105 protein-coding genes and 4 pseudogenes (2 of these 109 cut by a window edge) are annotated in these 115,343 nt (G+C 44.3%); 47 read left to right on the top strand and 62 right to left on the bottom strand.

Going from position 1 to position 115,343, the window contains the following annotated elements:
* Positions 1 to 1,982 carry the 3' portion of a sensor histidine kinase gene (locus tag LEP1GSC052_RS15460; protein WP_020986106.1) on the top strand. It extends 118 nt beyond the left edge of the window, so the window shows 1,982 of its 2,100 coding nt (coding positions 119-2,100); its start codon lies beyond the left edge, outside the window; the stop codon is at positions 1,980 to 1,982.
* Between the two features lie 35 nt (positions 1,983 to 2,017).
* On the opposite strand, the gene mtaB is transcribed toward LEP1GSC052_RS15460, so the two are convergent.
* From mtaB to LEP1GSC052_RS15495, 7 genes are all read right to left on the bottom strand, one after another.
* Complete coding sequence (mtaB, locus tag LEP1GSC052_RS15465; RefSeq protein WP_010573350.1) at positions 2,018 to 3,331, bottom strand: tRNA (N(6)-L-threonylcarbamoyladenosine(37)-C(2))-methylthiotransferase MtaB; 1,314 nt, start codon at positions 3,329 to 3,331, stop codon at positions 2,018 to 2,020.
* Positions 3,312 to 4,055: a tetratricopeptide repeat protein gene (locus tag LEP1GSC052_RS15470; RefSeq protein WP_425268412.1), complete on the bottom strand. Its 744-nt coding sequence runs from the start codon at positions 4,053 to 4,055 to the stop codon at positions 3,312 to 3,314. The genes mtaB and LEP1GSC052_RS15470 overlap by 20 nt, the downstream gene beginning before the upstream one ends.
* 73 nt (positions 4,056 to 4,128) lie before the next feature.
* Positions 4,129 to 4,554 carry a hypothetical protein gene (locus tag LEP1GSC052_RS15475; RefSeq protein WP_040913070.1) on the bottom strand — a complete coding sequence of 142 codons (426 nt, stop codon included), beginning with the start codon at positions 4,552 to 4,554 and terminating at the stop codon, positions 4,129 to 4,131.
* A 2-nt stretch (positions 4,555 to 4,556) separates the two neighbouring features.
* Positions 4,557 to 7,106 (bottom strand): ATP-dependent Clp protease ATP-binding subunit, encoded by a 2,550-nt coding sequence (locus tag LEP1GSC052_RS15480; RefSeq protein ID WP_010573347.1) that lies wholly within the window; start codon positions 7,104 to 7,106, stop codon positions 4,557 to 4,559.
* Between the two features lie 139 nt (positions 7,107 to 7,245).
* Positions 7,246 to 8,043 (bottom strand): ATP--guanido phosphotransferase, encoded by a 798-nt coding sequence (locus LEP1GSC052_RS15485; RefSeq protein WP_010573346.1) that lies wholly within the window; start codon positions 8,041 to 8,043, stop codon positions 7,246 to 7,248.
* A gap of 100 nt (positions 8,044 to 8,143) precedes the next feature.
* Positions 8,144 to 8,821 carry an ABC transporter ATP-binding protein gene (locus tag LEP1GSC052_RS15490; RefSeq protein WP_010573345.1) on the bottom strand — a complete coding sequence of 226 codons (678 nt, stop codon included), beginning with the start codon at positions 8,819 to 8,821 and terminating at the stop codon, positions 8,144 to 8,146.
* 1 nt (position 8,822) lies between these two features.
* Positions 8,823 to 10,196 (bottom strand): ABC transporter permease, encoded by a 1,374-nt coding sequence (locus LEP1GSC052_RS15495; RefSeq protein WP_010573344.1) that lies wholly within the window; start codon positions 10,194 to 10,196, stop codon positions 8,823 to 8,825.
* Between the two features lie 124 nt (positions 10,197 to 10,320).
* Here LEP1GSC052_RS15495 and LEP1GSC052_RS15500 point away from each other — a divergent pair, with 124 nt between their 5' ends.
* The 3 genes from LEP1GSC052_RS15500 (at position 10,321) to LEP1GSC052_RS21485 (ending at position 13,531) form a co-directional block, all read left to right on the top strand.
* Positions 10,321 to 11,340, top strand: coding sequence for a hypothetical protein (locus LEP1GSC052_RS15500; protein WP_010573343.1), 1,020 nt, complete (start codon positions 10,321 to 10,323; stop codon positions 11,338 to 11,340).
* A gap of 14 nt (positions 11,341 to 11,354) precedes the next feature.
* Positions 11,355 to 12,359: an LIC_10230 family protein gene (locus tag LEP1GSC052_RS15505; RefSeq protein ID WP_010573342.1), complete on the top strand. Its 1,005-nt coding sequence runs from the start codon at positions 11,355 to 11,357 to the stop codon at positions 12,357 to 12,359.
* A gap of 557 nt (positions 12,360 to 12,916) precedes the next feature.
* Positions 12,917 to 13,531, top strand: coding sequence for a tetratricopeptide repeat protein (locus tag LEP1GSC052_RS21485; RefSeq protein WP_279626070.1), 615 nt, complete (start codon positions 12,917 to 12,919; stop codon positions 13,529 to 13,531).
* Positions 13,532 to 13,544: 13 nt separating this feature from the next.
* Here the strand turns inward: LEP1GSC052_RS21485 and LEP1GSC052_RS15515 are convergent, their stop codons facing one another.
* The 3 genes and pseudogenes from LEP1GSC052_RS15515 to LEP1GSC052_RS21820 form a co-directional block, all read right to left on the bottom strand.
* Positions 13,545 to 13,772, bottom strand: a complete 228-nt coding sequence (locus LEP1GSC052_RS15515; protein ID WP_010573340.1) for a hypothetical protein — start codon at positions 13,770 to 13,772, stop codon at positions 13,545 to 13,547.
* A gap of 4 nt (positions 13,773 to 13,776) precedes the next feature.
* Positions 13,777 to 14,511 carry a toxin-antitoxin system YwqK family antitoxin gene (locus LEP1GSC052_RS15520; RefSeq protein WP_010573339.1) on the bottom strand — a complete coding sequence of 245 codons (735 nt, stop codon included), beginning with the start codon at positions 14,509 to 14,511 and terminating at the stop codon, positions 13,777 to 13,779.
* 34 nt (positions 14,512 to 14,545) lie between these two features.
* Positions 14,546 to 15,082 (bottom strand): annotated as a pseudogene (locus tag LEP1GSC052_RS21820) (hypothetical protein); the annotation flags it as partial.
* Between LEP1GSC052_RS21820 and LEP1GSC052_RS21825 the strand changes: the two are divergent.
* Positions 15,027 to 15,356: a hypothetical protein gene (locus LEP1GSC052_RS21825; protein WP_010573337.1), complete on the top strand. Its 330-nt coding sequence runs from the start codon at positions 15,027 to 15,029 to the stop codon at positions 15,354 to 15,356. The pseudogene LEP1GSC052_RS21820 and the gene LEP1GSC052_RS21825 sit on opposite strands and share 56 nt — an antisense overlap.
* Positions 15,357 to 15,386: 30 nt before the next feature.
* Here the strand turns inward: LEP1GSC052_RS21825 and LEP1GSC052_RS15530 are convergent, their stop codons facing one another.
* Positions 15,387 to 16,163, bottom strand: a complete 777-nt coding sequence (locus LEP1GSC052_RS15530) for a ParA family protein (protein WP_010573336.1) — start codon at positions 16,161 to 16,163, stop codon at positions 15,387 to 15,389.
* Between the two features lie 119 nt (positions 16,164 to 16,282).
* Between LEP1GSC052_RS15530 and gatB the strand changes: the two genes are divergently transcribed.
* Positions 16,283 to 17,743 carry an Asp-tRNA(Asn)/Glu-tRNA(Gln) amidotransferase subunit GatB gene (gene gatB / locus LEP1GSC052_RS15535; protein WP_010573335.1) on the top strand — a complete coding sequence of 487 codons (1,461 nt, stop codon included), beginning with the start codon at positions 16,283 to 16,285 and terminating at the stop codon, positions 17,741 to 17,743.
* Between the two features lie 207 nt (positions 17,744 to 17,950).
* Positions 17,951 to 21,469 (top strand): DNA polymerase III subunit alpha, encoded by a 3,519-nt coding sequence (gene dnaE, locus LEP1GSC052_RS15540; RefSeq protein ID WP_084492243.1) that lies wholly within the window; start codon positions 17,951 to 17,953, stop codon positions 21,467 to 21,469.
* A 1-nt stretch (position 21,470) separates the two neighbouring features.
* Here dnaE and LEP1GSC052_RS15545 read toward each other — a convergent pair whose 3' ends face one another.
* On the bottom strand, positions 21,471 to 22,322 hold the full coding sequence (locus tag LEP1GSC052_RS15545; RefSeq protein WP_100737988.1) for a M23 family metallopeptidase: 852 nt from the start codon (positions 22,320 to 22,322) through the stop codon (positions 21,471 to 21,473).
* Between the two features lie 85 nt (positions 22,323 to 22,407).
* Between LEP1GSC052_RS15545 and LEP1GSC052_RS15550 the strand changes: the two genes are divergently transcribed.
* The 4 genes from LEP1GSC052_RS15550 (at position 22,408) to LEP1GSC052_RS15565 (ending at position 26,744) form a co-directional block, all read left to right on the top strand.
* Complete coding sequence (locus LEP1GSC052_RS15550) at positions 22,408 to 23,313, top strand: RNA polymerase sigma factor (RefSeq protein WP_040913073.1); 906 nt, start codon at positions 22,408 to 22,410, stop codon at positions 23,311 to 23,313.
* 35 nt (positions 23,314 to 23,348) lie between these two features.
* Entirely contained in the window at positions 23,349 to 24,077 is a 729-nt protein-coding gene (locus LEP1GSC052_RS15555; RefSeq protein WP_010573332.1) for a hypothetical protein, read from the top strand.
* A gap of 146 nt (positions 24,078 to 24,223) precedes the next feature.
* Positions 24,224 to 26,053, top strand: a complete 1,830-nt coding sequence (locus LEP1GSC052_RS15560) for a CHAT domain-containing protein (RefSeq protein WP_020986375.1) — start codon at positions 24,224 to 24,226, stop codon at positions 26,051 to 26,053.
* A gap of 4 nt (positions 26,054 to 26,057) precedes the next feature.
* The gene (locus LEP1GSC052_RS15565; RefSeq protein WP_020986418.1) at positions 26,058 to 26,744 is read left to right on the top strand and encodes a hypothetical protein; all 687 of its coding nucleotides are present in this window, start codon (positions 26,058 to 26,060) and stop codon (positions 26,742 to 26,744) included.
* Between the two features lie 106 nt (positions 26,745 to 26,850).
* Here LEP1GSC052_RS15565 and LEP1GSC052_RS15570 read toward each other — a convergent pair whose 3' ends face one another.
* The 11 genes from LEP1GSC052_RS15570 to LEP1GSC052_RS21320 form a co-directional block, all read right to left on the bottom strand.
* Positions 26,851 to 27,171, bottom strand: coding sequence for a phasin-related domain-containing protein (locus LEP1GSC052_RS15570; protein ID WP_010573329.1), 321 nt, complete (start codon positions 27,169 to 27,171; stop codon positions 26,851 to 26,853).
* A 564-nt stretch (positions 27,172 to 27,735) separates the two neighbouring features.
* Positions 27,736 to 29,328, bottom strand: a complete 1,593-nt coding sequence (gene pckA, locus LEP1GSC052_RS15575; RefSeq protein WP_020986410.1) for a phosphoenolpyruvate carboxykinase (ATP) — start codon at positions 29,326 to 29,328, stop codon at positions 27,736 to 27,738.
* Positions 29,329 to 29,389: 61 nt separating this feature from the next.
* Positions 29,390 to 30,424: a PIN/TRAM domain-containing protein gene (locus LEP1GSC052_RS15580; RefSeq protein WP_010573326.1), complete on the bottom strand. Its 1,035-nt coding sequence runs from the start codon at positions 30,422 to 30,424 to the stop codon at positions 29,390 to 29,392.
* Positions 30,425 to 30,463: 39 nt separating this feature from the next.
* Entirely contained in the window at positions 30,464 to 31,012 is a 549-nt protein-coding gene (locus tag LEP1GSC052_RS15585) for a CarD family transcriptional regulator (RefSeq protein ID WP_010573325.1), read from the bottom strand.
* An 85-nt stretch (positions 31,013 to 31,097) separates the two neighbouring features.
* Complete coding sequence (locus LEP1GSC052_RS15590; RefSeq protein WP_010573324.1) at positions 31,098 to 31,790, bottom strand: hypothetical protein; 693 nt, start codon at positions 31,788 to 31,790, stop codon at positions 31,098 to 31,100.
* Positions 31,791 to 31,874: 84 nt separating this feature from the next.
* Positions 31,875 to 32,189: a hypothetical protein gene (locus LEP1GSC052_RS15595; protein ID WP_010573323.1), complete on the bottom strand. Its 315-nt coding sequence runs from the start codon at positions 32,187 to 32,189 to the stop codon at positions 31,875 to 31,877.
* 275 nt (positions 32,190 to 32,464) lie between these two features.
* The gene (locus LEP1GSC052_RS15600; protein ID WP_084492244.1) at positions 32,465 to 33,115 is read right to left on the bottom strand and encodes a cytochrome c oxidase subunit 3 family protein; all 651 of its coding nucleotides are present in this window, start codon (positions 33,113 to 33,115) and stop codon (positions 32,465 to 32,467) included.
* Positions 33,102 to 34,706, bottom strand: a complete 1,605-nt coding sequence (gene ctaD / locus LEP1GSC052_RS15605; RefSeq protein WP_020986643.1) for a cytochrome c oxidase subunit I — start codon at positions 34,704 to 34,706, stop codon at positions 33,102 to 33,104. The genes LEP1GSC052_RS15600 and ctaD overlap by 14 nt, the downstream gene beginning before the upstream one ends.
* An 8-nt stretch (positions 34,707 to 34,714) precedes the next feature.
* Positions 34,715 to 35,716, bottom strand: coding sequence for a cytochrome c oxidase subunit II (coxB, locus tag LEP1GSC052_RS15610; RefSeq protein ID WP_205872815.1), 1,002 nt, complete (start codon positions 35,714 to 35,716; stop codon positions 34,715 to 34,717).
* 10 nt (positions 35,717 to 35,726) lie between these two features.
* Positions 35,727 to 36,566, bottom strand: coding sequence for an SCO family protein (locus LEP1GSC052_RS15615; RefSeq protein ID WP_010573319.1), 840 nt, complete (start codon positions 36,564 to 36,566; stop codon positions 35,727 to 35,729).
* Positions 36,567 to 36,596: 30 nt separating this feature from the next.
* Complete coding sequence (locus LEP1GSC052_RS21320) at positions 36,597 to 36,776, bottom strand: hypothetical protein (RefSeq protein WP_051185371.1); 180 nt, start codon at positions 36,774 to 36,776, stop codon at positions 36,597 to 36,599.
* 153 nt (positions 36,777 to 36,929) lie between these two features.
* On the opposite strand from LEP1GSC052_RS21320, the gene LEP1GSC052_RS15620 reads away from it, so the two are divergent.
* Both LEP1GSC052_RS15620 and cyoE read left to right on the top strand, forming a co-directional pair.
* On the top strand, positions 36,930 to 37,883 hold the full coding sequence (locus LEP1GSC052_RS15620; RefSeq protein ID WP_020985901.1) for a COX15/CtaA family protein: 954 nt from the start codon (positions 36,930 to 36,932) through the stop codon (positions 37,881 to 37,883).
* Between the two features lie 15 nt (positions 37,884 to 37,898).
* Positions 37,899 to 38,768, top strand: coding sequence for a heme o synthase (gene cyoE, locus LEP1GSC052_RS15625; RefSeq protein ID WP_010573316.1), 870 nt, complete (start codon positions 37,899 to 37,901; stop codon positions 38,766 to 38,768).
* Between the two features lie 101 nt (positions 38,769 to 38,869).
* On the opposite strand, the gene LEP1GSC052_RS15630 is transcribed toward cyoE, so the two are convergent.
* From LEP1GSC052_RS15630 to LEP1GSC052_RS15640, 3 genes are all read right to left on the bottom strand, one after another.
* The gene (locus tag LEP1GSC052_RS15630; protein WP_010573315.1) at positions 38,870 to 40,015 is read right to left on the bottom strand and encodes a sensor histidine kinase; all 1,146 of its coding nucleotides are present in this window, start codon (positions 40,013 to 40,015) and stop codon (positions 38,870 to 38,872) included.
* A 155-nt stretch (positions 40,016 to 40,170) separates the two neighbouring features.
* A complete protein-coding gene (locus tag LEP1GSC052_RS15635; protein WP_010573314.1) occupies positions 40,171 to 40,569 on the bottom strand; it encodes a hypothetical protein in 399 nt (132 codons plus the stop codon).
* Positions 40,569 to 41,099 (bottom strand): ankyrin repeat domain-containing protein, encoded by a 531-nt coding sequence (locus LEP1GSC052_RS15640; RefSeq protein ID WP_040913640.1) that lies wholly within the window; start codon positions 41,097 to 41,099, stop codon positions 40,569 to 40,571. The genes LEP1GSC052_RS15635 and LEP1GSC052_RS15640 overlap by 1 nt, the downstream gene beginning before the upstream one ends.
* Positions 41,100 to 41,299: 200 nt before the next feature.
* Between LEP1GSC052_RS15640 and LEP1GSC052_RS15645 the strand changes: the two genes are divergently transcribed.
* The 7 genes from LEP1GSC052_RS15645 to LEP1GSC052_RS15675 all read left to right on the top strand — a co-directional run bounded on the left by LEP1GSC052_RS15645 (position 41,300) and on the right by LEP1GSC052_RS15675 (position 48,392).
* Positions 41,300 to 41,827, top strand: a complete 528-nt coding sequence (locus tag LEP1GSC052_RS15645) for a helix-turn-helix transcriptional regulator (RefSeq protein WP_040913642.1) — start codon at positions 41,300 to 41,302, stop codon at positions 41,825 to 41,827.
* Positions 41,828 to 41,891: 64 nt separating this feature from the next.
* A complete protein-coding gene (locus LEP1GSC052_RS15650; protein ID WP_010573311.1) occupies positions 41,892 to 42,488 on the top strand; it encodes a DUF4269 domain-containing protein in 597 nt (198 codons plus the stop codon).
* A gap of 131 nt (positions 42,489 to 42,619) precedes the next feature.
* Entirely contained in the window at positions 42,620 to 44,602 is a 1,983-nt protein-coding gene (locus tag LEP1GSC052_RS15655) for a M48 family metallopeptidase (RefSeq protein WP_010573310.1), read from the top strand.
* Positions 44,599 to 45,114 (top strand): O-acetyl-ADP-ribose deacetylase, encoded by a 516-nt coding sequence (locus tag LEP1GSC052_RS15660; RefSeq protein ID WP_010573309.1) that lies wholly within the window; start codon positions 44,599 to 44,601, stop codon positions 45,112 to 45,114. The genes LEP1GSC052_RS15655 and LEP1GSC052_RS15660 overlap by 4 nt, the downstream gene beginning before the upstream one ends.
* 241 nt (positions 45,115 to 45,355) lie before the next feature.
* Complete coding sequence (locus LEP1GSC052_RS15665; protein WP_010573307.1) at positions 45,356 to 46,666, top strand: 3-hydroxyacyl-CoA dehydrogenase family protein; 1,311 nt, start codon at positions 45,356 to 45,358, stop codon at positions 46,664 to 46,666.
* A gap of 20 nt (positions 46,667 to 46,686) precedes the next feature.
* The gene (locus LEP1GSC052_RS15670; protein ID WP_010573306.1) at positions 46,687 to 47,952 is read left to right on the top strand and encodes an acetyl-CoA acetyltransferase; all 1,266 of its coding nucleotides are present in this window, start codon (positions 46,687 to 46,689) and stop codon (positions 47,950 to 47,952) included.
* A 2-nt stretch (positions 47,953 to 47,954) separates the two neighbouring features.
* Positions 47,955 to 48,392, top strand: a complete 438-nt coding sequence (locus LEP1GSC052_RS15675) for a hypothetical protein (RefSeq protein ID WP_010573305.1) — start codon at positions 47,955 to 47,957, stop codon at positions 48,390 to 48,392.
* Here LEP1GSC052_RS15675 and LEP1GSC052_RS21035 read toward each other — a convergent pair.
* A pseudogene (locus LEP1GSC052_RS21035) lies at positions 48,389 to 48,682 on the bottom strand (hypothetical protein). The gene LEP1GSC052_RS15675 and the pseudogene LEP1GSC052_RS21035 overlap by 4 nt on opposite strands.
* 180 nt (positions 48,683 to 48,862) lie before the next feature.
* Here LEP1GSC052_RS21035 and LEP1GSC052_RS15680 point away from each other — a divergent pair.
* Entirely contained in the window at positions 48,863 to 50,803 is a 1,941-nt protein-coding gene (locus tag LEP1GSC052_RS15680; protein WP_010573304.1) for a gamma-glutamyltransferase family protein, read from the top strand.
* A 129-nt stretch (positions 50,804 to 50,932) separates the two neighbouring features.
* Here LEP1GSC052_RS15680 and LEP1GSC052_RS15685 read toward each other — a convergent pair whose 3' ends face one another.
* The 10 genes from LEP1GSC052_RS15685 to LEP1GSC052_RS15735 form a co-directional block, all read right to left on the bottom strand.
* Positions 50,933 to 51,355, bottom strand: coding sequence for an acyl-CoA thioesterase (locus LEP1GSC052_RS15685; protein ID WP_010573303.1), 423 nt, complete (start codon positions 51,353 to 51,355; stop codon positions 50,933 to 50,935).
* A gap of 1 nt (position 51,356) precedes the next feature.
* The gene (gene pheS / locus LEP1GSC052_RS15690) at positions 51,357 to 52,382 is read right to left on the bottom strand and encodes a phenylalanine--tRNA ligase subunit alpha (RefSeq protein WP_010573302.1); all 1,026 of its coding nucleotides are present in this window, start codon (positions 52,380 to 52,382) and stop codon (positions 51,357 to 51,359) included.
* On the bottom strand, positions 52,379 to 53,776 hold the full coding sequence (locus LEP1GSC052_RS15695; RefSeq protein ID WP_020986520.1) for a UDP-N-acetylmuramate--L-alanine ligase: 1,398 nt from the start codon (positions 53,774 to 53,776) through the stop codon (positions 52,379 to 52,381). The genes pheS and LEP1GSC052_RS15695 overlap by 4 nt, the downstream gene beginning before the upstream one ends.
* Positions 53,773 to 54,390 carry a hypothetical protein gene (locus LEP1GSC052_RS15700; protein WP_010573300.1) on the bottom strand — a complete coding sequence of 206 codons (618 nt, stop codon included), beginning with the start codon at positions 54,388 to 54,390 and terminating at the stop codon, positions 53,773 to 53,775. Before LEP1GSC052_RS15700 ends, LEP1GSC052_RS15695 begins: the two co-directional genes overlap by 4 nt.
* The gene (locus tag LEP1GSC052_RS15705) at positions 54,387 to 55,484 is read right to left on the bottom strand and encodes a hypothetical protein (RefSeq protein ID WP_010573299.1); all 1,098 of its coding nucleotides are present in this window, start codon (positions 55,482 to 55,484) and stop codon (positions 54,387 to 54,389) included. The genes LEP1GSC052_RS15700 and LEP1GSC052_RS15705 overlap by 4 nt, the downstream gene beginning before the upstream one ends.
* A complete protein-coding gene (locus LEP1GSC052_RS15710) occupies positions 55,481 to 57,520 on the bottom strand; it encodes a motility-associated ABC transporter substrate-binding family protein (protein WP_010573298.1) in 2,040 nt (679 codons plus the stop codon). Before LEP1GSC052_RS15710 ends, LEP1GSC052_RS15705 begins: the two co-directional genes overlap by 4 nt.
* Positions 57,517 to 58,245 carry an ABC transporter permease gene (locus tag LEP1GSC052_RS15715; RefSeq protein ID WP_010573297.1) on the bottom strand — a complete coding sequence of 243 codons (729 nt, stop codon included), beginning with the start codon at positions 58,243 to 58,245 and terminating at the stop codon, positions 57,517 to 57,519. The genes LEP1GSC052_RS15710 and LEP1GSC052_RS15715 overlap by 4 nt, the downstream gene beginning before the upstream one ends.
* A 5-nt stretch (positions 58,246 to 58,250) precedes the next feature.
* Positions 58,251 to 59,180, bottom strand: a complete 930-nt coding sequence (locus LEP1GSC052_RS15720) for an ABC transporter ATP-binding protein (protein WP_010573296.1) — start codon at positions 59,178 to 59,180, stop codon at positions 58,251 to 58,253.
* 255 nt (positions 59,181 to 59,435) lie between these two features.
* A complete protein-coding gene (locus LEP1GSC052_RS15730) occupies positions 59,436 to 61,343 on the bottom strand; it encodes an AMP-dependent synthetase/ligase (protein ID WP_010573294.1) in 1,908 nt (635 codons plus the stop codon).
* A gap of 42 nt (positions 61,344 to 61,385) precedes the next feature.
* Entirely contained in the window at positions 61,386 to 62,483 is a 1,098-nt protein-coding gene (locus tag LEP1GSC052_RS15735) for an AraC family transcriptional regulator (RefSeq protein WP_010573293.1), read from the bottom strand.
* Between the two features lie 160 nt (positions 62,484 to 62,643).
* Between LEP1GSC052_RS15735 and LEP1GSC052_RS15740 the strand changes: the two genes are divergently transcribed.
* The 10 genes from LEP1GSC052_RS15740 (at position 62,644) to LEP1GSC052_RS15775 (ending at position 71,957) form a co-directional block, all read left to right on the top strand.
* Positions 62,644 to 63,801 carry an ACP S-malonyltransferase gene (locus LEP1GSC052_RS15740; RefSeq protein ID WP_010573292.1) on the top strand — a complete coding sequence of 386 codons (1,158 nt, stop codon included), beginning with the start codon at positions 62,644 to 62,646 and terminating at the stop codon, positions 63,799 to 63,801.
* Between the two features lie 161 nt (positions 63,802 to 63,962).
* Positions 63,963 to 65,381, top strand: a complete 1,419-nt coding sequence (locus LEP1GSC052_RS15745) for a DUF2779 domain-containing protein (RefSeq protein WP_010573291.1) — start codon at positions 63,963 to 63,965, stop codon at positions 65,379 to 65,381.
* Between the two features lie 10 nt (positions 65,382 to 65,391).
* Positions 65,392 to 65,529 carry a hypothetical protein gene (locus tag LEP1GSC052_RS21325; protein ID WP_020985685.1) on the top strand — a complete coding sequence of 46 codons (138 nt, stop codon included), beginning with the start codon at positions 65,392 to 65,394 and terminating at the stop codon, positions 65,527 to 65,529.
* A gap of 283 nt (positions 65,530 to 65,812) precedes the next feature.
* Positions 65,813 to 66,457, top strand: coding sequence for a hypothetical protein (locus LEP1GSC052_RS15750; RefSeq protein ID WP_010573290.1), 645 nt, complete (start codon positions 65,813 to 65,815; stop codon positions 66,455 to 66,457).
* Positions 66,458 to 66,624: 167 nt separating this feature from the next.
* Positions 66,625 to 67,836, top strand: coding sequence for an argininosuccinate synthase (locus tag LEP1GSC052_RS15755; protein ID WP_020986044.1), 1,212 nt, complete (start codon positions 66,625 to 66,627; stop codon positions 67,834 to 67,836).
* Complete coding sequence (gene coaD / locus LEP1GSC052_RS15760; RefSeq protein ID WP_010573289.1) at positions 67,833 to 68,315, top strand: pantetheine-phosphate adenylyltransferase; 483 nt, start codon at positions 67,833 to 67,835, stop codon at positions 68,313 to 68,315. Before LEP1GSC052_RS15755 ends, coaD begins: the two co-directional genes overlap by 4 nt.
* 10 nt (positions 68,316 to 68,325) lie before the next feature.
* Entirely contained in the window at positions 68,326 to 68,739 is a 414-nt protein-coding gene (locus LEP1GSC052_RS15765; protein ID WP_010573288.1) for a nucleoside-diphosphate kinase, read from the top strand.
* 210 nt (positions 68,740 to 68,949) lie between these two features.
* Complete coding sequence (locus LEP1GSC052_RS21040) at positions 68,950 to 69,132, top strand: hypothetical protein (RefSeq protein WP_010573287.1); 183 nt, start codon at positions 68,950 to 68,952, stop codon at positions 69,130 to 69,132.
* A 361-nt stretch (positions 69,133 to 69,493) separates the two neighbouring features.
* A complete protein-coding gene (locus tag LEP1GSC052_RS15770) occupies positions 69,494 to 70,960 on the top strand; it encodes an NADP-dependent isocitrate dehydrogenase (protein ID WP_010573286.1) in 1,467 nt (488 codons plus the stop codon).
* A gap of 1 nt (position 70,961) precedes the next feature.
* Positions 70,962 to 71,957, top strand: a complete 996-nt coding sequence (locus LEP1GSC052_RS15775) for an NAD-dependent epimerase/dehydratase family protein (protein ID WP_010573285.1) — start codon at positions 70,962 to 70,964, stop codon at positions 71,955 to 71,957.
* Here the strand turns inward: LEP1GSC052_RS15775 and LEP1GSC052_RS15780 are convergent.
* The 3 genes from LEP1GSC052_RS15780 to LEP1GSC052_RS15790 all read right to left on the bottom strand — a co-directional run bounded on the left by LEP1GSC052_RS15780 (position 71,939) and on the right by LEP1GSC052_RS15790 (position 74,318).
* Positions 71,939 to 72,328, bottom strand: coding sequence for a response regulator (locus LEP1GSC052_RS15780; RefSeq protein WP_020985544.1), 390 nt, complete (start codon positions 72,326 to 72,328; stop codon positions 71,939 to 71,941). The two genes, LEP1GSC052_RS15775 and LEP1GSC052_RS15780, sit on opposite strands and share 19 nt — an antisense overlap.
* A 1-nt stretch (position 72,329) precedes the next feature.
* Positions 72,330 to 73,868, bottom strand: a complete 1,539-nt coding sequence (locus LEP1GSC052_RS15785; RefSeq protein ID WP_020986299.1) for a PAS domain-containing sensor histidine kinase — start codon at positions 73,866 to 73,868, stop codon at positions 72,330 to 72,332.
* A 216-nt stretch (positions 73,869 to 74,084) separates the two neighbouring features.
* A complete protein-coding gene (locus tag LEP1GSC052_RS15790) occupies positions 74,085 to 74,318 on the bottom strand; it encodes a ferredoxin (RefSeq protein WP_040913078.1) in 234 nt (77 codons plus the stop codon).
* Between the two features lie 87 nt (positions 74,319 to 74,405).
* On the opposite strand from LEP1GSC052_RS15790, the gene LEP1GSC052_RS15795 reads away from it, so the two are divergent.
* The 5 genes from LEP1GSC052_RS15795 to LEP1GSC052_RS15815 all read left to right on the top strand — a co-directional run bounded on the left by LEP1GSC052_RS15795 (position 74,406) and on the right by LEP1GSC052_RS15815 (position 78,878).
* Positions 74,406 to 74,975 carry a hypothetical protein gene (locus LEP1GSC052_RS15795; RefSeq protein ID WP_010573282.1) on the top strand — a complete coding sequence of 190 codons (570 nt, stop codon included), beginning with the start codon at positions 74,406 to 74,408 and terminating at the stop codon, positions 74,973 to 74,975.
* Positions 74,972 to 76,528: an FAD-dependent oxidoreductase gene (locus LEP1GSC052_RS15800; RefSeq protein ID WP_010573281.1), complete on the top strand. Its 1,557-nt coding sequence runs from the start codon at positions 74,972 to 74,974 to the stop codon at positions 76,526 to 76,528. Before LEP1GSC052_RS15795 ends, LEP1GSC052_RS15800 begins: the two co-directional genes overlap by 4 nt.
* Positions 76,529 to 76,586: 58 nt before the next feature.
* A complete protein-coding gene (locus LEP1GSC052_RS15805) occupies positions 76,587 to 77,348 on the top strand; it encodes a hypothetical protein (protein WP_040913079.1) in 762 nt (253 codons plus the stop codon).
* An 88-nt stretch (positions 77,349 to 77,436) separates the two neighbouring features.
* Positions 77,437 to 77,676, top strand: a complete 240-nt coding sequence (locus tag LEP1GSC052_RS15810; protein ID WP_040913644.1) for a DUF2905 domain-containing protein — start codon at positions 77,437 to 77,439, stop codon at positions 77,674 to 77,676.
* Positions 77,673 to 78,878 (top strand): pyridoxal phosphate-dependent aminotransferase, encoded by a 1,206-nt coding sequence (locus LEP1GSC052_RS15815; RefSeq protein WP_010573278.1) that lies wholly within the window; start codon positions 77,673 to 77,675, stop codon positions 78,876 to 78,878. Before LEP1GSC052_RS15810 ends, LEP1GSC052_RS15815 begins: the two co-directional genes overlap by 4 nt.
* Before the next feature lie 10 nt (positions 78,879 to 78,888).
* Here LEP1GSC052_RS15815 and LEP1GSC052_RS15820 read toward each other — a convergent pair whose 3' ends face one another.
* The 10 genes and pseudogenes from LEP1GSC052_RS15820 to LEP1GSC052_RS21045 all read right to left on the bottom strand — a co-directional run.
* Complete coding sequence (locus tag LEP1GSC052_RS15820) at positions 78,889 to 79,878, bottom strand: M14 family zinc carboxypeptidase (protein WP_010573277.1); 990 nt, start codon at positions 79,876 to 79,878, stop codon at positions 78,889 to 78,891.
* Between the two features lie 8 nt (positions 79,879 to 79,886).
* On the bottom strand, positions 79,887 to 80,315 hold the full coding sequence (locus LEP1GSC052_RS15825; protein WP_020985797.1) for an LA_2478/LA_2722/LA_4182 family protein: 429 nt from the start codon (positions 80,313 to 80,315) through the stop codon (positions 79,887 to 79,889).
* A gap of 11 nt (positions 80,316 to 80,326) precedes the next feature.
* Positions 80,327 to 81,055 (bottom strand): flagellar motor protein MotB, encoded by a 729-nt coding sequence (locus LEP1GSC052_RS15830; protein ID WP_010573275.1) that lies wholly within the window; start codon positions 81,053 to 81,055, stop codon positions 80,327 to 80,329.
* A complete protein-coding gene (locus LEP1GSC052_RS15835) occupies positions 81,052 to 81,702 on the bottom strand; it encodes an FFLEELY motif protein (protein WP_020986313.1) in 651 nt (216 codons plus the stop codon). Before LEP1GSC052_RS15835 ends, LEP1GSC052_RS15830 begins: the two co-directional genes overlap by 4 nt.
* Complete coding sequence (locus LEP1GSC052_RS15840) at positions 81,699 to 82,841, bottom strand: LIC13341 family surface-exposed protein (RefSeq protein WP_010573274.1); 1,143 nt, start codon at positions 82,839 to 82,841, stop codon at positions 81,699 to 81,701. Before LEP1GSC052_RS15840 ends, LEP1GSC052_RS15835 begins: the two co-directional genes overlap by 4 nt.
* Positions 82,842 to 82,964: 123 nt before the next feature.
* Positions 82,965 to 83,798, bottom strand: coding sequence for a DUF455 family protein (locus LEP1GSC052_RS15845; protein WP_010573273.1), 834 nt, complete (start codon positions 83,796 to 83,798; stop codon positions 82,965 to 82,967).
* A 3-nt stretch (positions 83,799 to 83,801) separates the two neighbouring features.
* Positions 83,802 to 84,389, bottom strand: coding sequence for an ATP-binding protein (locus tag LEP1GSC052_RS15850; RefSeq protein WP_010573272.1), 588 nt, complete (start codon positions 84,387 to 84,389; stop codon positions 83,802 to 83,804).
* Between the two features lie 72 nt (positions 84,390 to 84,461).
* Positions 84,462 to 86,024 carry a glutamate--tRNA ligase gene (gltX, locus tag LEP1GSC052_RS15855; protein WP_020986533.1) on the bottom strand — a complete coding sequence of 521 codons (1,563 nt, stop codon included), beginning with the start codon at positions 86,022 to 86,024 and terminating at the stop codon, positions 84,462 to 84,464.
* Positions 86,021 to 86,953, bottom strand: coding sequence for an LIC_13346 family putative lipoprotein (locus tag LEP1GSC052_RS15860; RefSeq protein ID WP_040913647.1), 933 nt, complete (start codon positions 86,951 to 86,953; stop codon positions 86,021 to 86,023). The genes gltX and LEP1GSC052_RS15860 overlap by 4 nt, the downstream gene beginning before the upstream one ends.
* Positions 86,898 to 87,077: pseudogene (locus tag LEP1GSC052_RS21045) on the bottom strand (hypothetical protein); the annotation flags it as partial. The pseudogene LEP1GSC052_RS21045 and the gene LEP1GSC052_RS15860, both read right to left, overlap by 56 nt.
* Positions 87,078 to 87,155: 78 nt before the next feature.
* Here LEP1GSC052_RS21045 and LEP1GSC052_RS15865 point away from each other — a divergent pair.
* Both LEP1GSC052_RS15865 and LEP1GSC052_RS15870 read left to right on the top strand, forming a co-directional pair.
* Positions 87,156 to 88,544 (top strand): DNA gyrase subunit A, encoded by a 1,389-nt coding sequence (locus tag LEP1GSC052_RS15865; protein ID WP_010573269.1) that lies wholly within the window; start codon positions 87,156 to 87,158, stop codon positions 88,542 to 88,544.
* Positions 88,541 to 90,676, top strand: a complete 2,136-nt coding sequence (locus LEP1GSC052_RS15870) for a toprim domain-containing protein (RefSeq protein WP_010573268.1) — start codon at positions 88,541 to 88,543, stop codon at positions 90,674 to 90,676. Before LEP1GSC052_RS15865 ends, LEP1GSC052_RS15870 begins: the two co-directional genes overlap by 4 nt.
* A gap of 238 nt (positions 90,677 to 90,914) precedes the next feature.
* Here LEP1GSC052_RS15870 and LEP1GSC052_RS15875 read toward each other — a convergent pair whose 3' ends face one another.
* Positions 90,915 to 92,261, bottom strand: coding sequence for a flavin monoamine oxidase family protein (locus LEP1GSC052_RS15875; protein ID WP_020986844.1), 1,347 nt, complete (start codon positions 92,259 to 92,261; stop codon positions 90,915 to 90,917).
* Between the two features lie 475 nt (positions 92,262 to 92,736).
* Here LEP1GSC052_RS15875 and LEP1GSC052_RS15880 point away from each other — a divergent pair, with 475 nt between their 5' ends.
* The 7 genes and pseudogenes from LEP1GSC052_RS15880 to LEP1GSC052_RS15910 all read left to right on the top strand — a co-directional run.
* Positions 92,737 to 93,300 (top strand): LIC13354 family exoprotein, encoded by a 564-nt coding sequence (locus LEP1GSC052_RS15880; RefSeq protein WP_010573266.1) that lies wholly within the window; start codon positions 92,737 to 92,739, stop codon positions 93,298 to 93,300.
* 83 nt (positions 93,301 to 93,383) lie between these two features.
* Positions 93,384 to 94,199: an LIC_13355 family lipoprotein gene (locus LEP1GSC052_RS15885; protein WP_010573265.1), complete on the top strand. Its 816-nt coding sequence runs from the start codon at positions 93,384 to 93,386 to the stop codon at positions 94,197 to 94,199.
* 15 nt (positions 94,200 to 94,214) lie between these two features.
* Complete coding sequence (locus LEP1GSC052_RS15890; RefSeq protein ID WP_010573264.1) at positions 94,215 to 94,820, top strand: DUF6580 family putative transport protein; 606 nt, start codon at positions 94,215 to 94,217, stop codon at positions 94,818 to 94,820.
* The gene (gene cobT / locus LEP1GSC052_RS15895; RefSeq protein WP_010573263.1) at positions 94,817 to 95,851 is read left to right on the top strand and encodes a nicotinate-nucleotide--dimethylbenzimidazole phosphoribosyltransferase; all 1,035 of its coding nucleotides are present in this window, start codon (positions 94,817 to 94,819) and stop codon (positions 95,849 to 95,851) included. The genes LEP1GSC052_RS15890 and cobT overlap by 4 nt, the downstream gene beginning before the upstream one ends.
* Positions 95,848 to 96,645, top strand: coding sequence for an adenosylcobinamide-GDP ribazoletransferase (locus LEP1GSC052_RS15900; protein WP_040913081.1), 798 nt, complete (start codon positions 95,848 to 95,850; stop codon positions 96,643 to 96,645). Before cobT ends, LEP1GSC052_RS15900 begins: the two co-directional genes overlap by 4 nt.
* Positions 96,630 to 97,217 (top strand): alpha-ribazole phosphatase, encoded by a 588-nt coding sequence (gene cobC, locus LEP1GSC052_RS15905; RefSeq protein ID WP_010573261.1) that lies wholly within the window; start codon positions 96,630 to 96,632, stop codon positions 97,215 to 97,217. Before LEP1GSC052_RS15900 ends, cobC begins: the two co-directional genes overlap by 16 nt.
* Before the next feature lie 153 nt (positions 97,218 to 97,370).
* Positions 97,371 to 98,339: pseudogene (locus tag LEP1GSC052_RS15910) on the top strand (vWA domain-containing protein); the annotation flags it as partial.
* 12 nt (positions 98,340 to 98,351) lie between these two features.
* On the opposite strand, the gene LEP1GSC052_RS15915 reads toward LEP1GSC052_RS15910, so the two are convergent.
* The 7 genes from LEP1GSC052_RS15915 to LEP1GSC052_RS15945 form a co-directional block, all read right to left on the bottom strand.
* Positions 98,352 to 100,067 (bottom strand): mucoidy inhibitor MuiA family protein, encoded by a 1,716-nt coding sequence (locus LEP1GSC052_RS15915; protein WP_020986025.1) that lies wholly within the window; start codon positions 100,065 to 100,067, stop codon positions 98,352 to 98,354.
* Between the two features lies 1 nt (position 100,068).
* A complete protein-coding gene (locus LEP1GSC052_RS15920; RefSeq protein ID WP_020985970.1) occupies positions 100,069 to 102,201 on the bottom strand; it encodes a DUF4139 domain-containing protein in 2,133 nt (710 codons plus the stop codon).
* 97 nt (positions 102,202 to 102,298) lie between these two features.
* Positions 102,299 to 103,600 carry a sterol desaturase family protein gene (locus LEP1GSC052_RS15925; protein ID WP_010573257.1) on the bottom strand — a complete coding sequence of 434 codons (1,302 nt, stop codon included), beginning with the start codon at positions 103,598 to 103,600 and terminating at the stop codon, positions 102,299 to 102,301.
* 214 nt (positions 103,601 to 103,814) lie between these two features.
* Complete coding sequence (locus LEP1GSC052_RS15930) at positions 103,815 to 105,329, bottom strand: OmpP1/FadL family transporter (protein ID WP_010573256.1); 1,515 nt, start codon at positions 105,327 to 105,329, stop codon at positions 103,815 to 103,817.
* Positions 105,330 to 105,503: 174 nt separating this feature from the next.
* Positions 105,504 to 107,384 (bottom strand): chloride channel protein, encoded by a 1,881-nt coding sequence (locus LEP1GSC052_RS15935; RefSeq protein ID WP_020986496.1) that lies wholly within the window; start codon positions 107,382 to 107,384, stop codon positions 105,504 to 105,506.
* Positions 107,385 to 107,446: 62 nt separating this feature from the next.
* Complete coding sequence (locus LEP1GSC052_RS15940) at positions 107,447 to 108,223, bottom strand: hypothetical protein (protein ID WP_010573255.1); 777 nt, start codon at positions 108,221 to 108,223, stop codon at positions 107,447 to 107,449.
* Positions 108,220 to 109,131 carry a CPBP family intramembrane glutamic endopeptidase gene (locus LEP1GSC052_RS15945; protein WP_010573254.1) on the bottom strand — a complete coding sequence of 304 codons (912 nt, stop codon included), beginning with the start codon at positions 109,129 to 109,131 and terminating at the stop codon, positions 108,220 to 108,222. The genes LEP1GSC052_RS15940 and LEP1GSC052_RS15945 overlap by 4 nt, the downstream gene beginning before the upstream one ends.
* 62 nt (positions 109,132 to 109,193) lie before the next feature.
* On the opposite strand from LEP1GSC052_RS15945, the gene LEP1GSC052_RS15950 reads away from it, so the two are divergent.
* Positions 109,194 to 110,114: a LysM peptidoglycan-binding domain-containing M23 family metallopeptidase gene (locus LEP1GSC052_RS15950; RefSeq protein WP_020986699.1), complete on the top strand. Its 921-nt coding sequence runs from the start codon at positions 109,194 to 109,196 to the stop codon at positions 110,112 to 110,114.
* Complete coding sequence (locus LEP1GSC052_RS15955; protein ID WP_010573252.1) at positions 110,107 to 111,186, top strand: SMP-30/gluconolactonase/LRE family protein; 1,080 nt, start codon at positions 110,107 to 110,109, stop codon at positions 111,184 to 111,186. Before LEP1GSC052_RS15950 ends, LEP1GSC052_RS15955 begins: the two co-directional genes overlap by 8 nt.
* Positions 111,187 to 111,235: 49 nt before the next feature.
* On the opposite strand, the gene LEP1GSC052_RS15960 is transcribed toward LEP1GSC052_RS15955, so the two are convergent.
* The 4 genes in view from LEP1GSC052_RS15960 to cysN are tightly spaced (at most 43 nt apart) and all read right to left on the bottom strand, a layout consistent with a single transcriptional unit that may run on beyond the window.
* Positions 111,236 to 112,921, bottom strand: a complete 1,686-nt coding sequence (locus tag LEP1GSC052_RS15960) for an NADPH-dependent assimilatory sulfite reductase hemoprotein subunit (protein WP_010573251.1) — start codon at positions 112,919 to 112,921, stop codon at positions 111,236 to 111,238.
* 43 nt (positions 112,922 to 112,964) lie between these two features.
* On the bottom strand, positions 112,965 to 113,573 hold the full coding sequence (locus LEP1GSC052_RS15965) for a precorrin-2 dehydrogenase/sirohydrochlorin ferrochelatase family protein (RefSeq protein WP_010573250.1): 609 nt from the start codon (positions 113,571 to 113,573) through the stop codon (positions 112,965 to 112,967).
* Positions 113,570 to 114,367: a uroporphyrinogen-III C-methyltransferase gene (gene cobA / locus LEP1GSC052_RS15970; protein ID WP_020986463.1), complete on the bottom strand. Its 798-nt coding sequence runs from the start codon at positions 114,365 to 114,367 to the stop codon at positions 113,570 to 113,572. The genes LEP1GSC052_RS15965 and cobA overlap by 4 nt, the downstream gene beginning before the upstream one ends.
* A gap of 3 nt (positions 114,368 to 114,370) precedes the next feature.
* Positions 114,371 to 115,343 carry the 3' portion of a sulfate adenylyltransferase subunit CysN gene (gene cysN / locus LEP1GSC052_RS15975; RefSeq protein WP_010573248.1) on the bottom strand. Its footprint extends 278 nt past the window's final position, so the window shows 973 of its 1,251 coding nt (coding positions 279-1,251); its start codon lies beyond the right edge, outside the window; it ends in the stop codon at positions 114,371 to 114,373.

Raw genomic sequence — 115,343 nt, forward strand, 5'->3', positions numbered from 1 at the left:
TTACGATTTGGATTTTGATTTCGGTTTCGGCCTTGTTCGGTTTTTTTTCTTGGATCGGAGAATCGGGTCTTATCGTCGTTTCCAATTATTCGGCGGTTTATTTTCTACCGGGGATCTTCGGTTTAATTTTGATTCCTTTCGGTTGGTTTTTTATCGTAGTTTGGTTCTTGGGTTTTTTAAGGGAAAAAAGAATTTATAGAATCTTTTTTTGGCTTCTTTTGATCGCACAAATCTCGGCGGTCGTTTTCTTTTTTATATGGAGCCGGAAAATTTCACTGAAATTATCTTTATTCCATTTTTGGAATGTAGTTCCGTTTTCATTTCGACTTTCCTATCTCGTTTATATTCTATTCTGCATCACGATTCCGATCGTTGCCCTTTTTTCGTTTCGAGTTTCCAAAAACGTTCTTCCCGAAATCGCCCGAAACAAAGCGGTCCCCTTTTTAAAAACGATCTCCTTGCTTCTTTTCGGAGTTTTTATACTCGTGTTCTTTTTATTTTTGGGACAAGGAACCGGAATTATAGAAGACCCAGTCGCCCGATCGGATCGGGACCCGATTCCGTTTTACGGTTTTCTGATCGGAATCCTATTTTTAGTTTCGGTCTCGATCCTCGTTTTGGGACAAGCGCTGATCTCTTACGAAATTTTTACGGGCCGTATCCTTCCGAAAATCAGCCTTAGGGAAGAATGGAGAAACGCGAACTTCGGCTTTTTCATCCTGGCTCTTCTTTACTTTGCGGCCGCTACATTCAATTTTCTTAAAATTGAACTGTTCCTGACCGGTTCTTACGTTTATTGTGCGGCCAGAACCTTTCTTTTGAAAAAAAGCAAGGATCTGCGATTGGAAAAAAGTTCCGTCTTAAGTTCCATCATAAAAACGGAGGAGATCAAGGGCGACCTACTTGAGAACTCGAAAAATCTAAGGGATAAATTCCAAAAATCCTTCTACATTCTTTGTTCGGACATTCTTGAAACTTCTTCCGCTTTGTTTATCAACGAAAGCAGAATTCCGTTTATCGAAGATATGATTCTCCGTTATCCGGATGCGGGCACAACCCAAGAATTCCAAAAACGAGAAACCTCGGACGTAGACGTAAACACATTCAAAAATTTGAATCTAATTTTCGAGAACGATAACCTCGCCTATTTAGAACGGGAGAATCATGCGGACTTTGCCCTTTGTATCAAAGTGGAAAACGATCAATCCGGGGACGGTCTTTTATTCTTAGGTCAAAAAAGAAACGGAGGTTTATACGCGGAAGAGGAAATCGAAACCGCAAAGGCCGCCGTGTCCTGGATCTTATCCTCGCTTTTTACCGAAAGTAATTCGTTGATTCTCGGTTCATTACAAAAGAAGCATATGGAAGAACAGAGGATCTCCGATTACAAAACGAGACAAATTCTTCACGATGAAATTCTTCCCGAAATCCATTCTTCGATTTTGATTCTTTCCCGATTAAAAAACGAAAACGAATTTTCCGAACAAATCCGACTTCTTACGAATTTGCACAAACGGGTTTCGAGCTTTTTGAGGGAACTTCCCGATACGAGTCTGGAAATCGCAAGGCTCGGTTTGATCGACGCGTTAATCCGAAGAACGGATTCGGAATGGGAACCTTCCCGTTTTGATTGGAATTTCGAACCTGAGTTGAAAGAACGATTTCCGATTTCCAAACCGGAAGCGTTGGAAATTCTTTTTTACGCGTGCCGGGAATCGATTCGAAATGCGGTAAAATATTCTCGGGAAACGGATCGAAACGATATTTCGGTTTCATTCTTTGCAAAGAGGAACGATCCGAGCGGAATTTTAATACGAATTAAAAATCGGATCGAAACCGATCGAAATTCTCCCTTTGAATCGGCCGGGCAAGGCCTTAGAATCCACAGCGCTTTGTTGAAAATTTTTGGAGGTTATCTTACTTTAGAATTTTTGAATACGAACGAGGCGCTGGTGGAGATTTTTTTGCCGGAACAGAGTTGAAGGAATTTTTGGATCGCGATATCGATCTTGATTCGTTATCGGGAAATCCGGCCTTCGAACGTTCCTTCTTTGTCCTCTTCGGTCCGATATTCGAGAAGTTCCACGTTTAAAAACTGACCTACTTTGAGATTGCGAAGTTCGGACTCGTTCAATCTTACTTTGAGATAATTGTCCGTAACCGCAACTCCGCCCTGTTCGAGAATCGCCTCTCTGGTTTTTCCAGTTTCGGCGACCGCGTAGTTTCGATGAAGTTCTCTGGACAAAGCGTTAAGCGCGTGAACTCTTTCTTTTTTCGTTTCCTTGCTTACGGAATCGGGAAAGGTTTCGGCTAACGTGTTTCTCCTTACGGAGAATGGGAACGCGTGGATCTTCGCAAATCCGAGCTCGCGGACCATTCTCACGGAATCCTGAAACATCTCTTCGGTTTCTCCGGGAAAACCGACGATCACATCGGTTCCTAAGAACAATCCAGGAATTTTTTCCTTTGCGGTTTCCACACGTTTGCGGAACGTTTCCGGCGTGTATGTGCGTTTCATTCTTTTGAGAATTTCCGCACTTCCGCTTTGCAAAGGAATGTGCAGAAACGGAGTAAATCGCGGATGAGTCATCAGCTCCGCGAGTTCGTTTCCGACGTCAGGAGGTTCGATTGATGATATTCTGATTCTTGAATATTCTAAAATGTTTAATATATCGCCTATAATTTTGTTGAATGCTTTTTTGTTTTCTCCGTCGCGAAACCAACCGAGATTGACTCCTGTTAAAACGATTTCGCCGACTCCATTGTCTTGTAGAAAACGGACCTGATCCAATACGTCCTGATAGTTTCTGCTGACTCCGAGACCGCGCGCTTGTGGAATCTTACAATAAGAACACTTACGGTTGCATCCGTCCTGAATTTTTAAATAAGCGCGCGTATGTCCGTTCGGCAACACGTCCGAATAGGAAAATCGATCGTAAGAAACTCGGATCAATTCTTCCGAATCGATCAAACCTTTCTTTTCCAAGATCATCGCAGGGAGTTTTGATTTTTCCGTGTTGCCGACTACGCCCGCAACTCCGGGGATCGCTTCGATGGAATCGCGATCGGTTTCCGCATAACAACCCGTGACCCAAATTTGAGAACCCGGAAATTTTTTGATCGCGTTTCGAATCGTGTTTCGATTTCTCGAATCGGCCTTATTCGTTACGGTGCACGTATTGATGATTACGACTTCCGGATGTTCCTCCGCTTTCGCGGAACGATAACCGTGTTTTGTAAGGGAAGCGAACAAACCGTCGGACTCGAAAAAATTAAGTCTGCATCCGAGCGTATTGAATAAAACGGTTTGTTCAGCTATTGGAGAGAGCATTGAGTTTTGCTTCGATTCTTTTTAAGTTATCTTTAAAGTGAGAATTTTCGGGTTCGAGTTTAAGCGCCGATTCGATCTGTTCCTTTGCGGAGTTCAGATAATTCTTCGCGTTTCCATATTTGCCCTTTTTGTTTTCCTGATTGGACGCTTTTTCGTAAACGAGCGCGAGATTGTTCAACACGTTCGCGTTGTTCGGAACGAGGGAATTCGCCCACTTCAAACTGACTTCGGCCTTTTCGATGCTTCCGAGATAATAATAGATCTGACCTTCCAACACGAGAGGGCGGTAATCGTTGGAATCTTCCGCCTTTAATTTTTCGGTGATGCTCAACGCGTCTCTCGCCTTTCCGTTGTAAAGAAGCGCGGTTCCGAAAAGAAGACGAACGTCTTTGTTGCGCGGATTGAGTTCGTAAGCGCGTGCGATCACCTGCAAACCGTCGTCTTCTCTTCCGTTATTCAAAAGATATCTCGCGTAATCCAAGCTGACGGCCGCGTCGCCCGGTTTGATCGAAAGCGCTTCGGACCAATGCGTTCCCGCGGACTTGGTTCTTCCTAATGCGAAATGACAATGTCCCGCCAAATAATGCGATTCGTAAGAACGTCCGCCCTTATCGTGAAGACCTCGAATGATCTCCAAAGATTTTTCGTAGTTGCGGTTCTCGTATTCCTTTAACGCGAGAGAATATTCTTCCCCGGTTTGCGCGGAAAGTTGCGCGGAAAACATCGGAACGATGAAACACAGTACGAGAAACAAGGATCGAAGATTACGGATTTGCATTTCTAAACTCTCTATTCTTTTAAGCGGTCATGCTCATCGACTTTGCATTGATACAATCGATCAGAGAATGAAACGGTTCTACGGGATCGATATAAACGATGATACTCGGATATTTCTGCATGAGAAAATGTTCGATCTGTTCTTCGGAAAGAATCGTTTGATCTTCCATTTCCAAAACGGGAAGACCGTCCGCATTTCGATAGATCGAATATTCTTCCTGACCGAGAAAATCGGCCAAGAGCATATATCCGGAGCCGTAGTAAACTCCGCCCTGAAAGTAATACTTGTAAAAGACCCGTACCTCGGGAAGAAATAAATCGGGGTGAAAAACGCAGAGGGAAATTTTCTCGATCCCTGCAATGGTCCTGATTTTCCTAAGATGGAACCAAATCTTCCGAATCAGAAGATAGGAAATCAGAATCAATACAGGGATGAGTATAGGCATCCTTAGACTAAGGCAATCTCTTCCGACCTTTCGGGATTACCGGAAGAATTGTCGTCTCCTCCGGCCTTTGAATCTGCCGGTTTATAGTCCGTCCACGGAGTTTCCACGAAGTCGAGCTTACCTTCTTTGAAATCGATTTCGATTTTAGTAGGTTCTTTGTAAGCTCCTTTGAGCGTTTGAACCGCCATGTGATCTTCGAGTTCTCTCTGGAAAACTCTCCGAAGCGGTCTTGCGCCGAACTTCTCGTCGTAGCCGATATCCATGATATGATCCTTTGCGGCCTGAGTGATGGACACTTGGATCGTTTTTTCACGGAATCTCTTGTTCGTATCGATCACCATAATATCGATGATTGCCATGATATTCTCTTTGGTGAGAGATCCGAAGTAGATGACCTCGTCCACACGGTTCAGGAATTCCGGGTTGAAGTATTTCTTCAACTGATCGCGGGTTTGATCGGACTTGTATTTCAGCGCTTCGTCTTTACGATCTTCGAATCCGAGTCTTCCACCGGCTTGAATTTCCTTCGCACCGATATTGGAAGTCATGATGATGATCGTATCTCTGAAGTTGACTTTGCGTCCTTTCGTATCGGTCAGGTTTCCTTCTTCCATGATTTGGAGGAGAATATTGAAAATGTCGTGGTGCGCTTTTTCAATCTCATCCAAAAGAATGATGGAGTACGGTCTCTTTCTGACGAACTCGGTCAACTGACCTCCGTCATCATAACCTACGTAACCTGGAGGGGCTCCGATCAAACGGCTGACCGCGTGCGGTTCCATGTATTCGGACATATCCACGCGAAGCATCGCGTCGTCGTTTCCGAAGAGGAAGTTCGCAAGAGCTTTTGCAAGCTCGGTCTTACCGACTCCCGTCGGTCCCAAGAAGATAAACGACCCGGTAGGACGTCTTTCGCTCTTGAATCCCGTTCTCGCACGACGAACCGCTTTCGCGATTTTTTCGATCGCTTCGCCTTGACCGACGACTCGTTTTTTAAGTTCGTCTTCCAAGCGGAGAAGTTTGTCGGATTCGGATTCTTCCATTTTTTCCAGCGGAATTCCGGTCCACAAAGAGATCACGGAAAGAATGTCGTCTTCTTCGATGTTAACCGCGAAGTCTTCCATCTTCTCTTGCCAAGAACGAATCTTTTCTTCCATAGCCTGTTTTTTCCGGTTCACTTCGTCGCGAACTCCGGCGGCCTTTTCGTATTCTTGGGCGCGGACCAATTCTTCTTTTTTAGTCGCGAGAGATTTGATTTCCTCTTCGAGATCCTTGATCGTTTGAGGACGAGCACAATTCGCTAAACGCGCTTTCGCTCCGGCCTCGTCGATGATATCGATCGCTTTATCAGGTAGATAACGATCGTTGATATATCTGTGAGAAAGTTTCACGGATTGTTCCAAAGCCTTATCGGAGTATCTCACTTTGTGGTGAGCCTCGTAGGCTTTTTTCAAACCTTGGAGAATCTGAATCGCGTCGTCCACCGAAGGTTCGGCGACTTTTACGACTTGGAATCTTCTTTCCAAAGCCGAATCTTTTTCGATATACTTACGATATTCCGCGCTTGTGGTCGCGCCGATGCACTGGAGTTCTCCTCTTGCTAATGCGGGCTTGAGAATGTTCGCCGCGTCAACGGCTCCTTCCGCGGCTCCGGCTCCGATCAGAGTGTGAAGCTCATCGATAAAGATGATGATGTTCGTGGAGGAAGTGATTTCCTTCATGATCTTTTTCAGACGCTCTTCGAATTCTCCTCTGTATTTGGTTCCTGCGATCAAAGACGCGAGATCCAAAGAAAGAACTCTCTTTTCGAACAAGAGATCGGGAACGCTCTTTTCTACGATCGCAAGAGCAAGTCCTTCCACGATCGCGGTTTTACCGACTCCGGATTCTCCCACGAGAACCGGATTGTTCTTCGTTTTTCTGGAAAGAATTTGAATGACTCTTTGAATCTCAATCGCTCTTCCCACAACCGGATCCAGTTTTTTATCTCTGGCAAGTTGAGTGAGGTCGCGTGCGAACTCGTCCAAAATCGGAGTTTTGGTTTTTTCCTGACGAGGTTGAGTTCCTTGCGGACCGGATTGAGCCGCGGAACTTACGCCGACGGAACTTGTTGGCGGAGCTCCCAGCAAACGTAAGATTTCGCTCTTTATAACATTATAATTTACGCTAAAAGAATAAAGCGCGCCGCCCGCGATGTTGTTGTTATCTCTCAACAACGCAAGAAGGATGTGTTCCGTTCCCACGTAATTGTGCTTGAGACGTTTTGCTTCTTCTTTGGAAAGCTCGATAATTTTTTGATATCGATCCTGACCGCCGGCGACGTCCATGAGCAAGGCTCCGGAAGCTTCACGCGTTCTTCTTTCCACCTCTTTACGCAATTCGTTGAGGTTAATGTTGAGGTTGTTCAGGATTTTGATAGCAACCGAATCTTCTTCTTTCAGAAGACCGAGCAGAATATGTTCCGGCCCGATATAATCGCTACCAAGACGCTTGGCCTCATCCTGAGCGATCTCGTTGATGACTCTTTTGGCTCTTTTAGTAAATTCCAGCATAACAGCGCCTTTGTTTTTTATTTGTAATGATTAGACTGAATTCGCTTCGAAATTTCCACTCAGTGAGTGTAACTCTGCTTTTAATTTCAGTATCGGAACGTTTTCGAAAAAGGATCGGAAGTTCGCGTAAATTCCGGGCTTACAACGCCGGTTCCACCTGTAAGGCTAAATAATAAACTAAATTTAAAAAGGAATTTTTTTGAGAAAAAGCAAAATTTTTTAGATAAAAAACTGCGAATTCGGATGAATTCTCAAGGTAAAACTCTAAAAACCCGGGAACCTTAAACGAGGGAGAATTTTGGTTCTTCCAGGATTTCATCGAGAGCTTTAAGCTGATTTTGGTTCCCGAACCCGCATTGGTAGGACACGAGGTGACATAACCGAAATCCGGATCGTAGTCAAAAAGTTTTTGATTTTCCCATTTTTCCAAGGGAGAATTTTCGATTTGTCGGAATAATTCCGAAACCGTCGGCGCCAAAACCTCCCATCGAAGATGATCTTCGTCTCCGAAGAATAGATTGCCCTCGCCCCAAGGAATTCGAGCGGGTAATTCTTTGTGGTTAAGAAGCGTAGGGTCTAAGTTTAAAGTCTGCGTTAGGAATTCTTTTAGGATTTGGGTCGGAACTCCGGCGTTTTGCGTCGCAGTCGGATAGATTCTTCCTTTAAGGTTGCGTCCGATTCTCAACCGGAAGGTAAACGGCGGAGAAATCCGATCCAGCTCGAGAATTTTTTCCGACTCGGAAAGAGATTCGAAACGAAGAAAATTCTCCAGCTCCGCTCCTTGCAAAAATCGGGAAGAAAATTCGAAGTCCTTTTGTCTGAGATGCGCTCGGTATTCTTTTCGAAAAATTTTGAGACAATGGACGCAGCCGATTTTTCCTTTTTGATTCCAGACCGCGCGATCGGTCCCGCAGTATAAGCAGGTTTCGGATGACATCTCCGTTCAATTTTGAAATGGGTTGAAGTTCCTACGCAAGCGGGATTTCAAACGAAATACTTTGTCGGAACAAACGTTAAAGCGAAATTCTTACTTTACTTTAAGAAATCGGTTGAAGCTTGCCGCCCGCCATTTGATTTCTTCGATGCGCTAAAGAAGCGAGTTCCATATCGTGCGTCACGATCACCATCGAAAAACGAAGTTCCTTTTGAAGTTCCAAAATCAACGCCATCAGATTGCGGGAATTCTCGCGATCCAAGTTTCCGGTCGGTTCGTCCGCGAGAACGAGTTTTTTTCCGGCGACCAAAGCTCTTGCAACTCCGACCCTCGCACTTTCCCCGCCCGAAAGCTGGGAAGGAAAATTATCATGACGATCCTTAAGACCGACACGATCCAACATTTCGATCGAAAGTTGTCTCGCCTTTCCCGGTTGAACTCCGTTGATCAAAAGAGGAATGCTTACGTTTTCCAACGCGGTAAAATCGGGAAGAAGAAGATGATGCTGAAAGATAAAGGAAACTTTTTCCGCTCTGAACTTTTCTTTTCCGGTTTCTGAAATTTGATCGAGGGAAACTCCGCAAACGCTGACTTCTCCGCTATCGGAAGAATCCATAGAACCTAAAATGTTCAGAAGTGTGGACTTTCCGATTCCCGACTTTCCTTCCACGGAAACGATCTCGCCTTCTTCGACGTCGAGATCAAGATGATCGAGGATTTTAAATTCCTTATCGAGAATATGATAATTTTTTACTAAATTTCTTACTTTGATCAGACTCACGTTAGTCGTTCCTTATCGTATCCACGGGATTGAGTCCGGCCGCCCATCGCGCCGGGAAGTAGCCCGCGATTCCCGATAAAATCGTAGCGGCCGTTGTCACCATAAAGATGAATGAAATGTCTATATCGACAGGAATGTGATCGAAGTAATAAACGTCCTTCGGAACCAACTCCACGTTCGTCCACTCGGAATGATAAAAATAATATCCGACCATGTTGATGAGTTCGGAAAGTCCGTTTACGATCGTCTCCAAATTGCCGGCGATAAAAATTCCGGAAACTCCTCCGACAAGTGATGCGAGAACTCCGACAACCATCGCGTTCAAAGTGAAGATCAGTAAGATTCCGGAAGAAGGAAGACCGAGCGCTTTCAAAACTCCGATGGATTTTCGTTTCGCTCTTACCAAACTGTAAACGCTCGCGACCATTCCCAACGCCGCGAGAATGATAAATAAGAAAACGATAATGGAGATGATCGTCTTCTCCAGCTTCAACGCGGTGAAGAAGTTTTCCTGTTCTTCCGCGATCGTTCTTACGCTGAAAGAAGCGGAGTAACCGATCTCGTTTTCAAATTCGGGATCTCTGAATTCTTTTAGAATTTCTCTTTTACAATTTTGTAGATCGTCCAAAGACTTCACTTTGATCGCGATCTGATTTACCGAATTCTTTAGATTAAAGAATCGTTGTGCGACCGGAAGCGAAAGAAAAACGTAATGTGTATCGTAGTTATAATAACCGGTTTTAAAGAAGCCGACCGTTCGAAACGTTTTGATGGAAACGTCGACGCCCTTTCCTAAGGAGAATCTTCCGCCGGGTACGGCCATCGTAAGATTCGCTCCAAGATCGAAGTTATAAAGACCGGCCATTTCCTTTCCGATCAATACCTGATTGTCCGCGTTGTATTTTACGATTTCTTCCCGGTTGTGATGAACGATTCTCGGGAAATTGGGAAGTTTGTTTCCGATCAGATCGTGGATGTTTTCAACGGGAAGTGCGCGAACCATAATGGGAATAAACGAGTTGCTGTTCTGAATCAAACCGTGACTCGTTATACTTCCTCCGATGGAAACGATCCTATCTTTTAAGTAAGGATTCTTACTTAACCAAGAAACTATCTTTTCATAATTTTGTATATCGCCGGAATCGAAATTATTTTCGATCGTGATATGAGGTCCGCCTTGCCAAAGAGATTCTTTTACCTGTCTTTGAAAACCGTTGAAGATCGATAAGACGACGATCAAAAGAGAAACTCCCACCGTCATAACGATGAACGAAAGTCTAGACTTTAATGAGAGGAGACCGGCGACCCGGGACCCCCGAATATAACGGGAGGTTACCAGAAATATCAAAGAACCCCGGAACAAATTTGACTTCATTAAAAAACTCTTAAAATTAGAAGGCGAAATCCTTCCTTAGTTTGACAATTCTCTGAATCCGAACCAGAATGTCAAAAATAAAGAAGAAAGTTTCCCAATCGGAGCCTTCTTAAGTTAAAAATACATGAGCTCCAATCAGGTCTATTCGTTTCAATTCATCTCGAGAGACACAACCTCTTCCATTCATATTCTATTCACGAGCGTCATCGATATCCAACAAGGAAAGATGGAGAAGATCGAAACCGTCGCAGTCGGACAATCCGAGAACATAGGTTCGGTTCAACTTTCCGTTTCCACTCATAAAGACGTGGTCAACGTTTGTCAAAAGTTGAAATACGAAGGAAAACAACTTAAGAATCTCACGAACAAACTCACGGAACTGTTTCAAACGAACGGAAAGTCGGACGACTTTATGGAACAGTTGATTCATTACCTTAAAAGTAAAGACGACAGTAAGATCAGTTATATTCTCAACCAGGTAATCAACGAAGCGACCGGAAATTCCAAACCCGATATTCAGCTTTTTTATATGATCGTGGATCGTGCAAGACTCGATGAAACGAATCAAGGAAGTCCTTTGGAAGATTCTTCTCCGGAAGAAACGGATTCCGATCTTCCTTCTTTCGAACCTTCGACTCCGACGTTCGAAACAAGTAAACCCGCAGAACCTCAGGAACAATTCATTCCCGCGGGCTCCAGAGTGATTCCGATGAAGTATGTTCTTTCTCCCGTTTCCGGAATTCAAATCAACACTTTGAAACCCGGCGACAAGATCATGATCCAATTGTTAAAGACGGACACTTCTTCTCAGGGTATCATCGAAGCGATGAAGTTGGAAACTCCGGAAGGACAGATTCGTCCCGTTCCCGGAACGGTTGTCTCTTCCAAAAACAACGGCGTAGAGAATGAAACCGTGGTTCAGATCGGTTCGGATGTATTCGGAAAAATTTATGAAGAAGAGAACTCGATCAAGGTTCGTCCTTACACGGGCGAGAAACCGATCGCTTCCGCGGGAAAGTCCTCTTCGAAAACCTCTTCTCAAGGTTCGGGATCGTCCGAAGATTCGGGATTGTTGATTACGATCCTGATCGCGCTCGGCGTTCTCGGAATCGCAATGACCGCCATCTTCGTATTTCTTTTTTAACCATCGACTAAACCATGAAAACAAAACTCGCTCAGATCCTTCCTTTCATCATTTTATTCTTTTGTCTTGTGAACATCTCCTTCGAACCGATCTTTTACGATCCGAGAGATATGGATTCCATGGAAGCGCTTCTCGAAGGTTCGGGAAGAGAACTCGCTCCTCAATGGGGAATCGAAAGAGGATTGATTTCCAAAATACGACTCACTTCCAAGGTTATGGAAGAATTGAACGAGAAGTCGATTCCCGCCGACGCCCAGCTCGAAGCCACCGTGGATCGAATGAGTCGTATTCTTTTGGGTCAGAAGATCATGTTGTTTATTTACGGATTTCTAATATTCTTATCCGTCACTTCGTTTTTAACGCTCCACTATAAAGCCTGGTTTTATTCTTTTTTGAATCGAAGTTTGTATCTGATTTCCGTTCTTCCCGTTTTGATGTCCCTGCAACATCCGGTGAGAAGCATTCAGCAGACTCCGATCATCGGCGCGATCGTCTCTTTGTTCTTGTTCGCATTAACGATTTTGTTAATCTACATGATCTTCGGAATTTCCAAGGTTTACGATAACAAAACCGCGGACCGTTTCAGCGTACTCCAATCCGCTCAAAACGGAGAGGAAGAATTTCAATCCTCTTCCTCGTCGAAAATCTCCTGGATTCCGGTTCTGTTTCATTTCGCGGCGATCATGTTCACCGGAATTCTTTTAGGAAACCTGATCTACATTCCGATTTTTCTTCTTCAAAAACATTATTCGTTCGAGTTCGGAATTCTTCTGATTTTTCTTTTGATGCTAATGATGCTTTTTTACATCCGCAATTATTTTAGAATGGGGAAAAGCGACGCGCTCACTTCGACGGGAAACATTACGTTATCCGTAAGTTATCTTCAGTTCAGGGTCATCCGCAATACGATCTTTATCGCGTTCGCGATCTTGGGCGTTATTTTATTCGTGGTGCTTTTGTTTACGATTCTTTCCATGAACACTTGGGTTCTCGATTTCGCTTCCAGCAAGGGTTTGTGAGAAAGGAAAACGAAATTTTACAAATCGTTATGAATACAAAATATTACCTTCTCTTTCTCGCGGTTATCTTTTCACTTCAGTGTTCTTTCCAAAAAAGAACGGACGAGACTCTCTCGAATTCTTATGAAGCGATCGACATGCCGGAAATATATGCGCAAACACTTGATTATGAAAAATTAAGCGGCTCAGGCATTGGGATCTATTTTAATCCGTATCGCTTAAATCTTAGAGTTCCCGATAACATATCGGAAATTTCAAGTTTTAATAAAACGTTCTTAACCGATTCTTACGCACGTTTAAAAACGATACCTTCCTTTTATATGACCCAATTTACGCACGAATTCGCATATCAAAAAGACAGTCAAAAGATTAAGATATTCTTTCCGAAAGAATTCCTTTCCACTCTTAAGGGTTATGCGGGACGAGAAAAAGAAATTTCGACTAACGTTATTTTTGCGTTCTACAACACTTTCGACAAAACGAACTATCTGTTTCTAGACGGAATTAACGACGAGTTCAGCGAAAAATCCTATAAATTTCATTTTTACAATACTTACATGAAAAAGGGAATGGAAAGCAATAAGGCCGGTCAATACTCGCAGGCGATTCAAAACTTTAATAAAGTCATTAGCCTAGAACCGGAAAACGAATTTCCATACTATAATCGCGGTAACTCCTATAACTTTCTTAAAATGTTCGATCAGGCGATCGAAAGTTATTCAAAAGCGATCTCTATAGATCCTAATTTTACACTTGCATATATGAACAGGGCCTTGGCTTATAGGGACGTTCAAAAATACGACAACGCTCTGGTTGATATTAATAAGGCTATCGAACTGGATCCAGGTTTTCATGACGGATACTACAACAAAGGTCTAATCCTGGAATCTCTTAAGAAATATGATGAAAGTTATGAGAATTTTAAGAAAGCTTATTCACTTAATAAATCCAATCACGATGCTTTGATCATGGGCGCTTTATCTGCGTACAAAAAACGCGATCATAAGGAAGCGATTCTCCTTTCAAATCAGTATTTAAAACTTTATCCTAAAAGCGGTCTCGGATTCTATATTCGTGGATTATCCACAATTGCCGAAGGGGATAAATCTAAGGGTTGCGCGGATTTGTCCAAAGCAAGAAGTGCAGGATATGAAGGGGACGTTTGCGGCTAAAATTCATCCTCGCTCAACCCGCTTGTCTAAAATACAAATTCAAGCAAAGAACGGCCGTTAGGTGGAAAACCGCGGCAAAAAGATAGAATTTAAAGTTGAGATGTTCGCGGAAGGTTTGAAACAGCCCGATGTGAACCACGGAAAACGTGGAAATTAAAATCCAAAGATTAAAAACGGTCAGCGAAAAATAAACGCTGATATAAACGACGAGAAGAAAGAAAATTCCGAAGATCGTTTTCACGATTCTATTTTTTTAAGGAAGTCGGCGTTTGACAGGTCGTTTCGAATCCTTTTTTGATTTCGCAGTTGATCGTTCCATCGGGAAGATAAGTGGTTCTGGAAAGAAATCCTCCGTTATCGTCGAAAACTTCGATCGCTTCGGTTTTATGAGTCGGGTAGTAATAGAACCAAGTTCTGATCTTTCTTCCATTTTTAAAATAACCGGTGTATTCCAATTCTCCGTCCGGAAAATATTTCTGCCAGAGATTGTTTCTAAATCCGTCCGAATAAGTTCCGCGAAGTTCCACTTGGCCGTTCTCGTAAAATCTTTCGTAAAGACCTTCTTCGTTTCCTTCGTCTCCGCTCATCATCACTTCGGGTTTACGCGCTCCCTTTCCATAGTTCTGACGAATGTAAAGATTTCCACTGTCGAAGTTCCAAATCCATTCTCCCCTGCGAACCCCGTTTTCAAAAAGACCTTTGGCTAAAACCTTATCGTCGTATTTGGAAAAGAATCTGCAAAGTCCGTTTTCCAATCCGAGTTCGTTTACGGAACAATCCTGATAGATTTTTCCGTTGTCGTAATAAATTCTTCTTCTACCCGGCTCGGAAAGAACATACGCGTTGAATTCTTTTTGAAACTTCGCTCCTGCGGGAATGTTTGCCGGAGTCGGCTCCTTCACACAGGCGCCGGATAAAACGACGATCGCACTCAAAAGAAAAACGTTCTTTCCGAAAAAGGATTTGGATTTTAAATTCATTCGATTTTTTGTATATACTTAATTGCTAATAGACTTAGTCGATGGTGAACTTTTTATTCACGAGAAGTTCTCCGTCTTCGTCTCGAACTTCCACTTCATACGAACCTTGTTGATCGAAAAAAGTATCGTCGTAGTAGGTCTGAAACTTTTCGAAACTTTTGCGGAAGTCCTTTTCCTGAACGGAGAATTCCTCCTTGCCGCCGTCGGTGCGGTAAATTGTTAAACGAACTCGTTTCGGAGTGGACCAGCCTTTTTTGTAGTAAATGAAAAAGTCCTGACCATGAGAAAAATGATATTCCTTTTGAGAACTCATTCCGGAAACTTTTTCGGGAGTCATCTTGTCGATGTCCATATAGATTTCATGTTTTGCGGGCCAGAAAAACCAAACGGCGAGCGCCAGAAGAATCACTCCGGCAATTTTTAAAAAGCGGGAGGAACCTTCTCTTTCGGGAGATTCCGGTCTTGTATAGTCTTCCAATCTCATGACACTGCTTATCCTGTGGAGGTGGTTCTTTTTGGGCAAATGTTTTTCCTCTCTTGCCTCGGAAGAGGATAAATTCCGAATCGAAGATTCGCCTTCGGACGTTGACGTTACTGACGATTCTTTTTCTTTAGGGAAAGAATCCCTTGAGAATTCTTCCCTGAAAGGTTCCGGTTCGACGGACGATGTTGGGACGCCGATCGGACCTGGATCCGCGATTTCCGCGGAAGTCGTTTCTTGTTCTTGGCGTTCGGAGAACGACGCTTCCTTCGAATCCGTCGACAAAGACGATTGCGTGGGCGAAGCGGATAAAGACGATGATTCCGACGGAGACGATTCTCCACCTAACGTCTTTCGAACATGAGCGCCCGCCGCTTGTTTTAAAAGATCCTTCTTAGCCAAGAGCCAAAACCTCTTCCACAAATCCTTGATAGGATTTTGTCGCCTTTCCTTTCGGTTGATATTCGAAGAGCGTTTGTTTCATCATGTGCGCTTCTTCCACGCTGACCGACGGAGGAATTCTGGATGAGAATAATTTCAAATAAGGTTCGATCATCGGTTCGAGAGTTTGGGAAAGTGTCGTTCTCGGATTAAACATCGTAAGCACGGCTCCGAAAACTTTCAAAGAAGGATTGAATCGTTTTACGGTATTCTTATGCGCTTCGAGAATCGCTTCGATTCCATCGAGAGAAAATTTGGAAACCTGCAACGGAACCAACAATCCAGTCGACGCTACGAACGCGTTGAGAGTGATCATGGAAAGACTCGGGGGACAGTCGATGATCGCGTAGTCGAATTCGTCCTTGATCAGCTCCAAAGAATCTCGGAGATGAAAAAATCCGTCGATCTTTCCCGAAAGCATCACGTCGACTTCGGCAAGGGAAGAATGGGACGGCCCGATCTTTAAACCTTCGATCCGAGTTTGAATCAGAATCTCTCTCGGATCACCTCCGTCTCTAAAAATTTTATAAAGACTTTTTTCCCTTCCTTCTTCCGTTGAAACTGGAAGGGAATTCTCAGCCGTAAAAACGGAAGTCGCGTTTCCCTGCGCGTCCAGATCCAATAACAAAACTCTTTCACCTTTGAGCGCGAGCCCGAAAGCGAGATGCACCGCGGTCGTCGTTTTGCCGACTCCGCCTTTCTGGTTTGCTATACAGAGGATCTGTTTCATAAAAAATCCGTTGCCCGTAGATTCCGCTTTCCCGAGACTACATTTAGAGATCGTTCTCCAAGGATTAGGGATAGAATCCTCAATCGGTTTTGGATGACAATCCGGAAAAGGAGATACAGTTGGCAGAATTTGAAACGATCATAGGGCTGGAAGTTCACGCACAGCTCAACACGGAATCGAAAATATTCTCTACAAGCGCGACGAAGTTCGGCGCTCCTCCGAATTCTCAAACGAACCCCGTATGTTTAGGATTGCCCGGAGCTCTTCCGGTCCTCAACGAATCCGCTTTGGAAAAAGCGATCATGGCGGGACTTGCGTTCGGTTGCGACATCACTCTTTTTACAAAATTCGATCGTAAGAATTATTTTTATCCCGATCTTCCCAAAGGGTATCAGATCTCTCAGTTCGATAAACCGATCTGCACCGGAGGCGGAGTTACGTTTACGATCAAAGGGGAAGAATCTCCGCGTTACGTAAGACTCACTCGGATTCATATGGAAGAGGACGCTGGGAAATTGATCCACTCCGCGGACCCGAACGTTCCTCAATCCTATGTCGATTTAAACAGAGCCGGAACTCCGTTGATCGAAATCGTTTCCGAACCGGAGATGCGTTCTTCGGACGAAGCGTATTATTATCTGAATTCCTTAAAAGCGGTTTTAAAATACATCCGCGTTTCCGATTGCAACATGGAAGAAGGTTCTCTTCGTTGCGACGCAAACGTTTCGATTCGTCCTAAGGGCTCCGATAAATTCGGAACCAGAGTGGAAATCAAAAACCTCAACTCGTTCAAAGCGGTGAAAGCGGCCATCGACTACGAAGTGGAATGGCAAACCGAAATGGCTCTCGAAGGAAAGACCTTCCAACAACAAACCAAACTCTGGGATTCCGTCGCAAACAAAACGGTGACGATGAGAACCAAAGAGATGAGTCACGACTATCGTTACTTTCCCGATCCGGATCTTCCCGTAATCATTCTTCAAAAGGAAACCGTGGAAGAAGTTCGCACCCGATTGCCCGAACTTCCGAACGAAAGAAAGAATCGTTTTGTGGAAAAGCTCGGACTTCCGAAATACGACGCGGAAGTTTTGACGGCGGAAAGAGAAATCGCGGATTACTTCGAAGAAGCTCTGAAAGTTTCGGGCGACGCGAAAAAAACCTCCAACTGGGTTAAGGACGAGGTTCTCGGAATCGTAAACAAAGAAAGCATTACGATTTCTGAATTTTCCGTTTCCGCACAAAGAATCGGCGGACTTGTAAAATTGATCGCAGACGGAAAAATTTCCGGTAAGATCGCAAAGACCGTTTTCGAAGAACTTTTGATCAGCGACAAAGACGCGGAGACGATCGTAACCGAAAAGAATCTGATCGTAGTTCGAGACGATAAGGAAATCGAAAGAATCGTGGACGAAGCGATCGCAAACAATCAAGACGCCGTTACGAAATACAAAAGCGGCAAGGATCGTGCGTTAGGCGCCATTGTCGGCTACGTGATGAAAGTTTCGAAAGGCAAGGCAGATCCCGAATTGGTCAACCAAATGCTTCTCGATAAACTCGGACCACTTCCTCCGAAAGGTTAAAACGACATTCCAAGTCGTGCCAAAACGGCGCGGCTTGGATCCGTCCTTCGACCGAAGATATTTTAGCGCAAATCCGCGCTTCCTTTTTCCAAGCGCTCTCGAAAAATTCTATCTTATAAAACGTTTCGGAATTTGGTCTAACCTATAGATTTTGACCGATTAGACTCTTGACGTCGAGTTCGCTGAAATTCTATTATGTCCCTTACAATGCAGGATTTCGCCCACCTACATCTGCACACGAATTACTCCATGCTCGACGGAGCGATCCGTATCAAAGAATTGATGCAACACGTCAAGGAATGCGGCATGTCTTCGGTCGCGATGACCGATCACGGAAACATGTTCGGAGCCGTTGAATTTTACAACGAGGCGATGAAACAGGGCATCAAGCCGATTATCGGAAGCGAATTCTACGTTTCTCCGAACAGAAAACAGGAAACGGAGATGGTAAAGATCGCGGACGGAAACGCGTATCATCTCATCCTTCTCGCAAAGAACGAAGAAGGTTACAAAAATCTAATACGTCTTTCCAGCAAATCCTATACCGAAGGTTTTTATAAAAAGGCGAGAATCGACTACGATCTTCTCGACAAACACAGCGACGGTCTTGTCTGTTTAACGGCTTGTCTCGCAGGAGAGGTGAACCGAAAAATTCTCGAAGGAAAAATCGACGAATCGTTTCAACTCGCCGGTAAACTGAACGAAATTTTCCGTAAGGAAGATTTCTATATGGAAATCCAAAACCACGGAATCCCCGAACAGATGACCGTGGCGAAACAAATCTACGACTTCGGAAAAAGAACCGGAATTCCTCTCGTGGTCACGAACGATTCTCACTTTTTAAAAAAGACCGACCAAGAAGCGCAGGACATTCTTCTAAGAATCGGAATGCAAAAACGCATCACCGATCCGATGGAATTCGGATTCAACGGAGAATTCTACGTTAAAAATCGGGAGGAAATGTCCCGGCTTTTTCCCGAAATTCCGGAAGCCCTCGATAATACATTAGAAATCAGTAATAAAGTAAATTTGAAACTTCAATTCGGAAATTATCTCCTTCCCGAGTTCGAAGTTCCCGAAGGATACGACGCGGATTCTTATCTTGAAAAACTGATCTGGGAAGGAATCGAAAGAAAATATCCGAGTCTTTCTCCCGAAGTAAAAGACAGAGTCGTGTTCGAACTCAACACGATCAAGAATATGAAGTTCGCCGGTTACTTTTTGATCGTTCAGGATTATATCAACTACGCAAAAAGAAACGGAATTCCGGTCGGTCCGGGAAGAGGTTCGGCCGCGGGTTCGATCGTCGCATACGCGCTCGGAATCACGAACGTGGAACCTCTGCAACACAATCTTCTTTTCGAGAGATTCTTAAATCCCGATCGTAAGGATATGCCCGATATCGATACGGATTTCTGCGTGGAACGCCGCGAAGAAGTGATCAATTATATCCGCAGACGATACGGCGAAGAACGCGTAGGTCAGATCATCACGTTCAATTCTCTCGCGGCCAAAGCGGCTCTCAAAGACGTTGCGCGCGTTTTGAATCTTCCGTTCGGCGAAGCGAACGAAATGACGAAAGCGTTTCCGAACAAACTCGGTATGTCCATCGCCGAAGCGCTAACAACTTCTTCGGAGTTGAAAAACTTTTCCGAAAAAGACGATATCAATCATAAGATTTTTGCGATCGCACAAAGACTCGAAGGAAACTATCGACAGCCGGGAAGACACGCGGCCGGCGTCGTGATTTCTCCGTATCCTTTGGAAGAAGTAGTTCCTCTTTCAACGGTCGCCGAAAAAGAAAGACCCGGTTTTAGATCCATCGTAACCCAATACGACAAGAACAACTTGGAAAGTATCGGATTGATCAAGATGGATATCTTGGGTTTGAAAAACTTAACGACCCTGGATTACGCGATCAAATTGATCGAACAAAGACGGGGAATTCGAATCAATCTCGACGAGATTTCGTACGAGGATTCGAACACGTATGCTCTATTAAGAAAAGCGAATACGTTGGGCATCTTCCAGCTTGAATCCACCGGAATCACGGATCTTGTCGCCAAAAGTCAGGTGAACAACTTCGACGAGATCGTCGCATTGATCGCCTTGTATCGTCCCGGTCCGATGGGCGAAGGGATGTTGGACGAATACTTGGATCGTAAGTCCGGTAAAAAACAAGTCACATATCCCGTTTCTTCCTGCGAGCCGATCTTAAAGGAAACCTTCGGAGTTCCCGTTTATCAGGAACAGGTGATGAGTATTTCCCGCGTTGTCGGAGGATTTTCCGTCGGAGATTCCGACATGTTGCGAAAAGCGATGGCTAAGAAAAAAGCCGACATGATGGAAAAACTGAAAGTTCAGTTCGTGGAAGGCGCAGTCAAACTCGGACATCAGGAAAAAGTTGCTAAGGATCTGTTCGAACAGTTGGAACGATTCGGCGGTTACGGATTCAACAAATCGCACTCGGTCGCATACGCGATCATCACGTATCAAACCGCGTATCTCAAAGCGAATTATACGATCGAATATCTGACCGCGTTACTCGCATCGGATCACGGTAAAACCACCGATATCGTAAAGTATATCAACAACGCGAGGGAGATGGGAATTCGAATTCTCAACCCGGACGTTACCGAATCTCAGGCTTCGTTCAGCGTGATCGACGACACGACGATTCGTTTCGGTCTTTCCGCGATGAAAGGCGTTGGTGAAACCGCAGCAAACAGCATCATTCAAGCGAGAAGCAAGGTCGGCAACTTTAAGACTTTGCAGGACTTCGCAATAAATATCGACACGAGATTAATCAACAAAAAAGTTTTCGAAGCGTTGATTCAAGCGGGAGCCTTGGATTCTTTCGGTTATACTCGGAAATGTCTTTTTGAATCGGTGGATTCCATTCTTACCTTCGCTCAAAAGGAACAGGAAAGAGCCAACGAAGGACAGTTCTCTTTGTTCGGCGGCGCGGAAGGTTCGTTCACGCTCAATCTTCCGAAAGACGCACTCGAATGGGAAATCGACGAAAAACTCAAACGCGAAAAGATGGTTGCAGGTCTTTATCTTTCCGGTCATCCGCTCGACAAATACGAGAAACAACTCAAAAGTCTCAAGACGATTCCGATCGAAAAATTCGACGATTTGAAATCGGGAAGTAAGGTTGAAGTCGCCGGAGTCATCGCTTCCAAGAACATCAAACTCAGCAAACGAAACGAAGAATTCGCGAACTTCAAACTCGAAGATCGAACCGGAGAAATCGAATGTGTCGCGTTCTCGAAAGTATATCAGAAATTTAAGGAATTCATCAAGGAAGACCAAGCGATCTTTATCAAAGGAGATTTGGATAAGATCGAAGTCGGAGACGCGGAACTCCGCGGACAAATCAAAGTAAACAGCATCGAAATTTTGGATGATACGACGATCGAAGACAAACTCGAAAAATCGCTTCATCTTCGTCTGGAAGAAAGACATACCGAAGATCCCGAACTGATTCCGAAACTGTACGCGTTACTCGCTTGTTACAAGGGAGAATCTTCGGTTTACTTTCACATCGTGGAAAATCAGGAGGAAAAAAGAGTGATCCGCGCGCACGACGCGTATTCGATCCAACCGATCAACGAACTCTTTTTTAGATTGGCCGATCTTTTAGGAGATCGTTCCGTTTTCTATTCTGTGGGCGAACAACTCAAAGCGATCAATAAAAATCAAGTCGCGGGCAACGTCGGCTAACTCAAAGACGACTTACATAAAACGTAAAACTTCTTTCGTTTACGTTGCCTTTGAAATCCCAAGCGACGACTTTGATCGTATTCTCGCCCGATTTTAAATTCAGATTTCCGACCAAATATTGATCCTTATGATAAAGGCTCGTAAACGGATAACCGTCCGGATTCTTCCATTCCGCGGAAGAATATTGTAAGGCGCCGAAGTCGGCGGAACGCAACGCTTCTCCGTTTAAAAAATACTGAACCTTTGTGATTCCCCTTCTCTGGGATTTTTTTTCGCCCGCATCCACGATCGATACGGTGAACGGAAATTCTTTCGAAAGATTGATGTTATCTCCGTCGTTGATGTTCGTAAACTTTCCGTTTACGTGAACGAGAAGACTTGAAATTTCGGGAACGGAGCTGTCCGGAATCGGGGAAAGAAATTTCATCGGATCGAGAATCTCCAGACCGTATTTCCGAAGTACAACAAAGTGGAGGTGCGCTCCGCTTGAGTGACCGGAATTTCCGGTGACCCCGATTTTTTCTCCCGCCTTGATCAAATCCGGTTTTAAGAGCTTGGAAATTCTACCGTCTTTCAAGTGGTAATATGCGGTAAAATTTCCGGAGCCGTGATCCAACCAAACGGAATTCCCGGTGCCGAGTTCGTCTTCGAAAGGATGATCTTCCGCATAACGACTGTATAAAACTTTTCCTTCGGCCATCGCAAGAACGGGTTCGTTCATGGAAGAAATATCCATCCCGTTGTGAAAGTGATCCCCCCTGGATTCGCCGAAAGTCGAGGTGATTTTGTTTTCCAGCTGATCGGTTTTGACGGGGATAAGATAATTTATTACTTTATTATTTTCCGCTTCCATGCTCAGATGGAACGCGGTCCAGACGGCGATAAAGAGAATTCTTTTCATTCAGGACCCAAACCCTAGTGCAAGTAACTCATACAAAATGAATTTGTCAAAAGATAAAACCCTGGATCTTGTCTCTCGGTGCGGAGACGGAGAGGAAGAGGCGCTCAAACAATTCTTCGAAATTTATTCGGAGGATATCTACAACTTCCCGATGAAAATCTTTCATCTGAGCGAAGACGACGCCGGCGATTTTTTTATCTACGCATTCGAAAGATTGAAAACCGGAGCTCGATTCGGGAGCTTTAAGGGAAAATCCAGCTTTAGAACCTGGTTCTATTCGGTTCTCCGAAACATGCTGATCGATTGGCAAAGAACCAAACGGGAACTGAAGGTCACGAACCTCGGCAAAATCAGCAAAGAAGGGAAAGAATACGCAACGATCGAAGACGAACCCGACACTCGTCCGGAAATGCAGGAAGAAGCGAGCGAACTTTCCGACAGATTCAACCAGGCTTTGGAAGAAATCGGGGTCGATAAACGGGTTATCTTTAAACTTTCCTACATCTATTACTTAAATCTAAACGAAGACGAAGTTCAATATCTTCTGGAAAAAACGGGACTTTCTCCCGACGCACTCAAGGAAAAAATTCTTCATCTCCGGTCGGAACTTTCCAATCGAGAAGAAGAGAATATAAGAATGGAGGACAAAATTACGTCTCTTTATTTGAATATTCTCGATCTAAAAGAAAAACAACAAAACACGGCGAAGATCGCACCGATTCTCCCCATGGAAGTGGACAAAACTTCTCACGCTTTGAAGAAAAAATACGAACAGCGTAAGAAACTTTTGGAAAAGAAAAAGAAGGGCCACTTCCTCGCAAGAACCCCCTACAGAGAGGTTGCGGACCTAATCGGGATTTCGGAAGGAAATGTAAGCGTCACTCTACTCCGTTTAATTGAAAAAATTCAGAAAAAGCTAGATTTTAGTGATTTGGATTTTTAAAATTTTCCGTCTTTTTATGCTATTGGAGAACCAAAATGGATTCGGGATCTGAAATGAACCAAAAAAACGAGCTTCTGCTCTCACTCTTAAACGGAGAAGAGGCCAATGCAACTACAGATATAAAGTTGCAGAACCAACTCATCCAAATGGAAGAGTCGATCCAAGCGGGTATCAACGCCGCAACACTGTCTTATCTGGACCAAGCCTCTCACAAAGGAAAATTTTCCGATTTTCAGGAGGCGATCGATCTTCAAAAGGCCGACCTAAGTGGCTATCTTTCGAAAGACGTTCCTGAGTATCTGAGACGTTATGTCACTCTTGAGCTTGCGAGAAAATCCCCTTCCAAGGAATCCATCGTGGTAAAGTTGGGGAAGTCCGGCGCCCGTATCTTTGACAGTCTTGTGGAATCCCTACAAATCAACACAAGAGTCGACTACGCGCCTTCAATGCGTTCCGCTCTGACAAAAGATCCGTCCGAGTTTGTCGTCTTTGAGGAAAAGGTTCTCGATAATTCCAAATTTACGTATCAATTGGTTCAAGAAACTCCGGAAACCGCGTTTCTAAGCGTTAAGATAGAATCTCCCGACGCGAATTCCTTTCAAAGAGTGAATCTTTATAAGGACACGAGATTTATTCTTTCGAATCAATTCAACAACGAAGGAATCGCGAACTTTTCCGGACTCAGAGAAGGAAAATATACGGTAGAATTCCAAGGAAAAGAGAACTCCAAGTCCTTGGATCTTTTCATTCTGTTAGAAGCCTAAGCCTGAAAGAACTTTCGGATAAAAAAATTCCCGCGCTACGCGAAATCGATTTCGTAGCCAGGGAATTTCGTTTTTAAATTTTCTGCAGAAAAAGAATTCTGGAAAAAACGCTCCAGTGTTATAATCTGATCCCTGGATTTTGAACAATGCTGAACCTGATTATAGATAGAGTCGGAACCGTAAACGTATTCAACATTTTGGATACGTCGGGAAGCGGCTCGGAATCGCATCTTCAATCCACGATCGACGAAGACCTCATCTTAGAATACATTAAGGAAATCGAAAATTTAGTTCGGGTTTCCAACGCGGTCAATTCCAAAGGCGTAAGTCATAAAACTCTCGAAACCGAAATTCTCCACGAGTTGAAAATTCTCGGAGAAACGTTTTACGATCAGTTTTTTCCCGCGCCGATCCAAGAGAAGCTCCGACTTACGACCGAAAAATATCTGCACTTAAACATGGACCCGAAACTCGGAGTGATTCCGTGGGAACTCCTACACGACGGAACCTGTTTTTTGTCGGATAAATTCTTTATCGGAAAAACCGTTCGCGGAGAATCCAGCCAGAGCACTTTCAAAGAAAAGGAAAAGCTGAGAATGCTCATCATCGCCGATCCGACCGAGGATTTGGAATGGGCGCAAAAAGAAGGGGAACAACTCTTCAAGGTTCTCAGCGAAAAAGTTTCTCCTTCCCGCTTGGAAATAGAATTCATCGGCGGAAAACAAGTAACCAAACTCAAACTTCTTTCCTTAATCAAAGGGAAGAATATCATCCACTACTCCGGTCATCTTTTCTTTTCAGACGATCCGCTTGAAAACGGTTGGTTGATCTCCGAAGGGAAAATTCTCAAAGCGAGAGAGATCAAAAACTCCGGGTTCAATACCGATTTGGTTTTTTCGAACTCCTGCCAATCGAACTCGAACGCCTCGAGAACTCTCAATTCAGATTTGATGAATAATTTTGCCGGCGCGTTTTTGATGTCCGGGATCAAAAGTTTTATCGGAACGAATTGGGAGATCATCGATAACCAAAACACGATCGACTTTACGATCCAGTTTTATTCGTATCTTTTCAGCGATCGAAGCATCGGAGAATCCCTCTTTCTCGCAAAAGAATATGCGCGGAGAATTTTCGATACGAACGATTTGACTTGGACCAACTATTCGCTTCACGGAATCCCGAACCAACAAGTGATGATGGATCCGACCAAAGGAAAACCGATTCAAAAGATCATCAATCCTTCGCTCATTTCCAAATTCTATCCTTCGAACATCGCGTCTTCTTATTACAACTTCACTCAAAAACAAAAAGAGGAAACTGAAAGTTCCTTCGAGTTGATCCAGTCCTTGATATTTTCCTTCGAGGAATTTTCAAAGATCGTGGGCGGGATCATTTTCAGCGATCATCAACATCATTCTTTGGGGAAATACATTCCCAACAATCCGGACGACGCCGTCGAAGTTAAGAAATGGTGGGAACTCATCTATCAATGTCTCGCCGATTTTAGAAAACTCGAAATCAGCCCGTTGATCAGCAATATCCAGGAAGTCCTTCAAGTGAACAAGGACACGATCCAAAAGATGATTCAATGGATCGAACTTTATAGAAGGGGTCAAATTCTCCGCGACTCGGCGGACGGTTATCTGATTTCGTTTCAGTACTACTATGAAAACCTTTTGATGGAATTGGAAGAATTGGAAAAGACGAGCATCTTTCTCGTTTCGACGAACTCGAACAATCACCTGTTTTTCAGAGGCGTAAAACCGGAAACTTCTTTGGTGGTCGCGCCCGTTGTAAAACAGGATTATATCGGGGAACAAATCGAAAAATTCCGCGGCAAGGTGATCGTATTCAACGAAAATAGAATGACGATCATTCCGATGCTTTGCAGCGTCATCGAAAATCCGGAAACAAAGGATCTCGAACTCAGTTTCCCCGGTTTTAAATCGGAAAAAAACTCCATTCAAAATCTTTAATCTATTGAGTCTTTGCCAACCCGAACGGGGTAATTTTTCATGCGGTTCCTGTTGCGGAATCTTCAATCTGGATCTTAAACCCGACGAGATCCGAAGCTTGGTCCGAGAAAGAACGGAAGAATTCAAGCAATCCGTCGACTTTAAAAAACCTTGGACGATGGCCGAATACAGAAAGGTCCGCGAAAAAAAAGAAGAATCCATCGTAAGGAAAGACGAACTCACATACAACTGTCCCTTCTTGGGCGCTTTCGGAAAAAAAATCGGATGTATGATTCATCCCGTTTTTAGCGGAGATCCTCTCAGTCAGAATTATTCCTTTTACGGTTCTTCCATTTGCCAAGGTTACGAATGCAGAAATATGGAACGCAAAAGTTCCAAACTCTGGGAGAATCTTTTAGAAGAAATGGATTTGGATTCCTTCGTTTATTCTGCGATCGCGTCGGATTACAAAACCCTCGATCTCATAGAAGAAACCTTTTCGCAAAGGGGGATCTCCACGGAAGAATTGTTCGAAAACCGCCGCGATCTTTTAAAACGATTGATTCAAAGAAAAATCGATCAAAACGTCGCGATGATGAATACTTCCTTCGAACTTCCTATGGAAGTGGAAAAAGAACCCGCCAAAGAAAGATTGATCGCAAGATTGGACTTGAATGCAACCCCCGGTTTGTTAAACGAATTAGAATTTTAGAAATTTTGAATATTCAGTCTCAGACTTTTCGATGCGAGCCGAATTAGTCGTAAGAGAAGAGAAGATAAAATCCTTCCTGCATGTAAAAACACAGGAAGGAAAACGATTATTGTTTAGTGGTAGAGTCTGCTTTAGACTTTGAAGATCCGTTCAAAGTAGCTTTCGCAGATGAAACGCCTTGGCCAACTTTCGATTTAACTTCCTCTACCTTAGAGTTGACTTGACCTGCAACACCTTCAACCGAATGAAGAGCTTCTTCGATGTATTTTCTAAGGTTGTTGGCAACCTCGGATTGATCTTGAGCTCCTTTGGATGCAAGTTCCTTAAATTCTTTTTCAACTTTCAGGAGAATGCTGTCAGCTTGCTCGCGGAGAGATTTTGCCGCCCCAATCGCAAAGTTAAGCGCTTCCTTGATTTCTTTTTCCATAGTTTTTTCCTCTGTCTTCTACAGTGAGAATAAACCAATTTTATGCGGCGCACAATAAAGTGTCAAGTGGGAATTCGGAGCTGGAAAAACCTTCCGCTGCTGGTCCGGATTTCGTTTGTTAAACTTTGTTTCAAACGCTTCAGGAACTGAAGGTTGTCGCGAGAGGCTCAATCTTTCTAAAGAGAATTTCGTTTTGAGAATATAGAGACATAAGTGAGAAATCCAATGACTGAAAGATCGAATCAATGTATGAGTTCCCACAAAGTAGAATCCGGAAAGTTTAGTTGATGATCGATGAAATTTATGATAAGGAGAATTTCCTCGGAAATTTTCCCACAAAGCCCACCTCCACCACCCGATTTGGGTGGGGGCCAAATTCCGATTACAAGCTTGTCGGAACAGATACGACATCGCCCTTCACGACGAACATTCTTCTTTTCTCCTGAAACGCAACGGCGGATAAAAGAAACCCAAAAAGAAAGCTCAAACAAAGCGCGCTTTTAAAATAAAAAAGGAGACCCAAAGGATCTCCTTTTTCTCAAAAACCGATTGTAAAATCGAATCTTAGATTTTCGGACCAAAAGCGGTAAAGTCGAAGTCCTTAGAACCTTCGGCATACTGCTTAAAGTTTTTAATGAACATTTCCCCCAACTTCATAGCGGTTTCATCATAAGCCGCTTTGTCGGCCCAAGCTTCTCTTGGATCGAGAATAGAAGTATCAACGCCGTCGATCGTTTTAGGATATGCCACTTGGAAAACCGGATGCGTCACGAACTCGGACTTCTCGATGTTTCCGTTCAAAATCTCGTCGATGATTTTACGAGTAGAAGGAAGGTTCATACGCTTTCCTACTCCGTAAGATCCACCGACAAGACCGGTGTTCATCAGATACGCTCTTACGTTGTGTTTCTTCATTTTTTCACCGAGCAATTTTGCGTATTTAGTCGGGTGAAGAGTCATAAACGCCGCGCCGAAACATGCGGAGAAAGTCGCAGTCGGTTCTTTAATTCCTCTTTCCGTTCCGGCAACTTTCGCGGTATAACCGGAAAGAAAGTGATACATCGCTTGTTCGATGCTCAATCTGGAAACCGGTGGAAGAACTCCGAACGCATCATAAGTTAAGAATATAATGGTTTTCGGATGTCCGCCTTTGGAAGGAACCTGAATGTTATTGATATGAAAGATCGGATAAGAAACGCGAGTGTTCTCCGTTTTTGCGGCGGAAGAATAATCCACTACTTTCGTTTGAGGATCGTAAACAACGTTCTCAAGAAGAGCGTCCTTACGAATCGCTTCGTAGATGTCCGGCTCGGTTTTCGGATCTAAGTTGATCACCTTAGCGTAGCAACCGCCTTCGATGTTGAAGATTCCGTTGTCGTCCCAACCGTGCTCGTCGTCTCCAATCAGCTTGCGGTTCGGGTCGGTGGAAAGAGTGGTTTTACCGGTTCCGGAAAGACCGAAGAAAAGAGCGGTGTCCCCGTCTTTTCCGACGTTCGCGGAACAGTGCATACTTAGAATTCCCTGTAACGGAAGTTTGTAGTTCATAACGGAGAAGATACCTTTCTTCATTTCTCCGCCATATTCGGTTCCACCGATGATACAAATCTTCTTCGCAAGATGGAAAATTACAAACACTTCAGAGTTCATTCCGTGTTGTTTGAAATTTTCGTTTTTGATTCCGCAGGCGTTGATGATCGTAAATTCAGGATCAAGACCCGGTAATTCTTCCTTAGTAGGACGAAGGAACATGTTTGTGCAAAAGTGATGTTGCCAAGCTTTTTCGGAAACAACGCGAAGACTCACTCTGGTTTCCGGGTTCGCACCTGCATAACCGTCGAAAACGTAGAGTTTTTTGTGACTCAGATAATTAACGCATTTCTTATAAAGTTCGTCGAAGATCGATTCGGAAACTTTGAAGTTGATATGGCTCCACCAAATGTTTCCATTGGAAGAAGGTTCATCTACGAAGTATTTGTCCTTTGGGGATCTACCGGTAAAAATTCCGGTGTCTACCATCATCGTTCCGTTGCTGGAAACTACGGTTTCTCCGTTTTTTTTCTCATGCTCATAAATTTCGTCATAGGAAAGGTTATGGAATATTTCAGAAGGTTCGAGTCCGAGTTCCTTCAAGCCTTTTACCTGAGTCTGGGCCTGCATTTGATTGCTCCTTGGGAATTCTATTTCAATTATTTTACGCTAAAGCTGAAAGTCAACCGATTCAAGAGGAATGCGGCTGTCGATTTCCCTTCTCGGAAGCCCCGTTTGGGTTCGCTTTCGTGAAGATCATCTTTCCGGCCGCGGTTTGAATGATGGAAGTTACTGTCACTTTGACCTCTTTTCCAACAAGGTGACCGCCGTTTTCGATTACGACCATCGTGCCGTCTTCGAGATAACCGATTCCTTGGTTTTCGTCCTTTCCTTCCTTGATTACTTGGATTCCAAGTTCCTCTCCGGGAAGAACGACCGGTTTCAACGCGTTTGCAAGAGTATTCAAATTGAGAACTTTCACGCCCTGCAATTCCGCAACTTTGTTGAGGTTAAAGTCGTTTGTAACGATTTTTCCGCCGGTATCTCTTGCGAGTTTGATCAACTTCGCATCGACTTCTCGGGTATCGGAATAATCCTTATACGTGATTTTTACTTCGATGGAACCTTTGCGTTGAAGTTTGTTCAACATCTCAAGGCCTCTTCTTCCCCTCGCTCTTTTGATCGGATCGGAAGAATCGCTGATCAGCTGGATTTCTCTCAACACGAAGTTGGGAAGAATCAACGGACCGTCCAAAAAGTGCGTATCGGCGATGTCCAAAATTCTTCCGTCGATTACGACCGAAGTATCGAGAATCTTATCTCTGACTTCTTCCTTTTCGATTCCGACGCCGAATCCGGTTCCGGAACCTCCGCCGCCGCCGAAAATTCCAAGGCCAGGTTCTTTCGCAAAAGCGACTCCGGCGAGAATTCCGAAAAGCGCGAATAGAAAGTAAAGCGCGACGTTCAATTCTTCAAAGTGAACCACCTCGCCTACGAACCATGCGATTGCAAGACCGAGAAGAGCGCCGAGACCCGCGCAAAAAAGCACGTCGGCTTTGAGCTTTGGAAAAAGACTGGATTCTCCATAAAGAAGAATTAAGGAAACTACCAGGACAACTCCGGCGATAGGACCGGCTAAGTAAAGATCTCCGGCTTGTTTGTGAGTTACCGCAAAGGTAATTCCGGAGAGGAATAGAGACGTGAGTACTTTATAGATATGAATCATAACTCAAATCCTTAATTGTATTTGAGTTTTTGCGGAATTTTATTCTTCTTCTTCTGCCTTTCTTTCACTAGGAGAGAGAGTGCTCGCCAATACATCGGAAACGAGATTCCCCGCTTCTTCTTGAGTAACACCTTTGCTCAATGCAACTTCCATTTTCACAAGATTATAGGCGCTTTCGTAAAGCTTTCTCTCCATGATAGAGAGTTCTTTTCCATTTGCTCTACGAAATAGGTTTCTGCAGACTTCTCCGACCTCATAAATCGATCCGGACTTGATCTTGTTGAGGTTATTTTGGTAGCGGATCTTCCAGTCTTCTTCCGTATCGACTTCGTCCTTTTTTAGGAGTGCGATGACTTTCTTGATCTCTTTTTTATCGATGATAGGGCGGATTCGAACCTGTTCTGCTTTGTCAACAGGTATCATAACCTTCATCTTACTACCCTGGATTTCGAGAACGTAGCAATCCTTCTTTTTACCAAGGATGTTCTTTTTGGAGATTTCGAGAATTTCTCCAACTCCATGGATGGGATAGACTACGTAGTCGCCTACCTTGTGTTCGATCTCGGAATTTTTCTTTTTGGCAGCCAAGTAAGTATGATAACTTCCGTTAAAACTCTGCTTAAGAAAATAGCATAAATTTGGCGAAAGTCAACAAAATTATCCCAAAAGGCTACTAAAGTTTGAGAGAACGAACCTTTGCGGAATGAAATGCGGGATCATTGAGAGGTTGTACTTTTTCAAGAGCTTCCTTGGCTTCCTCTTCGGAATAGAAATATCCCAGGTACAACTCACCTTTGGAGGAACGGAAAATTCTTCCCTTAAATTCGTTTCGAGCCATGAGCAATCTTTTCCCGAGTTCGACGGCTTGCAAAGAATCCGAGGTCGGAACTACAACCAGATAATTCGTTTCTCCGGTTTGAGGCGGATAAAGAAGTTTTGAATCGTTTCCTTTTGCCTCGTTGTCGGAGGACGTTTGTTTCGAACTGAGCTTGGAAAGACTTTCCTGGTTTTTTAAGGATTCAACGGAATCGCTCTCTCTCGAAGAAGAGAACAAAGATCTCAATCCCCCATTCTCATTTCTTTTTTCTTGAGAAGATACGTTTCTAAAAGTTTGAAGTTCATTCTGTGTGAAGCTTTCTTCTTTTTGATCCAATTTAAGTCCGACAACCAACCCCGCCGTAAAAAGCGAAATCGATCCCAAGAGTAAAACGAAAGCCGAACGTGTGGACGAAAAGATCTGGATCGGTGATCCCGATTTTTTTACGTGCTGAACCGTTTGTATGGTTCTATCGAAGTCCGAAGTTTCTCGGACCGGCGTTCGGATCGAAGATTGTTTGAGTCTTCTGGAATAATCGATATTCTGCATTGGAATCCTGGATTCTATACTAAGAATCGGTTTAAATGCCCAAATTCCGTCGAAAAAATTTGATAAACGAAGAGAAGTTTCGATTTAACGTTCCGGTTCTTTGGGTTCGCCGATCGCAAAGATCCAAAAAAGCCAGAGGCAACAAGCCCCGAGTAGAATGTAAAATCCTACGACCCCGTTTCGACCGAACAGATTGTATGCGAGTTTCAAAGATCCGAGATGGAGGCTTTCGGTTTCGCCGGATTCCCATTCTAAAATCCATCGGTTCCAGTAATACGCGTAGGTGAAAAGAACCGTAGCCGGTAAAAACAAAACGAACGGATATTTGGCGATGAACCGAATCCATTTCGCAGATCCGGGAATCGGTTTTACTTCTTCGTTGATCCAACGTATTTTCATATGTCGCTTGGATAACAGGACGGAGTTCCGGCCATTGCTTGGTTTTTTAGGTGAGAATTTTTCGATGAAAGAAAGAAGAATTTTCACCTCGCGTCGCGTCTCGAGTTTCCAAATTGTAGGAACTCCAACGACTGAGCACGACAAAGAAGTCCGCCGAATGAAAATAAAAAACCCCGGGTTTTAAAGCCGGGGTTTTATTGAAACGAATCGTATTCGATTCTTTCGAAACGCAAACCTCACTTTCTAAAGATCGCGAGGTTTGTCGGAACTACGCCTTAACTCACCAAATAAAGAAGCGGGAAGAGGTAGATCCAAATCAAGTCGACTACGTGCCAGAAAAGACCAACGCCTTCTACCGGAGTGTAGTAGGAAGAATTCACTTCTCCCTTAATCACTTTGATCATGACCCAAATGATCAGACCCGCACCGATCAAAACGTGAGATCCGTGAATCCCGGTCATTACGAAGTAAAAACCGAAAAACATAGCCGCGTTTTTGATGTCTCCCATCTCGGTGTTAGTAAAGAATTTTCCCGGAAGAAGTCCGTGATGGATCTTCGCGGAATATTCGAAATACTTCACGACCATAAACGTAAGTGCACAAAGAACGGTTACCGCAAGAGCGATGATCGCTTCTTTTTTCTTATCCACTTGAACGTAGTGAATTCCCAACGCCATCGTAAACGAACTGAAAAGAAGAACCACAGTGTTGAACGCTCCCATCGGAACGGACAAGTGATGACTTCCCGCGTGGAACACTTCAGGATACAAAGAATGGTAAATGGTATAACCCACGAAGAGGGCGCCAAACATTAGAATTTCCGTAACAAGGAATAACCAGATTCCTTGTTTAGAAGCGTCATACTGATGCTCAGCACTGTCAAAGTGATGAGCATGGTGAAATTCCGCGTGCTTAGCGGTACTCATAAGGTCCTCCCGTTACTGTCGGAGTTTTTTCAAAGTTTTCGTGAGTAGGTGGAGAAGGAATCGTCCACTCGAGGGTTTTTCCACCCCAAGGGTTCGCGCCCGCTTCTTTTCCGGCGATCAATCCGTGGATCACTGCCGCAAGTCCTACCAAGAATCCGGTTCCGATCAACCAAGATCCAACTGTGGAAATTTGGTTTAAGCTGGTGAATTCAGGTAAGTAGTCGTAGTATCTTCTCGGCATTCCCATAGATCCAAGAATGAACTGCGGAAAGAAAGTTACGTTAAATCCAGTGAAGATAAAAACCCAGGAAATTCTTCCTAAAAGATCGGAAGTCATTTTACCGGTAACTTTTGGGAACCAGTAGAGCAAACCGCCCATCACGGCCATCAAAGTTCCACCCACCATCACGTAGTGGAAGTGCGCGACCACGAAATAAGTATCGTGAAAGTGAACGTCCATCCCTGTGGAAGCGAGGAACACACCGGTCAAACCGCCGATGGTAAAAAGAAACATAAATCCGATCGCAAAAAGCATAGGAGCGTCCAAACGAACGGATCCTTTATACATCGTCGAAATCCAGTTGAAGAGTTTGATCGCCGTAGGAACTCCCACGAGCATCGTAATGAAGGAGAATAAAACTCCCGCAAACTCGGACTGACCGGACACGAACATGTGGTGACCCCAAACCAAGAAGGAAACCGCGGCAATCGCAAGAGAAGAATACGCAATCGCAGTGTAACCGAAAATGATCTTTCTGGAGAAAGTGGTCACTAGTTCGGAAATCACACCCATCGCAGGAAGAATCATGATGTAAACCGCAGGGTGAGAATAGAACCAGAAGAAGTGCTGAAACAGAACCGGATCCCCGCCGAGAGTCGGATCAAAAATCCCAACGCCCAGAGTTCTTTCCGCAACGAGCAGAAGAAGGGTGATTGCAAGAACCGGAGTTGCAAGAACCTGAATGATGGAAGTCGCATAAAGCGCCCAAACCATCAAAGGAATACGGTTCATCGTCATTCCAGGCGCTCTCAGTTTATGAGTGGTTACGATAAAGTTCAACCCGGTAAGAATGGAAGAAAATCCCATTACGAAGGCGCCCATAACCAGCATAATCACACCGTTGGAAACGGAGTTTGAGATGGAATAAGGGGTGTAGAACGTCCAACCGGTATCCACTTTTTGAGTGAAAAGGGAAAACGCTGCGATCGCCGCGCCGCTCATAAAGATATACCAGCTTGCGAGGTTCAATCTTGGGAACGCAACGTCCTTTGCACCGAGTTGAATCGGGAGAATGAAGTTTCCGAAGATCGCAGGAATTCCGGGAACGATTACCATGAACACCATAATGGCGCCGTGATAAGTCATCATTCTATTGTAAATATCCGGAGTTACGAAACCGAGAGTTTGTCCCGGAGTAAAAAGTTCGATACGAACCAGAAGAGCGAAAATTCCTCCCAAAAGGAAGAATGACATAATCGCAAAGAAATACATGATCCCGATCCGTTTATGATCGATCGTAGTGAGCCAGGACCAGATTCCCTTTTCGTGGTTGAGGTAGTTGTCAGTATGACTTGCAGTTGCTGTAGACATGTCCTCTCCTATTTAAGGGTTTTAATATACTCGATCAGAGCGTTGATTTCGTCGTCCGAAAGCTGTCCCTGATAAGAAGGCATCGCAGGCGGATAACCTTTTACGACTTGAGCGGTCGGTTGAAGAATGGATTTACGAATGTAATTCTCATCCGCGGTCGCGCCCGGACCGGCTTCAAATTCTCTCGCGCTTCCGAAAAGACCCTTGTAGGAAGGACCGACCAGACGAGAACCGTCGATCGAGTGACAACCCGCACAAGCTTTTTCAGCGTAGAGTTTTTTACCGAGTTCGGCAGGAGGAACTTTGGAAAGATCCACGTTACCGGCAGCCGCATACCATTTATCAAAAGTTTCGGAATCCACAACACGAATCGCGGAAAGCATATTGGAGTGAGAAGTTCCGCAAAATTCCGTACAATAAACTACGAAGTCTCCCTTTTCGGTCGGAGTAAACGTCAAAGTAGTATAACGTCCAGGGATCGCATCCATCTTATTCCGGAAGGCAGGAACGTAGAAAGAGTGAAGAACATCCTGAGAAGTCAAAACAAGACGAACCGTTTTTCCAACGGGAACGTAAATTCCGTTCGGCTGAAAAAGAGTGTCCAACTTTTCAGTCGCGTTAGGAGAAACAACGGTCACACCGTTCGGATATTTGAAAGTCCACTGCCACTGTCTCGCGGTTACGTGAATTTCGATATCGCCTTTATCGTGAACTCTTCTGAGGTCTGCGAAAATCACCCAGCCCCACCAGAAAATCACGATCATGATTACTAAGGGGATAAAGGACCAAAGAAATTCTGCCAGAGTATTGTGAGTGATATAGGCAGTCTTATCGTTGTCGGTCTTTCTCCTGTATTTAAAAATAAACCAAGTCATTCCCCCGATGAGAATGACAAAGGAGATCAGACTGGATACGAGTAGAAAGAGATAGAGATTATCTACATTCTTTGCTACTTCGGAAGCCTGAACCGGCATGAAACTTGTTGCCGTAATGAGGTTCAACCAGGTCATTTTTTTGAAGTTACTCCTTCCTAATGAGTTCGGAATTTCTGTTATGCCTGATCCAGAATGGGATCAAGAACGCCGCCAGAATGAGAAGAGTGAAGAAACCACCCAACTTCATCATATTATAAGCGTACAAAGTATATGTATTTTTGCCTGGGTCAAATTGAAAGCAAAAAAGGGCGAATTGATCCGTGAAATCCCCTATTTTACCGCCCGAAGCTTCTAAAAGAGAAAGTTTCAACGTTCTTTCATCGAACGTGATGCCGTGAAGATAACGGGAAATCTTTCCGGAAGGTGTGATGACATAAGCAACCGAAGAATGGATCCATTGTTCGTTGTCCGGATTCCATTTATAAGAAAATCCGACCGACTCGGCAAGAGCCGTGATCTCTTTTTGATCTCCCGTAAGAAAATGCCAACCTCTTCCATTGCCGCGAGAATATTCTTTGATGTAAGCGTTCTTCTTCGCTTGCGCGAGATCCGCGGTTTCTTTCGGATCAAAGGAAACGGCTACGTATTCGAATTCGTTTCCCACTTCCCAATTTAATTTTTTGAGAGTATCCGTAATTCCGTTGAGATGAAAGTTGCACAAGGTGGGACACTTGTAATAAACGAGAGAAAGTAAAACCGGTTTGTCTTTTTTAAAGAAGGAACTTAAAAGAATGGGTCTTCCCGTTTCGTCGCGGAAAGAAAGAGAAAGGTCGAGTTGGTTTCCCAACCTCTCTTTCACTCCGACCCCTTCGAGTTCTTTCGGTTTTTCATTCTTATCAAACCGAGCCGCGGGATCGTACGCGTAAAGAGAAGTTGCAAAAAAGCAGAGAACGATCCCTGAAATCAGGGAATTTTTGAAAATCAAGATTCTTAACTCCGGAGTGAACTCCCGATATTACTTCGCCTGAGTGTTCGCAGGTAGGTTGAGAGAATGTTCTTTCACTCCCGGATGAAGAAAAGAAATGTAGGTAAAGAATACTAAGTTTCCTACGAGAACAACGATGAAAGTCCAGAATCCCGGTTTATTATAGTCGTGTTGTGCCATGGAAGAAAGGCTCCTGTAATTGATTCTCATTCTCTTGAAGAATGGAATCTTGAAAGATTCAAGGACAGGATTGGATGAATCTGTTTTTTTGGAAGTAATATTTAATTTTTACTTTCATTGCCCTTAAGGACCGTTTTCCGAGTATGGTATTTGAGAACCTCTTGCGAGGGTTCACGGGAAAGAATGAACTCTAACTTGGACCTTTCATCTAAATTTCGCCTGTTTTATAAAATCTCTTTGTTCTTGAGCATTCTCATCTTTTTGAATCTGCTCTACGGACCTTTGGTGAGAGCGACCGGCTCCGGGCTTGCCTGTCCCGATTGGCCTTTTTGTTTCGGCAAAATATTTCCAACGTTCGACTTTCAGATTTTTATGGAAGTCTCTCATCGTTATTATTCCGGCTTTTTAGGATTGATTCTTTTAGGACTTACCGTTTGGACTTTTGCGGATAAAACCCTTCGAAAAGAATTCGGAATCTACTTGGGGCTTGCGATTCTACTTTTGATTTCTCAAATCAACTTGGGAAGATTGACCGTAACCTTAAAACTCGATCCGACTTCCGTGAATCTTCATTTGCTCAATGCGATCGCGTTCTTTTTGGTGATTCTTACCGTGTCGATCGACTCGAGAGAGAAATCGGTTCACCAAAGGGAGATTTTCGTCAAAGCGGATTCCATATTCAGAAAAGATAATGTTTTTTATTTTCTTCTTTTGATCGGAATCGTGACGCAGATCGTCCTCGGAGGACGCGTTAGTTCCCATTATGCGGGCCTTGCCTGCCCCGACTTTCCCACTTGTTGGGGAGAATGGATCCCGAATCATCCATTAGAAATCGTTAAAATTCAAGTCATTCACAGATTCGGGGCGTATTCGGTGGCGATTCTTCTTTCGATTGCGCTCGGCTTTGCGATTTGGAAGAATTTTCCGTCCAACGCGAAACGATTTCTTCAGATTTCCATGTATCTTTTAGTCGCTCAAATCATTTTAGGAATTTTGAATGTATTTTTCGGACTTCCGAAATTGGTGACCGCTCTTCACACCGGATTTGCGGTTCTTCTTTTGACGACTTCTTATCTTTCCCTAATTTCCAGAGCCGTGACATTGACTTCGGAGAACGAACGGAGGCCTGAAAGATAATTTCAGGATAGTATGATGGTAAGTTCCACTTTCTTTTCCGATTGGAATCAGATGATTAAACCGAGAGTGACTTCTCTCGTATTGGCGACGATCATTCCGGGTTTGTATCTCGCGGGAGAACAATCCCCTTCCGGATTTTTGATCGCAGTGACTCTTTTCGGAACGTTTTTGATGTCTTCCGCTTCCTTTATCTTCAATCAGGTGATCGAAAAGGATCGGGACGCGAAAATGAAACGGACTTCCAACCGCCCGATTCCTTCCGGAAGAATCGGAATCGCCCAAGCAACGTTAGTCGGCTTTGCGATGACGGGTTTGTCTTTTTATCTTCTTACGGTTTACGTAAATCTTCTTACGGCTTTGTGCGCGTTTGCGGCCCTACTTTCCTACGTTTTTCTTTATACGATTCTTTTAAAACCGAGAACGACCCAGAATATCGTGATCGGAGGCGTTGCGGGTTGTGTGGGACCTTTGATTGGGTACGCGGCGATCGGAAATTCTCTGCCGATCCAAGCCTGGATTTTGTTCACAATGATTTTCTTATGGACCCCGGCGCATTTCTGGGCTCTTGCGATTTTTCTAAAGGAAGATTATTCGGACGCGGACTTTCCGATGCTTCCGGTCGTAAAAGGGATCGAACAAACCGCCAAATCGATCTTCTTTTATACGATTCTATATTCAATTTCCTGCATTAGTTTTTACTTTTTAGAACCTTCGATGGGACCTTTGTATTTGGTCACGACCTTACTGGTTTGTATTTGGATGGGAATTCTTTCCTATCGTCTGATCCAAAACCCGGAACGTCAATCCGCAAGAAAGTTCTTCTTCTTTTCGATTCTTCATCTTTTCGCGGTAAACATCACCATCGTAATCGATCATCTTCTCTAAAAGAATCGATCAAACGCGCGTTAAACGTTCTTGATTCGTCGGCCGACCGCTCGCATTCTTGCGTAAGTCGTTCTTTGAGTTCGTAACGCGCTCGACGTGAATCAATTTCCGAATTCGAGAATCGCCGTGGAGCCGGACGCGGATAAAATCTTAAAACTTCCCTTAATCTGTTTCGTGAGAATCTGAATCAAAGTAAAACCGGAAGTTTTCGGTTTCATCCATAGATTGGAATCCGAAATTCCAGCGCCGTTGTCTTTGATCTCAAGTCGATATTTGTTTCCTTCCCTTTGAAAAAGGACGTTTACGTTTCCCCGATCCGTTTCACTCGGAAACGCGTGTTTGAGGGAGTTGGAAAGAAGTTCGCTGAAAATCATCGCACAAGGAAGCGCGCTTTCGATTCTTAAAAAGACCGGCTCCGCTGAATTTTCCACGCGCACCTGAATCGCCTTTTTATCGAATTTATCCGAAAGGTTTTTAATGATTTCGTCGATCACCTCCGAGAAGTCGATGTCGAAATAATTCTCGGACTTATAAAGATAATTGTGAACCTGAGAAATGGCGAGAATTCTATCCTGAAAATCGGAAAGGATGTTTTCGACCTTATCCTTATCCGAGCCGCTGTGAATTTCCACCAAACCCGATAAAACCTGCAGATTGTTCCGCACTCTATGATGAATTTCCTGAATCAGTTCGTTCTTTTCCTCAACGGATCCGTGTAACGTTTGTACGGCGAGAATGGAGATCACGACGAACATCGCAAAAAGTCCGATCCGATCCGCGATATGAATCAAGTCCTGATGATCCGTCATCAAAACCTCGTCGATTATGATCAGGATGAAACAATATCCCGCGATCAAAAGAGTACGTTTTACGTTTGCGAAATATAAGAAAATCATAATGAGTATCGCGAGAACGATATTCTTATTTCCCATGTCCACGCTGACGTTCAATCGAGATAAACCGAAATACCAGCCGATCGTAACGGCCCCGAAGCTCGAAAGTAAAATGATATGAACCGCCCAATCGAATTTCTTTTTCAACAAAAGGATCAGGGAAACGACGGACGCCAACGTCATGATCGAAAATCCGACGCGAATCATATGTCCTTTGGCAAACCAAAGAAAGAAGTTAGACGAAATACCGAGCATTATGGAAGCGACGTTGAATACGAAAAGATGAAGCGCTTTTTTACGGGTGAGGTAATCCCTGTCCTTATAGATTTTTCGGATCCATCCTGAAAGTTCCATTCGAGTTCCCGAGGCGATTGCCGAAAAGCTCCGCCCTTGTTTATTTTATACAATGAGACCCAAAGAGAAATTATTTTTCTACAAATCGACGGAACATTCGACCGCATTTTTTTAAACGAACGAGAACGAATCGATCGCGCTTTTTTTCGAGGACGTCAAAGGGTCAAAATTCCACCTCCGCCATGACCGCCGCCTCCGTGACCACCACCGCTTCCTCCTCCGCTTCCGCCGCCGCTATGACCTCCCCCTCCTCCGCTGCTACTATGTCCGCCACCACCGCCTCTTCCTCCGCTCCCGCCTCCGGTTCTCGCACTCGGTCCACCCGAGCTTCCCGAAGAAGTTCTTACCCTGCAATTGTCCTTGCAGTTATCGCAAATCTGATAACAGAGAAACGGAACCGCGAGGGATTGATTGGCCGTTCCCGTATTGACCGCGACAAGAAGACAAGTGGACAACTGATTGTCGCAATTCTTTTCGCAACCGGAAGTGTCGATCGTACAGGATTCGAAAAACAAAACGAGAATTCCCGGTAAAAAATATCGAATTCGTTTCATTATCTTTTACCGGCCCCCGCTTGGAGAAGAATCTCCTGAACTCTTTTAGAATCTTCTAATGTAGTTTCGGACCAAGCCGTATGTCCTTGGGTGGTCGTCGCGTGCAGATCTGCGCCGGAACGAATCAGAAGTTTTACGATTTCGGGATAACGATTGAAAGCCGCCATCATCAAAGCTGTATGACCGTCTCTTGTCCTTGCGTTGACGTCCGCTCCTTGTTGTATGAGATATTCCGCGATCAGATATTCTCCTTCGCGAGCCGCAACCATCAACGGAGTATAATTTCTAAAAAAAGGATCTCTTTGATTGATGCCTTGACCGGATCGAAGAGCATTTTCCAAACCTTGCAGATCGCCTTTATAAACGTAGTCGGTCGGACTTAAACCGGGATAAGAAGCGTATCTTTCCTGTGGAAAAATACATCCCGTAAAGAATAGGCTCGAAACGAAAACCGGAACGATCGTCGTTTCGATAATTTTATGAAAAAAGTTTTTTCCAGCTTTCTCGAAAACAAAAAGTGAACGTTTCATCGAATTCTTCCTCGAATACGCGTTCAGTGTATCGATTTCGAAGTTCGTCGCAATAGGTGTTCCCTGCAATTGCGGAAAGTACTCAGAAACGTTTTTTAGGTTAGTGGTTTTTACCTAAGAATTTTCGGCGGTCCTTATACGACTTGACTCGGTAAGGGAAGAATTTCTAATTTTCATTGGATTCTTCCGAGAAGGTAAAAATGAGACTCTGGTTTCCCCAAGAAAAACGATTCTACTTTTTTTCTGTTTATGTTTTTCTAATTTTTCTCTGGATTATAGAAGAGATCCTAACGTTCGCGTTCGATATAAACTGGATCGAAAGATCCCAAGCCTACTTCACGACGATCGAAGCCGCGTTCGGTTTTTTATCCATCGTGGGAATTTATTTCTTATTCCAAGAAATCAGACATACGCAAGCCGATATAGAATCCGCAAAGGTCGCGATCGAAGGACTCAAAAATAAAAATCAACTTTTGGTTCATACCAATCAATCCTTTTGGGAATCCCTTCAAAGACAATTGGAGGAATGGGATCTCTCCGACAAGGAAAAGGAAATCGCTCTACTCCTTCTTCGAGGAATGTCCAATCACCAAATCGCCGCTATACGGGGAAAAAGTTTAAAGACCATCGAAAATCAAACCTTCTCCATCTATCAAAAATCGGGAACGACCGGAAAACTCGAATTCATCGCGTATTTTATATCGCCTCTTTTACCTGAAGAGGATTGATTTCGGTTTGATCTACGTATCACGCCGTTGAAAAACCGACTTACATCGCGCTAAAATTCATATTATGGATTTTGAAACTTATTTTTTATCCTCGGATTCTCTGGAGAATGGAAATCTCCGACAAAAACGTCTCTTTCAAGATCTTTCCGAGCATAAAATTTTGGAAAGAATTTCAAAATTCGATCCGGTTCTCGCCGGAACGATTCCGTTGGACATCGATCATTCCTTAAGCGACGCGGATATTCTCTGTTGTTTTGGAACGTCCGAAGAATTCTCCTCCGTTTTAAAATCCGCGTTTTCCGATTTCTTAAATTTCGAACTCAAGGAAGGTTCGCATCAAGGGATTACCTCCGTTTTAGCCCGTTTTCAAACAAAACAATTTTCTTATGAAATATTCGGACAGAATGTTCCGATCTTCGAACAGATGGGATTCGTTCATCTTCAAATCGAACATAAAATTCTTTCCATCGCGGGAGAAAATTTTAAGAATAGAATTCGTTTTCTGAAAAACGAAGGATGGAAAACTGAACCTGCATTCGCATATCTCCTTGGAATTCAGGGAGACCCCTATCACGCATTATACGATATGCGTCTTTTTTCCGATCAAGACTTAAGAAATCTCGTTTTTTCGTCCGAGTTCTTTTCAAATCCGGATAAATAATCGGCACACAAGAAACATTCTCCGCGCAGTTTTTCGCATTAACAAGAAAGCGGAATCCAGCTTGACAATCGAATTTTTTAAACGATTTTGTTTTCCCAATCCATAAATAATTTCTAAAGGTTGCGAGAATTATGCAAAGATCCTTAAAATCCGTTTTCTTTTTCGTTACATTGCTGACGTTCTGCTTTTCGATCGGCGCTCAAAAGAGCAATACGATTAATTTTGACGCGGAACTTTACGCGCAAATCGTTCGACAAAGCGCCTATCAATACGGAGCGATTCTCAAATCGAGAAAAGTTCTGAAAGATCATAACAGTTGGAAAAAACCGATCGATACCGCGTTTCGAAAACTCGCCGATTCTTCGGGAAATCCTTCCTTTCCGATCGTTTACAATTTGATTCAGGACAATTCGTTTAACGCGTTCGCGATGGCGGGCGGTCAGTTTTGCATCAACTCGGGAACCTTGGACATCTTGGATCAAGTGATCGCGAACTCGGAACCCGACGCAAAAGATAAGATGAGTTTTTATCGGGAACGATACATCGCGGGCGTTTTATCGCACGAGCTTTCGCACTATTACAACAAACATACGTTTAACGCTGTTAAGAAATTCTATCAATTGAAGGAGAATCCAACGGGCGAAGCCGTGTTGGACAACGTAAAGTTTTCCCAAGAACAGGAAGTCGACGCGGATCAAACGGGGTTTCAACTTCTTAACAAAGCCGGATACGGCGGAGAATATATGATCCGCACTCTGGAATTGATGAGCGACATCGACAATCAGTATAAGGAATATATCGTAAGCAAAAAATTGGATAAGGTAAGTCCGGAATCCATGACTTCTTTGTATTTTACGAGTCATCCTTCTCCGAACGATCGTCTTTCCAGATTCAGCGGTGACAAACAGGAACTTTATTCTTTGCTTGCGACCTTGGAAAAAACGTACGACGACATTCAGTTCGGTAAAAATTTGGACCAAGCGAAGTCGAATCTCGAAAAGGCTCTTTCCAAATTTCCGGGAAACACTCATTTAGAAAAATCTTATGCGATTTGTCTTCATAAGATTTGGATGGCGACTGCGAGCAACGACGATCTTAAAATCAAACCGGTGATCGACATGCCTTCTTTCCGGGATTCCATGGTGTTTCCGGGTGGGCTTCGCAAAAGGGCCGTTATGCGAGCGATTCCCGGAAATCAAGCCGCTTATTCCAAAGCGAAAGAAGCCTATCAAAAGGTGATCGTTAAGACCGAAGATCCATATTTCATTTCGAATTACGCGGTTCTTCTTTCCTATTCAACCGAAGAAAACGATATGAACGTAGCGAAGTCCTTGGCGGGAAACACGGTAAGAGCGGAGAATTCCATTCCTCTTGCAAACAACTTCGGAGTGGTTTTGTATTGGACGGACGATCAGGATAAGGCCCTTGAAGTTTTTAAATCCGTCGCAACGATGGTCGATAAAAGAGTTCAATCGTTCGGTGAAAAAGCGAAATCGAATGCGGACATCCAAGCCTATCTTCAGGGAATCGGCAATTCGATCCGTCAAAAAACGCAACTCGATCCGGATTACGTTTATGAAAACTTCACACCGATTTTAAATTACGTTCTGCTCGAATCTTATAAGGAAAAAACTCCGAAAACGAAACAACTCGCGACGTATTATCTGGAGAATTACGATTCTTCCTCCGGTTGGGCTAAATATCTTTCCGAACTTCACGGAATCACATTGCCCGATCCTTCTCAAAACGCGAAACAAAACTTCTTTAAGGTGGGCGGAGTCGGTCCCGGCGATAAACTCGAAGACCTTCTTAAACTTTGGGGAAAACCGGACAAGATCCAAGTCGATAAATCTTCGGGAAGCGAATTTTATATTTATACGAAGAAGGAAACTTCATTCCTTCTGAGCATCGGTTCCGTTCTTCAAGTCAACGCGTATGGAAACAACAGTCCGGGCATTGACAAAGGAGTTCCGATCGGAGCGGAGCGCGGCGCCGCCGAAAAAGTTTTCGGGAAACAATTCCAAAAGAACGGTCCTTATTTAGGATATTCTCAAAACGGAAACGCTTTCGTTAAATACAGAAAGAATAAAGTGGATCAGATCATTCTTCAGTGATTCGACTGCTCCAAGACGACATCACGAAACTAGAAGTTGATGCGATCGTAAACGCCGCCAACAGTTCTCTGTTAGGCGGCGGTGGAGTGGACGGAGCGATTCACAGAGCCGGCGGTCCGGCAATCTTAGAAGAATGTTATAAAATCCGAGACAAACAAGGCGGCTGTAAAGTCGGCGAAGCGGTGATCACAACCGCCGGAAAAATGCCTTCCCGATTCGTGATTCATACGGTCGGGCCGGTATGGAACGGCGGAAATAAAAACGAAGATCAACTTCTTGCAAACGCTTACAAAAACAGTTTGCGGATCGCAACGGAACATTCCTTAACCACGATCGCGTTTCCGAATATCAGTACGGGCATTTTTCATTTTCCGAAAGAACGAGCCGCAAAGATCGCGATCGAATCCGTTTCGGATTTTTTAAAAACGGAAAATTCGATTCGAACCGTATTCTTTGTTTGTTTCGATTCCGAAAATTTCGAGATTTATAAAACCCTTCTTTCCGATTTCTAAACTATTTTTTCCCGAATCATCGGTATCGATAAATTCTTTTAGAAAGCCATAGAATGTGAGTATGGCCTTTTTCGAGTCGTTCTGATAAGGGCTTTTTACGTTTTACAGCCGTTTATACAGAACGAATGTTCTGTTTTAGAACAATTCTATATCCATTTTGCGTGAAAAAAACCTTTCCTCCCCGCCCGGCTGTTTTAAACAGGTCCTATTCCATTGAAAATCCAAGAATTGGTATAGTTTCATGAGAGAGATAAAAACAGTTACAGTATTAGGCGCGAACGGTACTATGGGCGCCGGTTCAGCGGCAATCGTTGCCTCGTTCGGAAAGGCAAAAGTCCACATGCTTGCACGGGACATAAGCAAAGCGAAAGAAGGTATTGAGAAAGCAATCGGCTCTGTTAAGACCGATACGATTCGTCCAAGACTGATTCCGGGTTCGTATGATGCGGATTTGGAAAAAGCGGTCGCGGAATCCGATTGGGTTTTCGAACTCGTTGCGGAAAGCTACGAAGTAAAAGAACCGATCAACAAAAGAATCGCAAGTTCAAGAAGACCGGGCACAATCGTTTCCACGGTTTCTTCCGGACTTTCCATCGAAAGACTTTCCAAAGCGTTCGATGAAGACGGACAAAAGCATTATTTCGGGACTCACTTCTTTAACCCTCCTTACAAAATGATTCTTTGCGAACTCGTTTCTCACAAAGGATCGGATAAGAAAGTTCTCAAACAACTCGGCGAATATCTGGATAAGGTTTTAGGCCGCGCGGTCGTTTATACGAACGATACTCCCGCGTTTGCCGGAAACAGAATCGGATTTCAGCTCATCAACGAAGTCGCTCAAATCGCGGAAAAATATTCCGATAAAGGCGGGATCGCTCTTATGGACGCGATCATGAGCGGATACACCGGAAGAGCGATGGCTCCTCTGGACACTGCGGACTTCGTAGGTCTCGACGTTCACAAAGCGATCGTCGACAACCTCTACGAAATGACTAAGGACGCGGCTCATTCTACTTTTAAAATGCCGGGTTACTTCCAAAAGCTCATCGATAAAGGCGATCTCGGTAGAAAAGCGGGCGGCGGTCTTTACAAGATGTCCAAAACTCCGGACGGTAAGAAAGAAAAGTTAGTCTATAATATAGGCGCGGATCTGTACGAGCCGGTTCCTAAGTTCGACATCGATTTTATTCGTCAGGCGAACCGAAGAATTTCCGAAGCGGACTACATCGGCGCGATGAACATCGTAAAAGAAGCAAAAGGTTTCGAAGCGGACTTAGCGAGATATTTCATTGCAAGATACGTTAGTTACTCTCTTTCGATCGTTGGCGAAGTGGTGGACACAAAAGAAATGGCGGATCTCGCGATGGGAACAGGATTCAACTGGGCTCCCGCTTCCGCATTCGTCGATTTCTTAGGCGGACCTAAAGACGCGATTCAACTGATCGAAAAAGCAAAACTTCCGGTTCCTGAAGTATTAACAAAAGCGAAACCAGGGAAGCCGTTTTACGAGCTGAAGGAAAAGCTTGACGCTCGTTCACTTTTCAAAGGATAATTTACGGAGGCAGGATCACCATGAGCGATAAAATTTACGTCCTCGGCGGGGAACAAACCGATTTTCAAAGAAACTGGACCAAAGAAGGAAAGACCTTCATGTCCTTAATGCGCGAAGCCGTTCAAGACGGACTCGCTTCCGTCGGAATTACTCCCGATGAAATTAAAAAACTTAATAAACAAAATCGAATCGGAATTTTCGTAGGAAACTTCGACGCGGAACAGTATGCAACTCAAGGTCACTTGGGCGCATTCTTAACCGAAGTCGATCCTGCGTTCTACGGAATTCCCGGCGGACGTTTTGAAGCCGCTTGCGCTTCCGGCTCGATCGCACTCGACGCGGCCGCTACGAAAATTCGCGCGAAAGATTACGACGTTGCCATCGTTCTCGGAATCGAGATCATGAAAACCGTAAGTTCTTCCGTAGGCGGTGACTTTTTAGGAACGGCCGCTTATTATGAAAAAGAAGCGAAAGGAGTTCAATTTCCTTTCCCGAAACTTTTCGGAAAACTCGCGGACGTAATTCTTGAAAGATACAAACTTCCGGAACAAAGATTCATGGGAGCTCTTGCCGAAATTTCCAGAATCAACTACGACAACGCAAAGAGAAACCCTAAGGCGCAAACTCGTTCTTGGTTCATGAACAAAGAACACGCAAACGCACGCGGCGGAGAATACAATATGGCCGTGGGTGGAAGACTTTGCATCACCGATTGTTCTCAAGTAACCGACGGCGCTGCTATGGTCGTTCTCGCGAATAAATCTTATACCGAAGAATACGCGAAAAAAAGAGGAAAGAAGATCACTTCCATCCCAAGACTGAAAGGTTGGGGACACAGAGTGGCTCCGATCACTTTTGACGCAAAGGTTGCGGAATCCAAAGGAGACAAATACATTCTCCCTTGGACCAGACAGACCGTAAAAGACGCTTACGACAGAGCGGAACTCGGAGTGAAAGACATCGACGTTTTTGAAACTCACGACTGTTTCACTTCTTCCGAGTATGCCGCGATTTCCGCTTTCGGAATCACACAACCCGGTAAAGAACACGAAGCGATCGAAGACGGCGTGATCGACATCAACGGTAAAAAACCGATCAACCCATCCGGTGGACTCATCGGAGTGGGACACCCGGTCGGAGCTTCCGGAGTTCGTATGATGCTCGACCTCTACAAACAAGTTACCGGAACCGCAGGTAACTACCAAGTAGAAGGCGCTAAGAACGGACTGATGCTGAATATCGGCGGGTCCGCAACGACGAACGTGGTTTTCATCGTAGGAAAATAAGAATGAGTTTAAGAACTGCGAAAGATTGGAATCAATTTCTATTAAGGCTATTTATCGCCTTCGGTTTTTGGGAAGTAATCTCCGTACCGCTTCGCAGTCTGCTCTTTTCCCGTTTTTACTACGACCCTACCTATAAAGGATTTTTTCAATCCGTTGGAATGATCCTTTGGGTGGGGCCGATCGTGGCCGATCTCATTCAGGTTTTCTTTTTAGGAATTCTGATTCGTCTTGCTAAGGATTCTCTTCCGACTGGAATCGTTGGCGGTTTGATCGTCGCGATTTGTTTTTCCCTCGCGGCTTACGTAGGTCCGACAATTTCCATTCTTAACTTCATCAACGTTCTTCCGAGTTTGATCGTTTGGCTTTGGGTTTTTTCGCAGTTTTTGTTAACGCTGATTTCTTCTTTGATCTTGGCTTATACGACCGACGAAGAGATTTAATTCGAAACCGGACGACCGTTTTTAAATTCTCCCTCGAAAACGATTCCATCGAAATATTTTAATTTTCCGTATCCATTCGCTAAATCGTTCGCGTAGATTCCGTCAAAACTTTCTCCGTTTACACAAGTGTAACCGCCCTTTCCCGGCTTTTCGGTTTTCTCGAAAGAATCGATTGAAACCCCTTTTCCATTTCGACAATTTCCGGATAAACAACTCTTTACGGATCGGGCTTAGGAAAGAATGGAGACAAAGCTAAAACAAAATAGAATGAATATTTTTATTTTAAACATAAGAACCGTAAATGTAGGAACTCATACATTAGGCGTTCATTCGTCTTTCTTTTCTACGCCGTTTTTTCACTGGATTCATTTGTCGGAAGAATTATACTTTGACCGAAAAATGCTTGCATAAATCGGAAAATCGATTCTCGCAAGCGACCTCACAACGGGAAATTCAAAGGGAAAAAACGGATGAATCGGATTCTAAAATACTTCACCCTTAGCGTCGGCATCGGAGCCGCGTTACTCTACGTCTTATATTTCTTATTTTCCAGACCGAAAGAAATATTAGAATTTTATGATCCTTATCACGAAGACAGACCCGTCGCGGAAGGTTCCAAAATCATGGTCGCGACGGGACATCCGTTCGCCACAAAAGTCGCGATCGATATTTTAGAACGCGGGGGAAACGCGGCCGACGCGGGAATCGCCGCCTTACTCGTATTAAACGTCACGCAAGGAGAAGAAGCGTCGTTTCCGGGAGTGGCGCCTTTGCTTTATCACGATGCAAAGACTCAAAAAGTGGAAAGTTATATCGGAGCAGGAAAGGCTCCGAGCAAAGCGACGATCGAATACTTTCAATCCCGAGGTCATAAGTATATTCCGACTTTGAAATATTCTTCCCAACTCGTTCCGGCATCGCCCGACGTAATCGTGGCGCTTTTGAAAAAATACGGAACGATGAGTTTCGAGGAAGTCAGCGCGCCCGCAATTCGCATCGCGGAGGAAGGGTTTCCCGTTCATCGGATATTAATGCGAAATCTGAATATGAACATCTTCAAAAGAATCGGCTTCACGTTTCTTCTTCCGTATAACTCCGAAATTTATTTGGAAAACCGATGGTGGAAACCGCTTTATCACAAGGAAATTTTCAAACGTCCATTCTTAGGTAAAACCCTTCGAGAACTTGCAAACGCCGAAGCACAAGCGAAACGTTCGGGCGCCGATCGAAACCAATCCTTGGAAGCCTTGAGAAAATTTTTTTATGAAGGACCGATCGCACAAAAAATCGTAAAAGCGCACGAAGAACACGACGGGACGTTCACTCAAAAAGATTTGTCCGCTTACGAAGGCGGATGGGAAAAACCTCTTCAAGGAGAATACGGTGATTATACCATCTTCGCAAATCAAACTTGGAATCAAGGCGCGGTTGTTCCGATCGTACTTCAGATTTTGGACGGAATCGATTTAAAGTCTTTGGGACACAATTCTCCTCAATATGTTCATACCGTGATCCAAGCGATCGAACTTGCGATGGCGGATCGTGAAAAATTCTTCGGAGATCCTTCGTTTGTTTCCGTTCCGATCGACGGACTTTTGAGCAAATCCTACGCCGCGGAACGAAGAAAACTTTTACAACCGCGTGCGTTCGGAAAAACTCCGGCTCATGGAAATCCTACCGGGCTGAAGAATTCAACCGCGTTGATTCGGCGAACGGAAACGGGAAATACGAAACCGCTTTCGATAAGATCGAAATCAAGAACAAACGAAAACACGCTTGCGTTGAACGAAAATCAAGAACCTTCCTTTTGGGAAAAAAACGGAAAGGTTGGAAGAGATACGACTTATCTCAGCATCATCGATCCGCAGGGAAATTCTTTATCGCTCACACCGAGCGACTTTCCTCAATCTCCGATGATCGAAGGGGACATCACACTCGGAATTCGTATGACTCAATTCAGACTCGATCCGGATCATCCTTCGGCGCTTGTTCCCGGAAAACGTCCTACGATTACGCCTAACGCGTCCATGGTTTTTAAAAACGGAAAATTTCTTATGAGTCTTGGAACGCCGGGCGGAGACATGCAGACTCAGGCGACTATACAAGTTTTTTTGAATATGATCGTATTCGGCATGAATCCTCAGGAAGCGGTCAACGCGCCTCGATTTCGTTCTTTGAATTGGCCGGATTCTTTTTCTCCGCACGCTTATTATCCGGGGAGAATCGAACTGGAAAAAGATATCTTTGATCGAAGCGGCAAGGCGCTGAAGGATCTAGGTTACGACGTTGTGGGTCGAGACGTTTGGGAATACGATTTCGGAGCGCCTTGTATTTCTCTCAAAGACCCTGCAAACGGAAAACTTTACGGTGGCACCGATCCAAGAAAAGAATCCTGGGCTGAAGGTCGTTGAACGCGTCTTAGGAGAAACGGGCTTTGTAGGAGATTTTTGAAAAAGTAGTAGTTCCTACATTCTTTGTTTTACAAAGAATCATGTAATAGTTCCCACAGCACGGATTCAGGAAAAGGTTTTGACCGCCTTTCAGCCTTCTTTACTTTGCCGTTGGAAAATCTTAAGGTCCTCTTCCAAAACGGCGCGAACCTTGGGAGGAATCGGAACACTCGACTTGGTGACGTGATCAAACGTGACTTGGACCGTTCTTGCGACCGCAAAAACTTCCTTCGTATTGGATTCTAAAATTCTAGATTGAAAATCCCAAGAACTGTTCCCGATCCGAGTCACGCTCGTCTGCACTTCGACGACATGATGCATCTCGATGGATTTTTTAAGATCGATTTCGATTCTCGCGAGAATAAAAGGAACTTCGAAAACTTCCTTCACGTTAAAGCGACGTTTGCAGTAATCCACTCTTCCAATTTCGAGATAAGAAACGAAAACGGAATTGCTCACATGAGCGAACGCGTCCATGTCCATCCATCGGGTCTGAATCGGAGTGGAAATCATATTAGAATTGTTTTAAGAATCTCAGATTGCCGGATTGGAAATAACGAATGTCGTGAATTCCGTATCTCATCATAACGAGTCGATCCAAACCGAGACCGAACGCGAAGCCGGTCCATTCTTTCGGATCGAGTCCCGCGTGGGAAAGAACGTTCGGATGAATCAAACCGCAGGGTAAAAGTTCCAGCCAACCCGAATGTTTACAAACGGGACAACCCTTTCCTTCACAAACAAGACAGTTGATGTCCAACTCGAAACCCGGCTCGACGAACGGAAAATATCCGGGACGAAGCCTGGTTTTAATTTCTTTTTCGAAAATTCTCGATAACAAAACCTGCATCGTGTCGATCAGGTTCGCGGCGGAAATATTCTTACCAACGACCATTCCTTCGATCTGATAAAACGTGTGTTCGTGGGAAGCGTCGACTTCCTCGTAACGAAAAACTCTTCCGGGCGCGATGATACGAAACGGAGGTTTCAATTTTCTTAATGTTCTTACTTGGATCGCGGATGTATGAGTTCTTAAAAGGTTTCCGTTTTCAAGATAAAACGTATCCTGCATTTCTCTCGCGGGATGATCTTCGGTAAAGTTCAATGCGCCGAAGTTATTCGTATCCGTTTCGATCTCCGGTCCGTCCATAACGCTGAAGCCCATGGACGCGAAGATGTCCTCGATCTCGTATTGAATCTGAGTGATCGGATGCAAACTTCCGTTGGAAGGTCCCGGAAGCGGCCTAAGCGCGTCGAAAAATTCGGAAGCGGCCTGCGTTTCAAAAAGTTTTTTCTTAAGAGAGGTTTTGGTTTCGGCTACGAAAATTTCGAGCTTCTTCGAAAGCTCGTTCGCTTTTTGACCGACCGTCTTTTTTTCCTCGATGGAAAGAGACGCGACATTCTTAAGAACCGCGGTCAGCTTTCCTTTTTTGCCGATAAAATCGTTTTTATTCTTATCTAAATCCTCTTCGGAAACGGACGCTCCGATTTTTTGGATCGCTTCTTGATAAATGGAATCGAGTTCCTGAGATAAGTTCATACGTGTTTCCGAGCCAATTCGACCAACCCCGGATAAATACCGCCAAAGGAGCCGTTGGACATGGCTAAGATCAGAATTTTCTGTCCCGTAAATTGGGGAATCATTTTCTCAAGTTTTGCAAGCAACTCCGCCGGATCCTTCGCATAAACCGGAATGGTTTTTGAATTCTTTAAGAGCTTCTGAACGAGTTTTTTCACGTCCAGACGAATGTCCTTGGAAACCTTTTTCAAATTATGGATTTCTGTAAGAATGGTCAGATCGGAACCGAGAAAAGAATACGAATATTCCTTCTGAAAAACGTTACGATGGGAAGTCGCGCTTCTCGGTTCGAAAAGGGAAATGATCTTATAACCGTGAAATCTTTTTTTGACCGCGTGAATCGTTTCGTGAACCGCAACCGGGTGATGGGCAAAATCCTCCATTACGAGCGCGGTCTGAGATTGGAATAGAATATCCTGTCTTCTTTTAACGCCCGGAAAAGAATCGATCGCCTTTGCGATTCCTTGTTTATAACCGCTCGGATTTTTTTCCTTTAGAATCTCGGAACAAACACGGATCGCAACTTCGATGTTTCTATAGTTATGATCTCCGAAAAGCGCGGGATTCAATTTTTGATCGTCCCACACGAGCTCGTGTTTTTTCCAAGTAAGGGAAGAATCCTTACGGTTCCATTCAAAACCTTCGGTTTTGGTGAACTTAACGTGTTGCACGAGTTTTTTCAAAGAACCCGAACCGTTCCAAAAAAAGATCTTACCGTTTCCGGGAACCAAGTTGATCAAACGTTTGAACATGGTTTCGATCGCCGCGATGTCCGGAAAAATATCGGCGTGATCGAAATCCAAAGCGTTTAACACCGCGTAGGTGGGTCTGTAATGCAGAAACTTGGAGGACTTATCGAAAAACGCAGTGTCGTATTCGTCGCCTTCGATGACGAAATACTGTCCGTTTCCGAGTTCGAACCCCGGAAAACCGTCCTTACGAATTCCTCCGACAAACAACCCGGGTTCGACTCCGTTCTCTTTGAGTATATGATGAATTAAGAATGTAGTCGTCGTTTTACCGTGCGTTCCGGCGACTACGATCACCTTTTTTCCTTTGAGAAAAAACTCGCTGATCGCGGCGGGCATGGAAAGATAGTTCATCCCGGAGTTGAGCATCTCCTCGACTTCCGGATTTCCGCGCGAGATCGCGTTTCCGACGACGATCAGATCCTGACCTTTGATATTCTCGGCTTTAAAACCTTCAAAATATGGAATATTCCATTCTTTTAATTTATCGGACATGGGCGGATAAACGCCTGCGTCCGAACCGGAAACCTCGTGTCCGCTTTTCTGAAGCATATGAGCGAGGTTACCCATAGCGATGCCGCCGATTCCGATCAGAAAAATCTTCAATTGAGAATGGTCCTAAATATATTATAGATCACTGTTAAAAATAAAACGCCGGTCAAAAAATACGCGGAACCGGACAAAAAGAACATTAGAACTTCCTTATCTTCCCATCCGAGAATTTTTTTCAAACTCCGAACGGAAAGGGCGCAGGAAAGAAAAAACGAAATCGCGATAAAAACCGCCTGCAACGGAGAGGGTAAAATCCAAAAAACGGAAGACGCGCTGAAAGGAATAAACGAAATCAAAAGAATGTTCGCGGGCGGAAGAGTTTCCCCTTTGGTTCGATCGGCCTTCTTCATAAAAATTCGAAAGACGTCGAACTGTGCGACCAAAAACAAAACGACCGGATAAATCAAAAACGAGAACACGACTCCGGAAAACAAACTCCATTCTCCCTCGTCGTAACGTACGAAAGAAAGAAGGGAAAAGACGAGATTGGAAACGATCTTTGCGGCCGGAGCAAGAAGCCAAAGTAAAAAATGGGTTCTTATGATTTCCGAATAACCGAATCCGTTCGTCTTTTGATAAAGATCGAAAGCGGTTTCGGGCGATTGAAAAACTTTTTGCAGAAGTCCGGTTCTTATTTCGGAGAAGTCTTGTTCTTTATCTACGATCATTTTTTGGGGAGAACGGAATTTTGATTCTTAGGAATCTGGTCTGGATTTAAAGGTTCCTTTCTTTGTTCCGCTTTGTCCAAATTCCCCGCGATTTCTTTTAACCGCAAGAAACTATCTTCACGGATATAAAAAGGGGGTTCGGAAAATTTCCCGTTTACGATCCGAATCGCTGGTCTGTAATCCACGGAATTGATATTGGTCTTCGGATAATAGCGCAACGTGATCCAATCTCCGTTTGAGATTTTGATCTTTAAAGACGCGTCCGCCGGAACTCCGATCAGACTTTTTGCGACCGCGTAACCCGCGCCGTTCGGATCATCGGGATACAATTCCACAAGTTGACCCACGAGTTGATTGTTCCAAGAATCGCCGAGATGTTGTTCCAAAACGATGAGTTTTCCGGAAAGCCTTCTCCAGAAATTTTTACGAACCGTATTCTCTTTAAACGGATGATTGTCGAGACGAAGCGTTCTTCCCTCTTCCTCCCAAATCGTTTCGGCCGCGAATTCGTCCTTAAGATTGACGAGTTGTTTTTGTCTGAATTCTCCGATGCCCCTCGTAAAACGTTCCGCGGTATTTCCCTGCATGATAAGAATATCGTTATCGACGTTTATGATTCTCGTCGAATCCGAAGGTTTCTTTTTTCCGATGCGAATTTCTTTCAGAAGTCGACCGGAATTTTTTAAACGAACTCGGGGAGAATTTTCGTTTAACTGCAGTGAGGCGGAAATCTTTCCGTCTACGATCGGTTCCACACCTTTCGATTTGAGAACGGAAAGTTCGCGAAAGATATTGTCCGTGTTGTAACCGCCTTCGAAGATTACGGATTCTCCGGTTTCCAAATCCTTGGATTCGACGGTCAAAAAAGTTCCGCTTTCGCTGATTCCTTTTTGTTTCTTGAGAATGATCGGCGCGCGATAAAACGCGGAAGCGTCGTCTCCCTCCCAGGCTTCCTTTGGAGGTTGATATTCGATTTCGTCTATGTCGATTTCCCAAACGGAAATTTCGGTTTGGTCCTCTTTTCTTTCGTCCAAAAAGAAAAAGATTCCAACAAGAGCGACTAACGCGAAAACTAAAGGAAGAATTCGTTTCAAGATTCTTCTCCTTCCCTTCTGCGTTTTTGAATCAGAACCGCCGAGGAAACCAGAGCGATCAAACCCGGAAAGATGAACATTCCCAAAATCCAAACCGTTCTTTTTTGAACGTCCGTCAAAGACACGGTGTTCACTTCTTCTTTCTTAGGTTGAATCGAAGACAAGGAAAGATCCTGATACATCCAAGTGATCGCCGAAGTCGCGAGTTCGTAATTCGCTCCGTAGGAAATGAATTGATCCGTGATCCAAGAAGTTCCCGAAAAGATTACGACTCTCCCTTCTTCTTTCGAGTTTGCGTCGTTGTTTTGTGCGCTTGTATTTGCGTTTTGAGAATCCGATCCGTTCTCCGGTTTTGTTCCGGGAATCGCCAAAGGATTGGAATCGTTTTGCGCGTTTGCATCGGAAGCTCCGAGATTGATCGGAGATTCCTTTTTGTTTTCGGAAGAAGTGTTTTGTGCGTTTTGAATCTTCGGAACCGTTTTTAAAATCATTCCCAAGATTACGTTTCTCTTTTCCTCGCCCGCATCCTGTTTTCCATTATTATTCTTATCTAATATAGAATCTCCGCCCGATTCCATCAGAGTAAACGCCTCGAAAATTTTTCCGCCCGGACCGAGCGCGGCCAACGGAACGAAAAATCCCGCGAACGGAAACATGGAACCCATATCTTTGCGCGTCAGAGTTTCCTCGATCGGATGTTTTCGAAACGATTTTGCGAGAACCATTCCCGCTTGTCCTTGAATTTGAGAAAGAGGTCCTTTCAAAAATTCATAACCGGATTTTTCCAAAAGCCATTGAAAGTTTTCGGTTCCCTTCGGATCGACCGTGATGAACACCTTTCCCTTTTTCTTTTCGATAAAATCGAGGATCGCGTTCTGCGCTTCTTTGGAAAACGCGACCGTCGGTCCGGTGATCATCAATACGTCCGTGTCTTCGGGAATTCTTCCCGGCCAACCTTCCGCGATTCCGAGCCCTTTCACTTTGAAGTTTAAGAAACTCAACGAGTTGGAAAGAATTCCCACTTTTTCGTTCGGAAGATTTTGGAAGATCGGAGAAAATCTTTCTCCGTTGGATTGCGTGAAGTAAACGTTCTTTTCTTCGGTTGTGATGTTTACGACCGCTTGTATGAGCTTGCGTTCCAAATCTTCCAAATCCGTTTTTTCACGAATCGAAAGTTTTTGTTCCGCGTATTGTTTTCCGTCTTCGGTCAAAGGTTTTTTGGTCCTAAGAAGAATGATCCCGTTCGAAACCTGACCGAACTCCGCAAGATCGTCCAGTTCCACGTCCGCGTTGATAAAACGAACCTTAAACTGCGGACTCAAGGATTTGAGTTGATCCAAATAAATTTCCAGATCGGGACGGATTCTCCGGAGGGAAAAAGAATTCGCCTTATCGCTCGAGGAAGAATTCTCCAGAGGTCTCGGATAAAAAGCGATCACTTCGACTTCTTTGTTGACGCTTTTGAGAATTTTGGCTCCGGAAGAACTGAAAGAATATTGACCTTTTGAACTCAGATCGAAGTTGTGATTTCGCATTACGGAAACGTAATTTACGATCACGAGCGCCACGAATACGATCGCGAGATTCAGAATGAAGTAACGGACGAGCGCCTGTTTGGAAGTTTTTAAAACGCTCTGCGCTCCGGCCGAATCCTTTCCCAATTCCTTTAAAAGGGTAAGAATTAAAAATCCGAACACTGACAAAACGAGAAACACCAAAAGGATTTCACGGATTCTTTCGTTGCCGGAACCGGTGGAATTCGACTTAAGCGCGAGTTCCTCGAGAAACACGCGAAGGTGATAGATTCCGAACGAAACAAGACCGAGGCCCGCGGCTATATAAGAATTCCATTCTTCTTTAATATTCTTTTTTTGAAACCAGCGATAAACGGGTTCGAATATCAAAACCGTTAATACGAAACCCATCCAGAGCCAACGATTGGCCGGCAATTGAATGCTGTCGCGAACCGGAAAATACAAAAACAGGGAAGCGAGCGAAACCCAGGGAAAAATTCTCAACAAAACGGATTCTTTCATCCTCTCCATCTCCTAGATTCCAAAACTTTCACGGTGAGATAAAGAAAGAACAACGCTCCACTCACAAAGAAAACGATTCCGTTCAAAGGCAGAACTCCTTTACAAAACGCGATGAAGTGCGAAAAAATATGGAGGTGATAGAGGATCTTTCTCGTTACCGAATCGAACAGATACGAAAAATATCCCGAAACCCAAAGGGTCAAAACGATCACGATCGAAATCAGAAGAGAAGTCATCTGATTCTTACCGAGACTACTTCCGAAAAGTCCGATCGCAAAGGAAAAAATTCCCAAAAGAAAAACTCCGATCGTTCCCGAAACTACGATATAAAGCGGGGCCTTCCAAAAAGAATATAAGAAGATCGGAAACAATCCGTTTACGAAAACCGAAATCAAAAAACAGATCAAGGTTCCGAACGCGAACTTACCCGCGACGATTTCCAGATCCGTGATCGGAGCCGTAAATAAAAACTCCAGAGTTCCGCGGTTTCTTTCTTCCGTGATACTTCCCATCGCGAGAATCAACATCGCTATGATGATCGTGGACATAAAGGAAAGAAACGTGATCACGGTCGTATCGACGTAGTTCGTGCCTGAGTTAAAATTCAGAATCAACACGAAGAGAGAATTTAAAAAGGCGGTTCCGCCGAAAACCAAGGGAGCCATAAAGGTTCCGAAGAACACTTTGACTTCTTTGAAAAAAATCCATTTAATATTTTGAAACATAGTTTCTAAACCTGATTCATAAAAATCTGTTCTAAGGTGACTTCCTGTTTGCGGATGTATTCCAAACGCGGAGAAGAAGAAGCGGACGCGAAAAGTTTTTCCTTAAATTCCCGTTCGGTCGAAGTGGAAACCAAGAACGTGTTTCCTCTCGAATCTTCTCCGATGGATTGGATCTTGTTCGCATCGACTCCGGGAAAAGAGGAAAGAAATTTTTTACCGGAATCCGCGTCGGCTCCCGAAAGAGTGACTTCCAAACCGGAAAGTTTTTCCATTTCCTCTTCGAGTTGTTTTCTATCTCTTTGATAAACCATTCTCCCCTTGTGTAAGAATAGGAAACGGTTGCAGGTTTTATAAACTTCGGGAAGAATATGACTCGATAAAAGAATCGTATGTCCTTCCCTCAAAGAGTGAATGAGATTTCTGATCTCGACGATTTGTTTCGGATCGAGTCCCGAAACTGGTTCGTCGAGAATGATGATTCTCGGATTTCCGAGAAGAGCCTGCGCGATTCCGACTCTTTTGCGAAATCCCAGCGAAAGAGTTTCGATATTACTTTTGCGAACGTCGGTGAGAAACGTTCTTTCGCAAACTCTCGAAATTTCCGAGTCGATCGATTCGGCGGGAACCTGTTTGATTCTCGCAGCGAACTTGAGATAATCCTCGACGGAAAGTTCGGGATATAACGGAGGAGTTTCGGGAAGATAACCGATCTTCTTTTTTACTTCGAGAGGATTTTCGAAAGTGTTGATTCCGTCGATCTCGCAGATCCCGTCGGACGCGATCAGATATCCGGTAAGAATTCGAATCGTGGTCGTTTTTCCGGCCCCGTTCAAACCGAGAAGTCCGACGATCTCGCCTTCTCCCAACTCAAAATTCAGACGGTCTATAGCGAGTTTCTTGCCATAGAATTTGGATAGATTTTTGACTTTGATCATCTTTGTTAAAACTGTTATCGGGACATTCGAAGTTTCTAAGATATTTCGAGGTCCGACACGGTGGATTTTCGAATTCTACTCGAACGTAGGATTCAAGACAAAATGGAAAAAATTTTACGAGCTCGGGTCAACCCTTTTCCGAAGAACCGTTAACGTAGGCGTTTCAAGGAAGCAAAAAAAACGCGCCCCGTGGAGAACGCGTTCCAAAAAAGTGCCTCTACCGAAAAATGGATTCGGATAGCGAAGAGCGAAAACTTAGTTTTGAGAAGGACCGTAGATCTGTTCGATTTCTTTCGAATATTTTTCGGCGATCAAAAACCGTTTGAGGGAAAGTTTGGCGGTCAGTTCCTCCCCTTTTTCCCATTGACGATCCAGAAGACTAAAACCTCCGATTCTTTCGAAGGACTTAAAGCCGTTCTGATCGCTGATCATCTTGGAAATTTCGGAACGAATCAACGCCTTGACCTCGGGATGAGAACTAATCGTTTTCAAATCGGAACCGTAATCTTTTAGATTTTCCAAGTTCGGCACGACGAGAACGCCCGGAAATTTTTTATCCTGACCGACCACCATACAAGCTTCGATCAAAGGAGATTCCTGAAGTTTCGCTTCGATCGGAACCGGTTCCAAGTTTTCACCGTTGGAAAGTACGATCGTCTCCTTGATTCTTCCCACGATTTTCAAATAAGAATTCGCTGTAAGCACCGCGAGATCCCCGGTCTTAAACCAACCGTCCTGCAGAACCTTCTCGGTCGCTTCGGCGTTTTTGTAATAACCCTTCATCACTTGCGGACCTTTTACGATCAGTTCCCCTTTTTTGCCGAAGGGATTTGAACTCGGATAAATGTTTTTTCCGGTTGCGACGTCCACGATACGAACCTGAGTTTCGGGAAAAATCTTTCCGACCGTTCCTACGATCAATTCTTCGGGAGTTCTCATGGAAAGAATCGGACTCGTTTCAGTTAAACCGTAACCTTCCAATACGGGAATTCCGATCGCGTTAAAAAGTTCGTCCACGTGCAACGGAAGCGCGCCCCCGCCGGAAACGCTCGCCTTTAGATTTCCTCCGGTAGCCATTCTCACCTTTTTTAAAACGATCAAGTCCAGAAGTTTTGCGGGCAATACGATCCAGGTAAGAATGATAAACGAAATCAATTTTTTGAATATAGTTACGGGCCAAAACTCGGGATTGAGTTTTAATTCTCGGTTTTTTAGAACCGCAAGATGACGATAACGGATTCGATTCGTTTTGAGCGCGCCTTGAAAAAGAATTTTGGAAATCCCTTTCATACCTTGGAGTTTGGTTTGAATTCCCTGAAAGATGCTTTCCCAAAGTCTAGGAGCCGAAGCCATAAAGGTCGGCTTTACGATCTGCATATCCTCCTTTAAGGAGCGGATATTCGTGTAATACGTTTTACAACCGAACGTGAACGATACGATTTCGAAAATTCTTTCGAAGATATGCCAAACGGGAAGAATGGAAAGAATCCGATCCTCCTTTTGAAGTCCCAAAGGTATATTCCGAATTTGTGATAGAATATTCTCGTGCGTCAACATCACGCCTTTCGGATTCCCGGTCGTTCCCGAAGTATAAATGAGAGTCAACAAATCGTTCGGCTCGATACGATCCGCTCGGGCCAGAACCATTTCTTTCGACAAGGTTCTTCCCTCTTCCAAAACCTTTCTGAAATTCAAAACCTTTCCTTCTTTGAAAATTTCCGGAGTTCCGTCCATGAGGATCAGATATTCCAAACCGGTCAGTTTTTCGCGGATCGAATTCAATTTTTTGAATACGTTTGCGTTTTCGATAAATACGATTCTACAATCCGCGTGGGAAAGAATGTATTCCATATCCTGAACGGTCGCGTCGCTTCCTCTCGGAACGTCGGCGGCCCCCGAAAACAAAACCGCGAGATCGGTAAGGATCCATTCCAAACGATTGTCGGCGATGATCGCGACGTTTTCCTGCGGTTTTAAACCGCACTTTTCGATCAAATAGGACGCAAGAGAAAGAGCGTCTTCGTATAACTCTTGATAGGTGGGTCCGTCGAAAACGCCTTTCGAATTCTTCGTTAAAAAGGATTTTTCGTTTCGGTTTTTCTGAACGGAATCTCGAAATAACTGAGCTAAGTTTTTATAGTTCTTAAAGTTTGCATTGGACATGGTCCCAACGATAACCCGTAAAAAGTCTCGGGTCGACGGGATTCATGATTCCCTACTCTTTTTTCGGAGATATTCGGTCGGCGTCGTTCCCGTTTCCCTGCGAAAGGATTCGTTAAACGAACTCTTACTGTTGAAACCGCAACTCATCGCGACGTGAATGATTTTCGCGTTCGGATCTTTTTCGAGAATACGAATCGCTTCCCGGATTCTATGATAATTTAAGAATCGATTGAAATTCATGCCGTACGAATCGTTGACCACTTGCGACAATTGATCGGGCCGAAGAGAAAGTTGATTTCCGAGCGACTTCAAAGAAAGTTCCTCGTTGAGATAAATCTTTTCCTCTTCGAAAAGACGGCGGATTTTTTTCACGGTTTCGTCCTTGAGATCGGAATTGATTCTACTTTGTTTTCTTCGGATTTCTCGGATTCCCCTTCTCAACAATTCCAAAAAGTCGGGATAACGGGAAAGAAGAACGAAGATCAAAAAAACACCGGTCGAAAAACCAAGCGCGCCTAACGTCTTTAAAAAATGAAATTCTCCCCAAAGAAATCCGGTAAATGTTACGAGCTTGGAAACGCCGAACCAACCGAGTATGAGGTAAAAAACGGAAAGTGATTTTTCCTGACCGGCGTTGAAAAGAATTCTCGCGTTAAAAAGAAACCGAAACGAAAAAGCGATGTAAATCCCCGGAATCACATAACTCATATTTAAGAAAAATAGAATATAGTTTCGGAACCAGGGCGAAACCGCTTCGGGATTCTTTTTAAAAAGTTCCATCTTTTGTTCCGTCGACAGAAGACCCACCGGTAAAAAAGAAATCGTTAATGCGACAACAAGAAGAACGTGAAACCATTGAACCCGATTCCAGAGATATTCCGTTTTGAATATGGATTGGATAAACAGATAAAACAAGGGCCCGGTCGCGATCGCAAACGGGATATGCCAAAAAACGAGTTCGGGAAACTCGAATAACTTTCCCGATGTGAAAAGATGAAGTTGCGCGAGCCAGATGGAAATCGCCAAAAATAAAAAGGCTCCGATCTTAAACGTCGGGGATTTTTTCCGATTGGATCCCAACATGATTCCGATCAAGGCGGAACAAAGGGCGCTCGAATATCCGTATAATTCAATCCACATTGGGTTTCCGATTCTTTAGATTAGAGTTCCGTTTAATTCTGCCAATAGCATCTTTTTTATGTCAATTCGAAGACTCGGGAACCTCAACCCTCAAAAAAGAATTGCGGAACCAACTATGAAACGCGATCCATCCTTAAACACCTAAGGAAAACAAAAGTTCATGGCAATCGCAAACTTTCTGAATCAAGTCAAGACTAGTGGGGGAAAACTCTTCCTGCAATTCGGAGGACAAGGATCTCCGTTCTTGAAAGAACTCTCCAAACTTTATGAATCCGAACCTTCTCTCAAAGAATTCTTCGATATTTCTTTCAAAGCCATCGCCGAGGAAGTTCCCAATCTCGATAAAAAGATCATCCCAGGCGGTTACGATTTCGAAAGCTGGGTAAAAAACCCGGATTCCGCTCCCGACGAAAATTATCTCTGTAGCGCTCCCGTTTCCATCGTGGGAATCTTTCTCGCACAAATCGGAAACTACGTCGCGTTCACGAACAAAGGTTTTCCCGTTTCGGAATTGATCTCCAACTCCATCGGAGTCACCGGACATAGCCAGGGAGTCATCTCCTCCGCGTTAATCGCCCTCGGTAAAGACGGCGCGGATTTCTACGCCGCTTACGTTAAATTTTTAAAGTTCGTATTGTATATCGGATACAGAGCGCAAGAACTCGTGGGACCTTACAATCCTTCCGAAGCGTTACTCAAGGCCAACGAAGAAGTCGGCGATAAACAACCCGCTCCTATGGTTGCCGTGATCGGTTATACTCAGAAAGAACTCGAAGACAGAGTGAAACAAACCAACGACGCTCTCGGTTTAAGCGGAAGCAAGGCGATCTACGTAAGTCTTTTTAACACTCCCGATTCCAACATCGTTTCCGGAAGTCCGGAATCTCTTCTTGAACTTCGTAAAAAGTTCAAAGCAGAGATGGACGAAAAGAAAGTGAAGTTCGTTTATTTAAGAACGACCGCGCCTTTCCATTCTCCTCATATGGAAGATACGAACAAAACCGTTCCTCTCGATATGGAAAGAATCGGTTTCAATTTTAAAGGTTCCGATCTGAAGGTTCCGGTTTACTCGATCTTCGACGGAAGAAACATGCAGTCGGACGACGGAATCGGCCTTCCACTTTTCAGAGAGATGTTGATCAAAACCCTCTACTGGGATAAGGCGATTAAAGCTTTCGTTACGGGAACGAACGTCACCGGTATCGACTTTGGGCCGAGCGTTGTGAGCCAAAAACTGACTCAAGCGAACTTGGGAACCTCCGAGAATAAAATCTACGCGGTTTCCAGCCCTAAGGATATCAAGGTTCTATTGGCCTGAAAAACCGAGGATTCTCGATTCTAAAAACGATTTACCCATTTCGGAAATTTCTTCCGGAATGGGTTTCCACGCTCCTTTCCCTCAAACGACCCGAGGGAGAAATTCCCAAACTTACAAAAGCGGATTACACGACCGGACTTCATTGCGAATACCATCTCTGGTTGAACACGTATCAACCTCGTCCCGACTTCGATCCTTACGAACACCAATACATTTCCCCCAAACAAAAATCGCTTCTGCGGGAACTTTCGCATTCCTTTTATCCGGATTCGAAGAACGTGCGTTATTCGGAATCGGAAACGAGAAGAATCCTTAGATCCGGAAAGGGAGTTCGATCCGCCTGTTTGGAAACCGATAAATTCTCGATCAAAACCGAATACATTCTCCCCAACGAGGAAAAACCGGGAACCTTCGAGATCGTCGTCCTCAAGGCTTCGAGTTCATTCAAAAAACAGCATATAACGGAAATTGCATTTCAAAAATTCGTAACGGAAGAATCGGGCTTTCCGGTTTCCAAATGCACTTTACTTTTCGTGAATTCCAAATTTCTCTTTCAAGGCGAAATCAAAATCGAATCCTTTTTCGTCCGCAAGGACGTAACCGAAGAGGTCGCCCTCAAGGATAAGGAAACGAAAGAATCCGCGTATTCCTTATACGATCTTCTTTCACGAAAGAATCTGCCGTCCCGTTACGTGAGTCGTCTTTGTTCTCATCCGAGAAATTGTTCTTATCCGGGAATCTGTTTAAATCCGAAAGTTCCCGGCGATATTTTTACGCTTCGAGAAGGCAAGGAAGAATCCGGCAAACTTTACGAAAAGGGAATTCTCCATTTAAAAGACATTCAAGAAATCGAAAGTTTAACTCCTCGTCAAAAAATTCAGATTCAAACGATGCGGACCGGACTTCCCTACACGAATCAAAAAGTGTTTCAGGAATTTTTCGGAAAACTCGAATATCCGATGTATTTTCTGGATTTCGAATCCATCAATCCGCCGATTCCGGTGTATCAAAATTCTTATCCGTTTCAACACGTTCCGTTTTTGTTCTCGCTTCACGTAATCCGAAAGGACGTTTCCGAAGAACCTGAAAGTTTTTATTACATCGAGGACGGAATCGTAGATCCCAGAAAAGGAATATTAGAAAAATTGCAAGAATGGATTCTCCCCGGAGGATCGATTCTTTGTTTCAACGATAAGTTCGAAAGAAGATGTTTGGAAGAATCCGCCGCGGCCTTTCCCGAATTCAAAGGCTGGCTCAAATCGATTCAGGACGATTTTGTGGATCTTGCAAAACCGTTCTGGGAATACGATTACTATCATCCGGATCAAAAAGGAAGCACTTCCTTAAAGACCATTCTTCCCGTGATCACAGGTCAGACTTATAAGAATCTCAGAATCCAATCGGGTCAAATGGCCAACTCCGAGTTTCTCAGAGCCAAAACCGAACCGATGACTGAATCCGAAAAATCGGCGATCGAAAAGAATCTCATCGAATACTGCAAACTCGATACGTATGCGATGGTTCTCATTCTTCGCAAAATTCAGGAATGGGTCAGAAGTCATCCGAACCCGGACGCATGAAAGAATCCTAATGAACGATTTGATTCTTCTTCCGCGTTCGGGAGAATATACATTCTTCCTGATCTATTATCAAAATTCCTGGGTGGATTTTAAACCGAAACGAATCCTGAATCTCAGATCGGAAGAAAAAACCGTCCTTGTCGAATGAGATAGTTTTGCTTTTTTATACGCCCGATCGTTTTTAATTTTCCGAGTCGATTCTGCGTTTCTCCGGAAATGGCGTTTGCACAAAAACGGCTTTCATCGGACTTAAAGTCCGTTTTCGATTCGTTTCGGGAAAACCGATCTTCGAAATCGCTCCTGCAAAAGATCCCTTCTTTCTTTAATAAATATTTTTTTTCTTTCGATTCCCGGATTGAAATCTAAAATAATTCGTCTATTCTTTCTCATTGCGGAAAACTTTCCGAAACAGATCATTCTTTGGAGAAACTATGAAAAAAATTTTAGTGTTTTGTTTGACCTTCGCTTTATTCACGACTTCGGTTTATTCGGAAACTCCGGCGCCGCCGAGTGAGGAAAAAGCAAAATCGGATCTTCGTTCTCATTGGGCAAAAAAATACAAAGGGGAAACGATCGAGTCCATTGAAAGCGGCGGAGAACCGGTGATCTTAGAAAAGACCGACGCAAAAGGAAAGGTCGTCGAAACGAAATATAAAATTCCTTTTATCGTCGTTTCCAAAAAAGGAAACTCCAAAACAAAATTCGAGGCCGGCGCAAATTACGTTCTTACGAAAACCAACCAGTGGAATTTTTCGGAAGTGGGCATAGGCAACGTCGAGAAGATGGCCGGCGGAGATCAAGCCGCGCCTGCAAAACCGAAAGTGAAAGAAATCATTCTCAAAGCGCTGAACGATAAATATTCGGGAGAATATACTTTTTCCGATCTCAAAATCGACGACGGAGAATTCGGAAATTCCGGTGAAAGATTTTGGTATCGATACCAAGGAGATATGAAACGAAAAGCCGCCGACGGTTCCGCAAGTACCTGTAACGATTCGGATTTTACGATTCAAAAACAAAATGCGAACGCCGATTGGACCGTTGAGATTACGTCTCTTGGAAGAGGGTGTTATTGACTTTTCGAATCATTCAATTGCCGGTTCTTCCGGCAGTTGAAGAATCGTTTTCAAATGTAGATTCTTCCCCTTTTTATCCTTAAACTTTCTTAGATCCTTAAATCCCGTTTCGGAATCAGGAAAATCCGGTTGTCCACAGACCTGGACCGATTTTCAGTGTTCTCAGAATGGCGCAAAGCAAACCTGTCAAAAAAATCGTCCTGGCTTATTCGGGTGGATTGGATACGTCCGTAATTCTCACCTGGTTGAAAGAAACATACGGTTGCGAAGTAATCGCATTTACCGCGGACGTGGGTCAAAAGGAAGAACTTTCCGGTTTGGAAGAAAAAGGAATCAAAACCGGAGCTTCCAAAGTTTATATCCAAGACCTTCGTTTGGAATTTGCGCGCGATTTTATTTTCCCCGCGATTCAGGGGAACGCACTTTATGAAATGCGTTATCTTCTCGGCACATCCTTAGCAAGACCTCTGATCGCAAAAGCGATGGTGGAAGTCGCCGAAAAAGAAGGAGCGGACGCGTTCGCTCACGGCGCGACCGGGAAAGGAAACGATCAGGTTCGTTTCGAACTCGGAGTTAAATCCTTGGCTCCCGAAAAAACGATCATCGCTCCCTGGAGAGTCTGGGAATTCGGCGGCCGTTCGGATCTGATCGAATACGCGAAATCCAAAGGAATTCCGGTTCCGGTCACCGCGGAAAAGCCCTATTCCATGGACCGCAATCTCATGCATATATCTTACGAAGGTGGAATATTAGAAGATCCTTATAGAGAACCCGATGAGAAAATGTTTCTCTTGACGACTTCTCCCGAAAAGGCTCCGGACGCTCCCGAATATCTGGAACTCGATTTCCAAGAAGGAAACTGCGTCGCGATCAACGGCAAAAAGATGAATCCTCTCGAAGTGATGGATGCACTGAACACGATCGCGGGCAAACACGGCGTGGGAAGAGTGGACATCGTGGAAAACCGTCTCGTCGGGATCAAATCCAGAGGCGTTTACGAAACACCGGGCGGAACCGTGTTGTTCGTCGCGCACCGCGATTTAGAATCGATCACGATCGACCGCGATACACAACATCACAAAGACAAATTGTCCATCGAGTTCGCGGAACTTATCTACAACGGTCATTGGTTTTCATCCAGAATGAAGGCGGTTCGCGCTTTTATCACCGAAACACAAAGATACGTAACCGGAACCGTAAAGGTAAAACTCTACAAAGGAACTTGTTCGGTTGTGGGAAGAAAGTCCTCGGTTTCTCTTTACAACCCGGAGATGGCGACTTTCGAAAAAGAAGAATTGTATAATCAAAAAGACGCGGAAGGATTCATCAATATCTACGGATTGCCCGCTCAAGAAACGGCTAGGCTTCGTAAAAAATGAAACACTTAGCGATTTATCCGGGTTCCTTTGATCCGTTGACAAACGGACATTTGGATATTCTTCAAAGATCGATCGGACTTTTCGATAAGGTGATCATTGCGATCGCCGTAAATTCGAATAAGTCCACGTTGTTCTCCGTCGAAGAAAGACTCGGATTTATCCGCGAAGTCACCAAGGGCATCAAAGGTCTTGAGATCGACACGTTTCAAGGTCTTACGGTCGATTATTGCGCCAAAGTGGGAGCGAAAAGTATCATTCGCGGGCTCCGAGCCGTAACCGACTTCGATTACGAATATGCAATTTCTCTAATGAACAAAAAATTGGCTCCCGATGTGGAGACCGTGTTTCTCATGTCCTCAAGCGAATATTCCTTCATCTCTTCCACGATCGTAAAGGAAGTCGCGAGACACGGAAGAGACGTGAGCAATCAGGTTCCCGAAATCGTCAGCAAAGCATTACTTAAAAAACTCTCTCAATAAAGGAAAAAAAATGTCCAGAACGTTTATCATGATCAAACCCGACGGAGTAAAAAACAAACACGTCGGAAACATTCTCGCGAGAATCGAAAAAGAGGGATTCAAGATCCTCGGTTTAAAATACCTCAAACTTTCTCTCGAAGACGCGAAACAATTCTATAAAGTGCATTCCGCTCGTCCGTTTTACAACGACCTTTGCAACTATATGTCTTCCGGTCCGATCGTAGCGGCCGCTCTCGAAAGAGACAACGCGGTTCTTCATTGGAGAGACGTGATCGGAGCGACCGATCCGAAAGAAGCGGCTGCTGGAACGATCCGCGCTCTTTATGCGGAAAGCAAAGAAGCAAACGCGGTTCACGGTTCCGATTCGGACGATAACGCGGCTCTCGAAGTTTCCTTCTTCTTTAAAGGAAACGAATTGTTCTAAACTTTGCCTTCCCGGAGCCGCACGAACGATTCAGTCTGACGTCCGTTAGGCTCCGATTTCTTACCTTTTTTTAAAAATTCCGAATCTTTTCGCGATTTCGGATTAAACCGATTCAAAAATAAGCGAATTTTTGGTTGTACTTTTGGAAAGAAATTATTAATTCTTACCAAAATCTGTTATTAAAAGGTTCTTTAAACCGACAATTCTAATATGAACGCAAGCACAAGAGAACAACTTCAAAAGCACAGCGAGATCATGAGACAATATAGAACAAACGATCCTTTCGGAGATCCGAATCACGGAACCCCTGATTGGATGGACGACGTGATGGAGCTGATCTATTCCAGAGAAGAATTTCTTGTGGATTCCGAATCGGATTTCGAGATCGAATGACTTTCGATCTCGTGCGATCCGAGATTCAAATCGCTTCCGTTTCTAAAAATTTTCTTTTCCCCTTCCTTTAAAAGCCGTTTCACATCCGATCTTTTCCGATTTTCAGAGGAGCTGAATTCTCCTTTTCCCGATTTTTCAGAATGATTAAGAATGTGGTAGTTCCTACATTTTTTAAAACAAGGCGCAAGTTGCGGGAGTTCCTACTTCTTCTCTGAGGAGTTCCTACTTTACATCGCTTCCGTGACACACAAAGATTTTGAAGGAGTTCCCACATTTTTCTTCGGGTTCCATTCTTCGTAAGATGTAAGGGAATTGACCTCCCTCTCCGCTCCCGCTCTATTAGAAGTATTAGGAGACGAGAATGTCCGAAAAAACCAAAATCGCAATCGCACACGGCGACGGAATCGGTCCTGAAATCATGGACGCGACTCTCAAAATTTTAAACGCGGCGGGAGCCAAAATCGATCCGATCGAAATCGAAATCGGCGAAAAAGTATATAAGGACGGACATTCTTCCGGAATCAAACCCGAGGCTTGGGACGTTCTCAGACAAACAAAGGTTTTCTTAAAAGCTCCGATCACCACTCCTCAAGGAGGAGGATATAAAAGTTTAAACGTAACCGTTCGAACCACGCTCGGATTGTTCGCCAACGTTAGACCCTGCTTCTCCCTTTATCCATATGTAGAAACGAAACATCCCTCTCTCGACATCGTCATCATCCGTGAAAACGAAGAAGACCTTTATACGGGAATCGAACACAGACAAACCAACGACACCGTTCAATGTCTCAAACTGATCTCCCGTCCCGGTTCCGAAAAAATCATCCGTTACGCTTTCGAATACGCGCGCGCCTATGGAAGAAAAAAAGTAACCGCCATGGTGAAGGACAATATCATGAAACAGACAGACGGTTTGTTCCACGATATCTTTAAGGAAGTTGCGAAAGAATATCCCGAGCTCGAAGCGAATTCTCAGATCATCGACATAGGCGCGGCCAACCTCGCGGACAGACCTCAGAATTTCGACGTCGTCGTAACGCTCAACTTATACGGGGATATCATCTCCGATATCGTGGCACAGATCGCGGGTTCGGTGGGAATGGCCGGTTCGTCCAATATCGGCGAAATCGTTTCCATGTTCGAAGCGATTCACGGATCGGCCCCGGACATCGCAGGGAAGAATCTCGCAAACCCTTCCGGTCTACTCAACGCCGCCGTGATGATGCTCGTACATATCGGACAACCCGACATCGCCGCAAAGATCAACAACGCGTGGCTTTTGACGATCGAGGAAGGAATTCACACCGGAGATATTTTCAAACCCGGAGTGAGCCGCATCAAAGTCGGCACGAAAGAATTCGCCGAAGCGGTGATCGGAAATCTGGGACATCTTCCGGAAAAGTTCAAACCCGTTTCCTTCGGAAAAGCGAAGAAAATTATAATTCCTGAATATAAGAGAACCATACAAAAGAAAGAACTCGTAGGCGTGGACGTTTTTCTCGACTGGATCGGAAACGATCCGAACGAACTCGGAAACAAACTCAAATCCCTTTCGAACGATCTGACGCTGAAGATCATTACCAACCGAGGGGTGAAGGTTTTTCCCGAGGGTCAACCGGAAACGTTTCTGATCGATCACTGGAGATGCAGGTTCGTAAGTAAAAACGCCCTCGTAAAACAGGAAGATCCTTCGTATCATCCGATCTCCCACAAACAAGTCGCGGAACTTCTTTTAAAATTGGACGCGGCGGGTTTCGATACGATCAAAACCGAAAACCTGTATTACTTCGACGGAAAAAGAGCGTTCTCCTTAGGCCAAGGAGAATGAATTGAAATTAAAAGGTAAAACCGTTTGTATCACGGGCATCGGCGGTTTTATCGGAAGACGTCTCGCCGAAATCGCAAAGGAAAAAGGAATTCATGTTCGAGGAATCGAACTGGATTCCAATCGCGCCGAGGAACTTCGGAAACTAGGTTTTACCGTAGTGGTCGGAAGTACGTCCGATCGCAAAGCCTTACAGGAAGCCGTTCAAGGATCGGACTACGTTTTGCATACCGCGGCCATTGTTCGTGAAGGCGGCTCCTTGGAAGAATTCAGAAAAGTGAATGTACATTCTTCCCTAGAACTTGCGGAAATCGCAAAAGCGGCGGGCGCAAAGGGAATGGTTCATTATTCTTCCGTAATGGTTTACGGATTTTCGTATCCTCCTTTTATCACGGAAGAAGGCCCGTTCCGAGGAGAAAACAATCCTTATTGTATCACCAAGATCGAGGGAGAATCCGTCCTCATCCAACTCAACGATCCGCCTAAGTTCGGAGTGTTGTTCATCCGTCCCGGAGACGTTTACGGACCGGGTTCGGGACCTTGGGTCGTACGACCGATTCAACTGATGAAAAAGGGATTATTCTCCCTTCCGAACGGAGGCAAGGGAAGAATCAACCTAACCTACGTCGACAATCTCGTCGAAGGAACGTTACTCGCTCTTGAAAAAGAAGCCTGGGGAGAGGCCTTTAACATCACCGACGGAACCACGATGACTTGGAAAGAATACTTTTACAAACTCGCGGACTCCGCAGGAATTTCAAAACCGATTTCCGCGCCCGCTTGGCTTTTAAAATGTCTGATCGTTTTGATGAGCGCAGCTTACAAATCGATCGGAAAAGAGCCGCCCGCCACGAAGGAAGGAGTGAACTTCATTCTTCGGGAACATCCCGTATCGATCGAAAAGGCGAAAAAAGAATTGGGTTATCGACCGAAGATAACTACGGAAGAGGCTTTGAAAAAAACTTCGGATTGGATCAAACTCTACGCAAGTTCGCTGTAGAGTTTTTGAATATGATCTTGAGTGAGGGGTTTGGAAAGATAACCTTTGACTTCGGGAAAAGAATTCGCCTTTACGATATCCCTTTCATCCACGGAAGAACTGACCATAAAAATCGTGATCTTTTTTGCGAGATCCCCTTGGATCTTTTTGAATTCGTCGAGAAATTGCCAACCGTCCATAAAGGGCATGTTGATATCCAATAAGATCGCGTCCGGTAATTCTTCACTTTCGGAACTTAAGGTTTGAAGTTCCTGAAGAGCTACTTCTCCGTCTTGGAAATCACGGAGCTTTGTCGCTCTCCCGTCTTTTTCCAGGAATCGCTTTGCGATCATGATATAAATGGAATCATCATCGATCAACCAGAAGTTCATATTACCGTTGTTCAAAATCATTATACTTATTGAAATTGATGATGAAAGAAGTACCCTTTCCGGGAGAACTTTCAACCGTTATTTCGCCGCCGAGGGACTCAATTTGATTCTTGGTCATGAACAACCCGATTCCTTGACCTTCCCTTTCCCGATGAAACGTCTTGTTCATTTTAAAGATTTGATGACCGTACTTTCTGAGATCGATTCCAAGACCGTTATCTCGCACGATCAAAAAGACCCTTTTATCCTCCAAGAATGAGACGAACGAAATTTCCGGTTTTCTGCTCGGTTCGGAATATTTTAACGCATTACTCAATAAATTTAGAAGAATACTTTCCAAATACACGCGCGGATAAAGAATTTCGGGTGCCGCGTCGAATTCCATCCGAATCTCCGCGTCCATCTCTTTGATCTGCGCGGAAAGTAGATTCTGCACCTTACTCAAGGCGTCTTTAAAAAGAACCTGTTGTTTGTCTATATTCCGATTTCTGCGGATTTTGATCACTTCCACAATGTCGTTTAACGTAGTCATCAAATCCTTGGCGCTGATTTCCAAGGACTCGAGAAGTTTGTCCTTATCGGTGCCGTCCTTTTCGCGCAACATCGTGGAAAGCGTGAATATATTTCCGATCGGCGCGCGGAGATTGTGCGACACGATCTGGTTGAATTCCTCCAACTGCGCGTTTCTTTCGGTCAGGTGATTACTCAGAGCCTGCAAGGCTTCGTTTTTTTCTATCAAAGCGGAAAGCATATTCTTCCGATCGGTGATGTCTTGAATTTGTGAGATGAAGAATAGCGGTTTTTTTTGAATGTTTCTTACGAGCGACACGATCAAAAGAACCCAGATGACGCTTCCGTTTTTATGAAAGTATCTCTTCTCCATCTTATACGTATCGCGTTTTCCGTCCAGGGTTTCCTGAAGCAAGGTCAGATCCGCCATAAGATCGTCGGGATGAGTTATATCTTGAAACGTAAGTTTTAATATTTCTTCGCGAGAATAACCGATGATATCGGAAATGCTCGGATTGACTTCTAGCCACTTCCCTTCCAAAGAAACGAGTGCCATACCTACGCCGGAATAATAAAACGCGTTGAAAAACTTTTCTTCCGAAAGACGGATTTCATCGAGAACTTGTTTTCTTTCGGTTTCATCCAGAATCGTATTGAGACCTTTGTATTCTCTAGAACTCGTAAGAAGCGCGGCGACGTTTCCTTTCTCGTCCCGAATCGGTTTCGCGATCGTCTGCAACCAAACGTATTTGCCGTCTTTTTTTAAGAATTGATACTCGACGTGTTCGATTTCTTTTCCGTCTCGAACCGGCTTATGAGATTGATTGAAAATTCTTTCCCGATCCAGGGGATTGAAATAATCGTACGGATTTTTTCCGATTAAGTCTTCGGGTCGATAACCCAACATAGGAGTCACGGAAGGACTTACATAACGATAAGTTCCATCCGGATCGTGATAACAAACCAATTCGGGGCTTCTTTCCAACAGGAATTTATAGAATTCGTTCGATTGAATATCCGATTCTTTCAAAATACGCCCCGTTTGTTTTCCTTAAAATAGTTCCTATTTCATAAAAGACAATCCATTACGAATTTAAAACATACATTTTTACGGATTTATCGCGAAACGAAAGATTTTGCTAAAAGGAAATGAACGGAAGAAAAAGGGGAGAATGGAAATTAAAAAACGATCGAAAAAAGGAAAACCTTGTCGGATTGAAAAAACGAATCCGACAAGTATTCGAATTTATTCTCCGTCGTTTCCGAGCGCTTCAACGGGACAGATTTCCATCGCCTTCTTAGCGGCTATTTCTTCCTCGGGATTTGCGGGTTGTCTATGAAAATAAACTTTGGATTCGTCATCCGTATATTTGAGAAGCATAGGAGCTTCTTCCACACAGTCATTGCAAGGAACACAACTGTTATCGATGTAATACCGACCGGCCGCGTTCTGTTTGACTTTATCGTTTTTATCAGCCATGCTTAACAAAGTTTATCGAACGATTGTTTCGTCAATCCCCTTTTCAGAATTGACACACATTCCGATCCGAGGATACTCACCGAAGTTATGAGCGTATGGACGGAAAAAATATCGAGACGCAAGCTCTTCGGTTTCGGGTTGGGCGGTTTGTTGAGTATAGGAATCGGATCGTTATTTTTCGCTCGTTCCAAAAACGAATCGCTTCCGAAAACGTTATTCTTCTCTGCATCCGAAGTCGAATTTTTATACGCATACGCGCAAACTCTTTTACCTCAGGAACCGGGTTTTCCCGATCTTGAAAAGGCCGAAGTGATCCGCAGATTGGACGAAGAATTCTATTTTGTCGATCCCGGAATCACGGACGATTTTAAATCCCTCATTCTCATTTTGGAATATCTTCCTTTAGTCAGCGGTTATTGGAGCCGTTTTTCAAAACTCAACGAAGAGGATCGAAAAAACTTTTTACTTTCCCAAGAAGGAACGGATTCGGATACGATCCGGGCCGCATTAGCAAATCTTAAACTACCCGTTTACTTGGTTTACTACGGACACGAATCCTCCTTTAAGGCGATTTCGTATGACGGTCCTTTCGGAAATCCTCCCGAAAGATTAAGCGAATCCAGAATCTATTATAAAAAAATGCTGGGGGAACTATGAGCGGTCGCGTCTACGAATGGAAGAATCTCGGAGATTCGAGAACCGTTAAGGCGGACGTGGTCATAATAGGAACGGGTTGCGGAGGCGCGACTCTCGCTTACGAACTTTCTAAAAACGGAAAGAAGGTCGTGATGATCGAAGAAGGCGGCTACTATCACACCGGAACCTTCGACAATCACGAACTCAATATGGCCGGTAAGGTTTCCGCGGAAAGAAACATGGCAACGGACGCGACCGGTACGATCAATCTCGTATACGGAAAAAACGTAGGCGGCGCTTCGGTTCACTATTGGGCCGATAGTTATAGAACTCCCGACGATAGACTCGATCTCTGGAAAGAAACATACGGAGTTCACGGACATTCTCCCGAAGACCTAAGTCCTTATTGGAAAGAATTGGACGAGACCTTAAACGTTCATCCCGCTAAAGAAGAATATCATAATAAAATGAATCAGCTTGTCCGAAAGGCTTGCAAGTCTCTCGGTTGGGAAGGAAACCCCGTTCCGCAAGCAAGGAAGAATTGTCAGAAGTCCGGACATTGTATGCAGGGATGTATGTTCGGCGCAAAACAAAGTCAGCTGGTCACTCATATTCCCAAAGCGATGGCGTTAGGCGCCGATATATACGCGGATTGTAAAGCGGTTCGCCTGGAACTCAAAGGCGATCGTGTCGAATATTTGGAAGCGGTTATGATCGATCGCCCTTCCGGAAAAGAATCCGAGATCTCTTTAAAATTCGAAGCTCCGGTGTTCGCGATCGCCGCGGGCGGATTCGGAAGTTCCACATTCTTACTTAGAAACGGATGGAAGAAAAAACTTCCGGCGCTCGGAGAATATCTCGCAATCAATCCTTCTCCTTTCGTTCACGCGTTCTATGACGAACCGATCGTTCAATGGAGAAATATTCCTTCCGCATTCGGAGTGGAACAATTTCGTTTAGCTCGTTATCGAGAAGACGGAAGTTATATCGAAGGCGGCTTTTTAATCATGGCCAATCAGCTTCAACCGGGAAGTCTCGCGGCTTTGATTCCCGGTTTCGGCGCGGAGCACAGGGAAATTATGAAACGACTTCCGCATGTCGGAGGTACGATCGGATGGATCGACGACGTTCCTTCCGAACTCGGAAATATTTCCGTAAGTTCATCCGGAAAACGTACGGTGACGTATAACTTCGGTAAGCTGACAAAAGAATTCCTAAAGGACTGTATTCGCAAACAGGTTCAACTGAACTTTAAGGCCGGTGCAAAATGGATTCTTTTGCCCGATTTAAAACGTACAAAACTTATTTCCGAAAAGGAAATCGACAAAGTCGATCGTCTCGAACTCAGTCCCGCTTCGATGATGATGGCCGCTCCTCATCCCGCCGGAGGTTGTAGAATGGGACAGGATCCTTCCAGATCCGTTGTGGATTGGAAACACAAGGTTCACGGTTTAAAAAATTTATACGTTTCCGATTCGAGCGTGTTTCCGACCGGAGTATCGGTCGATCCGAGTTATACGATCATGGCTTTCAGCAAACACGCGGCGAAGTTCATTCTCGAAAACGAATCCTAAAAATCTTTTCCGAAAGAATCCGATCTTTAGAAAATAATTTCTTGCATTTGGATACGGAATGCTTAATATCTTGCTCCGTTATCCGAAAAAGATCATGAAAATTTTTTGCTACTTTAAACGGACGAAAGTCGCAATTCTATTCTTATTTTTTTTATCCGCGAGTCTTCAAACACAAACGGTATCTCCAAAGGAGAATTTAAAACCGATTTTGGAAAAGATTCGGGAGAATTCCAGAAATTCAATCTACACTTATAAGGGAATCGATTACAAACGGGATTTAACGATCACGGAAACCGATCCGCAAACCGGTAAAGAAATTTCCGTTTCGAAAGTTTCCACGAGAAGAGTGGAGTATTATTACGAAAGACCGGTCGTCGTCGTATTGAGTTACGTAAAAAACGGAGTCAATCTTCCTCCCAAGGATTTCGAACCCGAAAAATCGTCTCCTACCTATCCGATCTTCGACAATCAATCAGACGATCATTACTTATTCAACATAGACGGTCCGATCGTGTTTCAAAACCGTCCGTGTTACGTGGTCGAGATCAGTCCTCTTCAACTTTCACCGAGACATTTTAAGGGAAAAATCTATTACGAGAAGAATTCTCTGCATCCGTTTTACATAGAAGGCAGTACGTCCAAATGGAAGTTCGGAGTGAAGGATATGTACTTCAAGATTTTTATGAGCGTCACCAAAGAGAACGTGGCGATCGTAAAATCGGGGGACATTTTCGTAAAAACATACATTCCTTTTTTGAGTCCCGAAAAGGACACTCGGATTCATATCGAGACGATCGACGCGGTTCCGATTCGAAAATAATATATCAAACATTTTGAATATACTTCCCGAACGCGGAATAGAATGCTTCTTGACTTTGTCGATCCGTTCCTTAAAATCGAAATCGTACATGGAAAACTTTGCCAAACCCTTTCTGATTTTAGGCGTTTTGTTTTTGTTGATCGGTTTCTTTTTTCTCTACGGGAGTAAATTTTCGTTTCTCGAATATTTGGGAAAACTTCCGGGAGACATTCGCATCGAAAGGGAAAATTTTCGATTCTACTTTCCTTTGACGACTTCCATCTTGGTAAGCGTTCTCATTTCGTTGATTCTGTTTCTGATTCAGAAATTCAAAAACGGTTCTCCATGAAAGAATCGGATTCCTTCAGCTCTCGTTTTTCGTTTCAAGACGGAGAAAACGAATTCGCCGCGGTTTTATCTGAATATAAGAAAAATGGAATTCAGTATCACGATCTCACGAGTTCCAATCCGACCCAAGCAGCGTTTCAATATCCGGTCGAGGCGATTCGCCACAGCTTTGAAACCGCGGACCTGATCACATACAACCCCGATCCTCGGGGAAACATCGAAGCTCGTAAATCGATCGCTGAATACTATCGTTCCAAAGGATTGGAAATCGATCCGGAAGATTTATTCTTAACCTCCTCCTCTTCGGAAGCGTATTCGTATTTGTTTAAGTTACTTTGTAATCCGGGAGATTCCATTCTGATCCCGGCGCCGGGTTATCCTTTGTTCGAATTTCTTTCCGTGATGGAAGGTCTTGAAACCGTTTCTTATTTTACTAAAAAAGAAAACGGATGGAAGCTGAAAGAATCCGATCTTCGTCGAAAGGATTTGGAAAAATCCAAACTGATTCTCGTGGTGAGCCCGAACAATCCGACCGGCTCGATCCTCACCGAATCCGATTTCAATTCCTTAAAAGGAACATTCAAAAATTATAATTTACCCGTAGTCATCGACGAAGTTTTTTCGGATTACGTTTACGGGGAAGAATCTCATAGAACGCTGATCGATTTCGAAATCCCGGTAATCACCGTAAACGGTCTTTCCAAAATTCTCGGATTACCCGGAATGAAACTTTCCTGGATTTTGCTCAGCGGACCCGAAACTTGGAAACGAAAGGCAAAGGAATATTTGGAGTTGATCTCCGATACGTATTTATCCGTAAACACTCCGGTTCAAAACATTCTTTCCGATTTGTTGCGATGGAAAAATCTCATCCAATCCCAAATCCTCAAACGGATTCAAAGAAATCTTTTCCTTTTAAGAACGGCTTTCAGCGATCCGAATCTTGTTTCTAAGATCAATTGTGATTTCCCGAACGCGGGATGGTACTGCGTTTTGGAAAGTGAGCGTTTTTATCCCGAAGAAAAATTCTCCCTAAGTTTACTGCAGGAAAAGAAGGTTTACGTTCATCCCGGAGAAATGTTCGGTTTTCCGGAAAGAAAGAATCTCGGAACGATCGTTTTGAGTTTGTTGACCGAACCCGATGAATTCGAATCCGGAGTAAAAAGTATTTTAGATTTTTTGAATTTATCGCACGAAGGATAAAAACGAAATTTTAAAGCCAGTCTTTAGGCTTAGTAAGTCCCAAACGAACGAAATCTCTTAAAAATCCTCTGTATCTTCCCACAGTCTCGATTTTGTTAAACGAAGCAGGATTGAAGATTCCTCGTTTGCGAAACAACTTCGAAGGATCTTCCTTGATATCGGACCAGGTTCCCACTTCCAAAGTTAAGGGCAACATTTTGGAATTCCAGTTCGTTGAATTCTCGCCGTGAAAATTTCTATAATGATCGTAGAACCGATCCCAAAGATCTCCGTGAGTCGTGTAGGTTTCGCTCTGAGGACCGTATTGAAAATGAATATGTCCGCAATGAGTTTTCAAGTGATCTCCGATTTTTTCATAGAGAGAATGATCGGGACAGGGTTCTTTCGTATAAGCGTAAGGCCACCAAACGTTGTCGATCGTTCCGAAACCGGAATGTAAATCCAAAACGGGAATGATCGCGTCTTCGACTCCGAAAAAAGATTCCTGAATCAGACGAAACAACGCGCGTGATTCCGGCTCCAATCCGTTTCCGCGAAAATACGGAAGACGTTTGGAAATTTTTTGACCACCGAAAAACGGAAGGGCTTTCACCGCTTCGATTCCGGAGTTTCTCATCAAGTCCACACCGGCCGGATTGGATCTTTGTTTTAAAACGACTCCGCCGGGATTTACGATCGGTAAAACAACGATTCCTAATTTACCTTTTTTTAATTCGGGCAGATAACCCGCCGAGTCGGGATGAAGAATATATTCCAAAAAATCCAAAAGGATCAGAATGCCGATCGTTTCCAATCCGTGAACGCCAGCGACGATTCCAACCGGATGCTTCTTTAATCCCTTTTCCGTTCCGATTTTTAAAGAATGAAGCGGAAAACGAAAACCTTCCGAAGTCTTTCTGGAAAATCCGATCTGATTGAGAGACGCGAGTTTGCCTCCCAATTTTAAGATCTTCAGAATCTTTTTGTCGTATCGATTGAGTCTTTTATAACCCCGAAGCATTTCGAATCCTATGAACGTTTCGCCTGAATCGCTTGCAGTTGATTGCAATCTTCGGAAAGTTTTAAAACTCCCGTTTCGATTTTCTCACAGGTCTCCTCTGCCACGGTTTTAAAACAACCACGAACGGCCTTTTTGATCGTATCGGGATTTTCGTTTGCGAGTAAATACGCGTTCGACTTACGGAATTTCTCAGCGCAGTTCGCCGGATTCAACCTTTCCTGAATCAAAGCTTTGGAAGAATCCTTCAACGCGCCCGAGTTTTTTTCCGCGCAGGTCGCGAGTTTTTGACAATAAGCGGAAACGAGTTCGGAAGATTCTTCCCTCCAAGGATCGTCCTGAATCCCCTGCGGAATTTTCGCTTTTTTACAATCTAAAAAATTCAAAAAAAAGAATATTCCAAAAATAAAATATACAAGACCTAACTTTTTCTGTTCCATGATTTTTCCGATCAATGTTCCGATTTTTTGCGAATGAATATCTCGACTCTTTCTCCGGAAGCTTTTCCTTCCGGAGTGGCTGCGGCCGTTTCCACGGGTTTATAAGAACTTGAGGCTTCGATGGAAATTCTTTCCTTGGGAATTTTATAATTCTTCGATAAGGAATCCGCGATGAGTTCGGCCCGATACGCGTTGTATTCCCAAGCGTTTCTAAAACCTTTTTGTGCGGCCTCGTTTCCGTACGGAATCTGGACCTTCAATGAAATATCCACATCCATCGCGGCGGACATTTCCGAAATTTTTTGAAACGCGAAGATCATATCCTCGTCGGGTTGAAACTGTCCTTCTCCCAAAGAAGAACCGAAAAGAACGATCTTGATTTCCTCGGTTTCTTGAATGCCTATGTTTAACTTTGCTTTTTCCTTTAGACGTTTTAAAGCGTAACTAACGCGTTCCCAAAAACGGTAGAGCTGAGTCCTGGGTTGAAGCAACGGATCGTCTTCGATGGTGACCGTGCTCCCTTGAAAAAAAGATTCTCCCAAACCGAAACCGCCTCGGATCACGTCGGCGACCTGTTTTAACTTCGCCTGATCGACCTGTGAGATGGAATACATGATAATGAACAAACCCAAAAGAAGTGTGATCATATCCGCGTAAGTCAAGAGCCAGCGCTCTCTGTTTTCGTGAGATTCTTCCTTGCGGCGACCTCTTTCCAGAAGTTGTCTTCGAAGTCGGCTCATGCTTCCTTCCGATTCTCCCCGAGTAAGGAATGAATGTATTCGGTTTCTCGTTTCTCCACTTCTTCATAAAAAGAATTGAATATATTCGAAGAGACGGGAAGCGTCGCGTTATACGCCTCTTCCACGCTTTGAAACAACGCGGAAACTCCCAAAAGGGAAGCCATAAAACGCGCGGGTTTGATTAGGTAAGCGCTGATGGGTTTGTGCGCGAGTTCGTAAAAAACCTTCAAGTTTCTCAAAACGATTTCCAACTGTCTCAGTCTTTCCTTGTAATGACCCATCTGACCGTAGTGAAGATCGTATTCTTCCCTGCTGAGACGTTTTCCGTCCCAACCCGAATCGACTAGATTTTTGGCGAGAATCGTATCCATCTCTTCGGTGAGATTGTTGAGTTCGATGAGGAACTCTATATTCTCGCGTGAAGATTCCTTCATCATCCCTTTCACTTTTTGATATGTGTCCATCGCAAGATGAAGCCAAACTTCTCGGCCTTCGAGATTATAAATCTTTTCGAAAAAATATTCCACCATGGGAATCGTTTCTTCCAAATGAAAGTAGCTCGCGTAAAAAACCCGGAACCGTTCGACCTGCGCGCGAACGACTTCCGCTCTTGCCGCTTTCAGTTTTTTAGCCGCGAGATCGCTCATTCTTGTTTAGAAACCAATTCCAATTTATAGGAAACAAAACCCTGTTGATCGGTTTGTTTTTGAATCGATCCGAACTGGTTCGGAAGGTTGATGACTTCTCTTCCCATTCTTGTAGAGGAACGAAACAACACGTGCGGAGTTCCGTCCTGATCCGGTGTTAAGGAGAAGCGAATTCCGTATTTATGATTTCTTCCCCAACCCTCTTTCGTGATCTCAATCAGTGGAACGGAAGAATTTATATATTTACCCGCCGCCGAAAAAACGCTCGAACCGGGAGAATAAAATCTTTGTCCTTCCTTGGTCGTATCGACGGTCACCTTACCTCCGCCCGGAAACGAAAGGGAAAGATACGTAACACCCGCGTAAGAGCCGCGATTCTTCAACCAGAGAATCGCTTCGCCAGCGACTCCTTTTTTCCATTCTTTAGGAGCTTCCAAAGAAAGAATGGAAGGAACGGCGACCCTCGGAATATCGGGAACCATTTCCCATCCGTTGAAGATAAAATTCTGAGCGTAACTCCGATTGGAAGGAAAGATAGTGATATTCTTTTCGGTCTTGTTGTAATCGAAATCGATTCGTTTCGACTTAATTAGAAATTCATGATCTTTTAATGAAAGAAGACCGTCCAAAATCTTTTGGCCTTTTCGAATCGCGTACGGAACCGAAAAAAGACCGAGAGGAGGTTCTTCGCTTAACACTTCCAAAAAGAGAGTATTGAATCCGTCTCCGGGAAGTTCTTCCATTAGAATTCTCTTAACTACGTAACCTGCTTCTTTCGTCTGTTTGTCCGATTCGCCGGGAAGCCAAGCGGACTTACTCGCGTCGTAATGAAGAGGACCGATGTTTAACAATGAAAAGGAGAATTTGCCGAGTAGGGACCATTCTCCCCCTTTCTTTTTAAAAACGCCGAGAACTTCCTCGGTTCCGTTGCGAACCAAAGCGAAGGATTCGAGTTCGGGATCCTCGTCCAAGTTTCCGACTTTTTTTAATAGGACATCGGGATTCTTTTTATCCGTCGCGGAAAACAAAAGTTCCACGATTTGAGAATCCGAAGGCGTCTTGGAAGAACAACCGACTGAAAGTAAAAGTACGATTAGGCTGAAAAGAATTTTCAAAAAACGAAATGAGAATGGATTCATGGTTCGATTACAGAATCCGGGAGGGAAAATAGTCTGTCTATGATTTTCCGGGGCTTCTAATTCAGATCCAAAACCTGCCGAGCGATCCTTAGAAAGCGAAGGCCTGAGTTTTTTAAGGACGGGTTATATATCCAAAACTTCCTTTAAGATCCGAGAATTTACCCGTCCGGTGAATTCGTCTTCGTATCGTTCCAATTCGGTTACAAATTCCTCGGAAAATCCGGCCTGAATCCTCGTTTCGGGAAAGTAATGATATCCTTTGGCCCGTCTCGGTGTGAACGGGAACTCGATCAAGGAAAGATAGTGATCCCATTCGCTTCTCGAATCGGGAATCCGCTTTTTGATATAGTGATAACCGCGACGCACGTGTTTGACCTCGTCGTCGTAAACCTTTTGCATGATCCCTGCCTTTTCCGAATCTCCGAACCGTTCGAAGGCCATCGTATAAATTTTTGAAAAATCCAGATTGGCGCCTTCGAAAGAAATCGCCATAACCGCATAAAACTTTTCGAGGGTCTGCATTCTCGGGACTTGTTTCCAGAAGATGGAATTGAGAGGACGATCTCCGAGTTCCATTCCTCCCTTTTTCATTTCGGAAAGATACATTCTCAGATGGGTCTGTTCTTCGAGAAGAGTTCGATACAAACCGAATCGCACCGAGGGAGGCGCGTCTTGAAACTTAAGAATCGCCCAAGCGAAAAGTTCGATGGCCATCAACTCGTGATTCGCAAAATGGTGGAGCGTGACGTAACGATTCTCCTCGTTGAATAGTTGTTCGAGTCTCGGGATCTTGCTTTTGTGTTCGGAGGTCTGGATTTTTTTCTCCCGAATCGGCAAGGAGGGAATATCAGAAGATTCTAATGAAACGACGTCGACCGGAGGAATGATGGGTATGAATAATTTATCTTCGAGGCTTGGGCCGAGAAGCACCTGTCTGGCGAACTCGTTGAGGGTCATCGTTTAAGCTGTGTGTTTGGATGCGTCGAAACTGAGTTCGATGATGGAACCCTGGATGTTTTTTTCGTCCGGGTTCGAGGAGATTTTACCTTCTCCGCAGTGGTACATGATCTTAAACGTATCCATCAAGGATTGAATGATCTGAAGACCTCTTCCGATATTTCGGTGCGGGACCTGTGACCCTTTCCAGGGGAGAATTTCGGATTTCTTTTCTTGATGGTTTTTAACGCAGGTGAGATAGTCTTTGAGGTTCGATACTCGGATGTCGGCGGGGATACATTCCAACTTTTCGGATTTAAGTCCGGAACCGTAGTCCATGATCCACATCGTGAACTTACAATCCTTGATGACCCAACGACAGATGATCGTTTCGTCGGAGCTGACTTTCACGTTAGCCGAAATCGAGTTGGTGATCGCCTCGTCGGCGGCCAGTTCGATATTGAGAATGTCCTTGGATGAAAAACAATTCTCCGACAGGGAATTTCTAAGTGCGGATCGGAGTTCTTTGATACTGGTTAAGTCGGTCGGGAGAAACATGACGTACGATCCCCCGTTGTGTTTAACCAGTAATGACTCTTCGGAATCTCTCATTTCCGTTCCCGGGCCCGCCTTCCAGATTAACAGCCTAAAGCAGGCGATTTGAGCAAAATATACCGTTTTTTTTCAGGACGACAACGAAATTCCTGCTTCACCGGCAGTTTTTTCAATTCTCTGTAGGAGTTTTTCCTTCCCCAAAAGCGGAAATAGAATCGGTAACTCCAATCCAGCCGATTTTCCGGTGGTTGTGGCCCGGATCGGCATATAGAGTGTTTTTCCTTTTTGGCCGGTCGTTTCACCGACTTTGGACATTAAGTTCTTATAGTCCTCATCGGTTTTCGGATCGCTATTCTTCAGCATTCCGTAGAATTCTCGAACCACCTTGGGTCCGTCCCCGTCTTTCATAAATCCGGCCGCTTCGGGCGACTGAATCTTAAGATCGGTAACAAAGAATTCCGCGATGTAATCGGGAGCCTGAGTCAGGTTGTCCAGATATACTCTAACAGATTCGACGATAGAAGTAAGTACAGGGTTACTTACATTTTTTACGTCTGCGGGAATATCGTTTCTATCTTTGAGAAAAGGAAGAAGATTTTCTAATACTTTGGATATATTCAAATCCCGGATCGTTCGATTCGATAACCAATTCAGTTTGGATTTCGGGTTCATCGCTTCCGCGATTTGAGCGAGGTCAGAAAAGTTCGTCACAACCTCGTCTTCTGTTTTCGGTTTTTTGAATACGTCGAATGTCGAAGGCGATTTCGAACAACGATGAACGTCGAAGATTCTTTCGAGTTCGTCTCCGGGTAAGAATTCTCGTCCGTCCGAAGAAGTCCATCCGAGAAGCGCCATATAATTTCGAAACGTTTCGGGAAGATAACCCAAATCACGGAACGCAAGGATCGACGTCGCACCCGCACGTTTGGAAAGTTTTTTACCGTCCATCCCTACGATCTCGGAAGCGTGCGCAAACTCGGGAACCTCGTAGCCGAGCGCCTCGTATAACAAAATCTGTCTCGGAGTATTGGAAAGATGTCCCACTCCGCGGATGACGTGCGAGATCTTCATCAACGCGTCGTCGACTACGACCGCGTAGTTGTAAGACGGAAAACCGTCCGACTTCACGATGATAAAATCGCCGATCAACTTGGTTTCGAATTTTACTTTGCCTTGAATGATATCGTTGATGATGAGAGTTTTGGAAGGAGTTTTAAATCGAACCGAATACGGAATTCCTTGTTTGAGTTTTTCTTCCACTTCTTCGTCGGACATGTTCGCATGAAGACCGTCGTAGACGTACGGAACTCCCATCGCTTCGGCTTGTTTCTTTTTGGCCTCTAATTCTTCCTGAGTACAAAAACAACGATAGGCCTTTTTTTCCTTCAGAAGTTTTTCGGTGTATTCCTTATAAATTCCGAGACGTTGACTTTGAATGTAAGGACCGAATTCTCCACCGACCTCGGGACCCTCGTCCCAATGAACTCCCAACCATTTCAAAGATTCTAATATGATTTTGAAGGAATCTTCTGTGGATCTGTTTTGATCCGTGTCCTCGATTCTTAAGATGAACTTTCCGCCTTGGGACTTCGCGTATAGATAATTGAAAAGTGCGGTTCTCGCTCCGCCTACGTGTAAAAATCCGCTCGGAGACGGAGCAAATCGGGTGCGAACTTCTTTGCTTTGATTCATGGGGATTGGTTCTTCTCGTTGGAAATTCTTATGATAGGATAATTTTTGAAATTGGCCGTTGTGGTAAATGGTTTATTTGCGATCAGATCGTAAAATGAAACGGATTTTTTTCCTTCTTTCTTTCGAAGAGCGGATAAGTCGATCTCGGAAGGAAAATCCAAACAATAATATTCGACATAGGTTTCCGTTTTTCTTAGAGGAAGAATCGGTATCGACCCGGTCAATCCGATCGCCGGAGGATATTCGAGAGAATCGTAATCGTAATCTCGGGAAGAAGTTACGGTTCCGTTTGCGGATACGAATTCGGTTTGCATGATCTTCACCAAAATTCCGCGCAAGCTGTGTTTCCATTTGAGAATTCCGATTCCGGGAACGATTCTGGTTTCTTCGGTTTCTCTCAAACCTCCTTCGTCGGTAACGGAGAATTCTTTTTTAACGTCTTCGAAAACTTCCTTTTTGGGTTCGAAATTCAAAACATCCGGCAGGGATTTTACGTTCGAAACTTCGGAACGTTTTATAATAAATTTCGGGGAGAATTGAATTCTCCGCGGATCGTTCGGATTTTTTTCCATAGGTCCGATCCATTCCGAAACTTCAAAAAGAATTCTTTCCCGTTGTTCGGTCTTTCCGGATAACTCCAAGTATTTTAGAATTCCTTGAACCATCTCCTCCTTACCTTGGCGGTTTTTCCAAATCACGTAACGCGTTTGAAAGCTGGAAGATTCGTAGTATGGAGAAACGATCGGAGACGAAACGAAGAAAATTTGCGAAGCGTAGTTTTCGGAAACGGGTTTGGAAACTTTCCATAGAATCTCGTCGATGCTTCCGCAATGAAACAAAAGGAGGGAAAGAAAGAGTACAAAACTCGAAATTCTAATATTCTCGAATCGGAACGGAAATACTTGCAAATGTCTGAAAACGGTTTTCATTGAATTGTAGATCTTGATTTTCCAAAAAACCTGCAAGGAAAAAGCCAAAATTTAAACTTTCTTTACAAAAACGGGGGGTCTGATATGCAAAGTGGCCGAAAGCGGATTGTTCTAATCTTCGCTTTCAAAACACTGTATTTAAGCCAGTCAACTTTTTACATTTGACAGGATAGTCTTCTAGAATTTCGTTGGCCAAAACCGTATGAAGAATTCCAATCCACCAAAATCAAAAGAATCGTTTCCAAAACGACCTTTTGAAGATCAAGTCAATGACGATCAGAGAAAATATTCTCGCTATGTATGTGATTCTCGTGCGATTCCGCACGAAATCGACGGTCTGAAACCCGTCCAGAGAAGAATTCTCTGGGCAATGTGGAACTCCGACGCAAGAAACCGTTATACAAAAACCGTAAAAGTCGCAGGTCTTGCGATGGGATATCACCCTCACGGCGATAAATCCATTCAGGATGCGCTTTCGCAAATGGCTCAAGACTTCACTTTTGCTAATAATATTCCCTTAGTTTCGGGAGAAGGAACCTTCGGAGACGTTTTGGATCCGAGTGCGATCGCTTCTCCCCGTTATACCGAAGTTAAATTGTCCGACTTTGCAAAAGATTTGGGATTCTTTGAAAGTTTACCGGACATCGACTACGTTAAGAACTACGACGAAACCGAAGAAGAACCGATTCACTTTGTCGGAAAAGTTCCGATCGTTCTTTTGAATAACATCCAAGGGATCGCGACCGGATTCCGTTGTTTTATTCCGGGCCACAGACTTGCGGACATCGTTAAGTCTCAGATGAATTATCTCAAAACCAAAAAACCTCTTCCGTTGAAACCTTGGTATAAGGACTTCGGTGGAGAAGTGAAGATGGCGGAAACGGAAACGGGCAATATCACGATGTCCACTACGTTCGCGTTCAAATGGGAAGGTGATGTTCTTTATCTTACCGATTCTCCGATGAACTGGAACCGCGAGAAAGTGGTTTCGCTGCTCGACGATATTTTAGAGAGAAAGGATTCCTGGTTAAAGGATTACGTGGATTATTCCAGCCAGACTTTCAAGATCGAACTTCAGTATAAGAAGGGAGAAAAGCCGACTCAAAAAGAAATCATGGCTCTCTTCAATAAGGAAGACGTTCAGACCTTAGCGATGAACGTGATCACCTTCGACGGTAAACTGAAGAATTTTAAACCCGAGGAAATCATCAAACGTTTCTGCGATTTCCGTAAAACGCATTTGATCCGAAGATTCAAACGTCTTTCCGGTTTGGAAGAGGAGAAGATCGAAAGAAACTCCGAACTGATCCGTTTTATTAAAGAGAAATGGAACGAGAAAGTGATCGGAATCAAATCCAAAAAGGACTTCGAAGACAAACTCAAGGCTTCCAAGTTCAAATACTTCGAGTGGTTGTCCACGATTCCCGTGTATAGAATGACGATCGACGAAGTCCGTAAATGCGAAGAAGCGATCGTAGAAGCAAAAACGACCCTGGCCCGTTATCAGGGATTGGTCAAAGAGGATAAAAAATTGACCGATTACATGATCACAGAGTTGGACGAACTTCAAAACAAATGGGATAAAGTATGAGCGCCGATAAGAACAAAGTAAAAGAAAAAACGTCCCAAGAAAGAAATTTTAAAAAGTTATCCAACGTGGAACACGTTCGGATGAGAACCGGTATGTGGTTGGGACAAAACTCCGCTTCCACGTTCGAACAGCATTTCTTCCGCAAAAACAACGAAGGAAAATACGAAATCGTTCACGAGGAACTCGAAGACGTTCCCGCAAAACTGAAATGTTTGGACGAGGCTTGTATGAACGCGGTGGACGAATACCGCAAAAATCAAAAGGACAAAACGATTCCCGAAAAGGATAAGATGTCCAAGTTGATCATCCAACTTTCTTCCGATCGTAAATGTGTAACGATCACGGACAACGGACGCGGAATTCCGGCGGCCAACGCGGAAGGAGTTTATCTCCATTTGATGTATGGGGAGAATTTCGACGATCACGTAAAACAGGATCACGTCGCGGGTCAAAACGGAGTCGGGATTTCTCTCGTGAGAATGGTTTCCAACTACTTCAAAGTAAAAACCGTAAACAACGGAACTTCTTTCAAAAAACTTTTTACCGTTCACGACGACGTAAAAAAACAAATCCGTTCCTATAAACTTTCCAAGGAAGACACCGATCGTGTGTTTCTTTACTTCGACGAACACGGAAAGTTCACGGATTGTAATCTTCTTACCAAGGACCAGATCGACAAACTCGGACCTTTATTAAAGAAAACGAATATGCAGGAATTGATCGAAAAGGCTTCGAAAGAAGAACACGGAACCACCGTGGAATTCGAACTCAATCCTCAGTATTTCAACAAACTGGACATTTCGTTCAACGTGGATCTGATGAAACAGTATCTGCAGGACATCGCGATGACCAATCCGGGTCTGGAAGTTCAGTTCGTTTTTAAAGGAAAGAAGGAAAAGTATAAGTTTAAGAAAGGTCTGGACGAGATTTTTTCCCATTCCGATCTCGTTTACTACAAGATGGATTATTCCGCTCCGGGCTCCGCTTCTCAGTTGCATCTGGAAACTTACTTAGTCATCGGGCAAAATAAAAACCTGACTTGGGTGAATTCCATCTTCGCGCCGCAAGGCGGTTCGGCGATTGAATATCTGGAAAATAGAATCTGCGACGAGGTTCGTAAAAAAAGTCAGATCACAGCGCTTGAGAAAAAACTGAAAACAAGTTCGACTCGAAACGACGTAAGAAACTGTTTTCACATGTATGTCAACGCGAGACTTTTAAATCCTCGTTTTAAATCCCAGGATAAGTCTTATCTGATCAACGATTTGAACGAAGACATTCGTAACGCGGTCGATAAACATCTTGAAAAATTCATTAAGAAAACCGGACTTCTCGAAGAAATCAAACTTCAGATGGAAAAACGGACTCAGCTCAAAGCGTTTGAAGACGCGCAGAAAGGTCTTAAAAAAGCGAGCCGGATGAATATTCCTAAGCTTATGCCTCCGACCGGAAAACCGGGCGATCCCGGACGAGTGTTGTTCGTAGCGGAAGGGGATTCCGCGATCGCGGGTTTACGTCCTGCAAGAAATCCGAAACTGCACGGTCTGTTTCCTTTGCGCGGTAAACCTCTGAATTGCAAAGGAATGAGCATCGCAAAAGCCATCGCAAACGAAGAATTAAAAAACATCGTCGCGATCGTAGGTTTGCCTTTGGATCAAAAAGTGAAGTCGATCGACGAACTCAATTACGAAAAGATCAGCATCATCACGGATGCGGACTTCGACGGATATGCGATTCGTTCTTTGATGCTTTCCTTCTTTTACGAATATTGGCCCGAACTTTTCGAGTTGGGTTTTATTCATATTTCGAGCGCGCCCCTTTACGAAGTGGATGTGAAGTTCGGCGATAAGAAAAAGGAAACGGTATTCTGCATCGACGACAAGGATTACGATGAATTGATCAAACGCGTCGAAAAAAACGGCGGAGAAATTACTCGTAAAAAACGGAACAAAGGGCTCGGGGAAACCGGAAAAGAAGCTATGAAGTTCGCCGTCGAAGAATGTATGACCAAGATTACGATCGGGAACAAGAAAGAAGCTTCGAAAGTTCAAAGCCTTTGGTTCCACAAGGATTTTGCGGAACAAAGAAGGGACGCGATTTCCGAATACGCGATGAGCGTGATCGAGGATTGATTTTTTTACGATAGAATATTAAGAATAAAGAATATTCTTTTTTTTAAAAAGGGACTTCGGTCCCTTTTTTATTTTGTGGGAGTTCCTACAAAATGATGGGCAAAGGTTGAGTTGACATATTAAGAATTTTCTGATATAAGCAGATTTGCGGGAACGTTCCCACGAAGCCCGCCACCTCCACCCGATTCGGGTGGGGGCCCGGCGTTTCACGACGAATGTGTGAACTCCTACGACTCGATCAAACCTGATTCACCGCGCGGATCGCCGAAGTCAACGCGCCTTCCACGGTCCCGTTGATTTCGGCCGTATGTTCTCCCGCGAAGAAAATTCGATCCATCGGTTTTAAAAGGGATATGATGGATCCGTAACTTCCCGGTGGAAACGTCGCGATTCCCGATGGAACATATTTAGATTGAGAAACTTCACTGCTTTGAATTCTCAAAACCTGCAGATCTTTCTTTTGTCCCAGACGTTCGAGTGCGAGACGAATATATTCCACTTTCATAGCGTCCGTGGAAGAAGCCAATACGTCGTATCGATCTCCGGTGGAAATCATTCCTAAAATCTTATCTTCGGAGTTCGTCTTGGTTCCCGCGTCGTAGATAAAACCGGCGGCGGAATCCGAATAGGCCGAAAAATTCTCCCTCGACCAAGGAGCTTCTCGTAACATTAGAAAAGTCTTATAGATTCTGGAATAACGGATTCTAAGCGCGGACAATTTCTTTTCCTTGTCCAACTCCGGGTCCCACTGAATCGACGTTAGCTGGTTTGCGGGAAGCGTGGAAATACAAGCGTTTCCCTCGATTCTTTTTCCGGAAGCGGTCGTAACGGAAACCCTTCCTTCACCTTGAACTACGGATACGACCGGATCTGCGAAAATCGTTTCCGTATTTTCCAAGGAGAATACGAGAGCTTTTGCGAGCGCTTCCATTCCCCCTTCCAAACGTGTATTGTATTTCGGAAAGTTGACGAGATCCGAAAGAACTTTTTGAGCGGATAAAGAACGCAAAGAATCCCCGTAATATAAGGAATATTTAAAGTTCAATATGCTCAGATCTTCCGGAGTCATCCCCTGGTATATTAGAAAATTATAAAAACTGATTCTATCCAATTCCTGTTGTTGTGTGGAATTGATTTTGGAATTCATCTGAACGAGTTTGTTCAAAATCTCTTGGGATTTTGCGGATATGTCCCAGGTTCCGAACTTCTGATACGATCCGAAAAACAAATCCGATTGAACTTCGAAGTCGGTCGTCTTCAATCCCAATTCTCGGATTAAACTTCTCGCGGTTCTATGTTCCGCTTGAATCCATTCCGCTCCCAGATCCAAAAAGTTTCCGCTTCCGTCGGTCACCGTGCGGATTCTTCCTCCCAAACGATCGGTGGCTTCGATGAGTTTCACCTTGATTCCCGTTTTTCCCAAAAGGTAAGAAGCGTAAAGACCGGAAATTCCTCCACCCAGCACGATCACGGTCTTTTGCGGGGAAGAAGTCCCTTGAGCCGATAATTTCATTCCAGGAAGGCCGGAAATGCCCGTAGCGGTCAAAATTCCAAGTTTGATAAACTCCGATCTGCTTAGTTTCATTGAATTGTCCGATTTGAATTTGGGAAAGTTAGATTCCTTTCTTTATTTTCGGTCAAAATCTTGCGTTCTTGGAAAGAATTTGATCGGGTTCCGTCTGAAATCTGTCGCATTCGATTCTTAGAAAAACCCTTGCGCGGAAAAGGTTCCAATTTTCACCTGTCCATAAGCTTTCAGGGAGGAAGTTGGGTGAAATTCCCACGCTGACCCGCAACTGTGATTTCGATTCTCCGATGAGTTTCGAAAAGCCAGATCTTCCCCGCGAACAACGTCCTCGAGGTAGGGACAGTTCGAAACTCGCCTTTGCATGTTTTATGCGTCCGCGATGGGGTCCCGAAAGACGAACGTCGGGGGACCCGAGTGGAAAATTCAACTTCTACAATCCATTCGCATAGAAAGGATTCTAAATCGAATTCAATACATTCAAAATTTAGAATCTATTCTACCCTGACAAAGGAAAACTTTTGCAGGTAACAACATGAAACGTACAGCTCATTGGAAACTTTTAGCGGCAACCCTTCTGATTTTAGGAACGGTGAATTGTTTTGAAACGAAGAAGGAAGATAACAACGATCAGATCAATACGATCTTAGCGGTCGTCAACGCATCGAACTTACAAGTCGCCGGTAATTGGAGCGCATATAACGGAACTACTTCCTATGCGGGAGACGCATTCAACTCTGCGGGAACCGTTAAAACCGGAGAATATACGATCACAAATTATACGTTTAAACAAGTAAGCGGTTCTTCCACTTACGAAGCGAACATCGTAGAATACAACAACACAACACAAGTTATGTATGTTCAGTTTACCGTTCATCCTTTCGGAGCGGCGGGAAAATTTTCGGCTTATTATTGGAATCGTTTTTCGGATAATAAATTCTATCTTTGCGGCGATCTTACCGGAAATAAAAACACTTTGGACGCGATCAAAGCGAGCACGCAATCAAACGATAAAACGAACATGAACTCGGGTTGTTATACGAACAACACGTTCACTCCGGGAACGGGATTCGTTTGGAACCGTTTCGAATCTAGATAATCACATGAATATACGAGTAAGATAAAAGAAATTTTGTCTTACTCGTTTCGAGCAACTTTATGAAACATAAAATTTTCAGCAATATGCGAGTCCTTCTAATCCTCGTTCTTATTTTATCATTACCTTACTGTAAGGAAGAATCGAAAGACGATTCATCCTTGGCCGCCTTGCTCTTTTTAGTTCAAACGGGAAGTTCGAATAACGCTTCGAGACCTTGCAAGGATCGAATCGCGATCGATCAAATCGGCGTTTACAACGCGAAAGAAATCGTAAGCGCGCCCGCAAACACCGGAACCGGCTTTCAAGATTCCATTTGCGCGGTCGACGGCGTATTAGGGCTTGGAAGTGTGAACGGTTCTCTCGACGTTTTCACCTTGGATACGAACGGTGCAGGAGCCTCTTTGATCGTTGGTTGGAACGGAAAAAAAGCGCAGAATGTAACCGGGAACGATTTTATCGTTTTTGAAAATCCGTTTCAACAGGGCGGAAGTTCCACAACGGTTTTTCTCGAACCGGTCATCGTCGAAGTCGGGAACGATCAAACGAATTGGTGCGGATGGAATCCGACTTATACCGGAGGCGGTACTTTCTCCAATAATCCAGCGAGTTGGCTTCGATTTGCGGGACTTCGTTACGTGGACTACAATCAAATCACCAATCCGATGAACTCTACAACTTTGTTTGCTTCCGGCGGCGGAGACGGCTTCGATCTCGGCGATGCGAATTTCGGAAACTCCGGAACCGGTTGTAGCGGCGCTTTAAAAACGGAACTCCAAACGAACGGATTTCTTTACGTAAAGATGACTTCCGCAAAAGCGATTCTCACTTCTCTTCCGATTCCGGGCGCAAACGAAAATCCGGACATAGACGGAGTCATCGCAAAACAACTCGGTCCGTAATATTAGGAGAATGGAATGTTAAATCTCGATCGTATTTTTAAAAATCTGAAATCGAAACTCGCTGCCAACGATACGATTTCATCCATCGGAGTTATCTTGTCCGGAGTTTCCCGTTTTTTACCGCATCCGTCGAACTTCACTTCGGTTGGCGCGATGACAGTATACTCCGGAGCGAGAGTTCGAGGTTGGAAGGCCTTCGCCTATCCGTTGTTAATGCTTGTTGTTACCGATTTGATTCTTTCCAAGGTTCACGGTTACGATTGGTTTTACGAAGGTCTTCCAGTCGTTTATGCGGCTCACATGATCTGCGTGGCTTTGGGAAGAATTTTTCTCAAAGACAACACGAAGATGACGTCCGTGTTTCTTGTGGCTTTGGTCGCGAGTTTACAATTTTTTATTCTTTCCAATTTTTCGGTTTGGGCCTTCTCTTCCATCTATCCGAAAACTTCCGAAGGTTTATTGACTTGCTATATCGCGGCTATCCCCTATTTTGGTGGTACTCTGCTCGGTGACTTGATCTACACTCCGATTCTTTTCGGAATTTTGGATCGAGTCGAAATCAAAGTAAAAAAGAATTTTACGAACCCTATCGACGAGACGGAGAAGGAACTTTCTGTTTGAATCCGAATGAACTTCTTACCAAATTACAAAGCAAGATCGATCTAAAAACGAAACCTCCCGGTTCGCTGGGAACTTTGGAATCTCTTGCGCTTCAAATCGGTCTTGTTCAAAACACCGATTCTCCCCAACTTTCCGATCCTCATATTCTTGTTTTTGCCGGAGATCACGGTCTTGCCAACTCGGGTGTAAGCGCTTATCCGAAAGAAGTCACCTATCAAATGGTATTCAATTTTTTGAATGGAGGCGCGGCGATCAACGCGTTCTGCAAACAGAACTCGATCAAACTCAAGGTCGTGGACGCGGGGGTCGATTTCGCGTTTCCTCTCGATTCGGTTTCCATCAATCCTGATTTTATCGGCGCCAAGGTGGGATTCGGAACCAAGAATATTCTTATGGAACCCGCTATGACCAAGGAAGAATGTACCCAGGCCATAGAAAGAGGAGCTTGGGTTTCCACCGAATCCGTATCAAAGAATTGTAATGTAATCGGATTCGGAGAAATGGGAATCGGAAACACTTCCTCCGCGAGTCTGATCACCGCAAGCGTTCTGAACAAGGACCTCAAGGAAGTAACCGGAAGAGGAACCGGATTGAACGATCAGGGTTTTCAGAAAAAAATCGTGATCTTAGAGGAATGTCTTCGTAAATATCAAAATTCTATAAAGTCTCCTTTCGACGTTTTGCAAATCTTCGGAGGTTTCGAAATTGCGATGATGGTCGGCGCTATGATCGATTCCGCTAAGAAGGGAAGAATCATTCTGGTCGACGGATTTATAGCGACATCGGCGTTCTTAATCGCACAAAGAATGGAACCCGTCATCATCAAAAACGCGGTTTTTTGTCACAAGTCCGTAGAACCGGGGCACACATATCTATTAGAAGAATGGAATGCGAAACCCATTCTCGACTTGGGCCTTAGACTCGGCGAAGGAACCGGATGCGCCGTCGCGTTTCCGATTCTTTTGTCCGCCGTGACTTTTTTAAAGGACATGGCTTCTTTCGAATCCGCAAAAGTGGATCAGAAAATTTGAATATGATCCGAGAAGAGTGGAATCGATTCTGCGCTTCTTGGATGTTCAACACAAGACTTCCCGTTCCTCCGTTTTACGTTTATTCCGAAGCTTCCGTTTCGAGATCCTCGCGTTATTTTCCTTTGATCGGTTGGATCGTTTCCTCCGGCGCTTCTTTTTTCACATACTTTCTTTCCTGGATTTTGCCCGTCGAGATTTCCGTAATTCTCGGAATGATCGCAAGCGTTTTGATTACTGGTGGATTTCATGAGGACGGACTTGCGGACGTATGCGACGCGTTCGGCGGTGGATGGAGTAAGGAAAAAATTCTCGAGATCATGAAGGACAGTCGAATCGGAACCTTCGGATCCTTGGGATTAATTCTTTCTTTGGGCTTGAAATATCTTTTGCTCGTGAAGTTGTTTCAAATTTCTCCTTGGATTTTTTTATTCACATCCTGGTTCGCACATGCGGCGAGCCGATGGTTCGCTTTGGTTATGATGATGTTGATTCCTTACGCGAGGGACAACGATCTTTCCAAATCGAAACCGATGGTAAAGAAGTTGCCGTTGCCCGATTTTGTTCTTTCTGTATTCTTCGGATGTTTTCCCGCAGTTTACTTCGCGTTTCAGTATAAGGATCGATTGCCGAATATTCTTTTGGGATTTTTTCTTTGTATCGGATTCGTTCTCTACTTTCGAAATTATTTCAAAAAATGGATCGAAGGTTTTACGGGAGATTGTCTCGGGTTCACGCAACAAGGCGCCGAACTCCTTCTTTATTTGGGAATGATCGTTTCTTGGAACTTTATTTAATCCGACATACGACTCCGGACGTTCCGAAAGGAACCTGCTACGGAAGAATGGACGTTCCCTTACTTTCAAACCATCGATCCGAGTTCGATTCCGTTTTTGAAAAATTTGAAAACGTTCCTGAAAAAATCTACACAAGTCCGAGCTCCCGTTGTAAACTTCTCGCCGAATTCTTAATCGAAAAAAGTCCGAAATCTACATTAGAATATTCAAATTCTTTGATGGAGCTGAACTTCGGAACCTGGGAAGGAAAACTATGGTCTTCGATTTCCGAAGAGGAATCCGGCTTTTGGACAAAAGACTTCGTAAACGAAAGAACTCCGGGCGGTGAAAGTTATTTTGAAATGTTCGGAAGGGTTTCCGAGTTTTTGGACGGAATTTTAAAATCGAACGAAGACGGCAAAATCGGAATCGTGACCCACGCGGGAGTGATTCGAATCGTTCTTTGTAAACTTTTGGAAATTCCCTTGGAACGAGCTTTTTCTTTCGAGTTGAACTACGGTTCCTTGAATAAGATTCAAATCCAAAAGAATGGGACAGAATTTTTTTCCAAATTGATTTTTTGGAATCTTTGATACGGCCTAAGCGCTATAGTTTTTACGCGAATTTCCGATAGAATTCTTAACATGCGATTTTTTGCTCAGTCTCTTTTTATTCGGATTCAAAGGATCGCATATACGTTCGCGTTGACCTTGTTTTTCTTATCCTCCGCGACCGAAGTCTTATCCGAAAACGCGGAACGATCCAAACTGTTCATCATAGACGCTTCGGGATCGATGAACGAATATTTAGGAATTTATCAGAAAATCCATCTCGCGAAAAAACACGTTAGCCGTTACATCTCCACTCTTCCTTCGGAAACGGACGTCGGATTTATGGCGTACGGAAATCGGGTTCCCGGTTGTTCCTCTTCCCGGTTGTATCAACCCTTGGAAGCGGGCAATCACGACGCTTTTAAAAATCGTCTTTTCGGTTTAACACCTTCCGGCGCGACCCCGCTCGCGGAATCGATTCGAATCGCCGGAACGTTGATCTCTCAAAGAAAAAAAGAAACGGAAATCATTCTCGTAACGGACGGGGTGGAAAGTTGTTACGGAGATCCCAAAAAGGAACTTCAAGTTCTTAAACAAAAAGGAATTCCGTTTAAATTTCATATCTTCGGCCTCGGTTTAAAAGCGAACGAAGAACAACAGATGAAAATTCTTACGGAAGAAGGAAACGGAAAGTATTTCGGAATCGAAGACGATTCTTCCTTTTACACCGCGCTCGATTCCCTGAAAACCCAATCGGAAACTGCGGTCAAAGAACCGCAGAGGAACACGATTCCGACTACAAAACCTAACAACGATTTAATGGTTTGGTTTGAAAAAATTCATCGAAACCGCGAATCCGATTCCAAGGTTTTATATACGATCGACTTCGGCTTCAAAACCAAAAACAATCCTACGAATTGCGTTATCTTCAACGTAAAACGAAATACGGAATCTTCTTCCGGTCAAAGTTTGGGTCCGAAAAGAATCTCTTCGCCCGAGAATTTAATCCTAAGCAAAAGCGTTTGTTTCGATCTTCCGGAAGGTAAGGGATCGATTGCGATCGAAATTCCGGCGCAATCTTCGTTAACCGGAATTCTTGAGTTGTGGGACATGACCGGAGTTCCGTCCGCGCTCGGGCTTTCCGAGGAAGAGGAACTCCGTTAAGAACGTTAGACGTCACAGATGTAGATCGAATTCCGCCGGAAAACTGACCTTATACTTCAGTCTGATTTCCTTTTTTTGATTCGGTTTTAGATCCAATTTCCATTCGAGAATTCCGGAATCCTTTCTAACTTCCGCGTAACCCTGAGTCGTTTCCGAATCGATCGTAATTTTCACGCTTTCCACGCCCGAAACCGGAATCGATTCCTGAAACGAAATCGATCTGGATTCTTTTCCGAAATTTTCAAGCTCCACTCGAATCAATTTTTCGATCACCTTCGTTCCCGAAAGAAGACCTTCTTTGGTTTGATTCGATTCTTTTCTATAGATCGCGCGGATTTCGTTTTCGGATCCGAAAGATATATCCGCTTTTTCGCCCGGACTTACATAACCGAAGCTGGATGTTCCCACCATACCCGCTTGGCGAAACACCGCCGCCTCTCCCGGAAGAAGCGGAAATCCGGAAAGATTTTTAAAACTTCCTTTAATGAGCGGATAACGTTTCAACGCGGGAACATACAATGCAGTAAACGCCGCGTCCGTCGAGAACGAAGCGAGCGATAATTTTTTGGATTCTTTTCTGGATAGAAGAGTCACCGGTTTCGAATAACGAAACAAAAATCCGCTACCCGATTCTTCGCTACTTCCCGTGGTCGGATCGGTTCCCGCTTCGGGTGATTCCACTTCGGGAGCGATGTTCGCTTCTCCCGCGGTCGAACTTTGATTTTGTACGGCGACCAGCCCGTCTTTGTTCGTTTGTTTTTTCTGATCGTATAACTTTTGACTGGAAAGACGGGGTCTTCTTCCGCTTACGTCGGGGCTGGAAGTAGATAATAAAAGATTAATATTGTTCCAATCTTCTCCGCTTTCCTGATTGATCTCCGCGAGATATTCGAGTTCGATCTTCTCCCTTCCGTCCATGCGCACCGAATAGAAAGGTTTCCAAGAAACTCCGCCGGATTGATACGTAAGATTCAGCTTGGCTTCTTTTTTTTCCGCGCCGTTGAAACTGATCAGAACCTTCGTGATTCGAGAGGATTTTTCGGACAAGGAAAGAATCACGCCGAGTTTATCCCTGAGTTCGGAAAGTTTTTTCCGAAGATCCCGAATCGAACGTGTGACTTCCTGATTGGAATTCAATGCGTTCTGAATGGCCTGACGATTTCCGGAAAGGGATTGAAACCATTTTTTGGAATCGGCCTCGTTCTTTTTATAGAAAAGATTTTTGGAAATCATTTCCGAAAGTTTGAGTCTCGTATCCACGAGAATTTTTTTCAGATTCTTCAGGTTCGAATCCTTTCCTTCGTAACCTTCGATTTCCTTTTCCAAAACCCGGATTTTCTTTTGAAGATCCAACGCCTCTTCGTTGTGAATGATCGCGCCGGTTTCGATCCAAGTGCTCGAACCGACTACGGACGCCCCGGGCGCTTCCACGGATGCGACGAGGGATTCGTCCTGAAGCGCAACGGGAAGATTTCGAATGAGAAGTTCGTTGAGTCCCGGTTCCAAATTGATTCTTCCGCTTCTCAAAACTCCGGCGGAAGATTCGTATAAGGTTACGTCTTGAACCTTGAGTTCCACTTCTCTTGCGTTTAAGGGGAAAAATAAAAATCCGATCGCAAGAAAGAATAAAAATCCTGCGATTTCCTTCCCCGATTTCGCCTTGCGATCCTCAAACCTAAAAGCAAAAACTTTAAACATAGAGAATATTCCAAAATTTGAATTTTTCATCTTAGTATCCTCCGGAACCCGGGGTTCTAATCAGACGATTGTCGGCCGGATGACTTACTGAATATTCAAATTCTATAATTCTTTTTCCGCCGGGAGGAAGTTCCATCTTGTAAGTCAAAATTCCTTCCTCGTTTTTAGTCGGAACGTCCTTACCGAAATCGAATTTGATTTCCACGCTGTCGTCCACGGTGTAAGGAACGCGATCGATCAAAGTGACCGCCGCGCTTCTTTTTTTGCGGTTTTTGATTTCTATGCTGACCTTGTATTTGATCTTTGTTCGGGACGAAATCACGCCTTCCTTTTGTTCAAAGGATGTCTCGCGTCGATTTACGAGAATGTCCCGATCCTGACCGAGTTCCATTCGAATCGCTTCTCCGGGCTTGCTTACGCTGAGAACCGTGTTGCCCAAAAGCGTATTACCCGAAAAAACTTCCATCGGTCCTGCGAGCAAGGGTTCCCCTTCCGAGTTCGACGCTTCGACGGTAAGATACGCGCCCGGACCTGCGAGCGGAGAAGTGGAATAACCCGGCGTTAAGGATAAGTTTTTCTTCTTTAGAAAAACCTTATTGAGAGAACGATCCGAAGGAATCGTTTCCGAAATTCCGGAAGCGTACTGATAATCAAAACCTTCCAAAGGAGAAGGAGGAATCAAACCTCCCGGAACTTTTTGAGAAGAAAGAATCAGACTTCCTTTACGAAGTAATTCTTCCGTATACGTTTCGATCGAGTTCAATTCTTTACGGGAAAAATCCGAAAGTTGTGAGAATTTTTTCAGAGCTTCCTGTCCGTAGTAATTCGCCTGATCGTATTGTCCGCTGTTGAAGTTGTATTGCTGATTCGCGAGATCGTTCTTCAGTTGATTGAGATTGTCTTCGGTTCTAAGAGAATTCGCCCGGTTGGAATAATTTTGCTGAATGATCTGACGCGATTGTTCCATCGGAGCCGGCGCATTCTTTGCAGGTGCGTTACTCTGCGCGTAACCGTCCGATTTCGAAGCGGCGCGTTTGCTGATTTTTCCCGAGACCTTATATTCCTCTTTTTTCTTTTCCCTCGCGGCTCCAGCGGAAGGAGACGGCGCTTCGTCTCTCGCTTCAAAAGCGACGCTTTCTTCGTTGTCGTTGTACGCTTGTTGTTTCATGTCTTCGACGGAAGACTGAGTTTGAATTCTCCATTCTCTTACGATCGGAAGATCGATGTCCAAGTCCGGATTGGAAGCGGTGAAAAAAAGTTTTACCTTATCCCAATCTTCACCCGTATCGTTTCGAACGAGGGCGAACCAACTGAGATCTCCGCTTCTGGATTCATCCGTTAGTTGAAGAGAATATCTCGGAAACCAACTCGCACCCGGAATCAAATACTTATATTCGATCAACGTTTCGGAATCGTCCGATGTTTCCGTTTCGAGATAAATTTCCTTTTTCTGTTTCGCTTCGAGTCTTCCGAGATGATCCAAACGCGCGTCCGCGACCAGACCTTCTTCACGAACCTGATCGAGCGCTTCGAGTTTTTTCTGACGGATCAAAGACAACTGATTGAGATGTTCCTGATATTGTTTTTGAAAACCGGATAAGAATTCCGGATCGGCGATCTCCTCTTGCGGAGCCGGATCCTTTTTGATCGTTGGAGAAATTTTTACGATCGTCTTTTCCTCTTCGATCAATTCCTGAATTTCGGAACTCAAAAGTTCTATCTGATCGTTGAGGGCTTCTTGTCGCTTTAGCAAGGAGGCGATTTCCTTCGTTCTCGCCTTTCTTTCCACGCGGATTCTTGCTCGAATTCCACGGATCTTGATCTTCTTGGAAGAATCCGGAAAACGAACCGATATCGTTCTTTCCGAAACGTGATCGGGAATCTCACCGAGATAAATTTCGGAACTTCCCGCTTTGATCTTGGTTCTTAGATTTCTCGTAACATAAGCGAAGCTCGAATACAAAACGACGGATTGAATTCGGGAAGAATCGACTTTTTCCGGCGTGGTGGCCGCGATTCGTTCGCCTACGGACCGTTCGTCGGTTTCCGCGGAATCGCTCTCGTCCTGACCTTTAACGGCCGGAGCCGTTAAAATCAAAAAGATAAGGATCAAAATTGGAAATAATTTTTTTTCAATCCGCAACGTTTGAAAGGATTGTCGCATACGGTTTTTCTCCGAGAAACCAGTGTTTCTTCTTCACGAAAAGAAACACCGGTTCCCGAGACGGGTCAACCGTTTTCCCTAAGGATAGAAGGAGGTTTCAGAAAGTACTCTGGGCTTGGGCCTTTTGACCTCGAACCGAAAAGAATCGTTTCTGACTGATTAAAAAACTTCCGAGAACGGTTAAGGAAACGAGCGATCCGATCTGGAGAATTCTCGGCAAAGCGAGAATCCATTCTTCGCTTAACAACATTCTCAGTTTTTCCACCCCGGTAAAATCCATCGGAAATAGGAAAGAAATTGCCGCGATCGAACTCATTCTTACGATTTCGGAAATCATTCCGCTCGTTTTGGTTTCGAAAATCGCGCTGATGTTCCAGAAAGTCCAAAGAACGTAGAATCCGAGGATCAACATTTCGAACAAAGGAAGCTCCTTCTTGAATTCGATGTAGATCATGGAAGCTCCGATTCCCAACGCGAATTGAACCGCCGAATAGGTCATCAAAGTCGCCGGAATATGAGTATTAAACTTTTTGTATGTCTTTTTATCGATTTCGGGAGGTGAGATGAATTCCCCGATATCGGAAGGTTGCCAACCGGGAGGCTTGAACCAAACCAGAAACTTATCCTTCCAGTTTTTGGTTTTCCAAGCCATTTTAAAAAGATCTTCGAAGTGATGAATCTGCGCGTGAACCGGGCTCCAAGTCTGAAGCGGTTTTACGATTCCGAAAATCGGTTCGTCTTCCTCTTCGATATAAGTTCCGAGCATTCTATCCCAAATCGCAAAAGTTCCAGCGTAATTTTTATCGATGTATTTGGGATTGCGGGCGTGATGTACTCTATGTTGAGAAGGCGTGTTGAGTATGTATTCGAGAATTCCCAATTTTCCGATCAATCGCGTATGAATCCAAAATTGATAAGCGAAGTTCACTTGGATACAAAGCACGAACATCAACGGAGAAAATCCGATCACAGCAAGCGGAAGATAAAACGGAAGAGAGAATAAATTCTGAAAAATTCCCTGTCTTAAGGCGACCGTATAATTGTAGTCCTCGCTTTGATGATGCGCGACGTGGGACGCCCAGAACACGTTGATTTCGTGGCCGAGACGATGATACCAGTAGTAGCAAAAATCCGCGAGCACGTAACAAGCGATCCATCCCCAGACGGAAGTATCGGAAATTTTGAACATTCCAAAATTCTTATATACCCACGCGTAAATCGACAAAAGACCGACGGTGACGAACACCGTAAATACCTGCATATAAATTCCCGCCGTCAGATTGCTTACGGAATCCTTAAATCGATATACCGGTTTTTTTACCGCGTATCCGACGATCAGTTCCACAACCAGCAGAACAAAAAATACGGGAGTGATCAACTCGATGAGATTCTTTTCCATAATCGTTCGCTTCCTCTTTCTTCTTCACTCTGAAACCGCAAAGCCGCCGAGATCGAAACGAAATCGGTTTAATTGTACTTGAGTTTCAGCTCAAAGTGAACTCTGTAGCGATCGCTACTGTCAAGAAAAAAGGGAAACGGCCGAAATCGGAGTTCCGACCGTAAGATAACACGTGTTATGGATAGAACTTCTCAAACGACTCGATCGTCGTATTTCAGAAGAAGATGGTCATAGAAACGCCCACCGTCCAGATATATCCGCCGTAAGAATAATTCGGATTTCTTTCCGTAGGATGGTATTTATTCACTTCCATAGCTTTCAACTGGTGGTTTTCGAAAACGATGTCGAAGATCACCGGCTTTCTCAAGCGGTTCATAAATTTAAACGTGGTCGGGCTGAATATATAAGAAAAACCTAAACTATAGATGTTTCGATCCGAATCCATCCAGTTGTTCGCTCCCGGCATCGCGGGCAACGGAGTCGGTCTTGTCGCAAATCCGATTCTCGTTTTTAAGAATTTAAACAGAGAATACTCCGCTCCGATCCGGAAGTTGGTCGTGTCGTGAAGATAAAACGCTTCTGAATATTTTTCCTTGATACGGGACATCTTAAACTGACTCCAGAGTTCCCGGTTCATATCGAAACTGAGAACCAATCGGTCGTTCGGTCGGAACGCAACCCCGTATGAAAAAACTCTCGGATTGAATCCGTCCAGAATCGCGAGATCGAAATCCAATTGAATTCCGAGAAGAGTCGTCTGCGCTCTCGCGGGAACCGGATCGATCTGAGTCACGGTTTCACGTTTGTAAGAAGCACCTAAGCTGAACTTTCCGTAAGAGAATTGAAGACCGTACGTCGGATTGACCAAAGGTTTTACGGTAAGAATCACCTGAGAATTGGCTGAAACGGGATCGGGGGAAATCGGAACGTCCTTCATCAAGATACTTCCGGTTCCACCCGCGGTCGCGGTAAAACCGACCCCGGCAAACAAACGATCCTTCCAAATTTCCAAACCGAGACCGCCCATGATCGTCGGTCTTTCGTTACTGATCCCCTGTTGCAGATAACGTGGAACGGTGGGGTTTTGATCGTTGAGTGTAAGAAGATTTCCACTTCCCGGAACGAGGGCGTTGATTCCGAAACGAAGACCTCTTCCCATATCGAACATATCGTTCAAGTTGAGGGTTAGACCGAGACCTACGAAACTATCTCTAATTTTTGTAATATTCTGATTTCGCGGCGCTGTCGTATGCGAATCCGGATTCGCGTAATGATATTGAAAGCTTACCTCGTGAACGCTTCGTTCGGGTCGATTGGCCGGTTTGTATTTAAAAACTTCCTTTGTGAAACCTTCTTTCGTATCGGCCCAAAAACGTTTGTACCAAGGCCCGACAACGGTGGGTTGTTGATTTGCAGGATCGTTCGGATCCGCCGGTGGAGGCGGAGGAGCCGCGTCCTTATTCTCCGGATTTTCCGCTCCGTTGGTTCTCGCTTCTTTTTCGATCGAAGCAAGAATCAAATCTCCCTCGGAAAGTCTTCCGAGTCCCGCAGGATTATAAAATACCGCCGAAGAATTATTGACGATTGCCGTTACCGCACTTCCCATCCCCGCGGCGGCCGGATGCGCCCCGTAAATGTCCCCGTAACTTCCGGCCTTAATTTCTTTTGCAAAGCCGATCCCGATGAGTAATCCTATCCCGAATGTTCTTTTCAACTTGAGAATTTTCAATTTCGCCCGCCCTCTTCCTCATCCCTCTCCAAGGATGCAAAGATACCTTATGACTTATATCGCTTACTGATATTATTATTAAATATCAGTTATTTTTAAAAAGTTCTGATTATTTTATAGGTCGATACTTAAAAAGTCGAGAAAAAAATTGGAGCGTACGCTACAACCCGTAGGTTATGTTCCGTTTTTCGTAGGGGAAAGGTTTGATTTGACGCTTTTCGGAAACGTATTTTCGAAATAGATTTTCATAAGATCCGCAAATCTAAGATAACCGATAAACCGATTCTGATCCACGATCGCGATTTTATCCAAATCCTGATCTATAAGAATCTTCAATAAACTCGCCAAAGAATCCTCGGGTTTTCCGTAAGGAGCCGAAGTATCGGTAACGTCTCCCACCGTTATGAGATTTCCGGCGACGTTTCTGGATTCAAGCGTATGTCTGGCTTTTCGGAGAGAAAGAATTCCCAGATATTGATCCTCTCGATCCAAGACCACGTAGTCGCTCGCCTGAATTTTTAGGGCCTCTTCCTCCAACGCGGAAAGCAACATATCTTCTCTGGCAACCGCGATCGTTCGAAGTCGATTCTTCCAAGTTTTCACTTGAATCTCCTCCAAAAAATCCCGGTTCATATCCCAGAAATGCGCGGGCGATTGAAATCTGGTTTCCTTTTGCGCCTTATACAAACTCAACTTATGACTGAGCACGAACGTTAAAATCGAAACGACCATCAAAGGAGGTAAGAGCGTATAACTTCCGATCATCTCGCAGATCATTATCATCCCCGCGATCGGCGCGCTCGCAACGCCCGCGTAAAACGCTCCCATTCCCACCAAGATAAAAGAAGCCACGGAAAGTTCGGGATACACGAGCACCTTGGCAAGAGTTCCCACTCCCCCGCCCAACATTCCTCCGATAAAAAGAGAAGGACCGAACATACCCGCGGACCCGCCGGTTCCGATCGTAAACGACGTGGTGAGAATTTTGATTCCCGCTAAGATAAAAAACACGGCGACCAACCAAAGTCCTTTCGTTTGAAACGAAGCGGATAATAAACCTTGGGTTCCCACCGGATCTTTTCCGTCCAAAGCCACTTGAAGAACTCCGGCGCCGGTTCCGATCGTCTCCGGTAAAAAAAGTCCGACGGTTCCGATCAGAACACCACCTAACGCGGGTTTAACGATGGGTGAAATTCTCAACCGAAAGGAAAAATTTTGAACCTTTCTGAAAATCCGAATAAAAACGTCGCCGCATACGAAACAGAGCACGCCCAATCCCAAATAAAAAATCAGATCCGTATATCTGGAAAACTCCGTATCCGCAACTCGATAAACCGTGTTGAATCCGTTGAGAGAACAATAAACCAAATAAGCGGAAACCGACGAGATAATACATGGAATCAAAGAATCACTTTCGATGTCTTCCCGGTAGATCATTTCCACCGAAGTAAGCGCTCCCCCGAGCGGAGCGTGAAAGATCGCGCCCAATCCTCCCGCTGTTCCCGCCAACAAAAGAGTTCGTCGCGCTCTGGCTCCGGCTTTTAAAATCGTGGCAAGCAAGGAACCGAAACCGGCGCCGATTTGCGAAATCGGTCCTTCCTTACCGCCGCTTCCTCCGCTGGCCAACGTAAAAATCGTGGCGATGGATTTGATAAGCGAAACGACAGGATTCATCTTTCCTTCTTGATTATGAAAGGCGTCGATCATCGCATCCGATCCGGTTCCGCCCGACTCGGGTGAAAAACGATTTACGATCCAACCGGTAAGAAGTCCGCCCATGATCGGAAGAAAGAATAAGATCCAAGGACGATATTCGTCCGAGAAAGGAAGTCCCCAATGGATCGCATCGTTCGAATCGATCAAAAATTCTCCCGAAGCGTGAGGAAGCGAAAGGCCCGCGGCCCGATCTAAGAATATATATTCGCAAACGGCAAGAATTCTCGAGAATACGAACGCGCCCAAACCCGAAACGATTCCCGTAAGAATACAATAGAAGTATAAGGACCTTCTTCCACTGATTCGAAAAATCGGTTGTTTCACTGTTTCCGTTTTCATGACCGAGAATCGTCTTCGAGAAACGAGGACGGATTTATTTTTGAAATCTATATTCTAAATTATTAATATTTATAGGTATAAGACAATTCTACGAGACGGTTGTGAGTCGTCGTGTCCTCTATGGCACCCGTCATCCGATACAATCTCGGAATTACCAACGCCGCGATCACGACACCGCCGTATTGCGATTCGAATACGTTTCCGCTCGGTCCTTCCTTATTGAGAAGGTTGTCCACCATACTCTTTTTGGGAAGATTGTTCATCGCAAAGTAATACGCAAGCCCCCCGATCAACAAGTCGGTAAGAATATAAAAGGAAGTTCTCGAGAACGTATCGGAATACGTATACACCGGAGACTTGCGGGAATTATAAAGTACGGAAAACGCTGGTGAAATCAAATTCAATCCCTGAGATACGAGATGCGATTTTTTTTCGAGTTTTTCGATTCGATCGTCCGGAGTCGTTCCGGAAGCGGATCCGATTCCGGTCGCGTCCTTCTTCTGCAATTCGTCCCGAAAGTAATTTCGAAACACCTTTTCCATACCGTTTTTAGGAGCTTCGATCCGCATGATACTTACGTTATCACGCTTTGCGAATTCTCCCAAATAAATATCGAAAGAATATCTGGAATACCAAGGATTCGTATAATGATATTTGAAACCTTTCGTCTTCTTGCTGAACTTGACGGAACCTTCCGCAAACTTGTTCAAAGCCGCGGAGACTTTCATATTATTCTCTTCTATGTTTCCGTCCAATTCGATGACTTCGGAGGCGGATAAAGAATGGAACGTTAGGAGAAACGGAACGAAGATCGTAAGCAGTTTCTGAATGCGGCTCACTGAATTTCTCCTCCTTTGAAATACGCGATCAAGAGCATGATGGAATTGTAACTAACGTGAGCCGAAATGGAATACCAGATATTTCCCGTTCTCAGATAAAAAAGTCCGAAAAACATTCCCACAAAACTCAGGAGAATCGGAACACTTACCGAGGTTTGGCCGCTGTAATGCACCAATCCGAAAACCACCGACGTAAAAAGAAGTCCGGGCATTTCCAAACCTCTTCCTTGAAACTGTTTTAGACAAAAGCCGCGGAAGAAAACCTCTTCCACGATTCCGGTGATCAAACCCACGCTGTAAAGAGACCAGAGCAATAAGGAGCGGTTCCCTTTCATCTCCTTAAAAAGGGCTTCTTGAAATTCGTTCGGTGTTTGTTTTCCGAAAATCTTAGTCAGGAAAAAACCGAAAACGATCACGAACAAAAACACCAAGGCTCCGAGCCCGACGCCCGTGAACATCGTCTTTAAATCAAACGGATCGCTGAGATTGGCGTATTCCGCCTTGAAGAACTTCACCAAAATAAAATAAGCGGGAAGAATAAAACAAAGGGCCCAGATCAATCGATCCACGATTAGAAGCCAAGGTTTTTCCTTTACCATCACCTCGATATAACGCTGATAGATCTGCTTCGTATCGGATTGAATTTCCTTCTGAAATTTCTCCGTTGTTTCCTTGTAAATCTGCGCTCTCGTATCTCCGTCCAAATACGGAAAATCGCTCGGCAGTTCCTTAGAAATCAAAACCGTAAGAACGATCGAAGTGGCGATTAAGGGAAGAAGAATATAAGTTCCCAGTATCAAAACCAGAAGCTGTTGAAACGCGATCAAGATCGGTTCGAACGGCTTCTTTTGCGGATTACCGGTATTTTCTAAGGATTCCATCGGATCGTGAGTCTCGGTTACAAGCATTTCTGTCTCTTTTTTTGCGTCATTGTTTTTTTAGAATCGGCCGATTCTACACGTATAAGACCATGAAACGTTCTCTCAAGTATCCAATCGGAATGTTCGCCGTTCTTTTCTCGGTTCTTTTTTTTAAAAGTCCGATCGATTCCCGGCAAAAAACGGAACTTCTGAAAAACTTAGATTACAACAACCAATCCGTAAAACGTCTCCGAGAGGATGTGAAGAACAATTTGAAAGTATCCGTTTCCAATTTGGAAAGATCGGAACTCACATCTCTCGAATTCTATCGTTACGTGGTCAAAAAAGAGGACAACTTCTTCAAGATCATGGCCCGGACCGGAATGGACATCGACACGATCTCCTCGGTCAACAGCCTTTCTTCTCCCTATGATATTTATCCGGGAATGGAACTTCTGATTCCGAACATGCGCGGAATTTACGATTCGGATGAAAGGGAGAATTCTCCATCCGTTCAGAAAAAACTTTCCAAGAAATACAATCTTGCGGAGAAATTTATTTCCTTCGACGAAAGCAAAGGTTTCTGGTTTATTCCCGGCAAAGGACTTCCGAAAGAGGAACGTTCCTTTTTTTACGGAATGGCTTTTTATCGACCCTTAGGCGAAGAAGGAATCATTTCGTCTCGATTCGGAAAAAGAAAAGATCCTTTTACGCGAAAGGAAACGTTTCACGGCGGATTGGATATCGCCGCGGACGAAGGAACTCCGGTTTACGCTTCCGCCGACGGAGAAGTTTCCTTTTCGGATAAGAAGGGCGGATATGGAAACCTAATCATTCTCGGTCATAGACTCGGCTATGAAACTTTATACGGACATCTGAGTTCTATCTCTGTGCGCCCCGGTGAAAAAGTCCGCAAGGGTCAGAAGATCGGAGAAGTCGGTCAAACCGGAAGAGCCACCGGAAATCATTTGCACTTCGAGGTCCGAAGATTCAATCAGAGACAAAGACCGGTCTTTAAAGATCATGCTTAAAAAAATCTCGCTCTTTATTTTAGTATTCGTTTCGATTTCGGCGATCTTCCTCGGCTTTTTATTTCTGCGCTCCGGCAAAAACACGGAAGAATATTTGGCCGATTCTCCCTTTGATCCGGGTAAGAATAATTTTCTCTTGGAATCCGAATGGATTCATAAGGAAAGTCTAAATCAACCCTACGGAATCGCGGTCGATACTTCCGGTCACGTTTATACAGGAACCGCGGATCATAAAATTATAAGAATCAGAACCAACGAAAAAGTCGAAACGTTCGCAACCGTCGAAGGAAGACCCTTGGGAATGATTTTCGATTCATCCGGAAATCTTTTGGTTTGTGTGGAGGAAGTGGGAATCGTAGAAATCCGTAAGGACGGTTCTCAAAAAATTCTCGTTTCGAAACTTCCCGACGGAACTCCATTACGTTTTCCTCATGCGATCGACGTCACGAAAAACGGAAGGATCTTTTTCACAGTTTCCAGCAGATCGCATTCTCTCAAGAATTCCTTTTTGGAGGAACTTTCCTCCTCTCCCGAAGGAATGATTCTCATATTCGATAAGAGTCTCAGTTCATTAGAAATTTTGAATGAAGATTTGTTTTACCCGACCGGCCTCGCGCTTTCGTCCAACGAACAATTCCTTCTCGTTTCCGAGCCGTTCCGTCACCGAGTTTCTTCGGTTCCTTTGTTCGGTCCTAAAAAGGGCGTTGAAAAATTCTTTCTTACCAACATTCCGGGTATTCCCGCTTTGATTTCGGGAAAGGGCGGTTCTTTCTGGGTCGGAATTCCGTATCATAGAAACGAAATTTTGGACAAAGTTCAGGAATATCCGGAGATCAAAAATCTTCTCACCGGTTTGCCGGAGCTTCTTTTTGCAAAAAACACTCCGAGAGGTTTGGTCTTTGGGTTGAACGATTTCGGAGATATTACCGCGAACTATCAGGATTTTTCGGGTTCTTCGATCGGCGGGATCACCGCCGCTTTGAATCACGGCGGGAATATTTACTTAGTTTCTTCGACCAAAGGAAAGATCGCAAAGATGAAACCAATAGTCGAAGAAATTCAATTTTTCTAATATTAGAAGAATTGAAGGCGCGTCCCGTCGGGATCGCGCCGCAAATTCCTTACATAGATCCTAACGCTTCTCTGAATCTTTCGAGCGGGAATCTGTTTACGAAATCTCCGAATTTTTCACCCGGATTTCCTTCGTTTTTCCAGAGAACGAAAGCCTTCTCGAGTTGGTTCGGAATTTCGGCGAACGGAACTTTTTTAGCCACGTAATCTCCTACTTTGGTTCCTTCCGAATCCGCTCCGAAAAAGATGGAATACTTTCCGCCGGCCATCTGACCTACGATTCCGACTTCCGCGGAATACGGTCTCGCACATCCGTTCGGACATCCGGTCATACGAATCACGGGAGCCCTTTCGCTCAATCCGAGTTTGTCTAAAACTTTTTGAACTCCGTTTAGAAGTTCCGGAAAGGATCTTTCGGATTCCGTCAAAGCCAACGCACAAGTCGGAAGCGCGGGACAAGCGAGCGCGCGGTCAAAAAGAGGAGAAGGGCTTTCCCAAGCTACATTCAATTCTTTGAATCTGTTTTCGATCTTTTCGCGATCGGACTTTTGAATTCCGATCAGAATCAAATCCTGATCCGCGGTTACTTGAACGTTAAGTTTATAGACTCCGATGATTTCTCTCAGAGCGGATTTCAACGGTTTTCCGGGAAAGTCTTTGATTCTTCCCGCAAGCGTGTGGAAACCGAGAGACAGAGTTCCGTCCTCTCTTTCATGCCATCCTAAATAAGAAGGAGTTTCCCAGCTCGGTAAAGGTTTGTTCGTATCGAGTTTTACGTTGGAACGAGATTCCACTTCGGTTCTAAACCATTCCACACCTTTTTCAGCGAGAACGTATTTCAAACGAGCGTGTTTACGATTGGTTCTATCTCCGAAGTCTCTGTGAGCGGTTACGATCGCTTCCGCAACGGGGATCAATGCGCTTTCAGGAATCCAACCGAGCAAACTCGCCGCACGTGCGAACGTCTCCGGTTTGTTGTGAGTCATTCCGAAACCGCCGCCCGCAAACACGAAATATCCGTCGATCTTACTTCCGTCCGCCGAAAGAGTCGCCGCAAAACCCATGTCGTTTGCGTAAAGATCCACGGTGTTGTTTCCCGCAAGAGTCACCGCGATTTTGAACTTTCTCGGAAGATACGTTTTTCCGTAAATCGGATCCTCTTCGTCCTTGTTGAGTTGTTTATCGCCTAACCATACTTCGGCGTAAGCGTTCGTCTTATACTTAAAATGATCGGATAAAACCTGAGAAACTCCGTCGAGAAGTTGAAGTTCTTTTTTTCCGAGAGGGTTCACCGCCTGAGTCACGTTACGCACAACGTCGCCGCAGGCTCCCATGCTCGAAAGATTCACTTCGTGAATCGCCTTCATCACATCGCGTAGATGAAAGATTCTTAATGTATGAAGCTGAACGGATTGTCTTGTGGTTAAACGGATCGCTCCGCCTCCGAACTTGTCTCCCAAAGCGTCCCAAACCAAGTATTGTTCCGCGGTAAGCCTTCCTCCGGGAATTCTGCCTCGAATCATAAAACTCGTAGGAGCCTCGATATCGTTTCCGTTTTCGTCCTTTTTACGATCTCTATCCTTTTGCTGATAAAGCCCGTGAAACTTCAGAAGTTGTTTTTCGTCCTCTTCGTAGGAATCGATGTTCTGATCGATACCCTCGGCGATTTTTCCTCGGAGGTTCTTTGAGTTCAGTTTTATTTCTTCGACGGGCGATAATTCTTTTGTTTCTGACATGGCCTGGATCTTTTCCTTTTTCAGTTTATGATTTCGTTATATTCTAAATTCTTTTTAAATCGTTCGGAACTTTGAAGTAGTCCTCTTTGAGGGTTTGCAAAAGGTCTTTGAGAACCTTTCTTCTTTTTTCGGAATCGGGGAGAATCGACTTCAATTCTTTTCTGATCCGCATCAGTTCCTGAAGCTCGTCCTCGTGTTCGTCCGGGATCAATTCTTCCAATGTCGTTTTAACGATTCCGGAAAGTCCCGCAAAACTTCCTTCCGTGGAAATCGCGACTCGAATCGGACCTCGATCCAAAACGGCCGCGGAATAAAAATCGCAGTTGGAAGGATCGTCCGCGCAGTTGATCCATATTTTCCAGGAATGCGCGTAATCGCTGAGTCTTCGATTCAGATCCGAATCGTTGGTCGCGGAAAAAACGAGGGCTCTTCCTTGAAGATCGGAAAATTCCACGGATCTGTATTCGACTTTGATCTCGGGATGTTTTTCCAATATGCGAGCGACTTGGCCGCAAACTTCCAACGAAATCAAAGTGATCTTGGCGCCGGACTCGATCAGATGCGGCAATTTTTCAAGAGCGACCTTCCCGCCGCCGATCAACAGAATATTCTTATTTTCTAAATTTAAAAAGGCGGGGTATTTGCGACTCATTCTTCCCCTCCCCGAATTTCAAAGGAGGCTTGCGCGAACCGCGTTTTTTCCAAAAATCGAACCACTTGTCCGATATAGATGATCCCGGGACCCTTCGTCTTTTTTTCAAAGTAAGAATTCGCCGCTTCCCGCAACGTGCAGGTTTGAACATTACAAGTTTCTAATGAAGCATTTTCAACAAGAGCGACGGGAAGGTCGGCCGGGCTTCCGTTTTTTAAAAGGAGATCCGCGATCTTCGGAAGGGAAGAGGTTCCCATAAAAAGTGCTATCGTTCCCTTAAATTTCGCAAACCATTCCCAATCGGTCGCTTCGTTCAAAACGGTGTGGCCGTCCATAATCAGAACCTGGCGTGATAGTCCTCTATGAGTCAAAGGAAATCCCGCAAAGGAAGAACCGGCGTTCAAGGAGCTGACTCCCGGAACGATCTCGTATTCTATATTATGATTGATTAATGCGATTAATTCTTCCCCGCCTCTTCCGAAGACGAAAGGATCTCCGCCTTTCAGACGAACCACATTCTTCCCTTGAAGAGCGTAGGAAAGAAGAAGCTCGTTGATCTCTTCCTGAGTCGCGGAATGCGCGCCCGATCTTTTTCCCACGTAGTGAACGATCGCGTCCTTCGGAAAAATCTCCAGAAAGGAAGGATCCAGAAGGGCGTCGTATAAAATAACTTCCGCTTTGGTAAGAATTCGATAAGCGCGCAAAGTGAGATCTTCCGGATTTCCCGGGCCCGCTCCGACAAGATATACTTTACCGGTGCGACGAAGATCCGCGTTTGCGTCGGCGTTTAACATCGATTAGGCTCCGACTCCGGTGATCATTCCCGCGCCGACCGTGGAATTGGTTCCTTCGTCGACTAGGATAAAACTTCCGGTGGAACGATTGATTCTATATTCGTCGAAACTTACGGGTTTCGCGGTTCGGATTTTGATCTTTCCGATTTCGTTTAACGTAAGACCTTTGGAAGCGTCCTGTTTTTCGTGCGTATCGGGTGCAACCTTGAATTCGATTTCTTTTACGATCGCCTTTACCGAGTTCGTGGTTTGGCGAAGAAGATATTTATTTCCGGATAACAAGGATTTGGAATCCATCCAACAGATGTTCGCTTCCAAGTCTTGGGAAACGACCGGAAGATTATCGGACTTCACGATCATATCGCCGCGGGATATGTCGATCTCGTCCTTCAGACGGATCGTAACCGACATCGGAGGAAACGCTTCTTCCACTTCGCCTTCGAACGTATCGATGGCTTCGATGGAACTCGTAAATCCGCTCGGAAGAACGGTGATCGAATCGCCCTTTCGAAAAACTCCGCTGCGGACCTGACCCGCGTAACCTCTGTAATCGTGATGTTCGTCCGAAAGAGGACGAATCACGTATTGAACCGGAAAACGAGCGTCTTCTATGTTCTCGTCGCTTTCGATATAAACTTCTTCGAGATGATTTAAAAGCGTTCGCCCGTCATACCAGGAAAGGTTTTCGGATTTATCGACTACGTTGTCTCCGTTGAGCGCGCTGATCGGAATAAATTCAATATCCTTAATGTCCAATCGGGAAGCGAAGTTCAAATATTCGGCTTTGATTTCTTCGTAACGAGATTGGGAGAATTCCACCAAATCCATCTTATTGATACAAACCACAAGATGGGGAATTCTTAACATCGATGCGATATAAGAATGACGATACGTTTGTTCGATCACGCCCTTACGAGCGTCGATCAGAATGATCGCCAAATTGGAGTTAGATGCTCCCGTAACCATGTTCCGTGTG

This window comes from Leptospira kmetyi serovar Malaysia str. Bejo-Iso9, assembly GCF_000243735.2.
Classification (GTDB): domain Bacteria; phylum Spirochaetota; class Leptospiria; order Leptospirales; family Leptospiraceae; genus Leptospira; species Leptospira kmetyi.

What these genes read in the sequence shown, in the direction of transcription:
- mtaB (WP_010573350.1), bottom strand. Translation starts at nt 3,331, where the DNA reads ATGCTCTCTCCAATAGCTGAACAAACCGTTTTATTCAATACGCTCGGA.
- LEP1GSC052_RS15470 (WP_425268412.1), bottom strand. Translation starts at nt 4,055, where the DNA reads ATGTTTTCCGCGCAACTTTCCGCGCAAACCGGGGAAGAATATTCTCTC.
- LEP1GSC052_RS15475 (WP_040913070.1), bottom strand. Translation starts at nt 4,554, where the DNA reads ATGCCTATACTCATCCCTGTATTGATTCTGATTTCCTATCTTCTGATT.
- LEP1GSC052_RS15480 (WP_010573347.1), bottom strand. Translation starts at nt 7,106, where the DNA reads ATGCTGGAATTTACTAAAAGAGCCAAAAGAGTCATCAACGAGATCGCT.
- LEP1GSC052_RS15485 (WP_010573346.1), bottom strand. Translation starts at nt 8,043, where the DNA reads ATGTCATCCGAAACCTGCTTATACTGCGGGACCGATCGCGCGGTCTGG.
- LEP1GSC052_RS15495 (WP_010573344.1), bottom strand. Translation starts at nt 10,196, where the DNA reads ATGAAGTCAAATTTGTTCCGGGGTTCTTTGATATTTCTGGTAACCTCC.
- LEP1GSC052_RS15500 (WP_010573343.1), top strand. Translation starts at nt 10,321, where the DNA reads ATGAGCTCCAATCAGGTCTATTCGTTTCAATTCATCTCGAGAGACACA.
- LEP1GSC052_RS15505 (WP_010573342.1), top strand. Translation starts at nt 11,355, where the DNA reads ATGAAAACAAAACTCGCTCAGATCCTTCCTTTCATCATTTTATTCTTT.
- LEP1GSC052_RS21485 (WP_279626070.1), top strand. Translation starts at nt 12,917, where the DNA reads ATGAAAAAGGGAATGGAAAGCAATAAGGCCGGTCAATACTCGCAGGCG.
- LEP1GSC052_RS15520 (WP_010573339.1), bottom strand. Translation starts at nt 14,511, where the DNA reads ATGAATTTAAAATCCAAATCCTTTTTCGGAAAGAACGTTTTTCTTTTG.
- LEP1GSC052_RS15530 (WP_010573336.1), bottom strand. Translation starts at nt 16,163, where the DNA reads ATGAAACAGATCCTCTGTATAGCAAACCAGAAAGGCGGAGTCGGCAAA.
- dnaE (WP_084492243.1), top strand. Translation starts at nt 17,951, where the DNA reads ATGCAGGATTTCGCCCACCTACATCTGCACACGAATTACTCCATGCTC.
- LEP1GSC052_RS15545 (WP_100737988.1), bottom strand. Translation starts at nt 22,322, where the DNA reads ATGGAAGCGGAAAATAATAAAGTAATAAATTATCTTATCCCCGTCAAA.
- LEP1GSC052_RS15550 (WP_040913073.1), top strand. Translation starts at nt 22,408, where the DNA reads ATGAATTTGTCAAAAGATAAAACCCTGGATCTTGTCTCTCGGTGCGGA.
- LEP1GSC052_RS15555 (WP_010573332.1), top strand. Translation starts at nt 23,349, where the DNA reads ATGGATTCGGGATCTGAAATGAACCAAAAAAACGAGCTTCTGCTCTCA.
- LEP1GSC052_RS15560 (WP_020986375.1), top strand. Translation starts at nt 24,224, where the DNA reads ATGCTGAACCTGATTATAGATAGAGTCGGAACCGTAAACGTATTCAAC.
- LEP1GSC052_RS15570 (WP_010573329.1), bottom strand. Translation starts at nt 27,171, where the DNA reads ATGGAAAAAGAAATCAAGGAAGCGCTTAACTTTGCGATTGGGGCGGCA.
- pckA (WP_020986410.1), bottom strand. Translation starts at nt 29,328, where the DNA reads ATGCAGGCCCAGACTCAGGTAAAAGGCTTGAAGGAACTCGGACTCGAA.
- LEP1GSC052_RS15580 (WP_010573326.1), bottom strand. Translation starts at nt 30,424, where the DNA reads ATGATTCATATCTATAAAGTACTCACGTCTCTATTCCTCTCCGGAATT.
- LEP1GSC052_RS15590 (WP_010573324.1), bottom strand. Translation starts at nt 31,790, where the DNA reads ATGCAGAATATCGATTATTCCAGAAGACTCAAACAATCTTCGATCCGA.
- LEP1GSC052_RS15595 (WP_010573323.1), bottom strand. Translation starts at nt 32,189, where the DNA reads ATGAAAATACGTTGGATCAACGAAGAAGTAAAACCGATTCCCGGATCT.
- LEP1GSC052_RS15600 (WP_084492244.1), bottom strand. Translation starts at nt 33,115, where the DNA reads ATGAGTACCGCTAAGCACGCGGAATTTCACCATGCTCATCACTTTGAC.
- ctaD (WP_020986643.1), bottom strand. Translation starts at nt 34,706, where the DNA reads ATGTCTACAGCAACTGCAAGTCATACTGACAACTACCTCAACCACGAA.
- coxB (WP_205872815.1), bottom strand. Translation starts at nt 35,716, where the DNA reads ATGACCTGGTTGAACCTCATTACGGCAACAAGTTTCATGCCGGTTCAG.
- LEP1GSC052_RS21320 (WP_051185371.1), bottom strand. Translation starts at nt 36,776, where the DNA reads ATGAGAATCAATTACAGGAGCCTTTCTTCCATGGCACAACACGACTAT.
- LEP1GSC052_RS15620 (WP_020985901.1), top strand. Translation starts at nt 36,930, where the DNA reads ATGAACTCTAACTTGGACCTTTCATCTAAATTTCGCCTGTTTTATAAA.
- cyoE (WP_010573316.1), top strand. Translation starts at nt 37,899, where the DNA reads ATGGTAAGTTCCACTTTCTTTTCCGATTGGAATCAGATGATTAAACCG.
- LEP1GSC052_RS15630 (WP_010573315.1), bottom strand. Translation starts at nt 40,015, where the DNA reads ATGGAACTTTCAGGATGGATCCGAAAAATCTATAAGGACAGGGATTAC.
- LEP1GSC052_RS15635 (WP_010573314.1), bottom strand. Translation starts at nt 40,569, where the DNA reads ATGAAACGAATTCGATATTTTTTACCGGGAATTCTCGTTTTGTTTTTC.
- LEP1GSC052_RS15640 (WP_040913640.1), bottom strand. Translation starts at nt 41,099, where the DNA reads ATGAAACGTTCACTTTTTGTTTTCGAGAAAGCTGGAAAAAACTTTTTT.
- LEP1GSC052_RS15645 (WP_040913642.1), top strand. Translation starts at nt 41,300, where the DNA reads ATGAGACTCTGGTTTCCCCAAGAAAAACGATTCTACTTTTTTTCTGTT.
- LEP1GSC052_RS15650 (WP_010573311.1), top strand. Translation starts at nt 41,892, where the DNA reads ATGGATTTTGAAACTTATTTTTTATCCTCGGATTCTCTGGAGAATGGA.
- LEP1GSC052_RS15655 (WP_010573310.1), top strand. Translation starts at nt 42,620, where the DNA reads ATGCAAAGATCCTTAAAATCCGTTTTCTTTTTCGTTACATTGCTGACG.
- LEP1GSC052_RS15665 (WP_010573307.1), top strand. Translation starts at nt 45,356, where the DNA reads ATGAGAGAGATAAAAACAGTTACAGTATTAGGCGCGAACGGTACTATG.
- LEP1GSC052_RS15670 (WP_010573306.1), top strand. Translation starts at nt 46,687, where the DNA reads ATGAGCGATAAAATTTACGTCCTCGGCGGGGAACAAACCGATTTTCAA.
- LEP1GSC052_RS15675 (WP_010573305.1), top strand. Translation starts at nt 47,955, where the DNA reads ATGAGTTTAAGAACTGCGAAAGATTGGAATCAATTTCTATTAAGGCTA.
- LEP1GSC052_RS15680 (WP_010573304.1), top strand. Translation starts at nt 48,863, where the DNA reads ATGAATCGGATTCTAAAATACTTCACCCTTAGCGTCGGCATCGGAGCC.
- LEP1GSC052_RS15685 (WP_010573303.1), bottom strand. Translation starts at nt 51,355, where the DNA reads ATGATTTCCACTCCGATTCAGACCCGATGGATGGACATGGACGCGTTC.
- pheS (WP_010573302.1), bottom strand. Translation starts at nt 52,382, where the DNA reads ATGAACTTATCTCAGGAACTCGATTCCATTTATCAAGAAGCGATCCAA.
- LEP1GSC052_RS15700 (WP_010573300.1), bottom strand. Translation starts at nt 54,390, where the DNA reads ATGATCGTAGATAAAGAACAAGACTTCTCCGAAATAAGAACCGGACTT.
- LEP1GSC052_RS15710 (WP_010573298.1), bottom strand. Translation starts at nt 57,520, where the DNA reads ATGAAAGAATCCGTTTTGTTGAGAATTTTTCCCTGGGTTTCGCTCGCT.
- LEP1GSC052_RS15715 (WP_010573297.1), bottom strand. Translation starts at nt 58,245, where the DNA reads ATGTTTCAAAATATTAAATGGATTTTTTTCAAAGAAGTCAAAGTGTTC.
- LEP1GSC052_RS15720 (WP_010573296.1), bottom strand. Translation starts at nt 59,180, where the DNA reads ATGATCAAAGTCAAAAATCTATCCAAATTCTATGGCAAGAAACTCGCT.
- LEP1GSC052_RS15730 (WP_010573294.1), bottom strand. Translation starts at nt 61,343, where the DNA reads ATGTCCAATGCAAACTTTAAGAACTATAAAAACTTAGCTCAGTTATTT.
- LEP1GSC052_RS15735 (WP_010573293.1), bottom strand. Translation starts at nt 62,483, where the DNA reads ATGTGGATTGAATTATACGGATATTCGAGCGCCCTTTGTTCCGCCTTG.
- LEP1GSC052_RS15740 (WP_010573292.1), top strand. Translation starts at nt 62,644, where the DNA reads ATGGCAATCGCAAACTTTCTGAATCAAGTCAAGACTAGTGGGGGAAAA.
- LEP1GSC052_RS21325 (WP_020985685.1), top strand. Translation starts at nt 65,392, where the DNA reads ATGAACGATTTGATTCTTCTTCCGCGTTCGGGAGAATATACATTCTTC.
- LEP1GSC052_RS15750 (WP_010573290.1), top strand. Translation starts at nt 65,813, where the DNA reads ATGAAAAAAATTTTAGTGTTTTGTTTGACCTTCGCTTTATTCACGACT.
- LEP1GSC052_RS15755 (WP_020986044.1), top strand. Translation starts at nt 66,625, where the DNA reads ATGGCGCAAAGCAAACCTGTCAAAAAAATCGTCCTGGCTTATTCGGGT.
- coaD (WP_010573289.1), top strand. Translation starts at nt 67,833, where the DNA reads ATGAAACACTTAGCGATTTATCCGGGTTCCTTTGATCCGTTGACAAAC.
- LEP1GSC052_RS15765 (WP_010573288.1), top strand. Translation starts at nt 68,326, where the DNA reads ATGTCCAGAACGTTTATCATGATCAAACCCGACGGAGTAAAAAACAAA.
- LEP1GSC052_RS21040 (WP_010573287.1), top strand. Translation starts at nt 68,950, where the DNA reads ATGAACGCAAGCACAAGAGAACAACTTCAAAAGCACAGCGAGATCATG.
- LEP1GSC052_RS15770 (WP_010573286.1), top strand. Translation starts at nt 69,494, where the DNA reads ATGTCCGAAAAAACCAAAATCGCAATCGCACACGGCGACGGAATCGGT.
- LEP1GSC052_RS15780 (WP_020985544.1), bottom strand. Translation starts at nt 72,328, where the DNA reads ATGAACTTCTGGTTGATCGATGATGATTCCATTTATATCATGATCGCA.
- LEP1GSC052_RS15790 (WP_040913078.1), bottom strand. Translation starts at nt 74,318, where the DNA reads ATGGCTGATAAAAACGATAAAGTCAAACAGAACGCGGCCGGTCGGTAT.
- LEP1GSC052_RS15795 (WP_010573282.1), top strand. Translation starts at nt 74,406, where the DNA reads ATGAGCGTATGGACGGAAAAAATATCGAGACGCAAGCTCTTCGGTTTC.
- LEP1GSC052_RS15800 (WP_010573281.1), top strand. Translation starts at nt 74,972, where the DNA reads ATGAGCGGTCGCGTCTACGAATGGAAGAATCTCGGAGATTCGAGAACC.
- LEP1GSC052_RS15805 (WP_040913079.1), top strand. Translation starts at nt 76,587, where the DNA reads ATGCTTAATATCTTGCTCCGTTATCCGAAAAAGATCATGAAAATTTTT.
- LEP1GSC052_RS15810 (WP_040913644.1), top strand. Translation starts at nt 77,437, where the DNA reads ATGGAAAACTTTGCCAAACCCTTTCTGATTTTAGGCGTTTTGTTTTTG.
- LEP1GSC052_RS15815 (WP_010573278.1), top strand. Translation starts at nt 77,673, where the DNA reads ATGAAAGAATCGGATTCCTTCAGCTCTCGTTTTTCGTTTCAAGACGGA.
- LEP1GSC052_RS15820 (WP_010573277.1), bottom strand. Translation starts at nt 79,878, where the DNA reads ATGCTTCGGGGTTATAAAAGACTCAATCGATACGACAAAAAGATTCTG.
- LEP1GSC052_RS15825 (WP_020985797.1), bottom strand. Translation starts at nt 80,315, where the DNA reads ATGGAACAGAAAAAGTTAGGTCTTGTATATTTTATTTTTGGAATATTC.
- LEP1GSC052_RS15830 (WP_010573275.1), bottom strand. Translation starts at nt 81,055, where the DNA reads ATGAGCCGACTTCGAAGACAACTTCTGGAAAGAGGTCGCCGCAAGGAA.
- LEP1GSC052_RS15835 (WP_020986313.1), bottom strand. Translation starts at nt 81,702, where the DNA reads ATGAGCGATCTCGCGGCTAAAAAACTGAAAGCGGCAAGAGCGGAAGTC.
- LEP1GSC052_RS15840 (WP_010573274.1), bottom strand. Translation starts at nt 82,841, where the DNA reads ATGAATCCATTCTCATTTCGTTTTTTGAAAATTCTTTTCAGCCTAATC.
- LEP1GSC052_RS15845 (WP_010573273.1), bottom strand. Translation starts at nt 83,798, where the DNA reads ATGACCCTCAACGAGTTCGCCAGACAGGTGCTTCTCGGCCCAAGCCTC.
- LEP1GSC052_RS15850 (WP_010573272.1), bottom strand. Translation starts at nt 84,389, where the DNA reads ATGAGAGATTCCGAAGAGTCATTACTGGTTAAACACAACGGGGGATCG.
- gltX (WP_020986533.1), bottom strand. Translation starts at nt 86,024, where the DNA reads ATGAATCAAAGCAAAGAAGTTCGCACCCGATTTGCTCCGTCTCCGAGC.
- LEP1GSC052_RS15860 (WP_040913647.1), bottom strand. Translation starts at nt 86,953, where the DNA reads ATGAAAACCGTTTTCAGACATTTGCAAGTATTTCCGTTCCGATTCGAG.
- LEP1GSC052_RS15865 (WP_010573269.1), top strand. Translation starts at nt 87,156, where the DNA reads ATGAAGAATTCCAATCCACCAAAATCAAAAGAATCGTTTCCAAAACGA.
- LEP1GSC052_RS15870 (WP_010573268.1), top strand. Translation starts at nt 88,541, where the DNA reads ATGAGCGCCGATAAGAACAAAGTAAAAGAAAAAACGTCCCAAGAAAGA.
- LEP1GSC052_RS15875 (WP_020986844.1), bottom strand. Translation starts at nt 92,261, where the DNA reads ATGAAACTAAGCAGATCGGAGTTTATCAAACTTGGAATTTTGACCGCT.
- LEP1GSC052_RS15880 (WP_010573266.1), top strand. Translation starts at nt 92,737, where the DNA reads ATGAAACGTACAGCTCATTGGAAACTTTTAGCGGCAACCCTTCTGATT.
- LEP1GSC052_RS15885 (WP_010573265.1), top strand. Translation starts at nt 93,384, where the DNA reads ATGCGAGTCCTTCTAATCCTCGTTCTTATTTTATCATTACCTTACTGT.
- LEP1GSC052_RS15890 (WP_010573264.1), top strand. Translation starts at nt 94,215, where the DNA reads ATGTTAAATCTCGATCGTATTTTTAAAAATCTGAAATCGAAACTCGCT.
- LEP1GSC052_RS15915 (WP_020986025.1), bottom strand. Translation starts at nt 100,067, where the DNA reads ATGAAAAATTCAAATTTTGGAATATTCTCTATGTTTAAAGTTTTTGCT.
- LEP1GSC052_RS15920 (WP_020985970.1), bottom strand. Translation starts at nt 102,201, where the DNA reads ATGCGACAATCCTTTCAAACGTTGCGGATTGAAAAAAAATTATTTCCA.
- LEP1GSC052_RS15925 (WP_010573257.1), bottom strand. Translation starts at nt 103,600, where the DNA reads ATGGAAAAGAATCTCATCGAGTTGATCACTCCCGTATTTTTTGTTCTG.
- LEP1GSC052_RS15935 (WP_020986496.1), bottom strand. Translation starts at nt 107,384, where the DNA reads ATGAAAACGGAAACAGTGAAACAACCGATTTTTCGAATCAGTGGAAGA.
- LEP1GSC052_RS15945 (WP_010573254.1), bottom strand. Translation starts at nt 109,131, where the DNA reads ATGCTTGTAACCGAGACTCACGATCCGATGGAATCCTTAGAAAATACC.
- LEP1GSC052_RS15950 (WP_020986699.1), top strand. Translation starts at nt 109,194, where the DNA reads ATGAAACGTTCTCTCAAGTATCCAATCGGAATGTTCGCCGTTCTTTTC.
- LEP1GSC052_RS15955 (WP_010573252.1), top strand. Translation starts at nt 110,107, where the DNA reads ATGCTTAAAAAAATCTCGCTCTTTATTTTAGTATTCGTTTCGATTTCG.
- LEP1GSC052_RS15960 (WP_010573251.1), bottom strand. Translation starts at nt 112,921, where the DNA reads ATGTCAGAAACAAAAGAATTATCGCCCGTCGAAGAAATAAAACTGAAC.
- LEP1GSC052_RS15965 (WP_010573250.1), bottom strand. Translation starts at nt 113,573, where the DNA reads ATGAGTCGCAAATACCCCGCCTTTTTAAATTTAGAAAATAAGAATATT.
- cobA (WP_020986463.1), bottom strand. Translation starts at nt 114,367, where the DNA reads ATGTTAAACGCCGACGCAAACGCGGATCTTCGTCGCACCGGTAAAGTA.